This is a genomic window from Thermophagus xiamenensis, from assembly GCF_900112795.1.
Classification (GTDB): Bacteria; Bacteroidota; Bacteroidia; order Bacteroidales; family Marinilabiliaceae; genus Thermophagus; species Thermophagus xiamenensis.
Genome location: NZ_FONA01000019.1, coordinates 1 through 97,070, shown reverse-complemented (window position 1 = coordinate 97,070; position 97,070 = coordinate 1). Strand labels below are relative to the sequence as shown.

69 protein-coding genes and 1 tRNA gene are annotated in these 97,070 nt (G+C 38.1%); 43 read left to right on the top strand and 27 right to left on the bottom strand.

All coding sequences use genetic code 11. From position 1 onward, the window contains the following. The first annotated feature begins 563 nt into the window (after nt 1-563). From BM130_RS11840 to BM130_RS11735, 21 genes are all read left to right on the top strand, one after another. Complete coding sequence (locus BM130_RS11840) at nt 564-1,256, top strand: DUF5020 family protein (protein ID WP_010527560.1); 693 nt, start codon at nt 564-566, stop codon at nt 1,254-1,256. Between the two features lie 18 nt (nt 1,257-1,274). Further along, nucleotides 1,275-2,567: an NCS2 family permease gene (locus tag BM130_RS11835; RefSeq protein WP_010527559.1), complete on the top strand. Its 1,293-nt coding sequence runs from the start codon at nt 1,275-1,277 to the stop codon at nt 2,565-2,567. A gap of 287 nt (nt 2,568-2,854) precedes the next feature. Further along, nucleotides 2,855-6,304: an isoleucine--tRNA ligase gene (gene ileS / locus BM130_RS11830; RefSeq protein WP_010527558.1), complete on the top strand. Its 3,450-nt coding sequence runs from the start codon at nt 2,855-2,857 to the stop codon at nt 6,302-6,304. A gap of 27 nt (nt 6,305-6,331) precedes the next feature. Further along, the gene (locus BM130_RS11825) at nt 6,332-6,709 is read left to right on the top strand and encodes a TraR/DksA family transcriptional regulator (RefSeq protein ID WP_010527557.1); all 378 of its coding nucleotides are present in this window, start codon (nt 6,332-6,334) and stop codon (nt 6,707-6,709) included. Nucleotides 6,710-6,934: 225 nt separating this feature from the next. Beyond that, nucleotides 6,935-7,552 carry a lipoprotein signal peptidase gene (locus BM130_RS11820; RefSeq protein ID WP_010527556.1) on the top strand — a complete coding sequence of 206 codons (618 nt, stop codon included), beginning with the start codon at nt 6,935-6,937 and terminating at the stop codon, nt 7,550-7,552. 767 nt (nt 7,553-8,319) lie between these two features. After that, nucleotides 8,320-10,731 (top strand): SLBB domain-containing protein, encoded by a 2,412-nt coding sequence (locus BM130_RS11815; RefSeq protein ID WP_010527555.1) that lies wholly within the window; start codon nt 8,320-8,322, stop codon nt 10,729-10,731. Nucleotides 10,732-10,787: 56 nt separating this feature from the next. Next, nucleotides 10,788-11,909, top strand: a complete 1,122-nt coding sequence (locus tag BM130_RS11810; RefSeq protein WP_010527554.1) for a Wzz/FepE/Etk N-terminal domain-containing protein — start codon at nt 10,788-10,790, stop codon at nt 11,907-11,909. Nucleotides 11,910-11,997: 88 nt separating this feature from the next. Next, on the top strand, nt 11,998-12,393 hold the full coding sequence (locus BM130_RS11805; protein WP_010527553.1) for a nucleotidyltransferase substrate binding protein: 396 nt from the start codon (nt 11,998-12,000) through the stop codon (nt 12,391-12,393). A 100-nt stretch (nt 12,394-12,493) separates the two neighbouring features. Then, nucleotides 12,494-12,802, top strand: coding sequence for a nucleotidyltransferase domain-containing protein (locus tag BM130_RS11800; protein WP_010527552.1), 309 nt, complete (start codon nt 12,494-12,496; stop codon nt 12,800-12,802). Nucleotides 12,803-13,126: 324 nt separating this feature from the next. After that, nucleotides 13,127-14,659 (top strand): lipopolysaccharide biosynthesis protein, encoded by a 1,533-nt coding sequence (locus BM130_RS11795; RefSeq protein WP_044138652.1) that lies wholly within the window; start codon nt 13,127-13,129, stop codon nt 14,657-14,659. Next, nucleotides 14,656-16,002, top strand: a complete 1,347-nt coding sequence (locus BM130_RS11790) for a Coenzyme F420 hydrogenase/dehydrogenase, beta subunit C-terminal domain (protein ID WP_010527550.1) — start codon at nt 14,656-14,658, stop codon at nt 16,000-16,002. Before BM130_RS11795 ends, BM130_RS11790 begins: the two co-directional genes overlap by 4 nt. Then, the gene (locus BM130_RS15465; protein WP_010527549.1) at nt 15,999-16,259 is read left to right on the top strand and encodes a glycosyltransferase family protein; all 261 of its coding nucleotides are present in this window, start codon (nt 15,999-16,001) and stop codon (nt 16,257-16,259) included. The genes BM130_RS11790 and BM130_RS15465 overlap by 4 nt, the downstream gene beginning before the upstream one ends. A gap of 10 nt (nt 16,260-16,269) precedes the next feature. Continuing rightward, nucleotides 16,270-17,115, top strand: a complete 846-nt coding sequence (locus tag BM130_RS11780; RefSeq protein WP_157998106.1) for a polysaccharide pyruvyl transferase family protein — start codon at nt 16,270-16,272, stop codon at nt 17,113-17,115. Between the two features lie 27 nt (nt 17,116-17,142). Further along, a complete protein-coding gene (locus tag BM130_RS11775) occupies nt 17,143-18,303 on the top strand; it encodes a glycosyltransferase family 4 protein (RefSeq protein WP_010527547.1) in 1,161 nt (386 codons plus the stop codon). Nucleotides 18,304-18,538: 235 nt separating this feature from the next. Further along, nucleotides 18,539-19,750, top strand: coding sequence for a VpsF family polysaccharide biosynthesis protein (locus BM130_RS11770; protein ID WP_010527546.1), 1,212 nt, complete (start codon nt 18,539-18,541; stop codon nt 19,748-19,750). A 1,929-nt stretch (nt 19,751-21,679) separates the two neighbouring features. After that, on the top strand, nt 21,680-22,498 hold the full coding sequence (locus BM130_RS11760) for a glycosyltransferase family 2 protein (RefSeq protein ID WP_010527544.1): 819 nt from the start codon (nt 21,680-21,682) through the stop codon (nt 22,496-22,498). Between the two features lie 98 nt (nt 22,499-22,596). Further along, nucleotides 22,597-23,514: a glycosyl transferase gene (locus BM130_RS11755; protein ID WP_010527543.1), complete on the top strand. Its 918-nt coding sequence runs from the start codon at nt 22,597-22,599 to the stop codon at nt 23,512-23,514. A 562-nt stretch (nt 23,515-24,076) separates the two neighbouring features. Beyond that, nucleotides 24,077-25,216, top strand: a complete 1,140-nt coding sequence (locus BM130_RS11750; RefSeq protein WP_010527542.1) for a glycosyltransferase family 4 protein — start codon at nt 24,077-24,079, stop codon at nt 25,214-25,216. Further along, the gene (locus tag BM130_RS11745) at nt 25,216-26,424 is read left to right on the top strand and encodes a glycosyltransferase (protein ID WP_010527541.1); all 1,209 of its coding nucleotides are present in this window, start codon (nt 25,216-25,218) and stop codon (nt 26,422-26,424) included. The genes BM130_RS11750 and BM130_RS11745 overlap by 1 nt, the downstream gene beginning before the upstream one ends. A gap of 138 nt (nt 26,425-26,562) precedes the next feature. After that, complete coding sequence (locus BM130_RS11740; RefSeq protein WP_010527540.1) at nt 26,563-27,465, top strand: SDR family oxidoreductase; 903 nt, start codon at nt 26,563-26,565, stop codon at nt 27,463-27,465. Next, on the top strand, nt 27,446-28,555 hold the full coding sequence (locus BM130_RS11735) for a DUF1972 domain-containing protein (RefSeq protein ID WP_010527539.1): 1,110 nt from the start codon (nt 27,446-27,448) through the stop codon (nt 28,553-28,555). The genes BM130_RS11740 and BM130_RS11735 overlap by 20 nt, the downstream gene beginning before the upstream one ends. A gap of 121 nt (nt 28,556-28,676) precedes the next feature. On the opposite strand, the gene BM130_RS11730 is transcribed toward BM130_RS11735, so the two are convergent. Next, nucleotides 28,677-29,921: an ABC transporter permease gene (locus BM130_RS11730; RefSeq protein ID WP_010527538.1), complete on the bottom strand. Its 1,245-nt coding sequence runs from the start codon at nt 29,919-29,921 to the stop codon at nt 28,677-28,679. Nucleotides 29,922-30,842: 921 nt separating this feature from the next. Between BM130_RS11730 and BM130_RS11725 the strand changes: the two genes are divergently transcribed. Together BM130_RS11725 and nadC are read left to right on the top strand one after the other, a co-directional pair. Then, nucleotides 30,843-31,253 (top strand): DUF4783 domain-containing protein, encoded by a 411-nt coding sequence (locus BM130_RS11725; protein ID WP_010527537.1) that lies wholly within the window; start codon nt 30,843-30,845, stop codon nt 31,251-31,253. Between the two features lie 1,205 nt (nt 31,254-32,458). Next, nucleotides 32,459-33,301 (top strand): carboxylating nicotinate-nucleotide diphosphorylase, encoded by an 843-nt coding sequence (nadC, locus tag BM130_RS11720; RefSeq protein WP_010527536.1) that lies wholly within the window; start codon nt 32,459-32,461, stop codon nt 33,299-33,301. Here the strand turns inward: nadC and BM130_RS11715 are convergent. From BM130_RS11715 to BM130_RS11695, 5 genes are all read right to left on the bottom strand, one after another. Further along, nucleotides 33,298-34,467, bottom strand: a complete 1,170-nt coding sequence (locus tag BM130_RS11715) for an MFS transporter (RefSeq protein ID WP_010527535.1) — start codon at nt 34,465-34,467, stop codon at nt 33,298-33,300. The two genes, nadC and BM130_RS11715, sit on opposite strands and share 4 nt — an antisense overlap. Before the next feature lie 559 nt (nt 34,468-35,026). Further along, nucleotides 35,027-35,254, bottom strand: a complete 228-nt coding sequence (locus BM130_RS11710; protein ID WP_029626586.1) for a hypothetical protein — start codon at nt 35,252-35,254, stop codon at nt 35,027-35,029. Nucleotides 35,255-35,339: 85 nt separating this feature from the next. Next, nucleotides 35,340-37,970 (bottom strand): valine--tRNA ligase, encoded by a 2,631-nt coding sequence (locus BM130_RS11705; protein ID WP_010527533.1) that lies wholly within the window; start codon nt 37,968-37,970, stop codon nt 35,340-35,342. Nucleotides 37,971-38,643: 673 nt separating this feature from the next. Beyond that, the gene (gene rbp, locus BM130_RS11700; RefSeq protein WP_010527532.1) at nt 38,644-38,922 is read right to left on the bottom strand and encodes an RNA-binding regulator; all 279 of its coding nucleotides are present in this window, start codon (nt 38,920-38,922) and stop codon (nt 38,644-38,646) included. Between the two features lie 313 nt (nt 38,923-39,235). After that, on the bottom strand, nt 39,236-40,441 hold the full coding sequence (locus BM130_RS11695) for a pyridoxal phosphate-dependent aminotransferase (protein WP_010527531.1): 1,206 nt from the start codon (nt 40,439-40,441) through the stop codon (nt 39,236-39,238). A 535-nt stretch (nt 40,442-40,976) separates the two neighbouring features. Between BM130_RS11695 and BM130_RS11690 the strand changes: the two genes are divergently transcribed. The 16 genes from BM130_RS11690 (at nt 40,977) to BM130_RS11610 (ending at nt 62,959) form a co-directional block, all read left to right on the top strand. Next, a complete protein-coding gene (locus BM130_RS11690) occupies nt 40,977-41,747 on the top strand; it encodes a DUF481 domain-containing protein (RefSeq protein WP_010527530.1) in 771 nt (256 codons plus the stop codon). Nucleotides 41,748-42,028: 281 nt separating this feature from the next. After that, nucleotides 42,029-44,575, top strand: coding sequence for a DUF5686 and carboxypeptidase-like regulatory domain-containing protein (locus BM130_RS11680; protein WP_010527528.1), 2,547 nt, complete (start codon nt 42,029-42,031; stop codon nt 44,573-44,575). A 15-nt stretch (nt 44,576-44,590) separates the two neighbouring features. Next, nucleotides 44,591-45,250, top strand: coding sequence for a hypothetical protein (locus tag BM130_RS11675; RefSeq protein WP_010527527.1), 660 nt, complete (start codon nt 44,591-44,593; stop codon nt 45,248-45,250). Nucleotides 45,251-45,454: 204 nt separating this feature from the next. Continuing rightward, nucleotides 45,455-46,492 carry an efflux RND transporter periplasmic adaptor subunit gene (locus BM130_RS11670; RefSeq protein WP_010527526.1) on the top strand — a complete coding sequence of 346 codons (1,038 nt, stop codon included), beginning with the start codon at nt 45,455-45,457 and terminating at the stop codon, nt 46,490-46,492. Nucleotides 46,493-46,601: 109 nt separating this feature from the next. Then, entirely contained in the window at nt 46,602-49,661 is a 3,060-nt protein-coding gene (locus BM130_RS11665; RefSeq protein ID WP_010527525.1) for an efflux RND transporter permease subunit, read from the top strand. A 247-nt stretch (nt 49,662-49,908) separates the two neighbouring features. After that, nucleotides 49,909-51,198 carry a TolC family protein gene (locus tag BM130_RS11660; RefSeq protein WP_237706128.1) on the top strand — a complete coding sequence of 430 codons (1,290 nt, stop codon included), beginning with the start codon at nt 49,909-49,911 and terminating at the stop codon, nt 51,196-51,198. A gap of 13 nt (nt 51,199-51,211) precedes the next feature. Then, on the top strand, nt 51,212-52,321 hold the full coding sequence (locus tag BM130_RS11655; RefSeq protein WP_044138650.1) for a sensor histidine kinase: 1,110 nt from the start codon (nt 51,212-51,214) through the stop codon (nt 52,319-52,321). Beyond that, a complete protein-coding gene (locus BM130_RS11650; protein WP_010527522.1) occupies nt 52,296-53,084 on the top strand; it encodes a LytR/AlgR family response regulator transcription factor in 789 nt (262 codons plus the stop codon). The genes BM130_RS11655 and BM130_RS11650 overlap by 26 nt, the downstream gene beginning before the upstream one ends. A 672-nt stretch (nt 53,085-53,756) precedes the next feature. Beyond that, the gene (locus BM130_RS11645) at nt 53,757-54,482 is read left to right on the top strand and encodes a phosphatidate cytidylyltransferase (RefSeq protein ID WP_010527521.1); all 726 of its coding nucleotides are present in this window, start codon (nt 53,757-53,759) and stop codon (nt 54,480-54,482) included. A gap of 133 nt (nt 54,483-54,615) precedes the next feature. Next, nucleotides 54,616-55,290 carry a diacylglycerol/polyprenol kinase family protein gene (locus BM130_RS11640; protein WP_010527520.1) on the top strand — a complete coding sequence of 225 codons (675 nt, stop codon included), beginning with the start codon at nt 54,616-54,618 and terminating at the stop codon, nt 55,288-55,290. Between the two features lie 23 nt (nt 55,291-55,313). Continuing rightward, entirely contained in the window at nt 55,314-56,435 is a 1,122-nt protein-coding gene (locus tag BM130_RS11635; RefSeq protein WP_010527519.1) for an SDR family oxidoreductase, read from the top strand. A 219-nt stretch (nt 56,436-56,654) separates the two neighbouring features. After that, on the top strand, nt 56,655-57,248 hold the full coding sequence (locus tag BM130_RS11630; RefSeq protein ID WP_010527518.1) for a CDP-alcohol phosphatidyltransferase family protein: 594 nt from the start codon (nt 56,655-56,657) through the stop codon (nt 57,246-57,248). A 7-nt stretch (nt 57,249-57,255) separates the two neighbouring features. Next, nucleotides 57,256-59,709, top strand: coding sequence for a DUF5686 and carboxypeptidase-like regulatory domain-containing protein (locus BM130_RS11625; protein WP_010527517.1), 2,454 nt, complete (start codon nt 57,256-57,258; stop codon nt 59,707-59,709). A gap of 139 nt (nt 59,710-59,848) precedes the next feature. Beyond that, a complete protein-coding gene (locus BM130_RS11620; protein WP_010527516.1) occupies nt 59,849-60,643 on the top strand; it encodes an SDR family oxidoreductase in 795 nt (264 codons plus the stop codon). 12 nt (nt 60,644-60,655) lie between these two features. Next, entirely contained in the window at nt 60,656-61,714 is a 1,059-nt protein-coding gene (locus BM130_RS11615) for a VOC family protein (RefSeq protein ID WP_010527515.1), read from the top strand. Nucleotides 61,715-62,179: 465 nt separating this feature from the next. Then, on the top strand, nt 62,180-62,959 hold the full coding sequence (locus BM130_RS11610) for a lipopolysaccharide kinase InaA family protein (RefSeq protein WP_010527514.1): 780 nt from the start codon (nt 62,180-62,182) through the stop codon (nt 62,957-62,959). A gap of 146 nt (nt 62,960-63,105) precedes the next feature. Here BM130_RS11610 and BM130_RS11605 read toward each other — a convergent pair whose 3' ends face one another. The 5 genes from BM130_RS11605 to BM130_RS11585 form a co-directional block, all read right to left on the bottom strand. Beyond that, on the bottom strand, nt 63,106-64,821 hold the full coding sequence (locus BM130_RS11605; RefSeq protein ID WP_010527513.1) for a glutamine--tRNA ligase/YqeY domain fusion protein: 1,716 nt from the start codon (nt 64,819-64,821) through the stop codon (nt 63,106-63,108). A gap of 172 nt (nt 64,822-64,993) precedes the next feature. Further along, the gene (locus BM130_RS11600; RefSeq protein ID WP_010527512.1) at nt 64,994-65,320 is read right to left on the bottom strand and encodes a DMT family transporter; all 327 of its coding nucleotides are present in this window, start codon (nt 65,318-65,320) and stop codon (nt 64,994-64,996) included. A 96-nt stretch (nt 65,321-65,416) separates the two neighbouring features. Further along, a tRNA-Cys gene (locus BM130_RS11595) sits at nt 65,417-65,487 on the bottom strand. A gap of 816 nt (nt 65,488-66,303) precedes the next feature. After that, complete coding sequence (folB, locus tag BM130_RS11590) at nt 66,304-66,672, bottom strand: dihydroneopterin aldolase (protein ID WP_010527511.1); 369 nt, start codon at nt 66,670-66,672, stop codon at nt 66,304-66,306. Nucleotides 66,673-66,805: 133 nt separating this feature from the next. Next, a complete protein-coding gene (locus tag BM130_RS11585) occupies nt 66,806-69,670 on the bottom strand; it encodes a bifunctional fucokinase/fucose-1-phosphate guanylyltransferase (RefSeq protein ID WP_010527510.1) in 2,865 nt (954 codons plus the stop codon). A 92-nt stretch (nt 69,671-69,762) separates the two neighbouring features. Here BM130_RS11585 and BM130_RS11580 point away from each other — a divergent pair, with 92 nt between their 5' ends. Both BM130_RS11580 and BM130_RS11575 read left to right on the top strand, forming a co-directional pair. Further along, nucleotides 69,763-71,799 carry a putative porin gene (locus BM130_RS11580; protein WP_029626584.1) on the top strand — a complete coding sequence of 679 codons (2,037 nt, stop codon included), beginning with the start codon at nt 69,763-69,765 and terminating at the stop codon, nt 71,797-71,799. Nucleotides 71,800-71,914: 115 nt separating this feature from the next. Continuing rightward, entirely contained in the window at nt 71,915-73,342 is a 1,428-nt protein-coding gene (locus BM130_RS11575; RefSeq protein ID WP_010527508.1) for an MltF family protein, read from the top strand. Between the two features lie 10 nt (nt 73,343-73,352). On the opposite strand, the gene BM130_RS11570 is transcribed toward BM130_RS11575, so the two are convergent. The 10 genes from BM130_RS11570 to BM130_RS11525 form a co-directional block, all read right to left on the bottom strand. Continuing rightward, the gene (locus tag BM130_RS11570; protein ID WP_010527507.1) at nt 73,353-73,970 is read right to left on the bottom strand and encodes an NUDIX hydrolase; all 618 of its coding nucleotides are present in this window, start codon (nt 73,968-73,970) and stop codon (nt 73,353-73,355) included. Further along, on the bottom strand, nt 73,967-75,514 hold the full coding sequence (gltX, locus tag BM130_RS11565; RefSeq protein ID WP_010527506.1) for a glutamate--tRNA ligase: 1,548 nt from the start codon (nt 75,512-75,514) through the stop codon (nt 73,967-73,969). The genes BM130_RS11570 and gltX overlap by 4 nt, the downstream gene beginning before the upstream one ends. Nucleotides 75,515-75,600: 86 nt before the next feature. Further along, a complete protein-coding gene (locus BM130_RS11560; protein ID WP_010527505.1) occupies nt 75,601-78,162 on the bottom strand; it encodes an adenosylcobalamin-dependent ribonucleoside-diphosphate reductase in 2,562 nt (853 codons plus the stop codon). Nucleotides 78,163-78,712: 550 nt separating this feature from the next. Next, complete coding sequence (locus tag BM130_RS11555; protein ID WP_010527504.1) at nt 78,713-79,960, bottom strand: 3-deoxy-D-manno-octulosonic acid transferase; 1,248 nt, start codon at nt 79,958-79,960, stop codon at nt 78,713-78,715. Nucleotides 79,961-80,115: 155 nt separating this feature from the next. Further along, nucleotides 80,116-81,375, bottom strand: a complete 1,260-nt coding sequence (locus BM130_RS11550; RefSeq protein ID WP_010527503.1) for a phosphoglycerate kinase — start codon at nt 81,373-81,375, stop codon at nt 80,116-80,118. 327 nt (nt 81,376-81,702) lie between these two features. After that, nucleotides 81,703-82,332 carry a hypothetical protein gene (locus BM130_RS11545; RefSeq protein ID WP_010527502.1) on the bottom strand — a complete coding sequence of 210 codons (630 nt, stop codon included), beginning with the start codon at nt 82,330-82,332 and terminating at the stop codon, nt 81,703-81,705. After that, nucleotides 82,329-83,168 carry a DUF4296 domain-containing protein gene (locus BM130_RS11540; protein WP_010527501.1) on the bottom strand — a complete coding sequence of 280 codons (840 nt, stop codon included), beginning with the start codon at nt 83,166-83,168 and terminating at the stop codon, nt 82,329-82,331. Before BM130_RS11540 ends, BM130_RS11545 begins: the two co-directional genes overlap by 4 nt. An 80-nt stretch (nt 83,169-83,248) precedes the next feature. Continuing rightward, complete coding sequence (gene wecB, locus BM130_RS11535; RefSeq protein ID WP_010527500.1) at nt 83,249-84,367, bottom strand: non-hydrolyzing UDP-N-acetylglucosamine 2-epimerase; 1,119 nt, start codon at nt 84,365-84,367, stop codon at nt 83,249-83,251. 11 nt (nt 84,368-84,378) lie between these two features. Continuing rightward, nucleotides 84,379-85,773 (bottom strand): sugar transferase, encoded by a 1,395-nt coding sequence (locus BM130_RS11530; RefSeq protein ID WP_010527499.1) that lies wholly within the window; start codon nt 85,771-85,773, stop codon nt 84,379-84,381. A 70-nt stretch (nt 85,774-85,843) separates the two neighbouring features. Beyond that, nucleotides 85,844-87,475 (bottom strand): capsule assembly Wzi family protein, encoded by a 1,632-nt coding sequence (locus tag BM130_RS11525; RefSeq protein WP_010527498.1) that lies wholly within the window; start codon nt 87,473-87,475, stop codon nt 85,844-85,846. Nucleotides 87,476-87,978: 503 nt separating this feature from the next. Between BM130_RS11525 and rlmH the strand changes: the two genes are divergently transcribed. After that, entirely contained in the window at nt 87,979-88,452 is a 474-nt protein-coding gene (gene rlmH, locus BM130_RS11520; RefSeq protein ID WP_010527497.1) for a 23S rRNA (pseudouridine(1915)-N(3))-methyltransferase RlmH, read from the top strand. Nucleotides 88,453-88,534: 82 nt separating this feature from the next. Then, the gene (locus BM130_RS11515) at nt 88,535-92,224 is read left to right on the top strand and encodes an ATP-binding protein (protein ID WP_010527496.1); all 3,690 of its coding nucleotides are present in this window, start codon (nt 88,535-88,537) and stop codon (nt 92,222-92,224) included. On the opposite strand, the gene BM130_RS11510 is transcribed toward BM130_RS11515, so the two are convergent. The 6 genes from BM130_RS11510 to BM130_RS15580 form a co-directional block, all read right to left on the bottom strand. Next, nucleotides 92,197-92,601: an RDD family protein gene (locus tag BM130_RS11510; protein ID WP_010527495.1), complete on the bottom strand. Its 405-nt coding sequence runs from the start codon at nt 92,599-92,601 to the stop codon at nt 92,197-92,199. The two genes, BM130_RS11515 and BM130_RS11510, sit on opposite strands and share 28 nt — an antisense overlap. Before the next feature lie 147 nt (nt 92,602-92,748). Continuing rightward, nucleotides 92,749-93,327, bottom strand: coding sequence for a response regulator transcription factor (locus BM130_RS11505; protein WP_010527494.1), 579 nt, complete (start codon nt 93,325-93,327; stop codon nt 92,749-92,751). A gap of 8 nt (nt 93,328-93,335) precedes the next feature. Further along, the gene (locus tag BM130_RS11500) at nt 93,336-94,073 is read right to left on the bottom strand and encodes a hemerythrin domain-containing protein (protein WP_010527493.1); all 738 of its coding nucleotides are present in this window, start codon (nt 94,071-94,073) and stop codon (nt 93,336-93,338) included. Between the two features lie 104 nt (nt 94,074-94,177). Then, nucleotides 94,178-95,482 carry a ribosome biogenesis GTPase Der gene (der, locus tag BM130_RS11495; RefSeq protein ID WP_010527492.1) on the bottom strand — a complete coding sequence of 435 codons (1,305 nt, stop codon included), beginning with the start codon at nt 95,480-95,482 and terminating at the stop codon, nt 94,178-94,180. 178 nt (nt 95,483-95,660) lie between these two features. After that, the gene (era, locus tag BM130_RS11490; protein ID WP_010527491.1) at nt 95,661-96,542 is read right to left on the bottom strand and encodes a GTPase Era; all 882 of its coding nucleotides are present in this window, start codon (nt 96,540-96,542) and stop codon (nt 95,661-95,663) included. A gap of 323 nt (nt 96,543-96,865) precedes the next feature. After that, on the bottom strand, nt 96,866-97,070 hold a 205-nt coding region (locus BM130_RS15580), incomplete at its 5' end, for a hypothetical protein (protein ID WP_217645611.1).

The window sequence follows — 97,070 nt, the reverse complement described above, 5'->3', positions numbered from 1 at the left end:
GCCTGTTAGCGCCGATGGTACTGCGTAAAAGCGGGAGAGTAGGTCGCCGCCGACTTTAAAAGAAAATAGAGCTCCGATTCATGAAAATGAGTCGGAGCTTTTTCTTTTGTGGTGGCCGTAACAACGCAAAGACGCAAAGGCGCAGAGTTGAAAAAGGAGAGAAATGCCCTGTTGTATTATATTGGGAACAAATAGAAGAACCGGCAGAAAAGGTTTAAAGCTGCCTCGATGCGACACAATCGCCTGCATAAAGGCGACTCACTCTCCTGCTTCGATGCGAATTCATCACCTCTATCGATGTGACACAGTCACCTGCTTCGATGCGATTCAATCACCTGGTTTCGTTCCTTTAAAAGGAATGGTTCTGTTTTTTGAGGCCAATGACGTTTTTCGCATTTCTTTCATATTATATATCCCTTCTTTTACTTACTCTGTTTTTTCCAGGGGGATTAGGTTTTATTTTTTATATTTTTTTAAATAACCTTCTGTTATAGCGAGGGATAATAATAATTTGAATATTTTTCTCTATTTTTGGCGCTTTAATTTTAAACCATTAAAAAAATATGAAAAAAGTTGTTGTCATTCTTGCTCTTAGCCTTTTTACCCTAAACAATTTTGCCCAAAATCTTCAGGTGCATTACGACATGGGAGAGGACAGGGGATATGTTACCACTACTCTCGAAATGTTTAAACCCGATCAATGGGGAAGCACTTTTTTCTTTGTTGATTTTGACTATAACACCGATGTAGGTGAAAGCGTTTCGCTGGCATATATGGAAATTGCAAGAGGAATTAAATTCTGGGATAGTCCATTCGAAATACATGTTGAATACAATGGAGGATTTGGACAATATGCCCCTGGCCGTTCGTATTCCATTAATGATGCCTGGTTGCTTGGTGGAAACTATACCTGGAATAGCCCTGATTTCAATCGTATATTTACTCTTCAGGCTATGTATAAAAATATTCGTGATAAAGAAGATGCTTCTTTTCAAATAACAGGGGTCTGGACAATGCATTTTAACAACAAAAAATTTACTTTTTCCGGTTTTGCCGACTTCTGGAAAGAGGAAAATTTCTTTGGTGCGGAACCTAATATAGAAACAACCGATTTTGTCTTTCTTACAGAACCGCAAATATGGTATAATGCCAATGAACATCTTTCACTGGGTAGTGAGATCGAAATAGCATCCAATTTTGCTGGACATAAAGGATTTAAAGTGTGCCCAACCGTTGCTGTTAAATGGAATTTTTAAGACTAAACGCATAATGATATGTTAGAAAAGTTTTTTAATCTCAAAGCGAATAAGACTACTGTTCGGACCGAAGTTATTGCCGGGATTACCACTTTTATGACCATGGCCTACATTTTGGCTGTTAATCCAGACATCCTATCGGCCACGGGCATGGATAAAAGTGCGGTTTTTACCGCTACCACTTTGTCTGCAATTGTTGGAACCCTTGTAATGGCCCTATGGGCTCGTTTGCCTTTTGCATTAGCCCCCGGGATGGGCTTGAATGCCTTTTTTGCCTTCACCGTAGTTTTAGGTATGGGATATAGTTGGCAGTTTGCTTTAACTGCGGTATTATTGGAAGGAATTATATTTTTAATTCTTACCGCCTTTAATATCCGGGAAGTGATAGTAAATGCCATCCCTATGAATATGAAGCATGCCATTTCTGCAGGGATAGGTTTGTTTATTGCGTTTATAGGAATGCAAAACACCGGACTCATTGTTAACAGCGATGCCACCTTGGTTACGCTTGGCGATATGAGCTCTCATACCGTTTGGATTACTTTATTCGGTCTGGTGGTTATTGGCGTTTTATTGGCACTAAAAGTACGTGGCGCTTTGTTGATTGGTATTTTTGCCGCTACTATAGCAGGCATTCCACTAGGGGTGACGCACTTACCCGAAGGGTCCTGGCTGACGTTACCGCCTTCTATCGAACCTATTGCTTTTAAATTTGATTTTTCCAACATCTTTAGTGTTGATATGCTTATAGTGTTGTTCACCTTTCTTTTTGTGGACATGTTTGATACAGTAGGAACTTTAATAGGTGTGGCTTCAAAGGCCGATATGATTAGGGAAGATGGTACGTTGCCTCGCGCCAAACAGGCTTTGTTTGCCGATGCGGTAGGAACTACCGTTGGTGCTATGCTCGGTACCTCTACTGTTACAACCTATGTTGAAAGTGCCTCTGGGGTTGCCGAAGGCGGACGTACCGGATTAACGGCACTAACTACCACAGGGATGTTTTTTTTGGCTTTATTTTTATCGCCTTTGTTCCTTATGGTACCTGCCGCAGCAACAGCTCCCGCACTTATTTTGGTAGGTTCATTTATGATGTCTCCAATCCTGAAAATTAATTTTGACGATTATACCGAATCGATACCGGTATTTTTAACCATTATCATGATGCCTTTAGCCTATAGTATTGCTGAGGGTATTGTTTTTGGAATGTTGTCTTATGTAGCTCTTAAATTATTATCGGGCAGAGGTAAAGAGATATCCTGGATTATGATTTTGCTTTCCATTCTGTTTGTCCTGAAATTTTTCTTTTAATTGGGAATGGGAAAACAAAAGCAATAACAGGTGCTAAATTTTTAAAATCGAGGAAAGAAAGAAGATTAAGGAATTTTCAGCGCTTTAGCCTGATATTGGAAAATTAGAACTTTTATAAAATATAGCGATTTTTTAACATATAGAATTATATTTCAGGCATTACCGTCGGCCGGGAGCATTTATTTGCTTGGCCGACGGTTTTTGTTTGCCTCATTTCTATTTGCTTTTGTTTCAGTCAAACGATATATTTGTATGCTTTTAAAACGGAGGTTAAAACAATATTATAAATGAGCAATAAATTTCCTGAATACAAAGGATTGGACCTCGCCAAAATCAATCAGGAGGTTCTGAAAGAGTGGGAAGAGAATAAAACTTTCGAGAAAAGTCTGACCAGCCGTGAAGGCTCTCCATCTTTTGTTTTTTATGAAGGGCCGCCCTCGGCCAATGGTATGCCGGGAATCCATCATGTCATGGCCCGTACTATTAAAGATATTATTTGTCGATATAAAACACAAAGAGGATATTATGTAGAGCGAAAAGCCGGATGGGATACGCATGGCCTTCCGGTTGAACTGGGAGTTGAAAAGGCTCTTGGTATCACCAAAGAAGATATTGGAAAATCCATTTCTGTTGCAGAATACAACCGGGCCTGCCGCAAGGATGTCATGAAATATACCGATATGTGGGAAGACCTTACCCATAAAATGGGCTATTGGGTCGATATGGAGCATCCATATATCACCTACGATACAAAATATATCGAAACCTTGTGGTGGATGCTAAAAGAACTTTATAAGAAAGGTCTTCTCTATAAAGGTTATACCATTCAGCCATATTCACCGGCAGCAGGTACAGGTTTGTCTACCCATGAACTGAACCAACCGGGATGCTATCGTGATGTTAAGGATACTACCTGTACAGGGCAGTTTAAGGTAGTGAGAAATCAGGACTCTGAATTTCTTTTTGATGGTTGCGATGCCCCGTTATACTTCTTGGCATGGACAACAACACCCTGGACACTTCCGTCAAATACCGCCCTGGCCGTAGGACCTTCAATACGGTATGTGAAAGTAAGAACCTTTAATCAATATACCGGAGAGCCATTGGTGGTAGTTTTGGCAAAAGATTTAATGTCATCGTGGTTCGATTTGAAGAATGCAGACCAACCGTTGGAGGATTACAAACCCGGAGACAAGAAAATACCTTTTAAAATATTGGATGAGTTTGACGGTGAAAAATTGGTTGGCTTGCGTTATGAACAATTAATTCCCTGGGTAAAACCCGATGGGGATGCTTTCCGTGTTATTGCAGGTGATTTTGTTACCACCGATGATGGTACCGGAATTGTTCATATTGCCCCCACCTTTGGTGCTGATGACGATCGAGTGGCGAAAGAGTCCGGCATCGCCCCGTTGCTGTTAAGAGACAAAGATGGAAAACTTCAGCCAATGGTGGATCGTACCGGGAAATTTTTCCTCATTAAAGACCTGGACCCTCAGTTTGTGAAAACTAATATTGATCTGGAGGCTTATAGTGAGTTTTCAGGCCGATATGTAAAAAATGCCTATGATGAGAACCTTTCCGATGCGGATGCGTCTCTTGATGTGGATATCGCCGTATTGCTGAAAAAGGAAAACAAAGCTTTTCGGATAGAGAAATATGTACACAGCTATCCTCATTGCTGGCGTACCGATAAACCCGTACTCTACTATCCTCTTGACAGTTGGTTTATTCGTACTACGGCTGTCCGCGACCGAATGATTGAATTAAACAATACCATCAATTGGAAACCTCAATCTACCGGTACCGGTCGCTTTGGTAAATGGCTCGAAAATCTTGTTGACTGGAATCTCAGCCGTTCACGCTTCTGGGGTACACCCCTTCCTATTTGGCGGACTGAAGATGGAAAAGAAGAAAAATGTATCGGGTCGGTAGAAGAGCTAATACAAGAAATAGATCGGTCTGTAAAAGCCGGATTAATGGAAAAGAATCCATTTGAAGGCTTTCGACCCGGCGATTATAGTGAAGAAAACTACAGCAAAATAGACCTGCACAGACCTTTTGTTGATGAAGTGGTGCTGGTATCGGAAGAAGGGAAACCAATGTACCGGGAGCCCGACCTCATTGATGTTTGGTTCGATTCCGGTGCCATGCCCTACGCACAGGTACATTACCCATTTGAGTGCAACATCACGGATGGAGAAAAGGGCAAAGGATTTCCGTTCCCCGCTGATTTTATAGCAGAAGGTGTAGACCAAACCCGTGGGTGGTTCTTTACATTGCATGCGCTGGCAACCATGCTTTTTGATAGCGTGGCATTTAAGAATATTATATCCAATGGGCTGGTGCTCGATAAGAATGGTAATAAAATGTCGAAGCGTCTGGGCAATGCCGTTGACCCCTTCGAAGTTATTGAACAATATGGTTCCGACCCATTACGCTGGTACATGATTACCAATGCACAGCCATGGGATAACCTGAAATTTGATATTTCAGGTGTGGATGAAGTGAAACGTAAATTTTTCGGAACCCTCTATAATACCTATTCCTTCTTTGCTTTGTATGCCAATATAGATGGATTTACCGGCAAAGAGGATGTGGTGCCTGTTTCTGAACGTCCCGAAATTGACCGTTGGATTATTTCACTGCTTAATACCCTGAAAAAAGAAGTTAACGAAGCTTTAGATAATTTCGAACCTACCAGGGCCGGTCGTGCCGTCCAGGAATTCGTTACCGAAAACTTGAGTAACTGGTATGTGCGATTAAACCGTAAACGCTTCTGGGGCGGTGATTTTGACAGAGACAAATTGGCAGCTTACCAGACATTGTACGAGGCGCTGGAAACCGTTGCCATATTAGCTGCGCCAATTGCACCTTTTTATATGGACCGTCTCTTTTGTGATTTGAATAAACGGTCAGGACGACATGACGTGCAATCGGTTCATCTGGCCCAATTCCCTGTAGCCGATGAAACGCTTATTGACCGTTCCCTGGAAGAACGAATGGGATATGCTCAGCAAATTTCTTCTATGGTTTTGGCCCTGCGTCGTAAAGTCAATATTAAGGTTCGGCAGCCTCTTCAAAAAATTATGGTGCCGGTTTTCGACCATCATTTTGAACAACAGCTCGATGCCGTTAAAGATTTGATTAAAACCGAGGTCAATGTCAAAGAAATTGAGTATCTTAAAGATGTTACCGGCGTGCTGGTGAAAAAAATCAAGCCCAATTTTAAAACCTTGGGGCCCAGATTTGGTAAAATGATGAAGGGCATCAGTAAAGCTTTTGGGCAGATGAGTCAGGAAGATATTGCCCGGTTTGAAAAGGATGGTCGATTCGACCTTCAGGTTGATGGTCAGGTAGTGGAATTGACACGTGAGGATGCTGAAATTATTAGCGAAGATATTCCCGGCATGCTCGTTGCTAACGAAGGGAAGATAACGGTGGCATTGGATGTAACCGTCACCCCTGAGTTAAAGGAAGAAGGTATCGCTCGGGAGCTGATAAATCGTATCCAGAATATTCGTAAGGACAGTGGGTTTGAAGTCACAGATAAAATCAGAATCAATATTCAGAAAAACGGAAAAATTGATTCTGCTGTGAATCGCCATAAAAATTATATTTCAACCCAAACACTAGCCCTTGAAATTAATCTGGTTGATGTCTGTAATAGTAGCAATGTTCATTCCGTCGAAATCGATGATAATGTGAATACATTGCTCGAAATTAGTAAGGTTTAACCTTTTATCTTAATAAAGTTTGTCATTATGGCAGAAAAGACCCGTTATTCAGATGAGGAGCTGCAAGAATTTAAGGAATTAATTCTTGCCAAGCTCGAAAAAGCAAAACGTGATTACGAATTGCTTAGAAATACCATAACCATGGGAGATGGTAACGATACGCAGGATACTTCTCCCACGTTTAAAGTTTTGGAGGAAGGTGCTTCGGTCCTTTCAAAGGAAGAAGCCGGAAAACTGGCTCAGCGGCAGCAAAAGTTTATTCAACACTTGCAGGCTGCTTTGGTGAGAATTGAAAACAAAACTTATGGCATCTGCCGTGAAACCGGAAAACTTATTTCCAAAGAGCGGCTTAGAGCTGTTCCTCATGCTACCCTGAGTATTGAAGCTAAAAAAGCTCAGAAATAACAGGTTTTGTATTCAAGCAGTGTGGTGTCACAAAGGTGATAAAACGGAATTTTTTGATACGGAAGGTATCATATGCCTTCCGGTAAAATTTTTATGATTGTTTTGTTCGGGCATTGTTATCATCTCTATAAGATGATTTCCTGCCCGACCTTATTTTCCAACATCTTATATCTAAACATCCAACAATCTTATAGCTAATTATCTAATCTTTTTAATGTCGGGGGAATGGGAAAACTAAAAACACCAATACTAATTATTTTAGCAATATTAATCATTGATCAGTCTCTTAAAATATGGGTTAAAACCAATATGATGCTGGGAGATGAGTTTCCCGTTATTGGTGACTGGTTTTATATTCATTTTGTCGAAAATAACGGGATGGCTTTTGGCATGGAATTGGGGGGGGACTGGGGAAAGATTTTTCTGAGTTTGTTCCGTATTGTGGCAGTTACAGGTATTGGTTGGTATTTGTATAAACTTTCCTGTAAGGGAGCACCCAAAGGTTTGATAATCAGCATTAGTATGGTGCTGGCCGGTGCCTTAGGTAATATTATTGACAGTATGTTTTACGGAATGATTTTTAGCCACAGTTATTCCCAGGTGGCAACTCTCTTCCCCGATGGTGGTGGTTACGCCCCTTTTCTGCACGGCAGAGTGGTGGATATGTTCTATTTCCCTCTTATCTCAGGTCATTATCCCCAATGGTTACCCGTCTTGGGAGGAAAAGAATTTATTTTTTTCAGACCGGTTTTTAACATTGCGGACTCATCTATTACCTTAGGAATTATTTCTATTTTTATTTTTCAGAAGCAGTTTTTCAAAAACGAAAAATTAGCTGTTTGAGATTAGTTTACATGTTTATTACTGCAACCGGCTGTGCTGATTAGTGAGTTACACTTTGCTATATTTTACGATATTGCTGTTGGCTTTTACAATCAAAATTCTTCTATTTTACTTCTTTAAGTGTTTCGCTTGAAGCTTTAGTGATGTTTTTTATTCGTATAAATTTTACTTACTTCGTTGATATATTGCTTCTTATAAGTAGTCGTTAGTGGATAGTCGTTAGTCATTAGTTATTTAATACTAACCACTTGTTAACTAATGACTAATCACTTCTTCTGCCTTCTGCCTGTGCACTTCTGCCCAGGGCTTTTTATACATGTCCTTTTGTGGCAAAATGCCGCCATGCTCGTTTCATCCGTAATATTACTTAAGTTATTGGTTGGATGGAACTCGCACGACCTAAAGTTTATACATGTTCTTGTTGTGACAAGTTTTCTTGGCCATGCTCGTTTCATCCGTATAAATATTACTTAGATAAATTTTATACTGTCGAATTAGATAGCTTTATGCGGAAAAAGGAAAGTTTTTGTTTTTTTTTCGTGGCTTGGAACGCTTTTTTAATAAATTTGTGCTGCTAAAAATGAACCTTTTTGTAAGGAAATCATTATAAAACGCAACAGAAGAAAAACATTAGCCTGATTAAATCGTTATCTTCTCTTGTCATACTTATTAGGTGTTATTTTTTTACTGACATACCTTTAATGGGAGTCAGGAAGCGGTAGTGTGCCAAAAAGTTATCAGTCAATTTATCTTATCCTTTAATTATTATGCGGAAACAGATTATTCTTTTTTTTCTGGTAGTGGCTTCGTTTTTTTCCATAGAGGGTTATGCCCAGCAGAATATTAACCCCAGGGAAATAAAAATTTCCGAATTGAGCGATAGCCAGATTCAGCAAATTTATAATGAAATAATGAGCCGGGGACTGTCTGAGGAGCAAGCCATGTCACTGGCTTTAGCACGTGGCTTTACTAGTCAACAGATTAATGAGCTGCGTCAAAGATTTGAAGCTTTAGGCCTGGGTGCCGACTCATCCGGCCAGGATTCAATTCAATCTTTAGGTGGTGAAACATCTTTTGGTGAACAATTATCCGAGAAAAAAGTAATTATACCGGGGGAGGAAGAAAGGAATTTGTTTGGTTTTAGCTTTTTTAATTCTGAGAATTTAACTTTTGAACCGAGTGTTAACTTACCTGTTTCCGATTCCTATATTATAGGTCCCGGCGACGTAATTTATATCGATATTTGGGGTGTGTCGGAACAAAGCTACCAGTTAACGGTTGATAATTCCGGGAATATTAATATCCCCGGTGTTGGTGCCGTTCAGATTGAGGGACTTACTCTGGGAAAAGCCAGAGAGAAGGTTTTTAATAAGTTGGTCCTTATTTATAGTGAACTAAAAGGTGATAATCCTAAAACTTTCGCTAATATTTATCTGGGACAAATTAGGCCCATTAAAGTTCATGTCATTGGTGATGTCTTTGCTCCGGGCAGTTATACCCTTCCCGGAACAGCCACGGTTTTTAATGCTCTTTATCTGGCCGGAGGTCCCAACCTTAATGGTTCGTTTAGAAACATTAAAGTGATCCGCGAAGGTAAGGTTATTAAAACTTTGGATGTATATGATTACCTGATTAATGGTAATGCTTCCCATAATATTACCCTCCGCGATGATGATGTTATTTTGGTTCCGGCATACCTTAATCGAATCCGGGTTGGAGGGGAATTTAAACGAACCGGAATCTTTGAAGCAAAAGAGGGCGAAACGGTTGCCGATATGATTAAATATGCCGGAGGTTTCACCGATAAGGCGTACCATGACCGGGTGGAAATTTTCAGAAACGAATCCCGGCGTATGCTGTTCCGGAGTCTTACAACCGACCAGTTTGAATCAGAATTGGTTCAAAACGGTGATAGTTTATATGCCGGAGTAATGACACAACGCATAGAAAATAGGGTAATTCTGGAAGGTGCCGTTATGCGTCCCGGTAATTATGAGCTGGGGGACGGCCTGATGCTTTCTGAATTGTTGAATCAAGCTGATGGATTGAGAGAAGATGCTTTTATGGAGCGTGCTCAAATTCTGCGTCTTGATGAAAATAATCAGTTACAAAATATTCCTTTCAGCGTTAAAGAGTTGATTGCCGGAAACTTTGATCTGAAATTGCAACGCGAAGATATTGTCACCATTTATTCCATTGACGATCTGCGGCAACAGAGAACATTGGAAATAAGAGGCGAAGTAGCTTCTCCAGGTGCTTATGAATATCGAGAAGGGATGACCTTAGCCGATCTTATCGCTTTGTCAGGTGGTTTTCTTGAGTCAGCTTCCAACTCTTATATAGAAATATCCCGTCGTTTAAGTTACGAAGAAGCCTCTATGTATCAGGTGCGAACAGGGCATTTGTTCCAGTTTGCCGTATCCAGGGACTTGAAACTTAACGCTGAGGATCAGGAGTTTGTTCTTCAGCCATTTGATAAAGTATATGTTCGTAAAGCCCCCGGTTTTGTTACAACCGGTTCCGTGAAAATTGCAGGTGAGGTGATTTATGCCGGGGATTACACGCTTACCAACAGAAAGGAAAGGATTTCTGCTCTGATTAAACGAGCCGGTGGTCTGACACCTGAAGCATTTCCCGAAGGTGCTATTCTTACCAGAAAAGTTGAAGTTTCCCCCAAAGTAAAACGGCTTAGAGAGAAATTGATGAAACAAGATACTTCTTTACAATTTGAAAATCTTGGTTTTGAGGTGGTGGCTATTGATTTGAGAGAGGCTTTAAAAAATCCGGGAAGTAAAGATGACATTTTTTTGCAGGATGGAGATGAAATTATTATCCCGAGGGAACTACAAACAGTTAGAATTCAGGGTGAGGTGCTGAATCCCAACAGTACCCCATTTGTGAAAGGTCGTACTTTACGGTATTATATCAATCAAAGCGGAGGATTTTCCGATTCTGCCAAGAAAGGAAAAACTTATGTTGTTTATCCTAATGGTAAAGCTGCTGCTACTACAAAATTTTTATTTGTTCGAAACTATCCTAAAGTTTTTCCGGGTTGCGAAATTATTGTACCAGCAAAAAGACAAAGAGAGCCTTTACCAGCCTCAGCGTGGATTAGCATAGGCAGCAGTGTGGCTTCGCTGGCTCTGACTGTAGTTACTATTGTTAATGCCATTAACTGATAATTAGATAGAATACGATTTTTATTTCCTGTTTTTTCAGGCATAATTTTTTTATTATGGAGAATGAAACCCGCTATAATGTTTCGTCTAACGAACGACCCATCATAAAAGATGATGAAATTGATTTTATTGCGCTGGCTCACGTTATTTGGGATAAGCGTAAGACTATTTTTTATTCGATAGGAGTGGCTATTGTTATAGGTTTGCTTGTAGCTCTTCTAAGCCCTGTAAAATTTAGTGCTTCAGCTACCATCCTCCCTCAGACCGATGAAAAAAATGATTTGGGTGGCCTCAGTGGACTGGCAAGTATGGCCGGCATTAACATAAGCTCCATGATGGGGAACAACGGCGGAATACAGCCCGATTTGTATCCTAAAGTTATTCAAAGTTATCCTTTTCTTAATGAACTGGTACATCAGCCTTTCCAATATGAAGATGAGCCGGAACCTGTTTCTATTTACGATAAAATGATTAAAGATACCATTCCCGGATTGGCCGATTATCTTATTAAGTTCACTATTAAATTGCCATGGACCATCAAGAATGCTTTGATGGGTAAAAAAGATGAGTTGGGAAGCGATATAGAATCTGGTCCTATTAAAAAGTTGAGTAAAGAAGAGCAGAGGATTTTTGAAACCATGATGGAGCGAATTTCTGTTGAGGTAGATCAAGAGACAGGCCTGGTCACCATATCAACAGAAATGGAAGAACCGTTACTTTCTGCGCAGGTAGCTCAAAAGACAGTAGAATTACTTCAAAAGTATATTATTGAATACAAGACCCGGCAAGCACGCAATAATCTGGAATTTATTCAGGCCAGATACAACGAGAAAAAGGCAGAGTTTGAAAAGGCAAGAGCTGCTTTTTTCGATTACCGCAACCGCAACCGTAATGTTGTTGAAGAGCGCACCGATATGCGTTATCAGGAGTTGAGCGATGCCTACAATCTTGCTGCTCAGGTTTACCAAAACCTTGCCGAACAGCTGGAACAGGCCGAAATAGCAGTTAAACAGGATACACCGGCATTCTCAATCATTGAACCGGTTAAAATCCCAATCGAAAAATCGGCACCTAAAAGATCGCTCATAATGGTTGTTAGTATCTTCCTGGGGGGCTTTTTAGGTATCGGCGTTATCTTTGGACAAATGATGGTCAGGAAGTTTAAAGAGGCCTGGTGAGAATTTCAGTGGGTTGGGAGATACCTGCCGCGAGGGTGGGTACCTGACGGATGAAAAATTAAAAATTCTTTGCTCATAACACTTTTTCATGGATATTCGCTGGAAACAACGATACAATAATTATAAAAAAGCCTTGGAACAGCTTTCAAGGTTCCTTAAGCACACTACGCTAAATGAAATGGAAGAGCAAGGGCTTATTCAGGCCTTTGAATATACCTTTGAACTGGCATGGAAAACGCTACAAGATGTTTTGGAAGAAGAATCAGGTTATGAAGGAATTAAAGGCCCTCGCCCTGTGATTAAACAAGCTTTTAAGGATGGATTGATATCAGATGGTGAAAAATGGATGGAGATGCTTAAGGATCGTAATCGGTCCTCTCATACTTATGATGAAGATACTGCCCAAGAAATTATTGATGCAATACGTCAGGTTTATTACTCTCTTTTCTGTCAGTTGGATAGCAATCTTAGGCAATATTTATGATAGGTCAGGCAGGAAGGCAGAACAAATTAAGTGTAACTAAAGTATTGTATTTAAATTTAATTGCATTGCGATTATAATCAGAAGAATATTCAGCACCTTTATGGAGAGCAGGAACAAATACGGTTTAACCAAAAAAACAATGGATGCCTTACGCAGCGTTTTTTCCAAAAACAAAGATGTCGAAGGCGTTATTCTGTTCGGCTCCAGGGCTAAAGGTACTTTTAAGGAAGGAAGTGATATAGACATAGCTCTGATTGGTGATAAATTGAACATGACCTCTCTTAGAAAAATTGAGCTGGAACTTGACGAACTCTCGCTGCCCTACCATTTGGATGTTGTTATTTATAAAAATATTAAAGAACAGGCACTTAAAGAGCATATTGATAGAGTGGGGGTGAGGATTGGGTGAAGGAGATGGATTGATGAAATTTGATTGATATAGAAATAGTGTTATTCCTTGCCTTGTATCTATAGATATAAGTTGCTGAATATTGAGGGTCTTTAATAAATGAAATAGGTTCAAACGTGTGTAGTGCTGGTGCTATAGTCTTTTGAGATTGCAATCTATTGATTTAAAAATAGAGAATTTAAATATAGGAAAGGATAAGTTTTTCATCGTTAAATTTGTTTTTCTAATAAATGCAATGCTTTGGGTAAAGGTCCCATTAGACTTAAAATTAAGTTTTAAGAATGGGTTTTTGTCATTGTAGATTTTTAGTAAGGTGTTTTTTGAATGGTAGACCAGAGAACAAAAAGAATTGCCAAGAATACATTCATGTTATATATACGGATGTTCCTGATTATGGGAGTGTCATTGTATACCTCTCGTATTGTGCTTAATACCTTGGGGATTGAGGATTTTGGTATTTACAATGCAGTGGCAGGTTTTGTGACCATGCTTTCCTTCCTGAATAACGCTATGGCTTCAGCAACTCAACGGTTTTTAGCTTTTGAACTTGGGAAGGAAGATAAAACAAAGCTTCATAATGTGTTTAATATGAGTATAAATATTCATCTTCTTATTTCCTTTGTAATTTTTATACTCGGTGAAACTATTGGATTATGGTTTCTCAAGACACAGTTAACTATTCCAGTGGATCGAATGGAAGCTGCGGCTTGGGTGTACCATTTTTCCTTAGCAATGTTAATTATTGAAATGATTAGTGTTCCATACAAAGCAATAATTATTGCTCACGAAAGAATGGATATTTTTGCATGGATAAGTATAGCTGAAGTAAGTTTAAAGCTTTTTGTTGTATTTGTTTTGCAAATGTTTGGATTAGATAAATTGAAATTTTATGCTGTATTGTTATTTGGGGTTATTTTTCTCATAAAGTTTTTAACAGGAGTATATTGTCATATTAAATATGAAGAGAGTAAGTTTCGTTTTTATTGGAATTCATCACTCTTTAAAATTCTTTTTAGTTATGCCGGCTGGAATCTATGGGGAAATTCTGCTGGGGTAATTATGGGACAGGGTATTAATGTTTTGTTAAATATATTTTTCGGCCCAGTTGTTAATGCAGCTTATGGAATTGCTTTTCGTGTAAAAAATGCTGTTAATCAGTTTGTGCAAAATTTTCAAATAGCACTTAATCCTCCTATTGTTAAATCTTTTGCTGCCAACAATTTAAAATACATGCATCAGTTAATTTTCAGAGGCGCCAAATACTCTTTTTTTTTGTTATTTTCTTTGTCTCTGCCTATTTTATTTGAAACAGAAATAATTTTAAAAATTTGGCTAAAAACCTTGCCTGTTTATAGTGTTATATTTACAAAATTAGTTGTTGTGAATATACTAATTGAAAGTATTTCACGGCCATTAATGACTGCTGCTCAAGCTTCTGGTAAAATCAGGTTATATCAAACTGCTGTAGGTTCTTTATTGCTATTTAATCTTCCAGTATCTTATTTATTTTTGAAGTTAGGCTTTGCTCCTGAATCTTCGTTATGGATTGGCATTGTAATTTCAATAATTGCATTATTTGTTCGATTGAAGATTATTAGTCCTTTGGTGAAATTAAATGTTATGAAATTTTTTAAAGAAGTTTTATTAAGAATAATTTTTGTATCGATAATTTCAATAATTATTCCCTGTTTTACAAATATTTATTTACAAAGTGGATTTTTTAGATTATTTATAAGTATAGTAGTTGCTTTGTTCTCTGTGGGGTTGGCTGTTTATTTTGTTGGTTTAGATAAAACAGAACAAATTTTTGTAAATAAAAAGCTAAAATTAATTTTTTTTAAAATAAAAGGTCAATGAACATTCCAAAAGTTTTAGGCAATGTAGTTAATAATGACCTTTGTATTGGTTGTGGACTTTGTGTTTACATTTGTCCAAACAATGCACTGGAAATGAAATGGAATAAATATGGTTTTTTAATACCTGAATTATCAGACAAATGTGATAGTAATGGGGCTTGTTTATTAGTTTGTCCTTTTAACCCTTTCCCAAACAAAGAAGTAAGAACCGAGAATGAACTTGCTGAGAGTTTTCTAAAAAGAGCTCCAAAATATCATAAAAGGATTGGAAAATATTTTGATATTTATGCTGGATATTCAAAGGAATTTCGTTTAAATTCTTCTTCTGGGGGAATTGCAACTTTTATTTTATCTGAATTGCTTGAAAGGGGTATTGTTGATAATGTTTTTTGTGTAAAAGAATCGACTAAGAAAGGAGTATATTATGAATATGGGGTTAGTCACTCAAAAGAAGAATTAATAAACTCATCTAAAACCAAATATTTTCCGGTATCGCTTAGCGAAGTAATGTCGAAAATTCAAGATTTAAAAGGGAAAATTGCTGTGGTGGGTGTAGGTTGCTTTATAAAAGCTGTTCGTTTAGCTCAACATAAAAAACCAGAGTTGAAAGAGAAAATACCTTTTTTAGTAGGAATTATTTGCGGTGGAGTTAAAAGTAGTTTTTTTACAGAGTATTTAGCTGAAAAATCTGGTGTTCTAAAGCAAAACATTGAAAAGCCAAAGTATCGTATTAAAAATATTGAAAGCACTGCTGGAGATTATTTATTTGGTTGTATTAATAAAAATAGACAATCAGAACATACTCTTAGAATGAGATCCGTCGGCGATATGTGGGGAACAGGATTATTTAAAGCTAATGCATGTGATTTTTGTGATGATGTAACCACTGAGCTAGCAGATGTTTCTTTAGGCGATGCATGGCTACCTCCGTATGATAAGGACGGGGCTGGGACCAATGTTATTGTAACTCGATCTTTTTTAGCCAATGAGATAATTCAATCTGGGATTAAGGACAATAAATTAGTAATAGAATCATTGGCATTGGAGCGATTTTTAACTTCTCAGCAAGGAAGTTTCAATCATAGGCACCTCGGTCTTTCATTTCGACTTAAAATTGCAAAGAAGAAGGGTTTTATTCCGCCCAAAAGATTTAATGAGAAGATTAGTTTTAGTTTTATGTTGGTTCAAAGGATGAGAATGATTGTCCGAAGGAAAAGCTTGGAATTGTGGAATAGTAATCCTAATGCTGTGGTGTTTGATAAAAAGATGAGAAAATTTTTGCTTTTTCTTAAGTATTTAACAAAAGTGTATCATTATTGGGGATTAAAAAAACGAAAAAAATGAATATAGGCATTCTTACTTTTCAGCATTCCATCAATTTTGGTGCTCAATTGCAATGTTTTGCGTTGCAGAAATTTTTGGAAAGTAAAGGTTTTAATGTTATGATAATTAACTATATTCCTGATGAAAAAAAGGGAATGAAATTGTATAAAGGATTAGGAGTTAGAAAATATGGAATCTTATATGCTTTGCGAGTATTATTTCTTAGATTGTTATATGTCAATAAAGCGAAAAAAAAAAATAAAGGATTTTCAACATAACTATCTTAATTTGACAATAGAATGCAATAAGGAAACCATAGATGATCTTGTTAAAGATTTTGATGCTATTGTAGTTGGGAGTGATCAAGTTTGGGGACCAGCTTTCCATGGAACAAAAGTTTATTTTTTGGGTAATATGCCTTCATTTCATGGTAAAAAAATTAGTTATGCTCCATGTTGTGCATACAATAAAGTTAATGAAAATGATAAGTCTTGTTTGTCTCATTTATTACAACAGTTTGATTCAATATCTGTTAGAAATTCTGAAACACAGACATTTGTTCGAGATTTAATTAATGTTGATGTTCCAATAGTGCAAGACCCAATATTTTTGTATGATTTTGAAAAAGAAAAAAATAGTTTTGTTGTTCCTTATAAAAAGTTCATTTTAACTTATTTGATTGGGGAAGAGATTAACGGTGGAAATGAAAATGCAATTGAAGAAATTAAAATTGTGTATGGTGATATTCCCGTTATTGCTATAACCTTGTCTACGCCTGAAACTTTAAAATATTTTTCTTGGGCTGACCAAGTTTATTGGAATCTATCTCCTTTTGAATGGCTTAGCTTAATTCATTCTTGTACCTTCTTATATACTGATTCATTCCATGGTATGGCTTTTGCTTTAAAATATCAGAAACCTTTTATTGCTTTTTATTCAGAAGAAAAACGTAAATCTAGATTTCTTGATTTTATGAACCGATTTGATTTGTCTAATGTAATTGTGAATTCGGTTTCTGATATTATAAGAAACAATAGTGTTGTAAATAATGTGAATTATCAGAAGGTGAATAATCTGTTAGAGAAAGAACTTATTAAGTCAACTGAATTTTTAAATAGATCTTTTTTTGAGTAATATAAAAAGACTTTAATTTTAAAAAATATGAAGGTTTTATATATTACTCATTATGTAGGGTTTTATGGAGCTAATAAAGCTTTGCTACAATTAATTTTAGATTTAAGAGGGGAAAATATTAATCCTTTAGTTTTAGTTCCTTGTGATGGCCCCTTTTGTAAAGTGTTAAAGTCTCATAATATTGAATTCATAATTAAGAACTTTCATAATTGGAGATATGATTCAAAAAAAGATAAATTTGTTATTCGATATTTAAAGTTAGGTTATTATATTTTTTATGACTTTCTTAACATTTTGCCTTTTTACTGGATATTAAAAAGAAAAAGAATTAGTCTAATTCATACTAATAGCAGCATGATCCCAATAGGCGGATTAATGGCGAAACTACTTAGAATTCCTCATGTTTGGCATTTAAGAGAATTTGGTGAAGGAATGCATTATGATAACTATTTTTATTTTGGGAAAAAGTTATCGGGGAAATTTATGAGCTATACTTCAGATTGTGTTGTAGCCATTAGTCATGCTATAAAAAATTATTATGCCACAATAATAAAAGGAAGAGAAATTGAAATAATATATGATGGAATTTCTTTTGGAGAAGAAAGAACTTTTTCGACCTTCAAAAAAGATGCGAGGAAAATAAATTTATGTGTTGTTGGCAGAATTAGCCGTGGTAAAAACCAAATGGAAGTACTTAAAGCTTTAAAGTTTCTCCGGGAAAGTGTCCGTGAGCAAATATTATTATATATTATAGGCGATGGGGATGCAAAATATCTTTCTGCAATGTATGATTTTATAAAAATGAATGATTTATTTGCTTATGTTAAAATTTTAGGTTTCCGAGAAGATGTGTATTCTTTGTTGGAAAAAATGCATATAGGAGTTGTAGCTTCTAAGTCTGAAGGGTTTGGTTTAGTTACTGTTGAGTATATGATGCATAATGTTGCTGTAATAGCTTCCAATTCAGGGGCAAATGTTGAACTTGTTCAAAACAAGAAAAATGGATTAATATATTCTCTTGGGGACTATTTAGAGTTAGCTAATAAAATTGATTTACTAGTTGGAAATGCTGTTTTCAGAGAATATCTGGCCAAAAAAGCTTTTAAGTATGCGAAAGAACAATTTCATTCTAAAATTTGTGCAAAAAAAGTTTATAATATTTATCAAAAATTATTATTTGGCAATTAATATCGGTGGTTGCCTTCATTTAATTTTTAGAAGAGTTTTTTATTTGAGGTAGTTTAGGTTTTTTTTATGCAAGGATTGATAGGAGCTTTGCTTAGGTCAATTTGATTGAATTTATAGTTCTATTTGACGTCAGTTTAGTGGAGATGATGTCTTTTTTTAGACCTTTAATTTATTGAACTGATGTTGCATTTTAGAATGTAATTTTCCCCATGAAATTTTAATAATCTAAAATTAAATGTATCGATTAGTTTTTATTTTGTCATTTTTTTGCTTGTTATTTATGGGAGAAAATGTTTTATCATTTATGGGATATGGAATCGGAATTTCAGAATCTCCTTTTTGGCAAAAACTTTATCCTTCTATTTATTTTTTTTTATTTCTTATTATTGGATTGTTTTTTAAACGTATACGAGTATTATTTAATACGATAAAACGGATTAAATTCTATCTTTTAATTTTTTCTTTGTTGATAATCTTTTCTATTTTTTCCTTAAAAAGTGTTCCCATTTCATTTTTGCCGAATAATTTTTTTCTACCAATCCTTGTGCTTATTACACTGTCGTGTTCTACTAAAGAGGAAATAAAAATTGCAAGAAAGATTCTAATTCTTTTTTTTGTCCTCAGTTCTTTGTTAGCTATATTTGAGAAAATTTTACATATTCATATTTTTTCTTCTGGTTTTTTGAGAAATAATATTAGCATCGGTGAATTTCGATCAACATCATTTAATGATCATCCTCTTAATAATTCTTTGATAACCTCTGTTATAATGGGTTTTTTGTTGGTTTCTGAGATGAAGTTATTTAATAAAATAACTTTATTTATGTTGGGGTATGTGGCTCTTTTATGCTTTGGGTCTCGGAGTTCATCAGGATTAATGATATTATTTTTAATTGTTTTTATTTTTAAATACCAATCACTACATAAAGCTTCGGGAAGTTTTTGTATAAAGAAGAATACATTTGTATTATATTTCCTTTTTTTTACTGCAACGGTTATTATTAGTGTTTTATTATTCAACTCTAGTATAGCAGATAGGATTCTTAATAATTTGACAATTGACAAAAGTATTTTGGCCCGTGTTGATGTTTTCAATATTTTGAGATACCTCTCCTTTAAAGAATTTGTTTTTGGCGTTAATACAGATCTGATTATTAGTTATATGAGAGTTTCCGGGTTAGGAAATCATATAGAGAATTTCTGGATCTTATGGGTCCTTTGGTTTGGAATACCTTTTACAATTTTATTGTCTTATTATTTTATTTCTTTTTGTTGGAAGCTGATTTCAAACTATTCATCTTTTTCAAAAAAATTTGTTTTTGCTGTATTTTTTGTGATAGCCTCAACAAATAACTCTTTAGCGTATAGTACTACAGTTATTTCAGTATTTGTGCTATGTGCAAAAGTGTTACAGGATGGATTTTTATCTAGGAAAGAACTCGCTTGATAATTTTTTGCATCTCATTAAACAATTTTTTTTTAATATTTGGCAGCTTAATATTAGACAAAAATTTGTTTTTAGCTTTCAATAGAAGTTATGAGTAAGACGAAATTTAAAGATTGTTTGTAGGTAAAAATTCTTAACGAGAATGATACGTGCATGGCAAATATGAGTCCCAAATTAATAAAGTGTAAAAAATATGTTATTTTAGTCCCTTTAGACTATTAATTTTGATAAAATTTTTAAGGATGAAATGGTTTTGAAGCAAAAAGCCTTTGTCGGGTAAATTATATATATTGAGTTGCCTTTAGTGATTGATAAAGAGGTGTTTCGGGGTGAAAATGGCCCAACTTATATGTTTAAAAAGAATTGGAAGAAGAATTCAGGAAGTTCAAACAGATGTATGCAAATGCCAGATTGGATAATAAAAAGATAAAAATATGTTAGAAAAAAGGTTTAAACCTTGCAGGGAAAGGGTTGTGTTCAATACTTGTAGACCACTTATTTTATTTGCATAGGCAGTACATCCAGAATAGTGAACACACATCGCAACATTATAGCAATACGATAGAGGACTTTAAGAATGCTAGTAATATAGTTCTGAATTAGTAAGCTTCTCTCCAAAATTGGACAATTTGAAAAAGAAAAATTAGTGATAATATTAAGCAGTATTTTGAAAAGAAATAGGTTTACTCTAAAAAACATTTCTTCCATATTAAAAGAAGTAGCTTTGAAGATGAGCTTTTAGGGAAACATTGGGTTAGCGAAGTTGCACCTTATAAATGGAGCCAACCAAAAGGTGAGATGGAAGCTTCACAATTGGAATTTCTGAAGGAACGTGAAGAAAAAGATCGCAGGCTAAATGATGTTTGACTAGCTTCCTCTAAATCATAATATAGTAAAGAAAATATTAGAAAAAACGATTTTAGGCCCCGCGAGAAAAATTTTTCGAATTAAAAGATTTTAATTTAGTTTCTGGAGATATCAGTAGGGGGTTGTATATTAAATTTAAGTCAGGCACGTTTTTTATTTCCAAGGCAAACGAGAAGATGGAGCTGTGAAGGGAACATTAGAAAAAAAGCAAAGATCATCTAACAGAAGGTTATTGTAAAGAGTACGGAAGATTAAAGACTGAAAGTTATGTTTGATGAAACCTTAAAGTGTTCAAAGGGTTCAGGGTTTGTTGAAGTTTATTTTCCGAAAGTGGGGTAGGAATGGGTAAAAGTACCATAGAAAATACTATAAAACAAAAAATACACATGAACGATGGATTCCATGCACAATGCATTGGAAAAGGCAAAAAAATAAAGGCATTTAACGTTATAGATGATAATAGCCAGGAGTCCTTGTATAGGGAACTGGATTATTCAATCTATGCTAAAGAGGCTGTGTTTTTGTTTTACCATTTGATAAAAAGGCTAGGTTAAACATTCAGAATACAAATGGGCAACGGTCCTTAATATTTATCAGAGATTTTTTAAGAGTTGAGTGAAATGAATGAGGTCGAGTTGCTACATACTCAACAAAACAAGCCGACTTAAAATGCATTAATAGAACGTTTGAACCGAACGTTAAGGGGGAGATGTCCTTGATTGTATTCCTGTTTGGATTATTAGATGTAGATATTGATTTTATCGAGCAATGGTGAATGGATAACTTTAATAATTCCCGACCTTATGATTCTTTAGGTGGTATTGGGACTGTTGGAAATGATAAGGAAAAGTCCAACCAAGTTTTAGACAACAAAGGAAGGGAGTATTGAGAACTTGTCAAGAGTATATAAACGGTATTCTAGACAGCTATGTTTGTTCCTTAAATATGAAATTAGGAATTTGTTTTTTTGAAAAAGAAAATGTTCATTTTGTAATTGCTTGATAGATATATGAATAAAATAATTTTTGGTAATTCTTATTGATTCATAATATTAATTTGTTTATGGGGAGTAGAAAGAATAAGGTGGTTGTTAGTGTTATTACGGTAGTTTTTAATGAGTATTCTTCTATTGAAACCACATTAAAAAGTGTTATAGGACAGAGCTTTGATAATTTTGAATACATTTGCATTGATGGCGGAAGTAATGATGGTACATTGGAATTACTTGAAAAATATAAGAAATATTTTAGCGAATTTATTTCAGAACCTGATGCAGGTGTTTATGATGCAATGAATAAGGGGCTAAATTATGCGAGAGGGGAATGGGTTATTTTTATAAATTCAGGGGATCAATTTTGTGATAAATATGTGTTAGAAAATGTTTTTAAATCGAAAATTTATTGTGAGGATTCAGCAGTAATTTATGGAGATACCATCCTTGATTCTAGTGTGGGAGCAATTTATTCTAAATCTGACCGTCCTTTTTTCCAAATGGATTCATTTATAAAAAGTAAAGGGATTTGCCACCAAAGTGTATTTGTAAGAAGGGATGTTGCTTTAAAATATAAGTTTAACCATAATTTAAAAATTTCTGCTGATTTTAAAATGCTATACGATATCTACCAAGCTGGATATCATTTCCAATATTTGGAAATGCCTATTAGTATGTATAAAATTGATGATGGAATTTCAAAAAAAAATCAAATCCAAGCTTGGAAAGAAGATGCAATTGTAATAGGGATCGATAATACTATGCAATTTAAAATTTGGTTTTTTTTTGCACGTTGCTTTTTTTTCCTAAAAAAATACTTTTCCAAGTATTTTAGGAATTTTTTTCCAAATTTCTTTTTGGTAATAAAAAGATATAGGTTGAATAAGTAATGATTAGCTGGGAACTCTCTCGCTAAGGAAAGTGGAAAACTCTATATTTTTTGTATTAAATTCGTCATTTAGGTATATATAAAAAATTATTTCTATGTATGTGGATTTTTAATAAGTTGTATTTTTATCTGGCCTCAATTGAGGAATTAAAGAAGCCTTTGCAAAGAAGAAACTGTTATTTAATTTCTATCAAAATTATAAAAAGACTTTGTGTTTATGGAATAATTTTCATTTTCTTTTTAAAGTATAAATTTTTCAAGAGGAAATTAATTAATACTGAAGGGAATGTAGTAATATCAATGACTTCTTTCCCTGATAGAATTAAAACGGTTTGGCTTACTATTATGTCTATCGGAAATCAAAAAGTTAAGCCATCACGAATTTTGTTATATTTATCATTAGAGGAATTTCCAGGAGGAATAAATGATATTCCTTCAACTTTAAAAAAATTGATGGAATATGGGCTGGAAGTAAAGTTTGTTGAAAATAATATCCGATCATATAAAAAGTTTTATTATGCATTGCAAGATTTAAAAAATAGTATAATTGTTACTATTGACGATGATTTGATTTATCCTGAAGATACAATTTATAGGTTACTTGAAGTTTATAGGAAATTTCCGAATTGTATTATTGCAAATAGGGCAGTACGGATACTCAAAAATTCAGAGGGTGTTTTGCCTTATGAGTGTTGGGAACGAGTGATTTATCCTGGGTGTGATTCATCATTTGTTGCCATCGGTTGTGGAGGAATTCTTTATCCACCATTTTTTAAGCCTTTTGACTTATTCAAAGAGAATCTATTTATGGAATTAGCTCCTTATGCTGATGATTTATGGCTAAAAGTTATTGAATTTAAGAATAATGTAAATGTTGCAACAGGTGATTTTTTTGCGCATCCAATGGTAATTCCATCCACTAAAAAAAGCGCCCTTATGCGAAGAAATGTGGGAGAAGAAAAACTAAATGATTTTCAGTTTAGGCGGTTATGTGAATATTTTGATATTAAAATGTGAAAGTATAAATATTTTGAAAAGGTTTTTTTATGGCATTTAAGGTTAAAGAAATCGAATTAATTTTTGGTGGGTTTGATAATTAATTAAAATATTAATAGGTTTAATTGAGTTTCAATTTAGAACAGAAATAGGTGACAGTTTTGTTTTTAAGTCTTAAATAAACTGAATAAATTAAACGAATTGGGAGTATTTAGCTGTTATAAATATGTTTGAAGTTTATTTAGTCTGGGTACAGGTGTGTCAATAAAGCTTTTCTTTTAAGAAATGAGAATCTGAAAATGATTTTTAATGTTGACGGTAGTTATTCTCAATTTATTTTTTTCATGCAAAAAGCTATTTTGAAAGTTTTTTATAAAGAACCATCTTTTATTATTGCTAATGTTTCGTAGATTTTTAGACTTCAAGCAGGATTTAAATGTAAGTTTTGTACTCATTCGGTGGTCAATTAATATTTTTTTAATTATATGGTTGACTGTTATTTTAGGTAGTTTTTTGTTGTATTTAATTATATAGACTTTGGGTAATAAAATTGGATACTGGCGTGGTGGCTTAATTTTTTTTTATGCGAATAGGAATTTTCAGAACTTTCCCGATACCTTTAAAATTAAAGTTATATAATATTCAAGAAATTGGGTTGGCCAAAGGCCTTTTGAAGCAGGGATATTCGGTGGACGTTTTTTCATTTTTTGAAGACGTTGAGAACACAACAATTTATTATTCTTATGATGGTTTAAGGCTAAGGCTTATCCCATTAAAAGGGATAAGTATTGGAGGTCGTATATCTGTCATTGAGGGTATTTCCAAACATCTCTCTTGTGAGGATTATGATGTTATTCAAGTTCATGAAACTTCTCAATTAATGAACGCCTATATTTTAAAAAAGGCTAAAAAGCTAGGGATTAAAACTGTTTTGTATCAAGGGGTGTATCAAGATTATTCAGGGATAGGACGTTTTTATCAGTATATCTTGGATACTATTTTTCAGAAAACGTTGAAATGTAATAGTGATTATGTTTTTGCGAAAACTACAATGGCAAAAAAATATCTTGAAAAAAAAGGATTCCGGGATATAAAAGTGCTTCCTGTTGGACTAGATATTGATGTTTATTCCGAGACTTGTTTTAGAAACGAGTTAGTTGAGGAATTTACAAACAATTTTGAAAATATTTTTTTATACGTTGGAATTTTAGAAAAAAGAAGAAATGTTTCTTTTTTAATTGACGTTTTAAAGAGACTGTCTAAGGATGAAGTTAAAGGGGGAAAATATGGTTTGTTAATTATAGGGCAAGGTCCAGAAAAGGAATTTATTAAAAATTTAGTCAGAGCCTATAATTTACAAAATAAAGTACTAATTTTTGATTCAATCCCTAATAAATTAATTGGAAGTGTTTTTTCTAAATGTGATCTCTTACTTCTTCCTTCATTATATGAAATTTTTGGGATGGTAGTTCTTGAGGCTTTATATTTTGGAATTCCTGTATTTTCAACTCCTACAGCAGGACCAAAGGATATAATTAAAAATTATGAATATGGGAGAATTCTGGATCTTGATTTAGATTATTGGTGCTTAGAAATTGAAGAATATTTAGAGCATGAAAAAAAACATAAGAGAGAGCGATGTTTGTTGCGTAGACGATTTGTGAAAAGCCATTATAATTGGGATAAAATTTCTCAAAAGTATACGGAAATAATTGGGTTTTAATGAAAATAGTTTTAGTAAATAAATTCTATTATCCCCGAGGAGGAGATTGTATCCATGTGATTCAATTAAAAAAACTTCTTGAGAAAAATGGGCATCAAGTGTATGTTTTTAGTATGGATTACAAACAGAATATTAAATTAGTTGAGGATGAATATTGGCCCACGTTCGTTGATTTTTCTGCAAATTCATTTAATAGTATAGTAAAGAAAGTTATCCGTCCTTTTGGAGCATCCGAGGTAATTAAAAAATGGAAATATTTTATAACCCATTTTAAGCCCGATGTTGTTCATTTGCATAATATTCATTCACAAATTTCTCCAATTGTTGCAAAAATATCTATAGAAAAAAAAATACCTGTTGTGTGGACATTGCATGATTATAAGTTAATTTGTCCTTCTTATTTAATGCTAAGAAACAATAGGCCTTGTGACCTTTGTATTACGAATCAATTTTCTGTTGTTAAGAATAGGTGTATTAAAAATAATTTTGCGGCAAGTCTATTGGGATTTTTTGAGATTAAAAAATGGAATAAAAGAAAATTACAAGATTACACTTCTACTTTTATTGCACCTTCGGTTTTTTTGAAGAACCAAATGGTAAAGGGTGGATTTCGAGAAAGTTCTATAATGCATTTATGTAATTTTTACCCTGAAGAAAAAGTAATCCCCTTTACAAAAAAGAAAATAGACGATTTTATACTTTATGTGGGGAGAATAAGTAAAGAAAAAGGTGTTGAATTATTATTGCGTGCAATGCAGCAATTTCCTGATAAAAAATTAAAAATAATAGGTGATGGCCCTATTTGTAGTTTACTGAAAGATACATATTCGGATAGCAGAAATGTAGAGTTTTTGGGATTTCAGTCATGGGAGATCATTCAAGAACAATTAAGTACAGCAAGATTTCTTGTTGTTCCCTCAGAGTGGTATGAGAATAATCCACTTTCCGTAATAGAGGCTTTGGTTCTAGGGACACCTATTTTAGGAGCAAAAATAGGAGGTATACCAGAATTAATATCAGAAGGTAAAAATGGTTTCTGTTTTAAACCTGGAAATTTGGAAGATTTGGTTTCAGGGATAAACAAAATGTTTTTTTCAAGTTTTGACAGGGCTAAAATTTCTTTTGATGCGCAAGAGAAATTTTCTTCTGAAAGATATTACGAAAAAATTGTTCAAGTTTATAAACAAGCAATAAATAGAGTGAAATAGTAATTGTTGCCCAAGTTATGAGCAGAATATATTATTGTTCATGATTTTTATAGAAAAGATATATGGATTCTGGATTTTCAGAACCTTATTTGAAATTTATAGAAGTTAAGGAATTTGATAATATAAAATTAATGAGAAATGAAAAAAAAAATTTACATCGCAGGTTGCGGAGGTATGTTGGGTGAAGCTTTTTATACTCAATTTAAGGACGAGTATGAATTAAAGTGTACAGATAAAGATGTTAACGAAGATTGGTTGTCATACCTAGATTTTAGAGATTTCGATTTATACAAAAAGGATGTTGAAAAATTTAATCCTGATTACTTGTTTCATTTAGGTGCATATACAGATTTAGAATTTTGTGAAAAAAATCCTGATGAAACTTATGTAACTAATACTTTGGCCGTAGAAAATGCAGTTTATATAGCTAATTCTCTTAATATTCCTATACTTTATATAAGTACGGCCGGAATTTTTGATGGGAAAAAAGAGTTTTATGATGATTGGGATATCCCTAATCCTTTAGGTGTTTATGCGCGGTCAAAATATATGGGTGAGCGATTTGTGGTCGAAAATGCCAAACGTTACCTGGTCTGTCGTGCAGGATGGATGATGGGCTCTGGACCAAAAAAGGATAAAAAGTTTATTCAAAAGCTCATGAAGCAATTAAAAGAAGGGAAAAGGGAACTTTTTATTGTAAATGATAAGGATGGAACACCCACTTATACTCATGACTTTGCCAGAACTGTTAAAGAATTAATAAAAAAGGAATTTTGGGGGCTCTATAATTGTGTCTGTGGAGGACAAACGAGCAGATTAGAAGTGGCTAAAGAATTATTGCAAATTCTGGGGAAAGAAAATGATATTAAGATTACAACTGTTAGTTCAGATTATTTCAAGGATGTTTATTTTGCAGAACGACCTGCTTCCGAAAGATTAATTACGAAGAAATTGGACTTAAGGGGAATCAATAAAATGCGTAATTGGAAAGTTGCATTGAAAGAATATATAGAAAATTATTATGTCGGGTACCTTGAATAGAAAAAAATTACATATTATAGGGACACATGGAGTTCCGGCAAAATATGGAGGTTTTGAAACCCTCGCTGATTTTCTTTGCCAAAATCTTTCAGAGAAATATGAAATAACAGTTTATTGTAACGCAAAGAAGTATTCAGAAAGAAAAAAAGAATATTATGGTGCTAAATTAAAGTACCTTAATATAGATGCCAGTGGCTTTTCTGGTTTGTTCTACGATTTTATAACTTTTTGCCGGGCTCTTGTATCCTCAGATATTATATTGTATTTAAGTCCTGTTGGTTCTGGTATTATAATACCTCTAAAACTTTTTTTTAAGACCAAAGTTATTGTTAATCATGGTGGTTTAAACGAATGGGATCGACCAAAATTAAACTCATTTCAAAAAAAGTGGGCAAAATTAAACCATAAAGTTGCGTCTTCTTTTTCAGATGTCAATATTGCAGATAATGAGGAGTATAGAAAGAGTCTTAAGTTAAACTTCAATGCAGAATCCCAAGTAATAAGATATGGGGGAGATCATGTACACTTTATTGATAGAAATGATGAAAAATACGCCAGAAAATATTCTTTTCTTCCGAAGAAGTATGCTGTCAGTGTTTCTCGTGCACAGATAGACAACAATATACATATAGTTTTAGAGGCATTCGAGAATTTTTCACAATTTCAAATTGTTTTAATCTCAAATTGGGAAATTTCTGAGTATGGAAGAAAACTTAAAAGAAAGTATCAGGATCATCCAAACATGATTTTGCTTGATGCTATATACGATAAGAAAGAATTGGATTATATTCGTGGCAATGCGTTTTGTTATATTCATTCTCATTCTTTCTGTGGAACTGCACCAAGTTTGGTGGAAGCAATGCATTTGAGATTAGCAATTTTTTCCTTTGATGTACCTACAAATAGGGAAACGACAGAGGGTTGTGCAATTTTTTTTAAGGATGCAACAAGTTTAAATCAAGCTTTAACCAAAGCCTCCAATGATGTATTGGAAAAAAATAGGGATAAAATGAAACAGATTGCAAACCGAAAATATACTTGGAGTAAAATTTCTAAGGAATATTCTGATGTTATTGAATCATTATTATAGGTTAGGAGGACGTATGATTTTTTTTCTATTTTAGGCGGGTCTGTTAAAGTCTGGTTAAATTAACAAGTTGTGAATAAGCCGATTTTAATGGATTTGCTAGTTTGTGATATCTCCGCTGTCTCTACTCAAACCTAATCGCCTTTACGGGCGATATTTTAGCGGCGAGGTAGGATGGGCCGAGCATCATAAGGAAGATGGCGAGGATGGCGCCGGCGTTTAGGAGAAGGATGGAGGTCCAGGTGAGGTGGATGGGAACGGTTTCGAGGAAATAGTTTTCGGGATTTAGTTTAATAATACCGAACTGTTTTTGAAGCATGCAGAAGGTTAGGCCGGCGAGGTTACCCCAGAAGAGACCTTTGAGGGCGATGTGAGAGGCCAGGGTGAGGAACACTTTACGTAGAGGCCAGTCGGCCAGACCCATAGCTTTTAGGATGCCAATCATGTTGGTACGTTCGAGGATTAGGATGAGCAGTCCGGTAATCATGTTGAAACCGGCGACGAGGACGATGAGTCCGATGATAACGGCGATATTCATGTCGAGCAGGTCGAGCCAGCCGAATATTTGGGGTTGAGTTTGCTGAATGGTTCGTGTTCTGAGCATGGCACCGTCGGGAGAGATGTAACCGGCCACCACATCAGCGACCATAGCACCTGTTTCCATGATGTTTTCAAAGTCTTGGGCCAGCAGTTCATAACCGGCAATCTGGTTGTAGCTCCAGTTGTTAAGACGCTGCACCTGCCGGATGTCACAAAGGATAAAAGTCTTATCCAGGTCGGGCAGGTTACTGTCGAAGATTCCTGCCACTCTGAAATTTCTGGCTCTGATTTGGTCTTCAAAAAAATACATTGGCGCCTTATCACCCACTTTCAGTTGAAGCATCTTAGCCACATCGTCGGAAATAAGAATTCCTGAAGAGGTTTTATCATCACTCAGTGTCAAAGTATCCCCTTCTTTAATGATGGTTCGGAAGAAAGACCAGTCGAATTCCGGACCTACCCCCCTCAATATCATTCCCTGCATTTGGTTATTGGTTTTCAGTATTCCGGGTTTGGTGGCAAAGCGTTGAATATGAAGTATCCCCGGGACTTCAGAAAGTTGTTTTTCCAGTAACGAGTCCCGATTGATAGGATTGGTTTCGTAGCTAAGGTTAAAGTCATAGCTTACCACCTGAATATGACTGCCGAAACCGATAATCTTTTCCCGAATTTCCTTCTGGAACCCCATACCGGTAGCTATAGAGATGAGCATAACCACCATGCCGATGATAATTCCGGCAATAGACACCTTTACCACCGGTTGCGCAAGCCTTTTGCCTGAGATACCCCCGGTGCGAATCCTGTTGGCGATAAAGAGTTCCAAATTCATTCGTATAAAATTTACTTAAATCATTGGTCGGATGGAACTCGCATGACAAAGAGTTTTATACATTCTCTTTTGTGAAAATCTATCATTGTCATGCTCGTTTCATCCGTATAAAATTTACTTACTTTATTGATATATTGGTTCTTAAAAATAGTCATTAGTGGTTAGTCAATAGTCGTTAGTGGTTAGTGATTAGTGGTTAGTCGTTAGTCAATTGTCTATTTAGTACATCAATCACATCAATCACCTCAATCTCTTCAATCTCATTATCTAACAACCTAATAGCCTATTGACCTATTGGCCTAGTGGCCTTTTCTGCCTGTGTCGTTTATACATGTCCTTTTGTGGCAACAGCCGCCATGCTCGTTTCATTCGTATAAAATTTACTTATTTTATTGATATATTGGTTCTTAAAAATAGTCATTAGTGGTTAGTCAATAGTCGTTAGTGGTTAGTGATTAGTGGTTAGTCGTTAGTCAATTGTCTATTTAGTACATCAATCACATCAATCACCTCAATCTCTTCAATCTCATTATCTAACAACCTAATAGCCTATTGACCTATTGGCCTAGTGGCCTTTTCTGCCTGTGCACTTCTGCCTCCGGACATTTTGTATTGCAAAGATAGCAAGAGAATCGAATATTAACTTCTTCCTGAAAAGATTCCCTTTTAAGTTGTTACATTTAATAGAATAATTTTGCGTAAGTGAAAACCAAAGCACCATTTTTTCGTATTCCAAAAAAGAGTTTAGTTTTTGTGGTTTAGTTTTTGCAATCTTTTACTTTTGTATAGCCTTTATGGTTATTTTGCAGGCGTAAAGTGGGGATGCGGACACGAAAAATGTTTTAATGATATGGTCTGAAAGTGAAATCTGGATGATGAGCGGTGCGTCGGCAAGGATAGAGAACCCAATATTTATCAAATATGGAAAAGATAAAACAACTTCTGCCATTTGTGATTTTTTTGCTGACCCCGTGGTGGTTATTGTCCCAGGGCGTTCGGCAAGCCCCCTTGCCCCCTCAGGTGGTGGAGGCCGTCAGAAAGGGTGACGTTACACGTCTAACGCCATACCTGAACGACAAAATAGAGTTGGTACTTCCCGGTGAATCGGGTATCTTCAGCAAAGAACAGGCTCATTTCATCCTGAAAAATTTTTTTGCCGACAATAAGGTCTCATCCTTTCAGGTGCTGCATTATGGAACACGTCAAAGTGCTACCTTTGCCATCGGTGAATACAAATGTATCAATGAGCATTATCGAATCTACTTTTTGGTGAAAACCGGTAAAGAAAATCGTCCCCTCATACATCAAATCAGGATTGAGAAACAGGAGTGATTGGGCCATTTGGCCTTTAGGTTGTTAGGCGAATAGGCTATTAGATTGAGGGGATTGATGTGCTGATTTGTTAATGTGCTGATGTGCTAATGCGTTGATGTTTGGTGTTTATTAAATTGATTGATAGGGATAAGACGTTATCGGCTAACTGAAGATAAATTGGAACTAAATATTTAATATTTTCGAATGAAACGAGCCTGGGGGCTTTTGCCACAAAAGATGTGTATAAACGACAGAGGCAGAAGTGCACAGGCAGAAGGCAGAAGAGGAATTTTTTGATTTTAATGTTTGCGGGTTGGGTATTTCCCCTTTAGGGGATTAAGGGGTGAGCGGTGGATGTGATAAACTTTAAATTAATTGTATAAGCTAATTTTATGCGAATGAAACGAATCTGGCGACTTTTTTCTACAAAAGAACATGTATAAAACTCTGAGGCAGAAGTGCACAGGCTGAAAAGGCCGATAGGCCTTTAGGCCAATAGGTTATTAGATTGAGGGGATTGACTAGATTGATGTGCTGATTTGTTAATGTGCTGATGTGCTATTGCGTTGATGTTTGGTGTTTATTAAATTGATTGATAGGGATAAGACGTTATCGGCTAACTGAAGATAAATTGGAACTAAATATTTAATATTTTCGAATGAAACGAGCATGGGGGCTTTTGCCACAAAAGATGTGTATAAACGACACAGGCAGAAGTGCACAGGCAGAAGGCAGAAGAGGAATTTTTTGATTTTAATGTTTGCGGGTTGGGTATTTCCCCTTTAGGGGATTAAGGGGTGAGCGGTGGATGTGATAAACTTTAAATTAATTGTATAAGCTAATTTTATGCGAATGAAACGAGCATGGCGGCTTTTGCCAGAAAAGATGTGTATAAACACTGAGGCAGAAGTGCACAGGCTGAAAAGGCCGATAGGCCTTTAGGCCATTAGGTTATTAGATTGAAGAGATTGAAGGGATTGACGAGATTGATGTGCTGATTTGTTAATGTGCTGATGTGCTAATGCGTTTATGTTTTGGTGTTTAGGTGTTTAATAAATTGATTGGTAGGGATAAGACGTTATCGGCTAACAGAAGATAAATTGGAACTAAATACTAATCACTAACCACTAACCACTAACGACTATTGACTAATCACTAACGACTAACCACTAATAACTAATTTAAAAATCAATATATCAAAGAAGTAAGTAAACCTTATGCGAATGAACAACGAATACCTGAAAACATTTATCACAAATGCATTGAATGAGGATGTGGGAGATGGCGACCACTCGTCGCAGGCTTGTATACCTGCCGAAGCAGAAGGTAAAGTACAGCTTTTGGTTAAGGAAACGGGCGTTTTGGCCGGGGTTGAGGTAGCCTTTGAAGTGTTTCGTCATCTGGAACCGGATATAGAGATAACCCCAATATTAAGTGACGGCACGTTGGTGAAACCCGGCGATGTGGCTTTTACCGTGAAAGGGAAAGTGCTAACCCTGCTAAAAGCTGAAAGGTTGGTGCTGAACATCATGCAGCGGATGAGTGGCATAGCTACACAAACGCGTAAGTATGTTAAACTTTTGGAAGGTACTAATACCAAAATTTTAGATACTCGGAAAACCACGCCCGGGATGCGTCTGCTCGAAAAAGAAGCTGTCAGAATTGGTGGTGGTCAAAATCACCGTATGGGCCTCTATGATATGATTATGCTTAAAGATAACCATGTCGATTTTGCCGGGGGAATAGAAAAAGCTATTAAAACCACTCATGAATATTTAAAGAAACTTGGTAAAAGCCTAAAGATAGAGATAGAAGTCCGTAACATGGATGAGTTACACCAAGTACTGAAAGTTGGAGGGGTTGACCGTATTATGCTCGATAATTTCGATCCCCAAACCACTCGTGAAGCGGTGAAGCTGATCGATGGCAAGTATGAGACAGAATCTTCCGGAGGTATCACCAAAGAAACCATCCGAAGCTATGCCGAATGCGGGGTAGATTATATATCGGTAGGGGCTTTGACGCATCATATCCGCAGCCTGGATATGAGCCTTAAAGCCATTTAGTGAATTTTGTTGATGTTTAAGGCTGCAGGAATGGCCAAAAAGGCTGCCAAAGCTGCAAAAATGAATGTGGTTTGATGACCGAAATGGTCGAAGCCGTAACCCGTGGCAAGGGTTGTAATGGAGTTGAACAAAAAGTTACTGGTCATATAAAGTCCGTTCACAAAAGGCAGGTGGTCGGTTTTCAGGCTGTTGATGATGGCCAGAAATACCGGTGTCGGAGCCAGTAGAAAGAAGCCCATGACAATAAGCAGAGGAAGTGTATAAGCCCCTTTGGCCAGAATAAACAGACCCATTAACAGTGGGGAAACTACGGATACAATCAACAGCGTATTCCTGCGACCTATGAAATCGGATATGGTGCCTGAAAGAAAGGTGCCGACTGTTCCCGATAAAAATATTACCGATAATGAGATACCGGCCATCCAGCGGGATGAGCCGGTGCTTTCCAGATAACCCGGCAAATAGTAAGTAAGACAACTTTTCATAAAGCCGCGGGTAAGTGTGATACTTCCTATAATCAGCAACACCGGCAGGTACTGTTTTAATGTCTTCAGGTATCTGTTGTTTTGGTGACTATCCTTTGAAATTTTTTTCCTTAGGTCTACATGTCTAAAGCGGAAAAACAGTATTAACGAAGCCAATATTCCGGCCGGAATTAACCGGAAAGTACCTTCCAGACCCCATAAATCGATGGCGCCCAATATAACCACCGGTCCGAGGGTGCGGGCCAGCTCACCACCTACCATATAGAAGCTCATGCCCCGGCCGGTTCTGTTACCGGCTATATGTCTTATCATTACCGGCGTGGGAACATGAAACATGGTTGAACTAATGCCTGATACTAACATCATTATAACTAAAAAGGAATAGGAGGGGGCCAGTCCTATCAGACTCATCGATATGGCCGTCAGCGAGGGCGCCACTATCATCAGGTAGCGGATTCTTACTTTGTCGGCCAATATACCAACAAACGGATTCAACAGGGTTGGCATCCTCTGAATCACCGATAACAACCCGAAAAGAGTATAGTTGATAGACAGTTTTTCCATTAATAACACCTGAATCGGCGCCGGAAACGAAGTATATATGTCATGAATATGATGGGTTAACGAAATCAGGAAAACATCTAATGTCTTAAAGCCGGTACTTTTTTGTTTGTGTGTCATCCGAAAAGATTTAATTCATTGTGCGCAATGAAATGCACATGGTTTAAGCTTATACATTTCCTTCTTATAGCAAACCTTGAGCGCCGGGCTCATTTCAGCCGAACGAGTCACCTCGAAGCATGCGATTGTGTCGCATCGAGGCATGCGATTGCGTCACATCGAAGCATGTGATTGCATCACATCGAAGCATGCGATTGCATCACATCGAAGCATGCGATTGCGTCGCATCGAAGCATGCGATTGTGTCACATCGAAGCATGTGATTGCGTCGCATCGAAGCATGCGATTGCGTCACATCGAGGCATGCGAATAAGTCGATTATGACTATAACTAATATTTTATATTCCCGTTGTTTACGGGTAAAATGAACTTTATCTGCAATAGTTCCGATGCTCTATGACTTCAAAGTTAGCCAAAAAAATGTAGGGATGAAACGAGCATGACAATGAGAGATTTAAAGTAATTGCTGATAGGGATATATCTTCATCAGCGATTTGATACAGTTGAGTCTTTGTTTTGTCTTTTGCTCTTAAAAACTCAATAAAAATTCCAGTATCAACTACCATTTTGGAGGTGGCCATTGATTAAACAATTTCCGATTTTCTTCAAAAATCTTACAATCTGCCTCTGCCCATTGAGATACTTCGAGAATTCTTTTTTTATAGTTTGAAGCTCTTTTTGATTTTTCTTCTTTTTCCTTATAAAGCAAAAAATCAATAAAATCACTTACCGTCCTTTGGGCGGTAAGTGATAGTTTTTTGTTTTTGGCAGTCATGTAAGCCTTCATGTCTTTGTTGTTAGAAAGCTTCAAATTATTGAATTTGAAGTTGTTCGGGTAATAAGAAAGCGACAAATTTGCTATAGTCTTCGTCTTACCCTTTCAAATTTCGGATGCTCTCGGTGAGCACTTCAATTTTGGCTTCGGCATCGGCTTTTTTCTTCTTTTCCATTTCCACCACTTTTGCCGGCGCATTGGCAACAAATTTTTCGTTGCTGAGTTTTTTCATAACCCCATTGAGGAATCCCTTCATCCGGTTAAGCTCTTTCTCTAACTTTTCAATTTCTTCTTCGATATTTATTAAGCCATGAAGGGGGATAAAATATTCTGAAGATTTGATGAGGAATGAACCTGCCCCATCAACTTTTTCCTCTACCTCTTCAATGGCTTCCAGGTTGGCCATTTTTTTCAGAACAGGGTTAAATTGCTTAAAGTAACCATCTTTCCCCATCATTACTTTTAGGGTGAGGGGCTCATGAGCCGAGAGGTTTTTCTCTTGCCGCAGGTTACGTATGGCAGCAATAGCTTCTTTCACGTATTCGAACTGTTGAAGCATATCGGCATTAACCGGTCCTGCCTTGGGTTGCAGACTCACCATAATGCTTTCGCCCTCTTTACGTGGTTCGAGGTGATGCCAAATTTCTTCGGTAATGAATGGCATAAAAGGATGCAGAAGGCGCATCAGCTCATCGAAAAAGTTTAAGGTAGCCTTGTAAGTCTTGCTGTCGATGGGCTGCTGATAGGCGGGTTTAATCATTTCCAGATACCATGATGAGAACTCTTCGCGGAAAAGAAGATAGACTTCCATCAAAGCATCGGAAATACGGTATTTCTCGAAATGGTTGTCAAGGGTGTTAATGGCCTCGTTCAGTTTATTTCGGAACCATTCGATGGCCAAAGCAGAACTTTCGGGTTGTTCCTGCTTTTCATCCACCTTCCAGGTTTTTACCAGTCGGAAGGCGTTCCATATCTTGTTGGAAAAGTTACGTCCCTGTTCGGTGAGGCTCTCGTCAAAGAGGAGGTCGTTACCGGCGGGCGAACAGAGAAGCATACCCATACGAACGCCGTCGGCACCATATTTTTTGATAAGTTCAAGCGGTTCGGGTGAGTTACCAAGCGATTTGGACATCTTACGCCGCTTACTGTCGCGTACTATACCGGTAAAATATACGTTTTTAAATGGATAAGTGCCGCGATATTCGTATCCGGCCATAATCATCCGTGCCACCCAGAAGAAGATAATTTCGGGTGCCGTCACCAAATCGTTGGTGGGATAGTAATAATCGATTTCTTTGTTATCGGGATTAAACCCATCAAAAACAGTGATGGGCCATAACCATGATGAGGCCCAGGTGTCGAGAACATCTTCGTCCTGCTTCAGGTCTTTTTCGGTGAGGGAGGGGTTCCCCGTTTTTTCGCGTGCAAGCTCAACGGCTTCTTCCGGGGTTTCAGCAACCACGTAGCTGCCATCTTCCAGGTAATAGACAGGTATGCGATGTCCCCACCACAGCTGGCGTGAGATACACCAGTCTTTTACATTCTCCATCCAATGGCGGTAAAGATTTTTAAACTTGGCCGGATGAAAACGTACTTCATCTTCCATCACCGCTTTCAATGCCGGTTTGGCCAATTCCGACATCTTCAGAAACCATTGGGTGCTCAGTCGCGGCTCTATGACGGCATCGGTACGTTCCGAAAAGCCCACTTTGTTGGTGTAGTCTTCGATTTTAACCAGGTTACCCGATTTTTCCAGGTCAACGGCAATCTTATCACGTACCACGAAGCGGTCTTCGCCCACATAGAGTTGTGCCGCCTCATTTAATGTTCCGTCATCGTTGAGGATATCTATCGATTCCAGGTTATGACGCATCCCTATTTCATAGTCGTTGATATCGTGGGCAGGAGTGATTTTAAGGCATCCGGTTCCAAATTCCATATCAACGTACTCGTCTTCGATGACAGGAATGGCTCTTCCGATGAGGGGTACCAGCACCTTTTTGCCCACCAGATGTCGGAATCGTTCGTCATTGGGATTGACACATACGGCCGTGTCGCCCAATATGGTTTCGGGACGGGTAGTAGCAATGGTGACATACTGCTCACTTTCACCCTCTACCTGATAGCGGATATAATAGAGTTTGGATTGTTCTTCACGATAGATGACTTCTTCATCGGACAGGGCGGTTTTTGCAACCGGGTCCCAGTTGACCATACGGATGCCGCGATAGATGAGGCCCTTACGATAAAGGTCTACGAATACTTTGATGACGCCTTTGCTGCGTATTTCGTCCATGGTGAAGCAGGTACGGTCCCAGTCGCAGGAGGCGCCCAGTTTTTTGAGCTGTTCGAGGATGATGCCGCCATGCTTGTGGGTCCAGTCCCATGCATGTTTCAGGAATTCTTCACGGGAAAGGGATTGCTTGGAGATGCCTTCTTCCCGTAGCTTGTTGACCACTTTGGCTTCGGTAGCAATAGATGCGTGGTCGGTTCCCGGCACCCAGCAAGCATTTTTGCCCTGCATACGCGCCCGGCGCACCAGAATGTCCTGGATGGTGTTGTTAAGCATGTGTCCCATATGCAATACCCCTGTTACATTGGGCGGAGGTATAACGATGGTGTAGGGTTCACGCTCGTCGGGAACAGACTTAAAGAATTTCTGTTCCATCCAGTATTGATACCATTTCTCTTCTGTTTCGGCCGGACTGTATTTGCTTGCAATTTCCATAATACGATGAACTTTCTTTTTTTATAGAAAATGCAAAAATACAAAAAGTCGCCGACCTTTTGACATATAAAGACAAGGATGTGTAATAAAGTGAGGCAGAAAAGCTGCTAATAGGCCAATAGGCTGATAGGCCAATAGGCTGTTAGGCTGATAGGCCATTAGGCCAATAGGTTATTAGGCTGATAGGCCATTAGGCCAATAGGTTATTAGGCTGATAGGCCATTAGGCCAATAGGCTATTAGGCTGATAGGCCATTAGGTCAATAGGTCATTAGGCTGATAGGCTAATGGATTGATGTGCTGATATGCTAATGTGCTAATGTGTTGATGTTTATTAAATTGATTGATAGGGTTAAGACGTTATCGGCTAACAGAAGATAAATTGGAACTAACTACTAACCACTAACCACTAACCACTAACCACTAATTACTAACCCACTAACTACTAACTACTAACTACTAACCACTAATGACTAATTTAAATAATCAATATATTAATGAAGTAAGTATGTTTTGTACGAAAAAAAGAGGCTGTCTTAAAAGGCTGAAATTTTACCATGAGTCAATAATTTATATTGAATTTGGGAAAGACACATTTCTCAAAACATAATAAAATTGACTCGAAGAATTCCAACATTTACAGGCACCCTCTTTACTTCATCCGGGTTAAGGGACTAACCAAAATTACGATCGCTTCGTCCGCTAACTTCTTCGCGGGGGCGAGCTTTCTTTACCACAATACGACTGCCGTCAAATTCTTTGTCATCAAGATTGTCAATGGCAGTTTGAGCTTCGTCGTCGTTGGGCATCTCAACAAAGCCAAAACGCTTTGAATAACCCGTTGCACGGTCCATAATAACTTTAGCGGAGCTTACTTCTCCAAATTCACTAAACAATTGCTCCAGATCCTCACTCTTGGTGCGGGCGCTGAGCTTTGCTACAAAAATGTTCATAATAAAATAGAAATAATTAATAATTGTTGGTTACCAATAAAACTACCGCAAAGCTCAATTTTTCAGAAGGAGCATTACCGTATTTTATCAATACCATTGTGCAAGTTAAGACATTTGTTGTCTAATTGCACGAAAAAATGGATTTTTTTGGTTAAAAAACTCCAGACAGTTTATGCTCAATGAGTTTTAAGGTCTGTTGTTAAAATTCCAATGTGGCACTAACGCCCCAGTGTTGATATGTCCCTTCTTCAAATCCCCTAAATCTCATCAATCTCATCAATCCATTAGCCAATCAGCCTATTGACCTAATTGCCTAACGGCCTGTGGTTCTTCCCGGATAAGCTTCCAGAGCCTTTTGCAGTACCATTACGGCTTTAGCCAAATCTTCCTGCTTCAAAACATAGGCAATACGCACCTCGTTACGGCCTTTATCATTAGATGAATAGAACCCTGACCCGGGAGCCATCATTACGGTATGTCCTTCAAAATTAAAATCACTTAAAATCCATCGGCAAAATTCATCGGCATCATCAACCGGTAATTTTACCATGGTGTAAAAAGCCCCCTTTGGTTGTGGGCATGTAACGCCCGGAATTTTATTGAGGGCATTAACCAGAAAGTCGCGTCGCTTAAGATATTCTTCTTTAACAGAGATAAAATAGTCAGGCGGAGTATCCAATGATGCCTCTCCGACAATTTGTCCCAGTCCGGGAGGACTTAATCGTGCCTGCCCAAACTTAAGTGCTGTTTCGATAAGTTGATGATTTTTTGATACCAATGCCCCAATACGCACGCCGCATTCGCTGTAGCGTTTCGATACCGAATCAATCATTACGGCGTGTTCTTCTATTCCCTTTAGATGAAGCACCGAAAGATGCTGGTGATTATCGTAACAAAACTCGCGGTACACCTCATCGGAAAAGAAATATAGGTCATGTTTGACGACCAGGTCGCGCAAAGCCTTTAATTCCGATTCGGAATAGAGGTATCCGGTGGGATTATTGGGATTGCAAATCAAAATTCCTTTTGTGCGTGGAGTTATTAATTTTTCAAATTCGGCCACTGGCGGTAAGGCAAAGTCATTTTCAATGGATGAAGTTATAGGAACAATGTTTATGCCGGCAAGCGTAGCAAAACCATTATAGTTGGCATAAAAAGGTTCAGGCATGATTATTTCGTCACCCGGATTCAAACAGCTAAGAAAAGCAAAGGTGAGCGCTTCCGAACCGCCGGTGGTAATTAATATTTCGTTATGGTCAACATCAATACCAATGGAACGATAATAGGCTGCCAGTTTTCTCCGATACGATTCATTTCCTGCCGAATGGCTGTACTCGATAACTTTTAGGTTAAGGTTATGCAAGGCATCAAAAGCTACTTCAGGTGTAAAGATGTCGGGTTGACCAATGTTCAAATGAATTACATTAATTCCTTTTTGTTTGGCAGCCTCGGCATAAGGCACCAGCTTCCGAATGGGTGAGGCAGGCATCGAGCCGCCACGCTGAGAGATTTTGGGCATTGTCCTATATTTTTACATTTGTGTTAAATTATTTCCCATACTTTCCCTGATTAACCGGAACAGGTATGGCGAACACGCATGGCCTGCCTTTGTTGAGTTCCTAAAAGAGGAGAACCATTTAAAGACATTCTTAACCATGCCTGATTTATTTATTCAAATTTACACCTGATGGTCGACAAATATAATGATCGTTGACATAGTTTAATAATTGTTGTATTAGAAAATGCAATTTGTGTTGACTATTGCATACCATTCTATTTTAAATAAATTTGTTGCGCTGAAACGCATTAGGCCAACAGGCCGATAGGCTAATTAGGCTAATAGGTCAATAGGCTAATAGGCTGATAGGTTAATAGGCTAATAGGCTGATAGGCTAATAGGCTGATAGGTCGTTAGGCCAATAGGCTTATATTTTGTTAGGCTAATGGATTGAAGAGATTGATAAGCTAATATGCTGATGTTGATTTAGGGGCTTGAAGCCTGATAACTAAAAACTTTGAAATAAGAACTAAAAACTAATCATATTAAAATTATCATGGGCAATCATCGCTTAGTATTCTTCCTGATTTTTATTTTTTTAACGGGTAATTTTTTTTCATTGGATGCGCAAATTGTAAGTATCGATAAACGCCGGACAAAAGACCCCAATAAAGGTTTACAGGGAGAGTTTAACCTGGGTTTTAATTTGATTCATACTTCTACCGACCAAAAACAACTTAGTTCCAGGCTTAAACTGCAATACAATGATGAGTTAAACACTTATCTGCTTTCTACCGACCTTAGCTTTAACGAAGTGGGTAACGAACGTAACGTTAACAACGGTGGCCTTATGTTGAAATATAACTACTGGGTCCCCGATAAAATCATTATTGCCGAAAGTTTCTTTCAATACCAGTATAACCGCGTCAAAAGTTTGAAACATCGATATATCCTTGGTGGCGGACCCCGCTTCAACATTGCCGACAATGATAATTTTTCGCTATTCCTGGTGGGCTATACCATCTACCTCAACGAGCTATACGAATACACCGATTACAACCGCAAAAAAAGTCTGGTGAAATTTAGTTCCATGGGTAGCTTCAGCTGGACCATCAGTCCTTCGGCTTCCTTAAGTCATACCACCTATTACGAGCCCGACTATTCCGACCCGGCCGACTACCGGATATGGAGCGAATCCAACCTCTCCCTTAAAATATCCAAAAACTTTAATTTTGGTTTATTCGTCAAACTGGAATACGACAATACCGCAGTTGATGTAGATAAGCTGTTCTACACGGTTAAAAATTCTTTTCAGTGGAAGTTTTAACCGTGCATTTTGGGCAGAGGACATATGTGTCAGGATGGGTCAGGTGGTTAGTGTTAAATAACTAACGACTAATCGCCTCGTATGTTTACCACTTTTTTCTGCCGCGAATAAAACATTTCAGGCTTATAAAATGCATTTCCGTCATCTTTTTTTTGTGGTTTAACGAAAATAAGATTAGGTGAATCTATCAATAATGTAGTTTTGACGGCTGTAAAAGGTCCTTCTTCTAAAATTAATTCTGTTAAATTGATGTGGAAGGAGGCCATAGCCGTTTGATGAATATGCAGAAGTTGAATAATAACAAGTCTGTTTTATTTTTTGAAAAGGTAGCGATTAACCCTTTGCCCAAGTTGTTGATATTGTGTTTTGTTATTTGTCTTGCAGAAGTCAATGGGACAAGTCAAACCACAGTTGTAGAAGGGAGGGTTTATGATGGCGAAACACATGACCCTTTACCGTTGGTAAATATCAGTTTTCAGGGGACAACCATAGGAACCGCCAGTGATACTGCCGGTTATTTTTCTTTAAGTGCCAATATTCCTGTCGATACCATTGTTTTTTCTTCCTTGGGTTATGTTATGCAAAAGCATAAGGTAGAAAAAGGAAAAGAACAATCATTAGAGGTATGGTTACAACCTACGCAAATAAGTTTGGCCGAAATTAAAGTGAAGCCCGATGAAGGTCCTGTACGCCGGATAATGACGGGGGTGGTGACAAACAGAGAAAAGAATAATCCGGCAAGACTTCCGGGCTATTCTTACCGTCGTTATACCAAATGGGATTATCGAATTAATAATGTCACGGATAAAATGACGGCATGGAATATTTTCAGGCATGCCGGTGGAATTTTTAAATATGATGATAAGGGAACCCGATATTTGCCGGTATATTTTTCGGAGCAAGTGGTATTCAATGAATATCAGAAAGAGCCACTAAAACGTAAGTCAACCATAGAAGCCGACCATACACAAGGTTTGGGCCTGTTGCAGGAGACTGAAATTTCCGGGTTTACTTCGGGCCTCGACGATGGTATTAATTTTTATAATAACACCATTCCATTTTTAGGACATCAATTTATTAGTCCGGCTCATAGTAACGGGTGGTTTTATTATAAATACTATTTGCTGGATTCGGTGATGACCAGGTACGGAAAGGCCTACCAAATACGTTTCACGCCCCGCCGTAAAGGAGATAATACTTTTAGAGGCGAAATGACTGTTGTTGACAGTAGTTTTGCCATTACGCAAATAAAAGCTACCCTTGTCAATCCGGAGCATTTAAATTTCATAAAAGATTTGGAAATTCAGGCTGATTATCATTTGTTGAATGATTCTGTCCCGTTTTATGGCCAATCAAGAATTATCTTTTCCATCGATTATTTGCCTGTAGAGTTTAAAAAAAATCAAAAAAGGGTAGAGTTAAAGGCCATAAATTACATGCATTTTCGGGATGCAAATATTGGTTTAAACCGGGAGGTTGAACTGAGTCATCGACAACTTTCATATGAATCGGTAAAAGCGCGGGATTATAAAAAGAAAGATTCAACATATTGGCAGTCGATACGACCCGTTGCGTTGGATGCCAACGATTGGGAAATGAAAGCTGCAATAGATTCTGTCAACCGTTTGCCTTTGGTAAAGTTGCTTGATAATGTTGCCGATATGGCTATGACGGGATATTATGATTTGGGATATTTTGAATGGGGACCATACGATAAAACTATATTATTTAATGAAGTAGAAGGGACTCATCTTTTTATTGGCGGCCGTACCAGTGAGGAGGTGTCTGAAAATTTTAGTCTTTGGGGTGGCGTTGGATATGGCACGCGTAATAAACAGTGGCTCGGGAGAGTAGGTGCCGGTTTTTTATTGCCTGCTTCGCGTCGAAACTTAATAAGTGCCGAGTATAATAATGACATGATTCTGATGGGGGAAAGCGAGAATATTCTCTACCTGTACGAAAACAAGCAGAGTCCCTCTACTTCCAATCTTATCAGTTATCTATTTCTAAGAGATGAGCTGGATGAATTGTATCAGGTGAAAAAACTGACTGCATCTTTCGAGCATGAGGTAAGAACAGGATTTAGCCTAAAGACAAGCGCTACGGCATCGAGAATTTATTCCCCTCAGTTTTATCCATTTCTTTCCAATGGTAATTTATTGGACCATTTTGATGCATCCGAGGTGAGAATCCGGTTGAGATGGTCGTGGCTGGAAAAGTATCTCGATTATGGATATCGAAGGATTTATCTTTCTTCACCAAAACCTGTCGTAAACCTGGTTTTTTCAGGCGGAGTAACGGAGGCAGGCGATGAGCGCGAATACTACGGCAAGATACATTCCACCTATAAACATCACTTTTACCTGGGGCAGGCACGTATCAATTATGCCGTGGAAGGGGGATGGATACTGGGACGCGTACCTTATCCACTGCTCGATATCCCTCGTGGTAATGAGACTTATGGTATAAGTAGGTATCGATTCAACCTTATGGATAACATAGAATTTTTTCATGACCGCTATTTACATGTTTTTACCGAGTGCAATCTGAATGGTTTTTGGTTTAAGCGGATACCCGGGTTATATCGTTTAGGCCTGCGTGAAGTGATTAGTGCCAAAGCCATGATAGGAAGTGTAGACAACAGGCATAGTCAATTACTATCTTTTCCTTTGACTTATTCCGATTATAACAATAAACCCTATTTGGAAATAGGTGCCGGAGTAGAAAATGTATTGAGGTTTTTTAGATTTGATGCCATCTGGCGACTAACCGAGAGTGACAAAGCACCCCGGTTTGGTATACGGGCATCCTTTGAAATAAAAATTTAATAAAGAGGGGAACCGATGACCCGGACTTGCACGATATTGATTGTTTTCTTTTTTATGGTTCAATGTCTTTATGCTTTTGGCGGGGTGGAAGCACCGCAATGTGCCGTTTACGGTAATGACAGCTTTGATGTATGGGCCCGGCACTTGACTCACTTTGAAGATGAGAAAAAATTGAAATCACATTCATCATTAGCACCCGATTATGTTCATTTCCAATACCTCAAAAAGGCAGGACAGTTATCGGCAGGTGCCGGATACCGAATACATAATATTTATGAACCTTCTCTTTTGATTGGTTATATGTATAAACCCATGAAGCTAAAAAATGGAAGAGCGTCAGTAATAACTTTAAAAAATAGCTTCATCCTTTTAGGACCACGGATAATGGAGCGAATGGCAATTAAAAGCGGGGTGTCGGTAAATTTCTTATTAGAGGATGCGATTCCGGGAAAAATTACATTTTACCATCGGGCCATGTTTTATTTTCAAGAGCGTATTTATTCAATGCCTTTTATCAGCGGGGAGTGGTATTTTAACCGGCAACGCCGAAAAAGTAGTTTGTTTGTGGAGGTGTCTACGGTCGATTCGGCTATTAAAGAGGCAGTTGAAAGTGAATTTGTTCAGTTTGATGAGATTTGGGCTGTTAGCGTGGGAGTGACGGTTTATCTTCATTAATGGTATCCATGTTTAGGTCTTTATTCATGTCTAAAATTAAATATTGTTGGACCCCGGAACAAACAATTCAGATGGGTAAAATGTATTTTCATGTTCAATATTAACCAATTGCCCATAACAATTCCGCCTCACGAAAAGGGTAACTTTATTTTTGCTGCGGGAAAAAAGAGTTCTGTAAAATCAAATTCTATAAAAAAGTAGAAAATGAGAGTTTTAGTTTGCTTAGTGAGTTTGACAACATTGTTGCTTTTTAATTCGGGATGTGCTAATCACAAGCCGGAAGAAAATAAGGTAATTAGATATGTGAAAGTTACCGAAGTAGAGAGTGTCTCAGATGTTGGAGAACGGTCCTTTAATGCTGTTATTAAAGAAAAACGAGAGTCGTCGGTCTCTTTCCGTGTAGGTGGAACTGTAGAAGAAATCTTTTTTGATGAGGGAGATTATGTGAAGGCAGGAACACTATTGGCACGCCTGGACCAGCGTGATTATAAAACTATGCTGACGGCTGCCGAAGCACAATACCGTCAGGCTAAAGGTGAATTGGAACGGTACACTCAACTTTACAAACAAAATAAATTGCCTGCCAATACTTATGAGAAAATTGAAACAGCTTTTATGGCTGCCAAAAGTAACTGGGAGAAAGCACGTAATGCTTTGGCTGATACCCGTTTGACGGCCCCTTTCTCGGGCTTTGTCTTCGATAAACTTATCAATAATCATGAAGTGGTAGGTCCCGGTCAACCCGCTTTTATTCTTATCGATACCAATACACTGGAGGTGAGCTTTGGTGTCCCCGAAAGCATTGTAAATGAATTATCGGTTGGGCAGGAAGTAGAAGTGACCGTTAATGCTTCGGAAGAGCGTTACCCTGCTACCATAAAATCTGTTAGTCATAAAGCCGGTGGCGACCGTTTGTTTACTGTGCGTTTAGACATGGAAAATCCGGATGTAACGAAAATAAAACCGGGGATGACTGCCAAAGTATTTATTCCTCGCATTAATGAAACCGGGCATAAAGATATAGTGTTGGTGCCGGCTGAAGCTATCTTCTATTTGGGTGACCAAACATATGTATGGGTTTATGATTCGAATACCCAAAGTGTTGTCCGTCGTAAAGTTATAGCAGGTAAAATTGCCGTCAGTGGCCGAATTGAAATCCTTAATGGGCTGAATGTCGGAGAAAAGATTGTTGTAGCAGGTGTTCATTCATTGGAAGAAGGACAAAAAGTGAAACCGTTGTGATTTAAACGGTTGTTTGGAGTGGATGAATATGTTAACGTGAAAACGTGCTAACATAAAATTTGCACAGTGATTTAAGTGAATTTTATCGGATGATAAATAATAAATAAAGATGTTAGATAGGATACTACATAAGAAATCGTTGCTTATTACTTTATTGATAATTCTGGTAATAGGAGGGTTGGGGTCATATTCCGGACTAAGCAAATTAGAGGACCCTGAGATTCCGGTGAAAGCGGCTGTAGTGATAACCCCTTATCCGGGCGCTTCGGCCGAAGAGGTGGATAAGGAGGTGACCGAACCCATGGAAAAGGCTATTCAGAAACTGGAACATATTGATTATATAGAATCGCGTTCGTTGCCCGGCATGTCGCAGGTTACGGTTTTTGTGGAGGGATATGTGACGACTGCAGAACTACCACAGCTTTGGGACCATCTGCGCCGCAAAGTGAATGACGTTCGTTCCGAACTGCCAGGGGGCGCAGGTGAACCTATTGTAAATGATGATTTTGGTGACGTATATGGAATTTTCCTGGCCGTCAGCAGTGACGGATATTCCTATGAGGAACTGGACGATTATGTCGATTTTCTGCGCCGGGAACTGTTGAAAGTAGAGGGGGTTAAACGTATAGAAGTTGTAGGAAAACAAACGGAAGTACTAAACATTACCTTTTCTGCCGAAGAATTTGCTCATTTAGGTATTAATCCCATGGCGATAGTTCAAACCCTTAATGATGAGGGTGAAGTGGTAGATGCCGGTAGTGTTGTGGCAGGGAGCGAACGCATACGCCTGAACGTTGGTACTAAACTGCGCTCATTGGAAGAGATTGAGGAATTGAATGTTTTCACCCCTGATGGCAGAAGTTTTCGTTTAGGTGATATTGCTAAAATATCAAAGGGGTTTTATCGCCCCAAACAAACCGGATTGACCTTTAATTCTAATCCGGCCTTGGGGCTTGCCATTTCTATGGAATCGGGAGGAAACATTATAAAACTTGGCGAGCGTATTGATGCCCGGTTGATGGAATTGATGGGTGATATTCCGGTGGGGATAGAAGTGCATAAAGTTTATGACCAGCCATCTAGGGTGAAGGAAGCTATCAATGACTTTACCATCAATCTGATAGAGTCGGTGTTGATTGTTATTGTAGTGTTGTTGCTGGCCATGGGATTTAGAGCCGGATTGCTGATAGCCAGCAGTCTGGTGTTCACCATCCTTGGTACCTTCATTGTCATGGGATTCATGGATATGACGCTCGATAGAGTATCCCTGGCTGCTTTTATCATTGCAATGGGGATGTTGGTTGATAATGCCATTGTGGTGGTGGATGGCATCCTTGCTGATATCCAGAAAGGGATAGAACGCCATAAAGCCTTTGTCTTGGCTGCCAGGCAAAACGCCATGCCGTTGTTGGGGGCCACCCTCATTGCTATTTTGGCCTTTATGCCTATGGCATTCAATACCACTGAGGCCGGAGAGTTTTTAAAACCGCTGTTTTATGTGTTGGCCGTATCTCTATTGTTGAGTTGGATTCTGGCATTGATTCAGGCGCCCTTTATGGCATCTTTGTTCTACCGGAATGGTATAAAGAAAAATAAGCCACAAGGTGAAGAGATCTATTCCGGGAAAATATATGACATTTTCCGAAAAATTATCAGATATGCTTTGTGGCATAAGTCGCTTGTTTCGATTTTAACCGGTATCATACTGTTTCTGTCCTTTATGGCTTTTAATTGGATAAACAAAGATTTCTTCCCGGTGGCCAGGTACAATCAGTTTATGGTGGAATATAGTTTGCCTAACGGAAGTGATATCTATCAGGTTGAAAAAGACCTGGCTGCCATACAGGATTCCCTGCGGTCATGGAAGGAAATAAAAAAAGTGACTTCGGCATTGGCCAGTTCACCTGTGCGTTACACGCTGTTGCGACCAATGAATAATTATAACCCATCGTATGGTGAGTTAATCGTGGAAACTTCCACCTATGAAGAGGCCATGGAAGTGTTGCCCAAAATAGAAAAGGTGTTTAAGGATAAATTTCCCAATGCCACAATCCGATGCAGGCAATATTCAGCTATTGGGGGTGACTATAAGGTGCAGGCCATGTTTTCAGGACCGGACCCCGATGTATTAAGAAATTTGGCTGAACAGGCCAAATCGATTATGCGGGAAGAACCATCAGCGGTATATGTGAACGACAATTGGGGAAATAAGGTGAAGAATCTGGTGCCTGTTTATTCGCCCAGGAAGGCTCGACCTTTAAATATTAGCAGAAGTTCTCTGGCCTCGGCACTGTCAATTGCTTCCGAAGGAATGCCGGTGGGTGCTTATTATGAAGATGATACCCGCCTGCCAATACTTCTAAAGTTGGAACCTTCGCTGGCAGAAGACCCGTCGGCAATTGAATCTGTCCCGGTATGGGGCCCTTATTCACAAAATAGTGTCCCGATGGGACAGGTAATTGACTCTCTCGCTTTGGAAGGACAAAATTATCTCATCTACCGGTACGATGGTATACGGTCTGTTAAGGCCCAATGTGACCCGGCTCGGGGAGCAACGGCACCTCAGGTTCTGGAAAAAATAAGACCAAAAATTGAAGCCATACCCCTTCCGGAAGGATATACGTTGGAATGGCTGGGAGAACTGAAAGATAGTCAAAAAGCCAATAAAGCACTTATGGAGAATCTGCCACTGGCTTTATTGTTAATGGTATTAATCACCATTGGTCTGTTCAATAATTTCCGGCAACCCGTTCTCATATTCATGATTGTTCCTTTGGCTTTTATTGGGATTATTTTCGGCTTTTTGGTGACCCGCATGAATTTTGGTTATGTAGCCATCGTTGGTGGTCTGGGGTTGATAGGTATGATGATAAAAAATGCAGTGGTATTGCTCGACCAAGTTAATATCGAAGTGCAAAATGGAAAAGATAAGCTCAAGGCCATTATCGATGCTACTGTTTCAAGAGTTAGGCCGGTAACTATGGCCTCTTTTACTACCATTTTTGGAATGTTCCCTTTATTATTTGATGAATTGTTTCAGGGAATGGCTGTTGCCATTATGTTCGGGTTAATGTTTGGTACAATTATAACGCTTATTGTCATGCCGGTTCTTTACGCTGTTTTTTATAAGGTAAATACAAAAGTACTGGTTCACGAGGAAGATGTTTAATGAAACGGGCATGGCTACTTTTGCCACAAAAGAACATGTATAAAAAGCCCAAGGCAGAAGTGCACAGGCAGAAGGAGTGATTTGTCATTAGTCAGCAGTCATTAGTGGTCAGTTTTTAGTCATTAGTGTTAATGAATTAGTGACTAATCACTAGCGACTAATGACTAACCCACTAATGACTAATTTTAAGAACCAATAGTTCAGAGAGATAAGTAAATTTTATACGAAGGATAATACAATATCAATTATGAGCAAATACAAAATATATTTAGTCTTGATGATTATTCTTCCCATAACAGGTTTTTCTCAAACAACATTGACGCTGGAAGAGAGTCGTCGGGAAGCACTGGAAAACAATAAAACCATTCGTTCGTCCATACTTGATGTGCTTAAAGCTGAAGCTGGAGTTAAAGAAGCCCGAACGGCCTATTTACCTGCCATTGATGGAAGTGCATCGGCTTTATATATCCCCGATTTGGAAGAGCTTCGAATGTTTGGTATCTCCAGAGATGATTTGGAATTATATCAAGCGCAGTTTACAGCTCAACAGCCTGTTTATGTAGGTGGGAAAATACGGTTGGCCAATAAAATGGCCAAAACAAGTGTTTCTATGGCCCAAAATGCCCGGGAGATGAAAACGGCAGAGATTATTCTTCAGACTGATGAGGCCTTCTGGTCGCTTGTTGCCATGCAAGAACAGCAAAAAGTTTTGATGCGTTACAAGCAAGCCCTCGACTCGCTGGAGCAACAGTTGGCGCTGAGCTATGAACTTGGCTTGGTTCCCAAAAGTGAACTGTTGAAGGTAAGGGTTCAAAAGAACGAAACAGAAGTTACAGCTGTTGAAGTAGATAATGCAGTGCGACTTCTTCAGATGAATCTGGCTCAAATTATCGGGCGGCCATTGAATGAACCAATTAAGGCTGTGGTCGATTCTGATTTTATTTTTCAGATTGATACCATGGCCCCTGGCAATGCTTTGAGTGATGCTTCTGAGCGGCCTGAAATTAAAATATTGGAAGATAAGGTGTTTTTAAGTGAGCTTCAGAAGAAGATGACCCGCGCCGATTATCTTCCACAATTGGGGGCACAAGTTAGTTACGGTTATTTGAATGTCCCTGATATTGTTTCGGGGACGTGGCAATTAAATGCCGGAGCTCAATTATCAATCCCTATTATTCATTGGCGTGAGAAGAAACATAAAATGGACAAGGCCAAAATTAGCGAACAATTGGCTATTTTAGAGCTGGAAAATAATCGGGAATTAATCAACTTGGAAATCCAACAAGCCTGGCTTAAATTGCAGGAAGGTGTTGAAAAAATCCGACTGGCGCAAAAAAACGTTGATGAAGCCGTCGAATCACTCTCTGAAGTTGAAATTAGTTATAATGCCGGGTTAAATACCATAACCGATTTGTTAAATGCTCAGGCTGCCCGACAAAGAGCCGAAGCCTCGCTGGTTGAAGCCAAATCCAATTATCAGGTGTTGAAATCGGCATGGCTTAAGGCTATCGGTCGGCTGGCCGATGTATCGCAATAAAAATGATGATTTAATGGTACATTTACCTCAATTAAAGGACCGTAACATTTGTTGTGATATAAACCAATTTCCGCGAAAGATAGCATTTTATAAACGACTAATCGCGGAGATTTTAGTTTCGCTGTTGTTTGTCTCTCTTATCGTTGCGCTCAACAATCATGAAACGATAAAAGAGATGAGTAAGATGGGGGTGCTTTTTTCAATTATCATGTTTGTGTTGCTAAGCGAGGGTATCTTTGTCTTTGATACTCTTGTCGCCAAAAAGTATCCCTGGCATTATTCACCGGCCAAAAGGGTCTTTATACTATTGAGTTTCGCGTTTGTTTGGTTGCTGGTGGTCGGTGTTTTTGGCAATTTTGTACGTCCTTTTTTTATCCCCGATGAAGTCATCGTGGATAATGATTCTTTTAGTTTGGGGATTACAATTCTGGTCCTGTTCATGGCTATATATGTCTCTGCCTTAATATCGGCAAACTATCATAAATCTCTTCATTTCTTTGTCATGGAGAATGAAAAACTAAGAAGAGAAAAACTTCGAATGGATTATTTTGCGTTACAGGATCAGTTAAATCCCCATTTTCTGTTTAATAACCTGAGTACTTTAATGGCCATAATCCCGGAAGACCAGGATAAGGCACTCAGGTTTACGGAAAATTTTACCGATGTGTATCGTTATGTGTTGAGGAGCTCGAGGGTGAAGCTTATATCGCTGGAGGAGGAATTGAGTTTTATTAAAGCCTATCTTGATTTGCATCAAGAACGGTTGGGGAAAGGTCTTAGTTATTCTGTTGATATTGAAGCCGGAAAGGATTCCAAAATGTTGCCACCTCTGAGTCTGCAGTATTTGGTAGAAAATGCTATTAAGCACAATGTGGCCACATCGGAACAGCCTCTTTCCATAATAATTTCTGTCAAGGATGAGAAAGTGGAGGTATCCAACAACCTTAATCTTAAAGCATCGACCTATTCAACCAATACAGGTCTGGAGAACCTGAAGAAACGTTACCAATATTTGAATCTTGGCGATAATGTTGAAATTTTCAATACCGGCAATCGCTTTGTGGTAACTGTTCCGCTTATTGATAAAAAGAATGTGTATGAATTACAAGATTTTGATCGTTGAAGATGAGCCGCTATTATCTGCCTCATTACGAAAAAAGATAGAAACAATAAAGCCTGAGTTAGAAATAGCAGGTGAGTTACGTACAGTTGAAGATACCGTGGCCTGGCTCAAAGCCCATCCGGAACCGGCGATAATATTTATGGACATTCAGCTGGCTGATGGCATCTGTTTTTCCATATTCGAGCAGGTAGAAGTTACTAATAAAGGCATTGTTTTTACCACTGCCTATGATGAATATGCCCTTGAAGCTTTTGAAGTAAACAGTATTGCTTATCTGTTGAAACCTATTAAAACAGAGGCCTTAGTGCGGGTATTTGAAAAGATAGAAACAATTGTAGATGTTGTTAAGCCATTTAATAGGTCGCCTGAAATTGATTACCGTGAACTGGCCATGCAGGTTACCCAACTTCAGAATAAATACCGGAAACGTATTTTGGTTTCGCGCGGAGATGGCTTTATTCAGGTTCCGGTTGAGGAAATAGCTTACTTCTCTATAGAGGGTAAAGTAACGGTTGCAACAACTTTTAAGCAAAGAGAACATATTCTGGATTCAACATTAAGTGAGCTGGAGGAAGAATTGGACCCTGAAACCTTTTTTCGTGTAAATCGGCAGTTCATTCTTAACGTCAATGCCATCCATAAGGTAGAAAATTACTTTGGCAGTAGGCTGGTTATTAAGCTTTTGCCTAATATAAATGCCTCTCAAAAAATTGTCGTTAGCCGAAATAAGGCCGGTGAGGTAAAGAAATGGCTGGACAGGTAGAAAATAATAGACCTTCAGGCTATGTAAATTGAGGAGATTGATGTTCTGGCATGGTAGATGAATACAATATAATTAAGAATCTTAAATTTGACATCTATTAATTTAATCATCTGAAATTTCCGATAGTTTAAACACCGCAACCTCAAATTTTATATATAATGAACTCTTTTATCTTAATTCTATGAATCTTATATCTAAATCACTGTAAAAAGATAGTTGATGTTCCGGTTAAAGTACGTTAACGACAGGCGGGCAACCTGTCCGGAATAATTGTCGTTTCATGGGTCTTTTTTTATGTTTCGATGAAATTATGTGATATTTAAAGAGGGGTTCATTTACTTTTGCATTTTCTTTTACAATAATTTATTTAACTTGCTGTTTTTTAACTTTGCTTTTGAATTGGTCATGGTATTGTTTAAATATGAATGGGAGGGCAATGTCTTACAGCAATTGAAATAATATTATGAGCAAAAACAAGGTGATTTTTAACCTGAGAAATGAAGTTGTCTAAAATAGTTTTTTGCGTAGTGAGTTTGATAGCTCTGTGAAATAAAAAATTAAAAAAGACACATTTGGTGTTCAATAAAATTTCAAGTATTATTTTAAATAACCCTTTAGGTATCGAAAATGAATAAGGGTTTAAGTTAAGAGGAATATAAATACACAGGAATAATGGTAAAATTGATTTATATTTTCATTTTAACCTATTTTGTATTGGGAGGAATAGGGTTTTATTTTATTAACCGCCACAAGGAACCATCGATAGCCCGAAAGAGTTATACTAAATTCTTTGTCTATTTCATCATTATCAATATTTTGTTTTTCAGCATTACTATTAATCCGGTAGCCTTCAAATATGTTGCCTTGTTTATAATAGGAGGAGGGTTTGCCGAAATGTTTGGATTATTTCGGAATTCCGGTTACCGGCATAAGGCTTTTTTTATTGTATCGCTGGTGGTTTATGGTTTTTTGTCGGTTGGCCTGAGCCATTTCAGCGTAAAAGATGAAGGCTTGCTGTTATTTTCTTTTTTGATAGTATCCATTTTTGACAGTTTTAGTCAAATTACCGGACAGTTGTGGGGCCGTCGCAAGCTATTTCCGGCTATAAGTCCGAATAAGACTGTTGGAGGACTGGTAGGTGGTTTTCTGATTGCATTAATAAGTTCGTTATATTTGCGAGACTTACTCACTATGTCAACAAGCCGGTTATTGATACTTTCTGTGGGCATCATCATATTTGCATTTTTCGGTGACTTGTTGGCATCCTGTTATAAGCGTAAATATCAAGTAAAGGATTTTAGTCGTTTGATTCCGGGTCATGGAGGAATTCTTGACCGATTCGACAGTTTAATTGCCGGAGGCACATGGGTTAGTCTTTTTGGTCTTATATTTAATTAGTATAAAATTTATCTAATTCATTGGTCTAATGGAACTCGCATGGCTTAATAAAATTTATACATGTTTTTTGTGGCAAAAGCCGCCATGCTCGTTTCATTTTATTTGAAAAAGTAAAAGATAAATAAAAATTGTCATGGATAATATACTCGGTATTGCTATCGTATATTTGATAGGAATAAGTATTTTGTTGACTTTTAATGAGTTAAATTACAGGCGTTTACATGTAAAAGGAGAAATAACCCGCAAGTTTGCCCATTTTTCTGCCACGCTGGCCACTTTGCCCTTTCCTTATATTTTCTCTTCACATTGGTATGTTTTTGTTCTGGCAATGGTGTTTTTTGTGGTGCTGGCAGTCACTCAAAAAAGCCGTCAATTGAAATCGATACATGATATTAGTCGCAAATCGATGGGCAGTTATTTGTTGCCATTATCGATATACATTACTTTTTTGATATCTAATTTGTTAGACAATAAATTTTTATTTATTCTGCCCATGTTGATACTGGCCGTATGTGACCCAATGGCTGCTATTTTGGGCATCAACATAAAAAAACATAATGGTAGAATTAAATTTAGGGGCAGGAAACTTCAGAAGACGTGGTTGGGTACGGCCGCCTTTTTTGTTACCAGCGTTGTTATTACGATGATAGCCATCTACTTTCAGCGTGAATTTTTTGATTTTAAAACCATTTGGTTGTCGGTGTTGGTCGCCGGAGTCGGTACTTTGGCAGAGTTGATAAGTTGGAGAGGGTCCGATAACCTGTCCATTCCTTTGAGTGTAATTGCTGTATTATTGATATTTCTCTAAAATTGATATTAAATCTATAAAATATGAAGCGAATAATTGTTAATGGGGCCAACGGATTTGTAGCGTCCAATTTCATCAATGATTTATTGAAAAACGACTACGAGGTGGTGGCATTAGTGCGGGGAAACGGAAAATTATCGGCCCGAGAGCGGGTTGAACAATCATTGATGCAGGTAAATAGAGGACAGCTTCCTGATATTGAAAACCTTTCTGTTTACAATTATTCATTGTTGGAAAAGGATTATGCTCTGCCGCAGACCCATCTGAACAAAATATTTGAAAAAGAAGCTGACTTCTTTCATTTTGCTGCCAGTCTGAAATATGACCAAAAATCGAAAGAAGAGATTTATTCAACAAATGTGGAAGGGGTGGATAACTCAGTCCGGGTTTTTAAGCAATATGCGCAGGGGGCTTCACGCTTCTTTTTAGTTGGAACTGCTTATTCGTGCGGCCATATTAACGAAGTATTTGAAGAACGCTTTTATCCGGACATGGACGTATCTGCTTTTCGTAATTATTATGAATGGTCGAAACGCCTGTCCGAAAATGTGGTGCAAAGACACATGAGTAGTGACCCAAAATTCAGAGGTCATATTATTCGCTTGTCTCAGGTGGCAGGAAATAATGAGACCGGTGAAACCTTTACCGATTATGGTATATTTGATTTTGCCAAGCGGGTGCATCGACTTGCCAAACGATATCCAGGACAAACGATAAGGGCCCGGATTGCACCGGAGGCCACACAAAATCTGATTCCGGTAAATACAGTGGTGGATTACCTGATGCAGACAATTAAAAGGGAAGAGGTGCCGGTGATAATGAATTTTGTGGCTAAAGAACCTGTTAAAAACAAATATGTTATTAACAGTCTGAATAGTAAATTACCTATAACCATTGTGCCTCATCCCGGCCTGAAACATTCGGATATGAATGCTCTTGAGCGTTTGATGGCCGTCGGCATGTCCTTTACCGGGAGTTATAGTAATTTGGATATTCGTTTTGATACTTCACGCAGAGATGAGGTAATTGTTCAGGGGAAGGATAATATGGATGAAGCCATTGTACATAAAATGTTGGCATGGTTTATCGATAATGTTTGTGAAAAAAGTGGGAAAAAGGAAGCAGTAGTGGTTGGAAAACATTAATATTAATCTTGATGCTGACATGGTGTCTTTTACCACTAAAGAAGTAAAGTATTACAGCTCGCAGGGAGTAATATGCCGGGATTGAAGCTGAAGTTTCATTTTACCGGGCTCATGTTGGGTGCTTAATCTTTCACCTGAGCTTAGCCGCATGTGAGTCGGCGGGTGTGAGTGTTTGCCAAAACAGGATTTAAACTAATAAATTAAACAAACTTTATAGGAATGAAGCAATTAACAATTAAAGGCGAAAAAGTATTAAATGTTCCCAATTTGTTGAGTTTGTACCGGTTGCTGGTATTTCCGGTTATATTGTATATGGCACTAACAGGTAGGGAGTCTACTTTTGTTGTATTGTTATGTATCAGTTTGGTGAGTGATATATTAGACGGGAACATAGCACGAATTTTTCATTTACAAACTCATTTTGGGGCAGCACTGGATAATTTGGCGGATATAGTGACCTATGCCATGGCATTGCTGGGTCTGTTTCTTTTTAAGTGGACCGATATAGAGCCCCATGCCTGGGTTTTATACCTTTTTCTCACTGTTTTTGTAATTAGTTATTTTGTTTCGTTTGTGCGGTTCGGGAAAATTCCGGGGCTACATTTATATTCGGCTGTTTCGGCCGGCTACCTGCAGGGGGTGTTCTTCTTTGTTCTTTTTGTATATGGTTTTATTCCTTGGTTTTACTATCTGGCTGTTGGATGGGGTGCTATAGCCTACATCGAAAAGATTTTTGTTTTATTGAAATTGGATGACATTAAAATTGGTGTTAAAGGTCTCTACTGGTTGATGAGAGATAGCGGGAAAAGATGAGGGGTTTATGGTCCAAAAGTTTTTAGTGGTTGTGTTTTGGTTGGCTACATTTAGTCTTAACCTGAATGCGCAGAAAGTTTGGGGAGTAGTACGGGAAGAAGGAAACGGTGAGCCAGTTCCTTTTGTGAATGTAGTGGTAAAAGGCACTCTGCAGGGAACCACTACTGATGCTGACGGAACTTTTTCTTTAGATTCCCCGCAGGGTGATACTATTGTTTTTTCTTCGATAGGGTTTTACCCTAAAGAAATTGGAATTAATCGTTACGGGAATCAGCAGCTAACGGTCTATCTTCAGCAAAATGTGAGAACCATTGGAGAGGTTACCGTGAAACCCGAAGTGGAACGCGCCGTGGTTCTTTTTAATAAGATTCAGGAAAGAAAAGCAGAAAACAAATTACAGATTCAAAGTTATAAGAATTACAAAACCTTTTCGGTCACTAACGTTTATGTGGCTATAGATACAGCATCCAATGTCACTCGGTGGATTGACAACTTTGAAGAGGTAACGGTAGAAGCAGATAACCGGCAAATACGTTTTTCGCCTGTTTATCTTTCCGAAACGGCAGAGGCCGTATCGGAAGACACTACGCTCGTACTTTATCAAACGAAAGCAGGAATTTTTCCCCGCATTAATCAGGCTATTGAAACATATGTGTTGCGCAACGTAGTGGTTGATTTGAATTTTTATAACGAGCAAATAAACATTCTGGACCGTTCCTTTCTGTCACCGATAGGCAAAAATGCTTTATCGCGGTACAACTTATATCTCAACGATAGTACACAAATTGAAGGGAAAAAGTATTTTCATTTTTCCTTTGCACCCAAAAACCGATTTGACCCGCTTTTTTCAGGTAATTTCGTGGTAGAAGATGAGAGTTTTGCCCTTACGGAAATAGAGGTTCATATCCCCGGTGAGGCTAATCTGAATTTTGTCAAAGGATTTCGCGGAAAGGTTAAATATAAATTGCTTCCCGAAGGTCGATGGTTCTACGATAAGCAAGATGTTCGTATTAATTTATCGCTCAACCCGGAGAAGGATTCTGTTTCGGTATATAGTTCACGGCGAGTGGATGATATTGCCGGTGGAAATTGGATTGTCAACAAATTAACACAATATTCTGTATCGGAAAGGCTTGACCGTATCGATGCCAAAGAGTGGAGTCAACAAGCTGAGTTTGGTAACGGCCACCTGCAGGAACAAGATTATTATCGTATCGATATGTTAAAAGACCAAAGATTGGTTCAAGGTGTTGATGCCGTTGGCGGTCTGGCCTTAACCGGTTTTGTCAATGCCGGTAAAATCGATATAGGACCTGCATTTGACCTATACTCATCTAATGCTATTGAAGGACATAGGTTTACACTTCCGTTAAGGACCAGCGAGCAAATGTCCAAACATTTCTCTGTTGGCGGGTTTGTTGGGGCGGGTACCCGAAGTAAAGAACTTAAGTATGGCGGAAATATTATATGGCAGCCCGGTGAAACCGATAAATTTATTTTCAGGATTAATTATTCCAACGATTATTCGCTGATATCTCACGACAAGTTTTACAGGTTTATTAAGAATAATCCCAATAACAAAGGGAATGGCAATTTTATTGCGGCTCTTACTACCCGCAAAAAAAATCCTTATTTGAAAGACGAGCGTAGCCTTGATTTGCGATTTGAATACAACGTTAATGATGATTATCAATTAGAATTCTCACCATACTATCTTGAGAGCAAAGCAACACCGGAAGTACGTTTTTTTTCGGGCAACATTGAGTATGATTCGTATAAAAATTACGGATTGTTAGTGAATCTGAGAATTGTTTCGGGTCAGCACTACGATAAGTTTTATTTTGACCGAATCTATTATTTGGACCCTATTCCTGTTATAAATTTAAGTTTGGATATAGGTCAAACTTTATTGCCCGGTGGCAGCATGCGTCATTCCGGACTTTATGCCCATTTGCACGGTTCTGTTAAGGGTCGTATCAATATGGGGCAGGTATTTATGCACTATATGCTTAATGCAGGTTTCCTGCAGGGGAAAGCACCTTATGACCTTTTGGATCAACCGGTAGGATCTATGTCGCTCGGTTATGCGAAATACAGGTATAATTTGTTGCATCATGCTTCATTTGCGCATAATTTGTATACCAATACGCATTTCCATTTTAACGGGGGAGGGATTATTTTAAACAGAGTGCCTCTGATCCGGCAACTTAAGCTGCGGGAAATTGTGTCATTTAAAGGTCATTACGGTACTCTTACCGATGCTTATAAGGGCGTGTTTGACCTTCCGGATTATTATAACAGTACCGATTCGAAGGTTCCCTATGCCGAAATTGGAGTAGGAGTTACTAATATTTTTAAAGTTTTGCGTGTTGAGTATGTACGTTTGTTGGGAAATCATTATCTTAATGAAGGATTTACGGATAAAGACGGAATCCGCATAAGGGCGGAAATGAGTTTTTAAAGCAATCTAAACAAACATCTGCTATTGAAAGAATTCAATTTATATAAAAGATATATCATTTGTTTTCCCATTGTTATAGGAATAAAGTGGTTAAGTGCTTTTTATTGGGAGAATAAAGTTATAGAAAGCTTTATTGAGTATGCAGAAACTAAGAGATAAAAGAATCTGGATCACCGGTGCGTCTTCGGGAATAGGGAAAGCATTAGCTATCGAGTTGGCTCGTGAAGGCGCAAAACTTATGCTTTTGTCTCGCAACCGTCAAGAGTTGGAAAAGGTTAGGGATATTTGTTTGAAACACACTTCATATTGTGAAGTTGAGATATTGGATCTTACCAAACCGGAGGAGATGGAAGCGGTGGTTGCTCAATTGATAGAGAAAAGCCAGGGTGTTGATATTCTTATAAATAATGCCGGTCAGAGTCAGCGGTCGCTGGCCAAAGAGACCCCCGTTGAGATAGACCGAAAGATTATGGAGGTTAATTTTTTTGGGGTAGTGCAATTCACCAAGCTGGTTTTGCCACATATGTTGAAGCAGGGCCAGGGGCATATTGTTGCCGTAAGTAGCATTGCCGGTAAGTTCGGATTTCCGTGGCGTACGGCTTATTCGGCCGCGAAGCATGCTCTGCAGGGCTTTTTTGAGTCATTGAGGGCCGAGCTGAAAAACGACAATATTAAAGTTACCATTATTTCGCCCGGAAGGATAAATACTAATATTTCAATAAATGCCCTAACCGCCAGCGGCGAGTCTTATAACAAGATGGATCCGGGGCAGGCAGGTGGTATGCCGGCAGAAAGATGTGCAAAAAAAATGGTAAAAGCCATCCGAAACCGGCGCAGGGAACTATTGGTAGGACAAGCGGAGCTTATTATGGTTTATATCCGTCGCTTTCTTCCGGTACTTTATCACTTTATGGTAACCAAAATTAAAAACTAAAAGCCTTTAAGCATGGAAAAAAACATTTGTGGAATACAACAAGTTGGTATCGGCTTAAAAGATGCAAAAGAAGCTTGGCGTTGGTATCGACGCGTTTTTGGTATGGATATTAGTGTTTTTGAAGATGTGGCTACAGCCCGGTTAATGCATCATTATACCAACGGCAAGGATTGTGAACGTTATGCCGCCCTGGCCATGAATATGGAAGGTGGTGGCGGGTTTGAAGTCTGGCAACATACCCAAATGGAGCCTTCGCCACCCAATTTTGACGTGCGTTTGGGGGATACCGGTATTTTTATTGTGAAAATGAAATGCCGTGATTTGTCGGCTGCCTATAAACGCCACCGGGAAATGAAGGTAAAACTGCTGAGTGAACCCATGGTTAATCCTGCCGGTCAGTGGCATTATTTTTTGTCTGATCCCTATCAAAATATATTTGAGGTAGTAGAGCATCCCAGTTGTTTTATGGAACAAAAGTCGCCAACAGGCGGAGTGCTGGGTGCTGTTATAGGGGTGTCGGATGTGGATCATGCCAGAGAAGTTTATTCGCAAATATTACAATATGATGAGGTTGTTTATGATGAAACCGGAACCTTCGATGACCTTCAATCCTTACCAGGCGGAAAAGAAAAATACCGGAGGGTATTACTTAAACATAGTAAACCACGGCGTGGACCTTTCAGTAAATTGTTAGGGCCGTCGGTCATTGAGCTAATTCAGTCATTAGAGCGTAAACCTAAAAAAATATTTGCTAACAGAATCTGGGGCGAACTGGGCTTTATTCATATCTGTTTTGATATTACCGGGATGGAAGCATTAAGAAAAGAGTGCGAAGCATTAGGTTATGCCTTTACGGTTGATAGTGCCAATAGCTTTGATATGGGTAATGCTGCCGGTCATTTTTCATATATCTCCGATCCGGACGGAACACCTATCGAGTTTGTAGAAACGCACAAACTCCCGGTTGTGGAAAAACTGGGTTGGTATATCAATCTTCGGAAGAGGGATCCGGGAAAACCTTTGCCTGATTGGATGGTAAAGACGTTAACTTTTAGTCGTGTAAAAGATTAATCTTAACCTCAAAAAATAACCATTCAATGCCTTTTTTTGATGGTTAATTCAATATTTGTGGTCAATACAATTGGGGATAAGTAAATTTGAAGATAGATCCAGGTAATGGTTGACTGATTGACAGACTAAGTGATTAGTTCTTGTATGAGGTCTATTTCCTTTAAGTCCGGAGCAGGTATGGCTAATGCCTTCCATTTTCTGCTCCGGTTTTTTCTGTTGTTTTTATCAGGTTATTTTGTTTGGTTATCCGGTAATAATATCGTTTTACCGCTTTTCTCTGAAAGAAGGTTGAAAATATGTTTAACTTGTGTAATAAAAGAAAGTGGAAAAGATTCCTAAAGTGTTTGCCAGGTTTTTTAGAAGTTGGCCAAACAACAGAGCTTTTTTGACTTCATTTGCGGGTCATAAGGCATAATCCTTGATACTATGTTATGCGCAAGAAATTAACACTGTAAACCATTTTTTATGGCTGTCAGAAGTATTAAATATTTTACTGAAGATGTTGATTTAGATGAATTTATGAAGGATCTTCCGGAGGTGTTTAAGAGGGAAGGGACTGTTATAAAGGATGATAGAAACGAAATAAGAGTTATCAATGTAGGGGGTCGAGAGTTGTGTGTTAAAGCTTTTAATAAAATTACCCTATTTAATAGGTTAATGTATTCCTGGGTGCGGGCATCTAAAGCCAAGCGGTCATATAAAACAGCTAAGTTGTTGTTGGAAAAGGGGATAAAAACACCTATGCCGATTGGCTACGTAGAGGTAAAGGGAGCGTGTGGGATTCTGAAACAAAGTTTTTACATTTCTTCTTGGGAACCCGGTGAATATATTATGTCTGATGTTATAGAGAAAGAGAGTGACGAAGCCCGTGCTATTTTAATGGCTTTTGGCCGTTTTATGGCGACAAAGATGCATCCCGCCGGATTCTGGCACGAGGATTTAAGTCCCGGAAACATCTTGATTACAAAGAATTCAAATCATTCTTATACCTTTTCAATCATAGATTTAAACCGGATTCGGAAGAAGAAATATATTTCGCCTCGTATAGGTATTGGAAATTTGAAAAAACTTACCAACCAACCGATTCCACTCTCGATAATGGCTGAAAGTTATGCTTTGGCTTCGGGGAACAATCCTGCCGGATTTGCTTTTTTGCTTATAGCCTGGCAAATGTTTTCATCAACGCTTCGAAGATTTGTCAAAAGATTTTTGCATACTTTTAAGCCTAAATCCTCTAAAAAATAAATGAACCTCGTTATGGTTACTTATCAATCCATAACGAGGTTCGGAATACACGACAAAATCACCAACTTTACCTAAAAGTATTTGATATCACCGGGTTTTCTTTTTCATATTGGGAACCCTGAAATTTTTCTCATACTGCATCCTGCTTATTGTTTTCTACCCGCCATTTTGGCCCAGGTATCTTTGAGCGAAACCGTCCTGTTAAAAACCAGATGGTCTTCAGTTGTGTCAGGATCTACACAAAAATAACCAACTCTTTGAAATTGGAAAAAATCCAGCGGTTTTGAATCTTTTAATGACGGTTCTACTTTGCAATTGGTGAGGATTTTTAAAGAGTCGGGATTAAGAAATTCTTTAAAATCTTTATCCTTATGACCGGCAGGATCTTCATCCAGGAAAAGACGATCGTAGAGGCGCACCTCTGCAGGGATACAATGCGAAGCACTAACCCAATGCAGAGTCCCTTTGACCTTTCTGTTGCTTTGCGGCATTCCGCTCCTGGTTTCCGGATCGAAGGTACAATAAATTTCCTCTACTTCTCCTTTGTCGTTTTTCTTATAATCTTCACATTTTATGATATAACCGTTCTTTAATCGGACTTCACGTCCCGGACCTAAACGGAAAAATTTTTTAGGTGGGTTTTCCATAAAGTCATTACGCTCGATATATAATTCGCGAGTGAAGGGAATTTTTCGGGTTCCCTGGCTTTCATCCTCGGGGTTATTGATGGCTTCCATCCATTCTACTTTATCTTCGGGATAATTGGTTAGGATGAGTTTTACCGGGTCGAGCACGGCATTAACTCTTGGTGCCCGTTTGTTGAGGTCTTCACGAACGCAATGTTCCAGTAATGCCATATCAATGATGTTATCGCGTTTGGCCACACCCACACGTTCGGCAAAGGCACGGATAGATTCGGGGGTATAACCACGGCGCCGTAATCCTGAAATGGTAGGCATACGTGGATCATCCCATCCATTTACAATACCCTTTTCCACGAGTTCGAGCAGGCGTCGTTTGCTCATTACCGTATAGTTTAAATTGAGCCGAGCAAACTCTATTTGTCGCGGACGACGTTCCGGTGTGGGCTCGCCTTCCAATATCTGGTCAAGAAACCAGTCGTATAATGGCCTGTGAACCTCAAACTCCATGGTACAAATAGAATGAGTAATGCCCTCAATAAAGTCACTCTGTCCATGGGTGAAATCGTACATCGGATAAATGCACCATTTGTCACCGGTACGGTGGTGGCTTTTATGAATAATGCGGTACATTATAGGGTCGCGCATGTGCATGTTAGGCGAAGCCATATCAATTTTTGCTCGCAGCACCTTTTCACCTTCTTTAAATTCGCCGTTTTTCATGCGCATGAAGAGGTCGAGGTTTTCTTCCACACTTCGGTTTCGGTACTTGCTTTCCACACCGGGTTGTGTGGGTGTACCTTTTTGTGAAGCTATTTCTTCGGCACTTTGGTCATCGACGTAGGCTTTCCCTTTTTTGATAAGTTTAACAGCCCATTCAAATAACTGATCGAAATAGTCGGAAGCATATTTTTCCTCACCTTCCCATTGAAATCCTAACCACTGAACATCTTTTTTGATAGATTCTACATATTCCACATCTTCTTTGGTGGGATTGGTGTCATCGAACCGGAGATTACATCCTCCGTTGTATTTTTGAGCAAGACCAAAATTCAGACATATGGACTTGGCATGTCCTATATGCAGGTATCCATTGGGCTCCGGTGGAAAGCGGGTTAATACCGCACCGCCATTTTTCCCTTCTTTCAGATCTTTTTCAATCTCTTGTTCAATGAAATTGCCTTTGGGACTTGACCCCGAAACTTCTTCAGATTTATTCATATTGCTGTAATACTTTATCTTTATAAAAATGCCCGAAGTGCATTCTGTTTTAATTCAATTACTTAAGTTTTTCTGAATTAGTTATTATTTAATAGAGATACAAAAATAACGGTTTTGAGCAGTTAATGAAACAAGTCGGAACATTTTGTGGTATTCTGAACTTATTTTCTGCTTAATGCGACACCATTTTAAGGCCTATAATAGAAGCAATAAGAGTTGTTAAGAAGAAAAGTCTCGAAAAACTTGTAGGTTCTTTAAAAACCAGGATACCAACCAGTACGGTTCCAACAGCACCTATACCTGTCCAAACAGCATAAGCGGTACCTATGGGAATGGTTTGGGTCGCTTTAATCAAAAGCAACATGCTTATTGTTAGGGACACAATAAAGCCGGCATACCATATGAGCATCTCGTAACCTGTAGCTTCTCTTGCTTTTCCTAAACAAAAGGCAAAAGCTACTTCAAACAATCCGGCTATGGTTAACAGTACCCAATTCATGAGCGTCTGATTTTTTGGTCCGGGATAACTGGCAGGACCTTCCGCTTTATGCGCGTTAATAAAAAAACCTCGCATCCCGGCGAGGTCTTTAATATGAGGTCGGTGGCGGATTCGAACCGCCGTACGCGGTTTTGCAGACCGCTGCCTAACCACTCGGCCAACCGACCATTTATTATCTGTATAAGAGAACATCCCTTTTAGGGGGACATCTGTTAAATTTTGCGGTTGCAAAAATAGAGATATATTTCCATTTTCCAAAAATAAAAAAACTTTTCTTGTTTAATTCATGGGTATTAAAGTCTTGTTTTTTGCATGAGTAACACCTTTCTGTATGCGATTTTTTTGTCCGTATAAATATTGCTCAAGTTGTTGGTTGGGTGAAACTTAAAGTTGGTAATTAGTGGTTGGTGGTTAGTCAGTAGTGGTTAGTCGTTAGTGGGTTTGTCATTAGTTTTCATTCGTATATAATTTATTTAACTCATTGGCCGAATGGAACTCGCATGGCTTAATAAAATTTATACATGTCCTTTTGTGGCAACAGCCGCCATGCTCGTTTCATTTGTCACTAATCCATTAACACTAATGACTGTTGACTAATGACTATAAACTTCTACTTTCTTCTGCCTCCGCACTTTTTATACACATTCTCTTGTGGTAAAAGTCGCCATGCTTGCTTTATTCATTATGGTATTCCCCGTTTTTAAACTTGATTGAGTCACATCGAAGCATGTGATTGAGTCACATCGGAGCATGCGATTGAGTCACATCGAAGCATGCGATTGAGTCGCATCGGGGCATGCGATTGAGTCGCATCGAAGCATGCGATTGAGTCGCATCGGGGCATGCGATTGAGTCGCATCGAAGGATGTGATTGAGTCGCATCGAAGCATGCGATTGAGTCGCAGAAGCCGGTGTTTCAGTTACATTGGATGATGTGAAAGAATCACCATAATGCAAATTTTGCTAATCCATTAAAACAAGGATTATTTTTCAAGCGTTACACTCACTCTTTCCATTTGGCCACCCATCGGTGGATTCATTTTTGAAACTTTTACTCTGGCCCATTGGATTTGAGGGAAGTTTTGATATAAAGTTTTCAGGATACGGGCTGTGACATGTTCAAGCAGATTGGAGGTTTTTTGCATTTCGGTGCGAACCAGTTCGTAAACCTTAACGTAATTAAGAGCATCGTTAATGTTATCACTCTCCATTGGCTTAGTCATATCGGTTTTTAGCGTAATATTGACGATAAAACGGTTGCCCACCACATTTTCTTCACGGAAGCATCCATGATAGGCGTAAAATTCCATCGCCTCTAGTTCTATAATGCCATTGGGAAATTGTATATCCATTTTTTGTGGTCAAAGTTAGAAAAAGTGAACAAAAGAAACGCGAACAACAACTGCTTTCCATTGGCGTTAACAATTTGCGTTTCTTTTGCTCAATAAAAAATATTTAAAGATTATTCCGATGTTGATGTTTGCGTTAGGACCTTGAAATTTCAAGACCTTGATTGTTGAGCGACATATCTACAAACCGGGCTTTTGAATTAGGCGGATATTTAGTTAATCGTTCTTTAATACGAGCGGCCGCTCCCTCATCTTTAGCCGCAATGAGTAAATAACCGCCTCCCCCGGCGCCCAATAATTTATAACCGAAAGCCAAATCTTTTATTTTGTCGATGATGGCGTTGATTTCCGGATTCGTTGTACCAAGGTCTAATGCTTTATTTAGTTCCCATGATCGTAAAATCATTCGGGCCGATTTCTCATAATTACATTGTTGAAGAGCATCATAAGTTTCGAGGGCATGATTTTTAATGGTATCAATGATTCTAAGGCGTGTGCCTTGATTGAGGAACATCCCTCGAACGATTTCTCCCAGGATATTTTTTGCAACGCGGGTAAGGCCGGTATAATAGAGCAGCCAATTTTGGCGAAAGGGGGGATTGGTAAAAAGCAGATCCGGAATCCATCGGATATTAATTTGATTTTGATTTCCAGGGGATGAGTCCAATAGTTTTATGCCCGGGAAGATACCTCCATACTGGTCCTGCCAACCACCGCCTGTTGTCAGCAATTGTTCCAGTACCAAAGTTCGGTGAGCAATGGCTTGCCTGTCCCATGAGAGGTTACAGAAGTCTGCTAAAGTACCCAGGATGGTTGCCGCCAATATAGAACTGGTGCCCAGTCCGGAGCCTTTAGGAATAGCAGCCAGAAATGAAATTTCAATACCACCACCAAAATCAACTAATTGTTCTTTTAAGGATTTATATTTTATGTCTGAAAAAGAGGGATGGAAACCTGCCAGGCAAAGCGCTGCTTTGGGAATGGCAAAGGCTGAGCCGACACTGTTCTTAAAATTTAAGTCATCATAGGTCGCTATTGTTTCGGTAGCTCCTATATCTATAGACCGTAAAATGATCTGGGGTTCGTTTGATAAGCGTATGAAAACCTGTAATGGTGGTTGCCCGTTGAGATTAACGGCCAGGTTCAATACTCTACCTCCTGCCTGAATGCAGTAGGGCGGGGTATCACTCCATCCACCTGCCAGGTCTAGTCGTGCCGGGCTGCGCCCCCAAACTATTTGGTCAGGAAATACATTTAAACGGGGAATTTCTTTCTTCTCGACAGTATTTATTATAAATTGTTGTAGGAGCGAAAAGGCCAACGATTCATCATTTGCACCATCTTTCTCTTGAAGCCGTTTTATTTCTGAACGAAGCATGTAGTTTTGAAATCTGAAAATAAACGATTCTTCTTTCGGCAAAGGATCGGGAATGGTCAGGTTATTTTTGGCATATTCCTGAGCAATGAAAGCTAAATCGGCTTGATAAAAAACGCTGTGTTTATAGTTTTTTTCAAGTGCTAACAGATTCTCTTTTCTAATGGTCTCTCTTTGTTGGATAAGTCTGGCAATATTGGCTTTTTGTGGTATTTTTGATCCCGATAAACGAGTAGAGGAAAGCCATTTTGATTTTAATTCTGAATTATGCGGAGGATTTTCAGAAAACATCCATATCAATAGTTCTTCCGTAAGTTCGCTGAGGGTTACGACAGGGAATAAAGATGCTTCCTGTATGTCTTCCTTTGGGTCAATAGCAGCTTCATTAAAAGTTATCTGATGATTGCGGAGCCACTCATTTAATGGAATGCCAAGCCAAAAGGTGTTTTGATCATTACATTTACCTGAAAATTTATCGTCTATGTGGTATGGTCGGATGCAATATTTATTTTCTTCTATGGGAATAATATCCAGACACCATCCGGGGTTAAGACTTATTTTCCAGTTGTTTTCCGGAATGCCGGTGATGACGTGATGGTTCGACAAAGTCCAAGAATCCGGAATATTACTGTTTTCGATCCAAATGTGATGGTGGGTGGCCTCCCATCGAATATGGGTTTGGGCATTTTGTACAAACAGGGAGGGATGGGGTTTAACTCTGTTATGCCAAATATTACGTCGATCTTTGACACTGTTTTGGATTTTCTCGGTAGATGTTATAAGTTCATTGCTTGTTCCAAAATGATGAAATTCCCCTTTTTCGATGGGGATAATAGCCACAGAAAGCTTTCCGATGGCTTCATCAACGACTGTTGGGGTACTTCCAAGGGCGGTACCAAAAGTACTGTAAAGATCATAAAATGGTGGGGTGTTGTTCAAAAAGTTATCGTCCTTCCATTGACATTTTTGCATTAATGTTCGTACGGCATTATCACTTAATAACCAGATGCCAACGTCCATTAAAAAAAGATGAGATGCGTTAAGTTCCTCGATTTTTTGATGCGAGGGTTTTTGAAGCATAAAATCAAGCTTTGAGGGATCATTTCTTGGCGTAAAGAAAACCCCGTGACGGGCAGCCAAATGAGGATCGACCCACATGCCAAGGCAAATAACATCGGCTTTAGGTAGTTCGGCAGGAAGTTTGTTATATTGCAACAAAATATCACCACTGGCAATCATTGTGTTGATTTCAGGTGATGAAATGGCCATTAGGTATTCATACAATGGTAATTGAAGATCCAGTAACGTTTGGTTGAGCTTTTGTCCACGGCTCCATCGAAAAACCGGAATAGGTGTGAATATTTTTCCCAAAGGAGCATATGCCGGAAGCCTTCGGCTTTGACCGCCGGCATGTATGATAATTTTTTTGTCGGCTTTTAGGTATTGGTCAAAATCAGAAATGCTTTCCGTTGCAAAATGTTGAGAAAGCAGCCAGGCTGTGCCACCACCCGAACCTATTTTCCCTTTAGGGGGATCACTGGAAACAAATACAGAATAATTAACCGATGGACCTATATGGTTAAAGGAATTGGCTAAATTTTCAGGAAGCGAAAGCAACAATTTCATAGTAAAAGAAATTTAACGTAGTTTGACTTACAAAAATAAAGTTGTTTTTTTTAAGTATTGTACCTTTTTATTTTTCGATATCTTTGCGCAGGATGAAAAAATTAGTGTTGATAAATATTTTTTTGCTGGTATTTTCGGGTCTGGCAATCGGTCAATTGCGACAACTGGATGGTTCCCAGGGGGATATCCGAAGCCAGCAAGGTTCATTTCAAGGCGATGGAGCCGATGATCCTGAAGGCGGTTCTCAACAACCTGTTATTCCACGAGAGGTTAAAAACTGGCGATTGGTTGATGACTATAGTCGGTCCGATACTGTTGCTGTTGATACCTTATATACCGGTTTTCAGGTATACAATCCCATTTATCGTCGGTCCATAGTTAATGTTACCACCGGCAATTTAGGGGCACCTGCCAAATCCATGCTGGTAGAAGATTTGCCCGTTGAACATACTTTTCTTTTTTCCGGAAACTTAGATTACTGGCTCACAAAACCTCAGGAATGGATATACTACAATACGAGGACTCCCTACACCAACCTTTATTATCAATATAATGGACCAAAAAGAAGGAGCGAAGAAAATGTTGGGGTGCTATTTACACAAAATATAAATCCCTTTTGGAATGTTGGATTTAATTACCGACTAATTTCATCAGTTGGAAAATATCAGGCGCAATCTACAGAGAATCGCAAGTTCCGTTTTTTTTCATCTTATTCGGGCAAAAAATATTCAATTCATGGCTCGTTTTTTTATGGTAAAACTGATCAATATGAAAATGGCGGTTTGTTAGATGATGAGGCCATCTTTGATCCGGGAATTTATGATGAATATGGGCAGCCGGAAAATATACCGGTTATTTTTATGGATGCCACATCGCGAATTGATAATTATAAACTTTTCGTGAATCAAAAATTTAGCTTTGGTGAAATAACTCTTACACGTAATGATTCGGTCAAAGAGAAAGTTCCCCTGGCTACTTTAGGGCATACTTTTGAATATGATAGATATCGACGCACTTATCATATTGATGATTTGAGTCTTTATCTTTCGGATGATGAGGATGATGCAAGTTTTTATTCCAACAATTATATTGATGACAGTAGTACCAATGACTCGGTCTATTCTACAACCATAAGAAATATTGTACAGCTACAGTTTAATGAAGAAGCCAATCCCTTTTTGCACTTTGGGATGCGGGTTTATTTGCTCAATGAATCTGAAAATCTGCGCTGGCCTGCGCCATCCGAGATAGATGAAGATACGGAAGAGGTGATTTATCATCAACAAAGTGAGCAGCGAACGGCTACCGCTATTGGAGGACAACTTTTTAAAACTCAGGGAGAAAATTTCTTTTATAACATGGGTTTAAGGGTTTGGTTCCAGGGTCATAAAGCTGGAGATAGTGAAATATCGGGTGGCTTCGATAGCCGGTTTCGGGTTGGAAGAGATACAGCAGGACTATTTGCCAGAGGAAGCATTTCAATTTCTTCGCCCGATTTTTTTACAGAAAAATATTATTCTAATCATTTTGAATGGAATAACAATTTTGATCCCGAAAAAACTGTAAGGATAAGAGGAGGTATAAATATTCCTACCCGACGATTGCAGCTGACAGGTGAAGTGCGCCTGATTAATGATTTTATATATTGGAACCAGGAGGCTATGCCCGAGCAAACCAATGAGGTGTTAAATCTCGTTCAATTAAAACTTAAAAAGCATTTTGAATTGTGGAATTTGCATAGCCGAAATGAAATAGCTTATCAGGTGACTTCAAATGATAAGGTGATGCCTTTGCCCAATGTTGCATTATTTAGCTCCAATTATTATGAAAACATCTTGTTTGGAGTTTTGTTTTTTCAGATCGGGTTTGATGTCCGTTATCATACTTCCTATTATGCACCGGACTATATGCCTGCCACGGGACAGTTTTTTATTCAACGGGAACGTGAAATAGGGAACTATCCTGTAGTAGATCCATTTGCTAATTTTCATCTTAAGCGGGCCAATATTTTTGTCAAATATAGTCACGTCAATCAGGGTTGGCCCGAAAACGATTATTTCTATACCATCGGCTATCCCATAAACCCCAAAGGACTGCGCTTTGGTGTCTCATGGAACTTCTATGATTAAAATTGATTTTGTCTGTCAATCAATAAAATGATATCTTTACTTATCATGTTATGCATGTAATCTAAAATATTACACTCAGGCATAAAAATTGATATAGGGCACTGAAAAAAAATTTATGGGAAAGATTTCTACGCTGATAATATTGGTATTGTTATTTTGTTTTACGGGTTGTTTTACGCAAAAACAGGGAGCCGAAGAGGAGGTTTCTATCCCATTGGTACAAAGAGATCTTAATGAAATCAAAGCGGAAGGTTTGGTTAGGGTTGTTACCAATTACAACTCTACCAACTATTTTGTATATAAAGGGAAACCTATGGGGTATCAGTTGGAACTTTTACAGGAGTTTGCCAATTATACCGGCCTTAAGTTAGATATATCTGTAAATAATGACTTGAGTACCAATTTTTCAGATCTGCGATCGGGGAAGGTCGACATTATTGCCAGTAATTTGGCGGCCTTTTTAAATCGACAAGAGGGAATTGCATTTACCGAGCCACATAGTTACAGTAGACAGGTTTTAGTGCAGCGAAAATATTCTCTGGATAAAGAGAAAGGTTCTAAAGATGGTAACCGACCGTTAATAAGAAATCAACTGGATTTAGCAGGCAAAACCGTTTATGTGCAAAAAGAATCGGCATATGTTAAGAGGTTAAGAAATCTTTCGCAAGAGATTGGTGATAGTATAAATATTGTAGAGATAGCTGATTATGAGGTGGAACAGCTGATAGGTCTCGTAGCTTCGGGAGAAATCGAATATACGGTATGTGATGAAAATTTGGCACGTGTAAATCTGAATTATTATCCCAATTTAGATGTGGAAACACCCATCAGTTTTCCTCAGAAGATGTCGTGGGCTGTGCGTAGCAATTCTTATGATTTGTTGAGCGTAATTAATAATTGGTTGATAGGCTTTAAAAAGACGGCACGGTATACACGGATTTACCAGAAGTATTTTCTAAATAAAAGGTCCATGCATTTGGTGGATGAGGGTTTTCATTCCATCAAAGGGGGACAGGTATCCGATTATGACAATATCATAAAGGAGGAGAGTAGGAAGTTTGACTGGGATTGGCGATTGATAGCGTCCATTATCTATCAGGAATCACGTTTTTTGCCCAGTGCAGAGAGCTGGGCTGGAGCCAGAGGATTGATGCAGCTGATGCCGGAAACGGCCAATTATTTCGGTGTGTCGAATGTTGAAAATCCCCGAGAAAATATACGTGCCGGTGTTGAATTTTTACGTTGGTTGGATGAACGATTGAAAAACCGAGTTCCTGATCCTCAGGAGCGGATAAAGTTTGTATTGGCTTCTTATAATGTTGGAATAGGCCATGTTTTTGATGCCATGAAGCTGGCTGAAAAATATGGTAAAGACCCTCAAAAATGGGAAGATAATGTCGATTATTACCTGCTTCATAAATCGGAACCCAAATATTATAATGATCCGGTGGTGAAATACGGTTATTGCAGGGGTGAGGAACCCTATCATTACGTAACCGAAATACTGGAGCGTTATGACCATTATAAAAATGTAATGCAATAAATGGGCACTATCATATTTTTTTGATAAGTTCGATAAATTCTCTAATAATCATTGCAGTAGCTCCCCAAATTTTTTTTCCATGGGCATCGTAATATGGTGCTGAAAAAGTGTGGTTCCCTCTTTTGTAAGTAAAGGTTTTTACAGATTGATGATTTAAGAAGTTATTTAGAGGTACTTCAATGATATCATCCACTTCTTTGGGGTCGGCAACAAAATGGGGCGGGGTGTCGAGTGTTCCCACGAAGGGAAAAACATTATAATTACTTTTGGGGATATATAATGGGGTAAGGTTGCCAATAATGTTAATATTCTCAGGGTTAACACCAATTTCTTCACGGGTTTCACGAAGAGCGGTGAAAAGATGACTGGAGTCACCTTTTTCGTTTTTACCTCCGGGTAAACTGACTTGTCCGCTATGAAACCCATTGTATATTGGGCGTTGAATAAAAGGAATGTACCAGATATTTTGCTTTTGGTAAAGCAAAAGAAGGACACTACTCATTTTAGGGGAGTGTTGTGACACGTTATTAAGCTCCATTTGCCTTGATGACGGGGCCATAAGGCGGTGTGCATTAACGCCCGGTAAAGGGGTGTTTAAAATTTCTTTAAGCTTAATAAGATTTATCATAACATTGTTTGCGCATTCAATATCCGGATGGCTTGTCGAATACGCTTAGACACTTCCTCTCTTCCAAGTATTTCAATGATAGAAAAAAGATCCGGACCAAAACTTCCTCCAACAAGTGCTAGTCTAAGACTATTCATTACAGCCCCAAAATTCATCTTTTTTTCCTGAATCCGTTGAGAAACTTTTTCTTTAATGGTTGCAGCATTCCACGCATCCTTAAAACTATCAAATTCATCAGCAAGCGATTGTAGAAAAGCAGGAACTTCACCCTTCCATCTTTTTTTCACCACTTTGGGATCATAGGTCTGCGGGGCAGAAAAGAAAAATGCTGTTTGGTCCCATAATTCATTCACAAAGGTTACTCTTTCTTTAACCAGAGCAATAATTCGTGACAATTCATCGGTGGCAGGCGGGGTAATGCCTTTATCCTTCAAAATGGGAATAAAAAGATTTACAAGTTCTTCATCAGATTTTCGGATAAGGTATTGGTGATTGAACCATTTGGCCTTTTCGGGGTCGAACCTTGCTCCGGCTTTATTTACGCGGTCGAAAGAAAAAGCCTCAATCAACTGTTGGGGGGTAAAAATTTCCTGTTCGGTACCGGGGTTCCATCCCAAAAATGCCAGCATGTTAAGAAATGCTTCCGGGAAGTAACCATCTTCTCTGTATCCGGCAGAAACTTCACCTGTATCAGGGTCAGTCCATTGAAGCGGGAATACAGGAAACCCCAGTTTATCACCATCACGTTTGCTGAGTTTTCCTTTGCCATGAGGTTTCAATATGAGCGGAAGGTGAGCAAATGTCGGTTTTACCCAGCCAAAAGCCCGATAAAGAAGAACATGCAGGGGTAAAGAAGGGAGCCATTCTTCACCCCTGATGACATGAGATATTTGCATCAGATGGTCATCCACCACATTAGCCAAATGATAGGTTGGCATTCCATCGGCTTTGAAAAGGACCTTGTCATCGAGCTCGTTGGTTCGGAAGGATACCTTCCCGCGAATCATATCATCCTCTTCAACAACAATGGCATCGTCAGGCATTTTAAAGCGAATGACATAAGATGCATTATTTTTTAATAGTTGTTCAACCTCTTTGTCGGGTAATGAAAGGGAGTTTTTCATAGAGAGCCTTGTGTGGGCATTATAGGCAAATGTTTGTCCTTTAGCCTCGGCCTCTTTTCTTGCCGCATCCAGTTCTTCGGGGGTGTCGAAAGCATAATAGGCATGCCCTGCCTCTACCAGCTGATCAGCATATTTTTTATAAATGCTTTTTCGTTCGCTTTGCCGGTATGGACCAAAATCACCACCCTGTTCCGGTCCTTCGTCAAATTCCAAACCACACCAGTCTAATGCGTTGATAATATAATCTTCGGCACCTTTAACATATCTGGTTTGGTCGGTATCTTCGATGCGAAGAATAAATGTACCATTGTGTTTTCTGGCAAACAGATAATTGAATAAGGCTGTTCTTACGCCACCCATATGAAGCGGTCCGGTAGGACTGGGGGCAAAGCGAACACGAACCGAATGCGTTAAGCTCATTTTTCCCTAAATTTATTTTATAAATTCCCGACAAAGATAGTAAAACAACTATGGTTTTATCGAATAAAACGGATAAAACAACCAGCTTAACCGCATTTGGAAGATCCGCAGCTTTTACAAATTAAACAGCCTTCCTGATAAATCAACTCATCAGAACCACAATTATCGCAATGCCCTTTTTTTACGGCGGTTCCGTTGGGCACATACTTCTTAAGGGCTCGTTCTACGCCGTTTTTCCAGTTGTTAATATTTTCGTTGTCAAGCTGGAGACCTTGTACCAGATGCAAAACATCTTCAATCGGCATTCCATGTCTTAACACACCGGAAATTAATTTGGCGTAGTTCCAGTATTCTTTATTGAATTTATAAGATAATCCTTCGATGGTGGTTTTGTAGCCTCTTTTATTGACATATTGGAAGTCGTATCGTGAAGAACCATCGCTTTCGCGGCTTTTAATTATGAATCCTTTTTGCACCGATTTGGGGAGTAAAATGCCATCTTCATCATCGGCCAGGCCGGTGAAAATTTCATAAGGTTTTCCGTCTATTAGTCCTACAAAAGCGATCCATTTTTCTTTGTTATTTTGGAAACGAACCACGTCGGCAACCAACACTTCCGGCCTTTTTTTGGGGAACTTTGAAGTGGTCTCTTCATTTTTCTTATCCTTATTATTTAATAGTACCCCGGCGCGGGATCCGTCACGGTAAACGGTAACACCTTTACACCCACTTTTCCATGCTTCAACATAAAGTTTTCCAACCAATTCTTCCGATACTGATGATGGCAGATTAATGGTAACACTAATCGAATGGTCAACCCATTTTTGTATTTTTCCCTGCATCCGGACTTTGCTCAGCCAGTCAACATCATTGGATGTGGCTTTGTAGTAGGGCGATTTTTCAATCAGCTTATCGATTTCTTCCTGTGTATATTTTTTTGTGGTTTCGATATTGTTGGCCTGCATCCAATTAACAAACTTGTGATGGAAAACGATATACTCTTCCCAGCTATCGCCAACTTCGTCAACAAAATCGACACGTACGTCGGGATCGTTAGGATTAACTTTACGCCGACGTTTATATACAGGTAGGAATACGGGTTCGATACCACTGGTGGTTTGAGTCATCAGGCTTGTGGTGCCGGTGGGCGCAATGGTTAGAAGCGCGATGTTTCTTCGACCGTATTTTCTCATTCTTTTGTACATCTCGGGGTCGGCCTCTGCTAGTCGAAGAATGAAAGGATTGTTTTTTTCTTTTTCACTGTTGTAGATGGGGAATGGTCCGCGTTCTTTGGCCAGGTTAACGGATGAATTGTAGGCTGCCAGTGCCAGAGTTTTGTGTACCTCAACAGCAAAATCGATGGCAATGTCGCTTCCATATCTGAGGTTCAAAGCGGCAAGCATATCACCTTCGCCTGTAATGCCTATACCTGTTCGACGTCCTTCTACAGCTTTTTTTCGGATGTTGAGCCAAAGATTTTTTTCGACGCGTTTAATTTCTTCATCTTCCGGATCGGCGTTGATTTTGCCTATGATGGCATCAATTTTTTCCAATTCAAGATCGATGATGTCATCCATTATTCGTTGTGCATAAGCGGCATGTTGTTTAAACAGGTCGAAGTCAAAGGCTGCCTTGTCGGTGAAGGGATTCTTGACATAAGAGTACAGGTTTATGGCAAGCAACCGACAGCTGTCATACGGACAAAGAGGTATTTCACCGCAAGGGTTGGTGCTCACGGTCCGGTAACCCAAATCGGCATAACAGTCGGGTACGGATTCCCTAATGATCGTGTCCCAAAAGAGAATTCCCGGTTCAGCAGACTTCCAAGCGTTATGTACAATTTTGTTCCACAGTTCTCTGGCATTGATGGTTTTAGTCATTTTGGGGTTGGAGCTGTCGATAGGGTATTGTTGTTGATAGTCAGTACCATTGACGACAGCATTCATGAATTCATCATCAATTTTCACAGAAACATTGGCACCGGTAACTTTCCCCTGTTCCAGTTTGGCGTCGATGAATTTCTCGGAATCAGGGTGTTTAATGGAGACGCTCAGCATTAATGCACCACGTCGTCCGTCTTGTGCTACCTCGCGTGTGGAATTTGAAAATCGTTCCATAAAAGGAACCAGTCCGGTAGAAGTGAGTGCTGAATTTTTTACCGGTGATCCTTTGGGGCGAATATAAGAGAGGTCATGGCCTACACCACCTCTACGTTTCATAAGTTGTACTTGCTCCTGGTCAATTTTCATAATGCCACCATAGGAGTCGGAGGGCCCTTCATTGCCAATAACGAAGCAATTGGACAAAGAGGCTATTTGATAATCGTTGCCAATTCCGGCCATAGGCCCGCCTTGAGGTACAATATATTTAAACCCTTTTAATAGGTCGTAAATTTCTTCTTCCGACATAGGGTTGGGATATTTCTTTTCAATACGGGCAATTTCCTTTGCCAGTCGGTGATGCATGTCATCAGGGGTAAGTTCATACAAATTTCCTTCTGAATCCTTAAGCGCATACTTGTTTACCCAAACTCGAGCGGCTAATTCATCCCCTTGAAAATATTTTAGGGCTTCCTGGTAGGCTTGGTCGTAGCTATAGGTTTTTTTATTAAGCCCGGTAGTTTTAAGGTTAACTTCTGCTTCTGCCATGATAATTGATTATTAATATTTTAATAATTATTAAGTATTTTGGTTTCGTGATTGCAAGTTAGGAAAGGTTTTTTTTTATGGCAACTTTTTTTTGACGAGAAAACTAAAAGTTTTCCATTTTAAAGTCTTTAAGTATTGAAAATTAGGCAATAAAAAATTTTGAGATGGGCTAAAGTTTTCCATAAAATATAATTTAAAATGATTTATTGATTTTTTTATGTCTGAAAATTGCAAATTTTGAACCTTCTGAAACCTATAGAGTAAGTTGTTTTTTGCAACAAATATTAACAATTGAGCATTCTAAAGTATGTTAAAGAAAGATAAATTAAAAAGCATTTCTTCTTGACTCTGGAGCAATGGAGAGTATCAAGTATTTTCCCCAATAATATTTTAGAAAAACTCAAATAGGACGTAAATCCCCCATCCAATAAAGTAATGTTTTTGGATAGTCTTAAACCCAACTTTATTCAATAAGAGTAGATTTGAATAGATAATTAATGTAAGTAAATGCATCAAGAAATTAACTGTCTTTCAAATAGAAGATTCAATTTTAGGTGGAAATGGAAAATATCTCTTTCATTATGATGTCAGTGGCGCCACACATCGAAGAGACATATGAAGCGGCCGACTGTCCTGAGGCTTTAAGTCGTGTGGGCTTATTTCTAAAGTCTTCTATTAAAGAAAATAATTCAGAATAGTTATTAATGGAAAAACCTCCTTTACATTTAATAAGGTCCCGGGCTTCTTTAAATTTTTGATATTTGGGACCAAAGATTACCGGTATCCCATACGTGGCTGCTTCGAGAGTATTGTGTATGCCTTTCCCAAAGCCGCCGCCGATGTATGCAACATGTCCATACCGATAAATGGCAGATAAAAGACCAATGGTATCGACAATAAGAACTTTTACTTTAGCAAACTCTAATGGTAAGGAAGAATTTATTTTTGAGAATTTCAGGTAAGGTACTTTTAATTTTTGTTCAATTTGAGAAATGTGACTTTCGTGAACTTCATGGGGCGCAATAATGATTTTTACATCATCAGGAGTATTGTTGATATAATTAATTAAAAGGTCTTCATCCGGTGGCCAGGTGCTACCGGCGACCACTACCAGAGAGGCATCTTTAGCAAAAGATTCCGCAATTGGAACTTGCCTTGCATTTTTTACTATATCTGTTACTCTGTCGAAGCGAGTATCTCCAACCACATCGCAATTAAGTATTCCGGCTTTTTTTAGCAATTGTGCGGATGTTTTATCCTGGACATAGAATTTTTGTACTTTTTTTAATGTTTTACGAAACCATGTTCCGTACCACCTGAAAAATATCTGGTTTTCACGGAATATGGAAGAAACACTGATTATTGGAATGTTCTTTTTGTGAAGCGTTTCAAAAAAGCAGGGCCAAAATTCGTATTTCACGAAAAGTGCAAATGTCGGCTTAACTGTCTCAATAAATTTTTTTGCATTTTGGGGCGTGTCGGCAGGTAAATATGTTACCCAATGAGCCATGTTGTAGTTTTTTCTCACTTCGTATCCAGAGGGTGAAAAGAAGGTAAGTAATATTTTAAATTCCGGATGGTTAGACCGAATAGCTTCTATTATTGGACGCCCTTGCTCAAATTCACCCAATGAAGCACAATGAATCCAGACAATTGGCGATTGATGACTGATTTCGTTTAATTGTTGCCAAACTTTTTTCCAGCCATATTTTAAAAGTCTGGCCTTTTCATTAAATGTGGCTGCAATGGCTATAAAAAAGGAAAAAATACGTATTCCCCAGATGTATAAGATGCGCATTAATAATGTTTTATATTGCTGAAAAATCAAAAATGGTCAAAACAATATAAATAAAACACCACAGATATGCACATATAACCCAAGAGATTAAACCCATGGTAGAGGGTGAATATCTGTGGTGTCGAAATGGTTTAAAACCTGTCGATGGATGTTAGTTATCCCCTAATGGCTTTAATACCCGGCAGGTCTTTACCTTCAAGATATTCCAGCAAAGCACCACCAGCAGTTGAGATGTAAGAAACTTTATCGGCCATTCCGAATTTATTGATACAGGCTACAGAGTCACCTCCTCCGATTAACGAGAAAGCACCTTTTTGTGTGCCGGCAGCAATGGCCTCAGCTACAGCGCGTGAACCTTTGGCGAAGTTATCCATTTCAAAAACACCAACAGGACCGTTCCACAGTATAGTTTTAGAGTTTTCTATTACATCCTGATATATTTTAATGGTTTCGGGTCCGGCATCAAGTCCTTGCCAGTTGTCAGGAATTTGTTCTACCGGAACAACCTGAGTGTTGGCGTCATTATTAAAATCGTCTGCAGCTACTACATCGACAGGCAGGTAAAGTTTAACGCCTTTTTCTTTGGCCATTTTTTCAATTTTGGTAGCCAAATCAAGGTATTCATCTTCACAAATTGAAGATCCAATGTTACCTCCACGTGCTTTAATAAAGGTATAAGTCATACCTCCCCCGAGGATGAGGTTATCTACTTTATCAAGCAAATTTTCAATGATGGTAATTTTTGTAGAAACCTTGGCTCCTCCCATGATAGCTGTGAATGGCCGTTCGGGAGATTTAAGCACTTTATCTAGGCTTTGAAGTTCCTGTTCGATAAGAAACCCAAACATTTTTTTGTCGGCGTCGAAATAATCGGCAATGATGGCGGTGGAAGCATGTGCCCTGTGAGCTGTTCCAAAAGCATCATTGACGTAGACATCTGCCAAAGAAGCCAGTTCTTTGGAAAAAGCTTTTTGTTTTTCTTTCATTTCGGCCTTGGCAGCTTTCTTTTCATCATCCGATGCATCGTCGGCCAGTTTGGGTTTACCCTCTTCTTCAGGATAAAAGCGAAGGTTTTCAAGCAATAATACCTGACCTGGCTTCAAAGCGGCAGCTTTTTCTTTAGCATCGGATCCTACCGAATCACTGGCAAATATTACTTCAGTTTCTAACAGTTCAGCTAAACGTCCTTGAACGTACTTTAATGAAAAATCAGGATTTATTTTCCCTTTTGGACGTCCCAGGTGAGACATTACAATGACCGAACCTCCGTCAGAAAGGATTTTCCTTAATGTCGGCAGCGCAGCCCTAATACGGGTATCATCGGTAATTTCAAATTTTTCATTAAAGGGAACATTGAAGTCGACACGAACAATAACCTTTTTCCCGGAGAAGTTGTAAGATTCAATTTTTGACATAATATTAAAAATTATGGGTTTCTACTTATTTAAAAGTGAAGTACAAAGATACAAAAATGAGAATGAAAGCGAATCAATTTTGTGTAAATAGACCATTAAAGATCTTTAGTAATTTTAATTTTAAGATGTTAAGGATGTTGTGATACGAGTCTGTCTCTCGTAACACTTGTGATAGGGAAAAAACGGAATATTAATGTGGCGGGCAGGGAGAGTAGCTCTTACGGGAACAATTTCGCACTAAAGATTAGTATGGGTAACAATATTAAAACATAATTTAAAACTTGCTTTTGTCGATGTATTTAATTGTATTAATATTGCTAAAATCAATTATCCTGATTCTTTTGTTGGAAAAATTAACCATTTTACGGATGAGTGAGGGTTTAATTTTAGATTAATCAAATCAGCGTTTTCTATTAGTATGATTCCTGGAGAGCAACCCGTTTCCAACCTGCCCAGGCAGGGTTGCCCAACTTTTATAGCACTTTCACTAGTTACAGCCGAAAGAATCTGGTGTAGTTTTAGATTTTTTTGTCGTCCGATTATTATTTTGATTTTTTCTAATATGGGAAGAGAATTTTTAATTCCCATATCGGGAAATATTTCAGGACGGTTATATGGAAAACGATGCGGATAAAGTCTGGGCCTATGATGTGAATGATTTTGAGAGACTATTTGCCTATTACTAAGACCCAAAAGAATGGTTCCGTTATTAAAGTGAGTTGTTAGGCTTTTATCATCTATTGGTAAAGTTTCCGATGAATAATCCCACCAAATATCCATGAACGGGGGAAGCAGTATTCCTGAATAAAACTTAACACCATGTTGTTCTATAAAAGTTTGTTTATGGTGATTAATATCAATAATAAGACCATCATTTCTGATGGTGATAACAGGCCATTTAATAAAGTCACCCTGAGGAGAAAGCATGTAATGTGCAGCAAATTTATGGTGTTTCATTCTTGGGTATTTTCTTTAATTAAAGGCATTTCTTTTATTTTGGGTTCCTTGCCTTTATTAATGAAGTGTTCTAACCTTATATCGCTGAATTCAATAGAGGTAACGTCACTTGTGTCATGTTCAAATAAAAAACCGTGAACTTGGATTAAAGGATTTAAGGAATCAATTTCTGTTTGGAGGGTAATTGGATTGTTTTTAAAAGTTTTGCTCAATTCAAGGGAAATTGTATCTGTAGTTGAATCAGCATATTGGGTAATCATAATAGTCTTGCCATTTTTTGACAGATCTTCTCTTAAAAATTTATATACTGCCGATAGTCGAATTTGGCCGCCAATAATAGAGTCGGTCTTAACCTCAAAAGGTAAGAAACTTTTGGTAGTATCATTAGGAGTTATTTTCATTATTCTATCTGTATTCCATAAATCCCGGATGATATGTAAACTGTCTTTTTGTTCTTCTTTGGCTTTAAGAAGTTGATTTAATTCAGCTTCTTTTTTACTTAGCAACACTATAACTTTATCATAAACTTTTTGATAATGATAAGGGTGTGCTGAGTACCAGTCTCTTATGGAGTCAAATTGTTCGGCTGAAAGGTTATATTTGTCCAAAACATTTCGATAATATCCCGGGATATCATCATCAGTTAAATTGTCGGTTAGGTTTCGTCTGGCCTGGCTAATAATACTTTCGGTATAATGGATATCCGCCAGGATTTGTGCCATCTCATCTTCGTCAGGAAAATCCTTAGGTACTTTTTCATTGGGACTGCATGCTATAAGTAAGAATAGCAGGATTGTTGAATTGATTATGTTATGTAATTTCAGGAGTGTTTTCATGGAAAGTTAATTATCAATATCCAAAATTCATATTTGCCTTTTTAAACTTTATGGACTGCGATACTAAAATTTAAAGATAATTATTGAAAAGTGGATTTAGAGAATGAAGGTGATTGATTGACAATAACCTTAACAATGCGGGATGCTGCATTACCATCCCACAGATGTGGTTTTTCTCCGCTTTGGGTTTTTTTATTTAAAAATTGCAAGATGGTTGATGATGCTAATTCCAAGTCATGACCTGCCAATATGTTGGTTCCAACTTCAATGGTTACAGGGCGTTCTGTGTTTTTTCTTAAGGTGATACAAGGAATTCCTCGCCAGGTTGTTTCTTCCTGGAGCCCTCCGCTGTCGGTAATGACAAATTGGGCTGATTTTAATAGTCTTTGAAAATCAACGTAACGTTGAGGAGGGATCAGTATTATGTTGGGATGGTTAATTAAAGGTTTCGAAGAAATTTTTTCTATTTTTATTTGTGTTCGGGGATGAACAGGAAAAACAATTTTGGTTTTGTCGGCAATATGGTGTAACCAGGATAAAAGCTGTTTTAGTTGGTTTGGATTATCCACATTCGAAGGGCGGTGTAGGGTCAAAAGACCATAATTTTTCTCTTTTATTCCAAGTTGGTGTAGAATTGTAGAGTTATTTACCTTTTTTTCGATAAATACCAAACTGTCAATCATAACGTTACCAACAAAGAATATTTTGTGAGGTTCAATGCCTTCTCGTTCAAGATTTTTTATTCCCGACGATTCGGAAACAAATAAAAGGTCGGAAACAGAATCGGTTACAATTCTATTGATTTCTTCCGGCATTGATCGGTCAAAGCTTCTCAATCCTGCTTCTACATGAGATGTGCGAATGCCTCGTTTAACGGCTACCAGAGCACAGGCCAAAGTGGAATTTACATCACCGGTTACAATAATATCGTCTGGAAGCTCTATGTCAACAACCTTATCAAAACGTTCCATGATTTGACCGGTTTGAATGGCATGAGAACCACCATGGATATTTAAGTTGTAATCTGGCGATGGGAGTTGTAAATCTTCAAAAATAAAACTACTCATAGCTTTATCATAATGTTGACCGGTATGAACAATTTTAACGTCAACATTTGAGAGTTTTGAAAATTCTCGCCAAAGAGGGGCAATCTTTATAAAGTTAGGCCGAGCTCCGGCAACCAGAAGTATCTTTTGCATAATAATACAATTTATTTACCATCACCACGTATCATTGTACGTATCGTTTTCAGGAAAATGATGAAATCTAATTTAAGTGACCAGTTATCAATATATTCCAAATCCATTTTCATCCATTCTTCAAAAGGGATATTATTCCTTCCCGATACTTGCCAAATACATGTGATTCCTGGTTTCATGGAAAGACGTCTCAGCTGCCAACGTTTATACTGTTTAACTTCGTCGGGCAGCGGAGGGCGTGGGCCTATGATCGACATATCACCAATCAACACATTAAAGAACTGAGGTAACTCGTCAAGACTGGTTTTTCTGAGGAATCGGCCAACACGTGTAATACGAGGGTCATTGGTCATTTTAAATACCGGACCATCCATTTCATTCTGTTGCATCAAGGTTGCTTTTAATTCTTCGGCATTTTTAACCATTGTCCGAAATTTAAATAAAACAAATTTCCTACCTCTTAAACCCACTCTTTTTTGTTTAAAAAATACCGGGCCCTTGGAATCGAGTTTAATTGCTAGTGCCAGTAATACATAAATTGGCGAAAATACAATGACCACAAAGGCGGAAAAGAGAAAGTCGAAGGCAGCTTTAACTCTTAACTCCAGGTAGTTGAGTGGTGTGTTTGAAATGGTTAACAGCGGGGTCGTTCCAAAATAATGAAGATGGGTTTTATTGGTTAGCATATTGAAGAATGAAGAATACATTCTAAAAACTACCCCTATTTCAGAAGTGAGCTGTAACAAATCTTCAATTTCTTGTATCGAAGGGGTTTCTTTGCAATAAATTATTTCATCAATGGTTTTGTTCCGTAACAGTTGTTCAATATTGGTGTTTGCAGGCAGGAAGGGGGCAACTGCGCCAAATTCTTGTTCCAATTCCTCAGTTCCAATAATTGCAGCTATTCTATAACCCCATTCCTTCATTTTAACAATTTGACGCAAAAAAGAGCGGGCGGTATGATCACCTATAACAATGACATGGAGGGTGTTAAATCCTTGTGCTCTGGCTCTTTTCATAAATGAATAGTGAAGCATTTTTACCCCAAATGTCAATATTAGATCGATCACACCAAAAAGTAATAAGCGAGAAAAATCAATGGAATACAAATCAAAAATCCAAACAAACAATATCAGGGCAGATGTACCGACTACTGCAAGGCTAAGACATCCAAATAAAACTACTGAATAAGGTCTGGATCGATACAGCTGATTTAGCCGTAAGGCTTTAGCCAAAATGTACCATAGGAAAACCAATAGGAAATGAATGATAATAGAATCCTTATTGGCTAAAGGTTCAAGATGTTTTAATTCAATGAAAACTGCAAGGTTATAGCTGACAACTGCAATAATAACATCAACTATAGCAAGAAAATTGTTGACCACTCTGGCTTTTTCTCTTAACATACCATCCTTAATTAAAGCTATTCAAAATTAAGTTGTTTTGACAATTTTATGAAGTAAATAATCAACTGCTTTAAAAATTAAAATTGAAACCCGCTTTCAATCCGGTCGATTGATATATATCCCCTCCGTCATATGCAAAGGCGATATGTATATTGGCTTGTTTCCATTTTTTAGGGCACCAATTCCATTGAAGGAAGGTATACCATTGATCACGACCTCCTTTAAACCAGTAATTTTCTGCTTCGACCCATGTATATCTTCCCGGGTATTGCTCAAAATAGGTGCCGAAGTTTCGAGTCCAGGATATTTTGGTTTGCCATTTAATTTGGGTGCCGATATTTCCTGCTGCTCCTAAATGAAGGGCTTTAAACCTGTCATTTTTTATTTTAACAGGATGTTGAAAATTTATGTTAGGGTATGCGGTTTCAATTTGTTGTTCCGTAAGGTTAAAAGGGCTCCCCATAATATGTCCATTATAGGACCACCCCGAAGGATACATTCCGTTATTCATATAACCGTCTCGTCCTCCAAAATCATTACCATGGTTAATCACTTTTTTTAGAAGATTTTTAATTTCTTCTGAGGTCCACGTTGTTTTGTTTAACTCGTCTTGAGTCAGAAGCTCTTTGTTCTCCTCGATTAATTGATCAATTTGTTGCTGGGAGAGTTTGCTGTAATGGAGGTAATAGCCACTTTCTGTCATTTCCCCGGGCAGTCCGGGGTCTGGCATTCCGTTACCACTTTGGTAGGTGGTTTGAATCCATTCAAATGTCAAATTTTTGAGCCATGAAATATTGAGCGGTTTCCAGTCAATACCCAGAACATGATCAGTATTTCCATGCCAGAATAGACTGCCAGAGCCATCACCGAAAGGTATCTGGTAATAAAAGTGGAATTGTCCCTTTGAAGTTTGCAGATAGGTTCCAAAGTCATATAATCCCATGTGTGCGCCGGCGGCATTAGTGGCTTCACCACCGCCTATTTTATCGCTACCCTCACCAAAAAATGTTGCCCAAAAATCGACAGGAATGCTGCTGCCGTCGCTTCTGTTTCCCCCCATCATGGCAGAATGGTTTAATCCGATATAGGGCTTCCATTTCTTTATGTTAAATCTTAGGTAGGCATATTTTTCATGAAGCAGCACATCCCCACCGTACTGTTGGTTTTTCAACCAACCTTGTGAAATGCCTCCGCGTGTTTCCAAGAGTCCGTTGGTAAAAGGAACTGGTGAGAAGTTTGTCAGTTCCAGTGTAATTCTGGGTATCGGTCGGTAGTTGTTACCGTAAAGATAACTGCCACTACCTTGGTTCTTATCAATAAAAATGGGGTCGAAAGTATGCTTTCCAGCTGAGAGCTTCCAGTTTTTCCATGCTGCTTTAATGGTCCCGGTGTGTAGGTAGGTCTCATTATAACCCGAGGAATGGTCACCTTCTATACCGGCCTCAATAAGCAGATTTCGGCTGTTATTCCATTGTAATATGGCGCCGGCATACAAAATAGATTGACTTCCGGAGTAATTATGCCATCGGCCTTCATTTAAAGCAACCGCCCATAAGGGGGGTAATTCACCATCATAAATAATGGTTTCGGCAGAGATATTTCCAGATGCCGAAAAGTTGTTTTGTGATATCGCTTTTATGCCGGAAAGAAAAAAAATTAAATAAAAAACCGACAAGAACCGATATAAGTGATTTATTAACATGAGTCCGGGTAAAATTTTGTGCGAAGATAATGTTAATTTGTGGCAAAAACATAAAAAAGGCCATTTATTCACGTTTGAACAAATGGCCTTTAGTTGTCCTATTTTTTAATTTTAAACCTGTCAATACATATGGGAAAAGCATGCCAAAACCTGATTAAGGACAGTATTTTAAGTTTTTTTAAATGTGTATGATTTTAATCTTTTTATTATGAGGGAGTTCAGGTTTAAATGCAATTGTTGATATTGGTCTCGAGTGTTCGATTTCGTACAAGTAGTGTCTGATTGCGGATAATTGTTGTTGTTAGAATGTTCTAAGAATTCTTGTGTTTGAAGTTAAACCGAATGTCTTAATTCCTTGAATAAAATTATTTTTGTTTGTAAGGCATTAATTTTTTGTATTTATCCTAATATTGGAAAGAAGAATTGTAACCACGAGGAAAAGAAAAATGAGGCAATTGGTAGTTAATCACGAATTACCATTATGTATATAATATAAAAAGAAAATGAAGATTCAATTAATAATGGTAGGAAGAACAACTGAGAAATGGCTTCAGGAGGGTACAGGGCAATATTTTGGAAGGTTAAAACATTATCTGCCTTTCGAGGTCAAAATTCTTACCGGAGTGAAGAAGGGTGGCAAGTTGACACCTGAGGAGTTGAAACAAAAAGAAGGCAATGATATTTTGAAAAATATTGATACTTCTGATTGTTTGGTTTTACTTGATGAGAACGGGAAAAAATTTTCATCTCGTGAGTTTGCCGGTTTTCTGGAAAAACAAATGATAACCGGAATGCGTCGTTTGGTTTTTGTTATTGGCGGAGCCTGGGGATTTTCGGATGAAGTTTATGGTCGGGCCGATTTTAAAATATCGTTATCGCCCATGACGTTTTCACATCAAATTGTTCGTTTAATTTTTGCAGAACAGTTGTATCGAGCCTTGACGATTTTAAATCATGAACCTTATCATCATGATTAATTCTTTTTTGCATGGTTATTGTTATTTCATGTTTTATGTTGAAAAAGAGGCGTATTAAAATTCGCCGTTTAAATAGATGCTTATGTCTGGCAGACGATTGAGGTGGATACTTTTAGCTCTTTTTGTGGCAGGAACCGTCACAGGCATGTTTCTGGAATTTTTTTTCCCGGCCAATGATAAACGGGATATTGATATAAGCCAAATTGAACGATCGGTACAGGAGCGTCAGCTACAACTGAATAATCTGCTTAAAAGCCTTTCTGATGATCAGCTTAACAATCCGCGTCGTTTATGGCAATTAATGGATTCTGTTTCCCGTACGGAAAATGATGTTTTAATTTTTCGCAATAATCAGCTAATTGCTTGGTCGGATCAGCGGATACCGGTCAAGGACCTTCATCCGGTTTTTTTGATGCAACCATTTGTACAGCTGGAAAATGGTTATTACCTGACCCAGCAAATACGAAAAGACCCATTTTTGTTGATAGGTCTGGCCAGAATTAAGGAATCTTATCCGTATCAAAATAAATATCTGAAGGATAGATTTTTATTGCTTTCAGGGCTTTCGCCGTCGGTGCAAATTGTCCGACAAAAGAATCCTGCTTTTGAACCTGTTTATGGTTTAGAAGGGGAGTATTTGTTTTCGTTAAGCAATCTTACCAGAAGTAAAGGAAATGACAATGTTGGCAGGTATATTCTTGTTGCTTACCTGATTGCTGCTTTTTCTTTTTGGGGGCTAATGTTTACGTGGTTGCAGCGTGGGCGAGGAGGGCGTCGTCAAAATCTTCGATTGCTTATTGCTGTGATATTGTTCATGTGGGTTAGCTATGGTTTGCTGTGGCATGACCAAATGATAGCATTTAGCCAAATGGATTTGTTTTCTCCTATTCATTTCGCGGTTTCTGACTTTTTCCCATCCTTGGGCGCAATGTTTCTTTTTTCAGTTGGTGTATTGCTCCTTTCAATTTTATTTTTTCGATTTTTTCGTTGGCCGGCTTCCTTTCAAAAAATGGAAAAAGGATTAAAGCTAAAACTGTTATTTATTTTGAATTTTTTTGCAGTGCAGGCCGTAATGCTTTTTTTGTTAAAACAGGTATATTCATTGGTAAACCATTCATCGGGGCCTACAGTATATTTCAAGGTAATTGAGTTAAATGAAATTGCCATAGTAAAAATTTGTATTCTGGCATTTCTGTTCTTTTCATATTTGCTGATTACTGAAAGGGTTGTAAGACTCTTTTTATTCCGAATTAATCGGAATCAACTTTTCTTTTTAGTCGCAATTGGAACTCTTATTTCCATTCTTTTATGGGGTGGCGTTGGTTATGGGAAAAATGACTGGGGACTTTTATTTGGTGGTATAGTATGGTTTTTAATGGTTTTGGTAAAGCGTGATTTTAGGTTGCATCATTCATACAATACCTTTTTGTGGCTTGTGGCATTGTTTTCCTTGTTTACCGGTATGGTTTTGATTGACTTGTCTCTGGAGAAAGAAAAATCGGACAGGGAACTTTTGGTCGAAAATTTATCGTTTCAATTGCTAAGGGAAGAGGATCCCGTAGCTGAAATGTACCTTCAGGATATAGAAAAAAAAATTATGCGAGATGCTCCACTCCGACAACTGTTGGCACAGACCAATATCAACCAGTCAGCCATACGTAACCATTTGCTGAAATATTATTTTTACGGGTATTGGGGACGGTATGAATTACAAATTGTGCCTTGCTGGCCGGGGGGCAATGTGGTGTTTGAGGCAACAGGCGATGTGACCAATTGTTATCATTATTTTTATTCTTTAATAAGCCAACAGGGGAGCACTATTGACGGGAGTAGTCATTTTTATTATTTAAACAATGATAATGGAAGGGTCTCCTTTTTAGGTGTCTTTCGATTTTTTGAAGGTCATCCGCTAGAAACTACGCTCTTTATAGAATTGCAATCAAAACCTTATTTTGAAGGTCTGGGTTACCCAGAGTTGCTTATTAGTCAAAAAGAACAAGATCGTTTAAAGTTGGTAGAAATCTATTCCTATGCCAAATATGTTGATGGGCGATTAGTAAAAAGATCGGGAGAATTTGACTATCATGGCAATATTGCACAAACGAATCTCCTGAATGAGTCAAAAGTATTTGTCAAAGATAAAGGATATTCACATTTAATATTTCGGCCTGAACCCGATACGGTTATTATATTAAGTCTTAAAGATCATACCGTTTCCGATATATTTATTGCCTTTTCAGTATTCTTTATTTTCTTTTTTCTTATAGGTTTAATATTGGTTGAACTCATCCAGATTCGTTCAATATCCTTTTCCTTTAAGTTTTCGGTTCAAAAGCGTATTCAACTATCTTTTATAGGCCTGATGCTTTTAATTTTGTTGGTAGTAGCAATCGGTACCGTATTGTATACGGTTAATCAATTTAAAAATAAACATGAAGATCTTTTGAATGACAAAGTACAGTCAGTATTACTGGAATTGGAATCAAAGATAGGGTTGGAAGGGCCTTTAGATCATAGCAGTAAAGAATATCTTAATTATCAGCTTCAAACCATATCCAATGTGTTTTTGTGTGATATCAATTTATTTGGAATTGATGGAATGCTCTTGGCTTCCTCTCGTTCAGAGTTGTTCGAACAAGGGTTGATTGGTACTCAAATGAATCCTTCAGCCTATTATGTTCTGGCAATCCAGGCTGCGAATCGATTTCTGGAAGAAGAATCGATAGGTGAACTGACTTATACTTCATATTATGTACCTTTTTATAATAGAGACGATATTCTGATAGGCTACGTTAATGTTCCTTATTTTGTGGCTAATAATGAATTAAAAGAAGAAGTGTCTTCGGTGGTGATGACGGTGATTAATTTCTACCTATTGTTTTCTTTTATTATCATGGGAATAACCGTTTTTCTTTCGCGTCAAATTACTCGTCCATTGCAGGTATTACAAAATAAACTGGCCGACTTAAAGATAGATAAACATAATGAAAAGATTGATTATCATGGGAATGATGAAATAGGTAACTTAGTTGGTGAATATAACCGTATGGTCGATGAGTTAGCAGAAAGTGCTGCCAAACTAGCCCGTACCGAACGGGAATTGGCATGGCGCGAAATGGCTCGGCAGATTGCTCATGAAATAAAAAACCCGCTAACGCCGATGAAGTTGAATATTCAATATCTGCAACGGGCTTGGGATGATAAGGTGCCCGATTTTGGAGCTTTTCTTAAAAGAGTTTCGCAGACTTTGATTGAGCAAATAGAAAAGCTTTCATCCATTGCTACTGAATTTAGTCATTTCGCTAAAATGCCTGCCGCCAAAAGGGAAAATATAGATCTCCTGGAAAAAATCAGAAGTAGCGTAACTTTGTTTTCGGGGGTTCATGAGGTCGATATCCATACCGATTTTAATGGTTTGGAAAAACTTATTATTAATGCCGACGGCGAACAGATATTAGGTGTATTTAATAATTTAATTAATAACGCTGTTCAGGCTATACCGCGAAATATGAGAGGTATTATTAACGTATCGGTTTCCGTTACGAATGGAAATGCATTGGTGAAAATTAAAGACAATGGCCGGGGCATCCCTGAAGAGATTCGTGACAAAATGTTTGTTCCTAACTTTACAACAAAATCAGCCGGGATGGGATTAGGGCTGGCTATCGTTAAAGGTACGGTAGAAAGTGTGGGTGGTAAGATTTGGTTTGAAACAGAAACCGGAAAAGGAACGACTTTTTTCCTTCAATTACCATTGGTTTCCCAATCTTGATTCCTTATCACCCGGGTTTCTGCCCATCGATCGGCTATCCGAACCTTATATTTTATTAAGTGATAAAAGTCAATTAAATTAAGAATAGGAATAATTAACACTAAACCACGTATTACCGATTTTTCCGGTGTTCCAGACATGGAGGCATTGTGCGGCAATATAATAACTCGTAGATGAAATAACTTTTTCCCAAAACTTTGCCCGTTGAGAAACGAAAAAGAATCTTTCCCCAGCAAGTATATGATCCCAAATAACCATCCGATTTTGGGAAACAATGAAATAAGAATGGCAATAACTATATCAACCAGTCCTGCTAATATTCTTTCGGCCAGGGAAACCTTTTCCCAATTGAGTGTTTGTTCGTTATTCACAGACATTATTTTTTGCAAAGATACAAAATCCAATAGTTTGATTGGGGCAGAGTGTGCAAAAGAAATTTGTAACTGCTACGGTTTGTAAATTATGGATAAACTATTTGAATTAATTGCTTCCCTTAATTCTTTTGGTTCAGATTGTTGGATCTTTTAGCTAATATCTTCCATTTTAATTATCCCATTGAGGATGGCGTAAACAGTTAACCCCGAAACAGTTTTTATATCCAGTTTTCGGGTGATATTTTTTCGATGAGAAATGACCGTGTGTGTGCTGATAAATAGTTTAGCGGCTATCTCCTTATTGGTCAGACCAAGAGCAACATGTTTGAGGATCAATTTTTCTCGTGGGGTAAGTTCTTCTGTCTCCTCTTTTTCTTCACGCCTGTCCCGGTATTGTTGGAGGTGGTATGCAATTTTTTCAGACAATTGATTTTTTGTGTCGAAAATCGAAATTTGATGGTTAGGACTGTCCTGTGGTAAAGGTGTATTTATAATATATATAATACGTGCATTATCGTGTAATCTTGAAAGCAATTCATCATGATTTACAGGTAAAGTTATGGCAGAATTGAGTAATAAAATGTCTGGACTGAATTCTTTGAGCGTTTGCATAATCGTTTCCGGGTGTCCTTCTGCTTTAATCTCGGTAACACCTTCGGTGTGCTCTAATAGGTTAATCAGACCTCTGCGTACAAGATATGATGTTTCTGCAATTAAAACTTTTGCCATGGCTGTGGTTATCCCTCCGGAAATTTTTGGTGAAACTGCTCCTCCAGTTTTATAACCTGTGGGATTAAAACATTTTCCTCCAAAATAGTATGGTCATTTAAATCCTTCCCTAATCGAAATATTTCAATTAAAATATTTGTAAACATGCAGTTATTGGATGGGGGATCCAGATATTTTAAAAGGATATTACGCAAATCAGTTAATTTTTCTTCGATGTCACTGTGTTCATCCAGAAAGTCGCGAATGGTATAACCTCTTGCTTTCCCTAGAAATTCGGGATCGGGTTTCTCTTTTTCGAGGTTTTCTTCTAACTCAAGGATATAAGGAAAAATTTTTTCTTCTTCTAACTGGATATGAGCAGTAAATTCAGAAATGTATTCTCGGAAAAATTTTAGCATCAGCTGCATGTTTTTACTGCTCGCTTGATCGGTGTTTTCGATCTGAATGATTTCCGACTCAATTCTTGGTATTTGGTAATCGATGTAACAGGAATGGGTACTTCTTAGGTATTTTACTAACCATTTTACCGGATGATTCATTAAAGTTTCTCCAGGGAAAAAATCTCTTTCATGAAACCATTTGGCCAGATTCAGAAAAAAATTTAAATCAATTCCTTCTTCCCTACAAACTGTCTGAATACTTTTGTCTTTAAAGCCAAAAGGTATTTTCAGCCGTTGAAGTACTGCTAATAATTCAAAATCGGCTTTTACCAAATCAGACATTTTCATGTGGGGATGTATATGCATCGATATTCTTTTTTTAGATTTAATAAAAACAAAGATAAAAAAAATTAACTTGTACCATTACACCCTTGGGGTGAAAGGTTAAAATAAAATATAGTATCGTTTTATTACTTTTTCCTAAAAAAGATATTGATCGGGACTCCGCTAAAATTCCACTTTTGACGAAGTTTGTTCTCAATAAATCTTTTATATGGTTCTTTAATATATTGAGGCAAATTGCAGAAGAAGGCAAAAGTTGGTATAGATGCCGGTAATTGGGTTACATATTTTACCTTAATGTATTTTCCTTTATAAGCGGGAGGAGGATAATTTTCAATAAGGGGCAGCAAGTATTCATTTAACTTAGATGTACTTATTCGTCTTGATTTATTTTCAAACACTTGAATGGCTTTTTCAAGCGCTTTATAAATTCGTTTTTTTTCTATTACTGAGGTGAAAATTATGGGATAATCGGTATAGGGTGCGGTTCGTGCTTTGATCATGTTTTCAAAGTTTTGGGCAGTATGCATGTCTTTTTCGATAAGGTCCCATTTGTTCACAAGCACAACCACCCCTTTCTTATTTCTTTCAATTAAATTGAATATATTTTGATCTTGTCCTTCAAAACCTCTGGTGGCATCGACCATTAAAAAGCAAATGTCAGAATTTTCGATGGCCCGGATGGCCCTCATTACCGAATAAAATTCAAGATTATCATTCACTTTGGCCTTTTTACGTATCCCGGCTGTGTCTACCAGTAAAAAACGATGGCCAAATTTGTTATACTCTGTATAAATACTGTCGCGCGTAGTACCGGAAATGGGAGTAACAATATTTCTTTCTTCACCAATCAGTGCGTTAACCAGTGACGATTTCCCTGCATTGGGACGACCAGCTATAGTGAATTTTGGAAGGTCACTCGTTTCTTTTTCGCCAGCGGTAGGCAGTATGGTTACCAAATAGTCGAGCATCTCGCCGGTTCCCGAACCATTAATGGCCGATATGGGAAACAAATTATCCAACCCCATTTTATAAAAATAGGAAGATTCAGTAATTTGCGAATTATCATCTACCTTATTAACGGCGATAATCACTTTTTTGGCTTTTCGGCGAAGAATATCGGCTACAGCCTCGTCGTAATCGGTTATTCCGGTGGTTACATCTACCAAAAACAATATTACATCCGCCTCTTCGATAGCGATGAGTACCTGTTGGCGAATCACCTCTTCGAACTGATCATCTGAGTTTTCTGCCCATCCTCCTGTATCTATTACAGAAAAATGTTTACCATTCCATTCAGCTTTTCCATATATGCGATCTCTTGTTACGCCGCTGGTCTCATCCACTATTGCTTGTCGTGTTTCGGTAAGACGATTAAAAAGCGTGGATTTTCCTACGTTGGGCCGTCCTACTATGGCTACTATGTTTCCCATGATTATTTTCCGATTGATGTGATATGATTTCTTGAATGTGGATTTGATCCCCAAATAATTGATTGATTGAAGATTATCCAGATATTTTGTCTTCCCTTAAATGGGATGCAAAGATAGTAAATATGATTGATTTACTTACTTCTAATGATTGGTATCTATCCTTAAATTTACCGGTTAGTTATATTTCGTAGCCAAAGTTTTTTAAATAATTGGGACGGTCACGCCAGTCTTTGGATACTTTAACATAAAGCTCAAGAAATACTTTTTTCCCCAGAAACATCTCTATTTCTTTACGGGCATCAATCCCTAATTTCTTCAAGGCTTTACCTTTATGACCAATGATTATGCCTTTTTGAGAGTCTCTGGTTACATGTATAACGCAACGAATGTGGTTTCTTTCAGGTCCCTCTTTGTATTCTTCAACCTCTACTTCTACTGAATAGGGAATTTCTTTTTGGTAATTGAGTAATATTTTTTCGCGGATTATTTCTGAAACAAAAAACCTTTCCGGTTTATCAGTGAGAGCATCTTTATCAAAGTAAGGCGGTGATTCCGGTAAAAGGTCAAGTATTCGGTTATATAAATTTTTAAGATTAAAGTTATGAAGCGCCGATATTGGAAATATTTCTGCGTGGGGCAGCTCTTTTTGCCAATATTCGACTCTTTCTTCCAACTTTTGTTGGTTTATTAAATCTATTTTGTTGATTGCAAGAAGTATTGGAACTTTTGCTCTTTTTACCAAATTTAGAAACTCATCGTTTTTGTCTGGTTGTTCAATGGTGTCGGTGATATAAAGTAAAATATCTGCATCAATAAGTGCAGATTTGGAAAACTGAAGCATCGATTCCTGTAGCTTGTATTTGGGTTTTAATACCCCTGGGGTGTCTGAAAAAATAATTTGATAATCCTCGGTGTTAACTATTCCGAATATTCTGTGTCTTGTGGTCTGTGCTTTGGAAGTGATAATGGATAAACGTTCTCCAATTAACTGATTGGATAATGTGGATTTTCCTACATTGGGATTCCCAACAATATTGACAAAACCTGCTTTGTGCGTCATATGTTTTATTTTTATTTTTTGCGAAGATACAATAACTTGAGTGTTTTAACCGACTGTTGCTGTGGTTTGTTTTTGTCTGACACCCCTTTTACCATTGTTAAAGTGGGTTGACATACCTATTTCTTTTCTTTAATTTTGTTTACTTGCTTTTCTGAAAGAGTCCGTTGAAGGCGATTGTGTTTGTTGGTACTTATGAATACACTTTTTATTTGGATTGTGGTAAGAAGTTTTGAGGGTTTAAATTTTAACCACACCAAGAGGTGAAAAAAATTAGAGAAAAGAAGTATTTCTAAATGATTATGGATCAGTAGGGGTAAGATTTTTTAAGAAAAAAGATAGTGACAAAAAGCTGAAATGTGTTTGGTTGAGAAGAATAAAAGTTCTATTTTTGCACTCGCTTTTGCGAGAGGGAAAGAGTGGTTGACGTGAAGGGGAGCGAAAGCAAGAGATGAAAAAAAGATCTTTGAAAGTAATAGATGCAGAACCTGAGTAAGGGTATCGACATTCCCTGGATGGGAGATACTTAAA

Bases quoted from the DNA above. Each gene is read 5' to 3' on its own strand.
- BM130_RS11840 (WP_010527560.1), top strand. From the start codon at position 564: ATGAAAAAAGTTGTTGTCATTCTTGCTCTTAGCCTTTTTACCCTAAAC.
- BM130_RS11835 (WP_010527559.1), top strand. From the start codon at position 1,275: ATGTTAGAAAAGTTTTTTAATCTCAAAGCGAATAAGACTACTGTTCGG.
- ileS (WP_010527558.1), top strand. From the start codon at position 2,855: ATGAGCAATAAATTTCCTGAATACAAAGGATTGGACCTCGCCAAAATC.
- BM130_RS11825 (WP_010527557.1), top strand. From the start codon at position 6,332: ATGGCAGAAAAGACCCGTTATTCAGATGAGGAGCTGCAAGAATTTAAG.
- BM130_RS11820 (WP_010527556.1), top strand. From the start codon at position 6,935: ATGGGAAAACTAAAAACACCAATACTAATTATTTTAGCAATATTAATC.
- BM130_RS11815 (WP_010527555.1), top strand. From the start codon at position 8,320: ATGCGGAAACAGATTATTCTTTTTTTTCTGGTAGTGGCTTCGTTTTTT.
- BM130_RS11810 (WP_010527554.1), top strand. From the start codon at position 10,788: ATGGAGAATGAAACCCGCTATAATGTTTCGTCTAACGAACGACCCATC.
- BM130_RS11805 (WP_010527553.1), top strand. From the start codon at position 11,998: ATGGATATTCGCTGGAAACAACGATACAATAATTATAAAAAAGCCTTG.
- BM130_RS11800 (WP_010527552.1), top strand. From the start codon at position 12,494: ATGGAGAGCAGGAACAAATACGGTTTAACCAAAAAAACAATGGATGCC.
- BM130_RS11795 (WP_044138652.1), top strand. From the start codon at position 13,127: ATGGTAGACCAGAGAACAAAAAGAATTGCCAAGAATACATTCATGTTA.
- BM130_RS11790 (WP_010527550.1), top strand. From the start codon at position 14,656: ATGAACATTCCAAAAGTTTTAGGCAATGTAGTTAATAATGACCTTTGT.
- BM130_RS15465 (WP_010527549.1), top strand. From the start codon at position 15,999: ATGAATATAGGCATTCTTACTTTTCAGCATTCCATCAATTTTGGTGCT.
- BM130_RS11775 (WP_010527547.1), top strand. From the start codon at position 17,143: ATGAAGGTTTTATATATTACTCATTATGTAGGGTTTTATGGAGCTAAT.
- BM130_RS11770 (WP_010527546.1), top strand. From the start codon at position 18,539: ATGTATCGATTAGTTTTTATTTTGTCATTTTTTTGCTTGTTATTTATG.
- BM130_RS11760 (WP_010527544.1), top strand. From the start codon at position 21,680: ATGGGGAGTAGAAAGAATAAGGTGGTTGTTAGTGTTATTACGGTAGTT.
- BM130_RS11755 (WP_010527543.1), top strand. From the start codon at position 22,597: ATGTGGATTTTTAATAAGTTGTATTTTTATCTGGCCTCAATTGAGGAA.
- BM130_RS11750 (WP_010527542.1), top strand. From the start codon at position 24,077: ATGCGAATAGGAATTTTCAGAACTTTCCCGATACCTTTAAAATTAAAG.
- BM130_RS11745 (WP_010527541.1), top strand. From the start codon at position 25,216: ATGAAAATAGTTTTAGTAAATAAATTCTATTATCCCCGAGGAGGAGAT.
- BM130_RS11740 (WP_010527540.1), top strand. From the start codon at position 26,563: ATGAAAAAAAAAATTTACATCGCAGGTTGCGGAGGTATGTTGGGTGAA.
- BM130_RS11735 (WP_010527539.1), top strand. From the start codon at position 27,446: ATGTCGGGTACCTTGAATAGAAAAAAATTACATATTATAGGGACACAT.
- BM130_RS11730 (WP_010527538.1), bottom strand. From the start codon at position 29,921: ATGAATTTGGAACTCTTTATCGCCAACAGGATTCGCACCGGGGGTATC.
- BM130_RS11725 (WP_010527537.1), top strand. From the start codon at position 30,843: ATGGAAAAGATAAAACAACTTCTGCCATTTGTGATTTTTTTGCTGACC.
- nadC (WP_010527536.1), top strand. From the start codon at position 32,459: ATGAACAACGAATACCTGAAAACATTTATCACAAATGCATTGAATGAG.
- BM130_RS11715 (WP_010527535.1), bottom strand. From the start codon at position 34,467: ATGACACACAAACAAAAAAGTACCGGCTTTAAGACATTAGATGTTTTC.
- BM130_RS11710 (WP_029626586.1), bottom strand. From the start codon at position 35,254: ATGAAGGCTTACATGACTGCCAAAAACAAAAAACTATCACTTACCGCC.
- BM130_RS11705 (WP_010527533.1), bottom strand. From the start codon at position 37,970: ATGGAAATTGCAAGCAAATACAGTCCGGCCGAAACAGAAGAGAAATGG.
- rbp (WP_010527532.1), bottom strand. From the start codon at position 38,922: ATGAACATTTTTGTAGCAAAGCTCAGCGCCCGCACCAAGAGTGAGGAT.
- BM130_RS11695 (WP_010527531.1), bottom strand. From the start codon at position 40,441: ATGCCCAAAATCTCTCAGCGTGGCGGCTCGATGCCTGCCTCACCCATT.
- BM130_RS11690 (WP_010527530.1), top strand. From the start codon at position 40,977: ATGGGCAATCATCGCTTAGTATTCTTCCTGATTTTTATTTTTTTAACG.
- BM130_RS11680 (WP_010527528.1), top strand. From the start codon at position 42,029: ATGCAGAAGTTGAATAATAACAAGTCTGTTTTATTTTTTGAAAAGGTA.
- BM130_RS11675 (WP_010527527.1), top strand. From the start codon at position 44,591: ATGACCCGGACTTGCACGATATTGATTGTTTTCTTTTTTATGGTTCAA.
- BM130_RS11670 (WP_010527526.1), top strand. From the start codon at position 45,455: ATGAGAGTTTTAGTTTGCTTAGTGAGTTTGACAACATTGTTGCTTTTT.
- BM130_RS11665 (WP_010527525.1), top strand. From the start codon at position 46,602: ATGTTAGATAGGATACTACATAAGAAATCGTTGCTTATTACTTTATTG.
- BM130_RS11660 (WP_237706128.1), top strand. From the start codon at position 49,909: ATGAGCAAATACAAAATATATTTAGTCTTGATGATTATTCTTCCCATA.
- BM130_RS11655 (WP_044138650.1), top strand. From the start codon at position 51,212: ATGGTACATTTACCTCAATTAAAGGACCGTAACATTTGTTGTGATATA.
- BM130_RS11650 (WP_010527522.1), top strand. From the start codon at position 52,296: ATGAATTACAAGATTTTGATCGTTGAAGATGAGCCGCTATTATCTGCC.
- BM130_RS11645 (WP_010527521.1), top strand. From the start codon at position 53,757: ATGGTAAAATTGATTTATATTTTCATTTTAACCTATTTTGTATTGGGA.
- BM130_RS11640 (WP_010527520.1), top strand. From the start codon at position 54,616: ATGGATAATATACTCGGTATTGCTATCGTATATTTGATAGGAATAAGT.
- BM130_RS11635 (WP_010527519.1), top strand. From the start codon at position 55,314: ATGAAGCGAATAATTGTTAATGGGGCCAACGGATTTGTAGCGTCCAAT.
- BM130_RS11630 (WP_010527518.1), top strand. From the start codon at position 56,655: ATGAAGCAATTAACAATTAAAGGCGAAAAAGTATTAAATGTTCCCAAT.
- BM130_RS11625 (WP_010527517.1), top strand. From the start codon at position 57,256: ATGGTCCAAAAGTTTTTAGTGGTTGTGTTTTGGTTGGCTACATTTAGT.
- BM130_RS11620 (WP_010527516.1), top strand. From the start codon at position 59,849: ATGCAGAAACTAAGAGATAAAAGAATCTGGATCACCGGTGCGTCTTCG.
- BM130_RS11615 (WP_010527515.1), top strand. From the start codon at position 60,656: ATGGAAAAAAACATTTGTGGAATACAACAAGTTGGTATCGGCTTAAAA.
- BM130_RS11610 (WP_010527514.1), top strand. From the start codon at position 62,180: ATGGCTGTCAGAAGTATTAAATATTTTACTGAAGATGTTGATTTAGAT.
- BM130_RS11605 (WP_010527513.1), bottom strand. From the start codon at position 64,821: ATGAATAAATCTGAAGAAGTTTCGGGGTCAAGTCCCAAAGGCAATTTC.
- BM130_RS11600 (WP_010527512.1), bottom strand. From the start codon at position 65,320: ATGAATTGGGTACTGTTAACCATAGCCGGATTGTTTGAAGTAGCTTTT.
- folB (WP_010527511.1), bottom strand. From the start codon at position 66,672: ATGGATATACAATTTCCCAATGGCATTATAGAACTAGAGGCGATGGAA.
- BM130_RS11585 (WP_010527510.1), bottom strand. From the start codon at position 69,670: ATGAAATTGTTGCTTTCGCTTCCTGAAAATTTAGCCAATTCCTTTAAC.
- BM130_RS11580 (WP_029626584.1), top strand. From the start codon at position 69,763: ATGAAAAAATTAGTGTTGATAAATATTTTTTTGCTGGTATTTTCGGGT.
- BM130_RS11575 (WP_010527508.1), top strand. From the start codon at position 71,915: ATGGGAAAGATTTCTACGCTGATAATATTGGTATTGTTATTTTGTTTT.
- BM130_RS11570 (WP_010527507.1), bottom strand. From the start codon at position 73,970: ATGATAAATCTTATTAAGCTTAAAGAAATTTTAAACACCCCTTTACCG.
- gltX (WP_010527506.1), bottom strand. From the start codon at position 75,514: ATGAGCTTAACGCATTCGGTTCGTGTTCGCTTTGCCCCCAGTCCTACC.
- BM130_RS11560 (WP_010527505.1), bottom strand. From the start codon at position 78,162: ATGGCAGAAGCAGAAGTTAACCTTAAAACTACCGGGCTTAATAAAAAA.
- BM130_RS11555 (WP_010527504.1), bottom strand. From the start codon at position 79,960: ATGCGCATCTTATACATCTGGGGAATACGTATTTTTTCCTTTTTTATA.
- BM130_RS11550 (WP_010527503.1), bottom strand. From the start codon at position 81,375: ATGTCAAAAATTGAATCTTACAACTTCTCCGGGAAAAAGGTTATTGTT.
- BM130_RS11545 (WP_010527502.1), bottom strand. From the start codon at position 82,332: ATGAAACACCATAAATTTGCTGCACATTACATGCTTTCTCCTCAGGGT.
- BM130_RS11540 (WP_010527501.1), bottom strand. From the start codon at position 83,168: ATGAAAACACTCCTGAAATTACATAACATAATCAATTCAACAATCCTG.
- wecB (WP_010527500.1), bottom strand. From the start codon at position 84,367: ATGCAAAAGATACTTCTGGTTGCCGGAGCTCGGCCTAACTTTATAAAG.
- BM130_RS11530 (WP_010527499.1), bottom strand. From the start codon at position 85,773: ATGTTAAGAGAAAAAGCCAGAGTGGTCAACAATTTTCTTGCTATAGTT.
- BM130_RS11525 (WP_010527498.1), bottom strand. From the start codon at position 87,475: ATGTTAATAAATCACTTATATCGGTTCTTGTCGGTTTTTTATTTAATT.
- rlmH (WP_010527497.1), top strand. From the start codon at position 87,979: ATGAAGATTCAATTAATAATGGTAGGAAGAACAACTGAGAAATGGCTT.
- BM130_RS11515 (WP_010527496.1), top strand. From the start codon at position 88,535: ATGTCTGGCAGACGATTGAGGTGGATACTTTTAGCTCTTTTTGTGGCA.
- BM130_RS11510 (WP_010527495.1), bottom strand. From the start codon at position 92,601: ATGTCTGTGAATAACGAACAAACACTCAATTGGGAAAAGGTTTCCCTG.
- BM130_RS11505 (WP_010527494.1), bottom strand. From the start codon at position 93,327: ATGGCAAAAGTTTTAATTGCAGAAACATCATATCTTGTACGCAGAGGT.
- BM130_RS11500 (WP_010527493.1), bottom strand. From the start codon at position 94,073: ATGCATATACATCCCCACATGAAAATGTCTGATTTGGTAAAAGCCGAT.
- der (WP_010527492.1), bottom strand. From the start codon at position 95,482: ATGGGAAACATAGTAGCCATAGTAGGACGGCCCAACGTAGGAAAATCC.
- era (WP_010527491.1), bottom strand. From the start codon at position 96,542: ATGACGCACAAAGCAGGTTTTGTCAATATTGTTGGGAATCCCAATGTA.